Annotated in this window: 111 protein-coding genes, 1 tRNA gene and 1 pseudogene (2 of these 113 running past the window's edge); 44 read left to right on the forward strand and 69 right to left on the reverse strand. The window is 68.8% G+C overall.

All coding sequences use genetic code 11. From position 1 onward, the window contains the following. Nucleotides 1-774: the 3' portion of a GGDEF domain-containing protein gene (locus DFR72_RS34060; RefSeq protein ID WP_245983736.1), read on the forward strand. 585 nt of this gene lie to the left of the window's left edge; 774 of the gene's 1,359 nt are visible here — the last part of the coding sequence; its start codon lies beyond the left edge, outside the window; the stop codon is at nt 772-774. A 154-nt stretch (nt 775-928) separates the two neighbouring features. On the opposite strand, the gene DFR72_RS34065 is transcribed toward DFR72_RS34060, so the two are convergent. From DFR72_RS34065 to DFR72_RS34080, 4 genes are all read right to left on the reverse strand, one after another. Then, complete coding sequence (locus tag DFR72_RS34065) at nt 929-1,744, reverse strand: metal ABC transporter permease (RefSeq protein WP_090069971.1); 816 nt, start codon at nt 1,742-1,744, stop codon at nt 929-931. Next, on the reverse strand, nt 1,741-2,532 hold the full coding sequence (locus DFR72_RS34070; RefSeq protein WP_090069969.1) for a metal ABC transporter ATP-binding protein: 792 nt from the start codon (nt 2,530-2,532) through the stop codon (nt 1,741-1,743). Before DFR72_RS34070 ends, DFR72_RS34065 begins: the two co-directional genes overlap by 4 nt. After that, on the reverse strand, nt 2,529-3,440 hold the full coding sequence (locus tag DFR72_RS34075) for a metal ABC transporter solute-binding protein, Zn/Mn family (RefSeq protein ID WP_090069967.1): 912 nt from the start codon (nt 3,438-3,440) through the stop codon (nt 2,529-2,531). The genes DFR72_RS34070 and DFR72_RS34075 overlap by 4 nt, the downstream gene beginning before the upstream one ends. 98 nt (nt 3,441-3,538) lie before the next feature. Next, entirely contained in the window at nt 3,539-4,633 is a 1,095-nt protein-coding gene (locus tag DFR72_RS34080; protein WP_090069966.1) for an ABC transporter ATP-binding protein, read from the reverse strand. Nucleotides 4,634-4,816: 183 nt separating this feature from the next. Between DFR72_RS34080 and DFR72_RS34085 the strand changes: the two genes are divergently transcribed. Next, nucleotides 4,817-5,359, forward strand: a complete 543-nt coding sequence (locus DFR72_RS34085) for a dihydrofolate reductase family protein (protein ID WP_090069965.1) — start codon at nt 4,817-4,819, stop codon at nt 5,357-5,359. Nucleotides 5,360-5,366: 7 nt separating this feature from the next. Here DFR72_RS34085 and DFR72_RS34090 read toward each other — a convergent pair whose 3' ends face one another. Genes DFR72_RS34090 through DFR72_RS34100 form a run of 3 tightly spaced genes read right to left on the reverse strand, consistent with a single transcriptional unit; the run spans nt 5,367 to nt 8,497 of the window. After that, nucleotides 5,367-6,263, reverse strand: a complete 897-nt coding sequence (locus tag DFR72_RS34090) for a sugar ABC transporter permease (protein ID WP_090070077.1) — start codon at nt 6,261-6,263, stop codon at nt 5,367-5,369. Next, nucleotides 6,263-7,180 carry a carbohydrate ABC transporter permease gene (locus DFR72_RS34095; protein ID WP_090069963.1) on the reverse strand — a complete coding sequence of 306 codons (918 nt, stop codon included), beginning with the start codon at nt 7,178-7,180 and terminating at the stop codon, nt 6,263-6,265. The genes DFR72_RS34090 and DFR72_RS34095 overlap by 1 nt, the downstream gene beginning before the upstream one ends. A 57-nt stretch (nt 7,181-7,237) precedes the next feature. Further along, complete coding sequence (locus DFR72_RS34100; protein WP_090069961.1) at nt 7,238-8,497, reverse strand: extracellular solute-binding protein; 1,260 nt, start codon at nt 8,495-8,497, stop codon at nt 7,238-7,240. A gap of 222 nt (nt 8,498-8,719) precedes the next feature. Here DFR72_RS34100 and DFR72_RS34105 point away from each other — a divergent pair, with 222 nt between their 5' ends. Continuing rightward, a complete protein-coding gene (locus tag DFR72_RS34105; protein WP_090069960.1) occupies nt 8,720-9,775 on the forward strand; it encodes a LacI family DNA-binding transcriptional regulator in 1,056 nt (351 codons plus the stop codon). Between the two features lie 116 nt (nt 9,776-9,891). Next, a complete protein-coding gene (locus tag DFR72_RS34110) occupies nt 9,892-10,995 on the forward strand; it encodes a LacI family DNA-binding transcriptional regulator (protein WP_090069958.1) in 1,104 nt (367 codons plus the stop codon). Here the strand turns inward: DFR72_RS34110 and DFR72_RS45135 are convergent, their stop codons facing one another. After that, a complete protein-coding gene (locus DFR72_RS45135; RefSeq protein WP_143086889.1) occupies nt 10,996-11,673 on the reverse strand; it encodes a hypothetical protein in 678 nt (225 codons plus the stop codon). A gap of 154 nt (nt 11,674-11,827) precedes the next feature. Here DFR72_RS45135 and DFR72_RS34125 point away from each other — a divergent pair, with 154 nt between their 5' ends. The 3 genes and pseudogenes from DFR72_RS34125 (at nt 11,828) to DFR72_RS34135 (ending at nt 14,273) form a co-directional block, all read left to right on the forward strand. Beyond that, nucleotides 11,828-12,340 carry a beta-class carbonic anhydrase gene (locus DFR72_RS34125; RefSeq protein WP_090069953.1) on the forward strand — a complete coding sequence of 171 codons (513 nt, stop codon included), beginning with the start codon at nt 11,828-11,830 and terminating at the stop codon, nt 12,338-12,340. A gap of 70 nt (nt 12,341-12,410) precedes the next feature. Then, nucleotides 12,411-13,274: pseudogene (locus DFR72_RS34130) on the forward strand (HhH-GPD family protein); the annotation flags it as partial. 489 nt (nt 13,275-13,763) lie between these two features. After that, nucleotides 13,764-14,273: a 2'-5' RNA ligase family protein gene (locus tag DFR72_RS34135; protein ID WP_090069950.1), complete on the forward strand. Its 510-nt coding sequence runs from the start codon at nt 13,764-13,766 to the stop codon at nt 14,271-14,273. Here DFR72_RS34135 and DFR72_RS34140 read toward each other — a convergent pair. After that, nucleotides 14,222-14,968 (reverse strand): alpha/beta fold hydrolase, encoded by a 747-nt coding sequence (locus DFR72_RS34140; RefSeq protein WP_425459929.1) that lies wholly within the window; start codon nt 14,966-14,968, stop codon nt 14,222-14,224. The genes DFR72_RS34135 and DFR72_RS34140 overlap by 52 nt on opposite strands. Before the next feature lie 15 nt (nt 14,969-14,983). On the opposite strand from DFR72_RS34140, the gene DFR72_RS34145 reads away from it, so the two are divergent. The 3 genes from DFR72_RS34145 to DFR72_RS34155 are packed head-to-tail and all read left to right on the forward strand — an operon-like array spanning nt 14,984 to nt 17,554. Continuing rightward, the gene (locus DFR72_RS34145) at nt 14,984-16,438 is read left to right on the forward strand and encodes a M1 family metallopeptidase (RefSeq protein WP_090069948.1); all 1,455 of its coding nucleotides are present in this window, start codon (nt 14,984-14,986) and stop codon (nt 16,436-16,438) included. Nucleotides 16,439-16,448: 10 nt separating this feature from the next. Then, a complete protein-coding gene (locus tag DFR72_RS34150; RefSeq protein ID WP_030480510.1) occupies nt 16,449-16,760 on the forward strand; it encodes an antibiotic biosynthesis monooxygenase family protein in 312 nt (103 codons plus the stop codon). Then, the gene (locus tag DFR72_RS34155) at nt 16,760-17,554 is read left to right on the forward strand and encodes an SIR2 family NAD-dependent protein deacylase (protein WP_170176550.1); all 795 of its coding nucleotides are present in this window, start codon (nt 16,760-16,762) and stop codon (nt 17,552-17,554) included. Before DFR72_RS34150 ends, DFR72_RS34155 begins: the two co-directional genes overlap by 1 nt. On the opposite strand, the gene DFR72_RS34160 is transcribed toward DFR72_RS34155, so the two are convergent. After that, nucleotides 17,526-18,545 carry an endonuclease/exonuclease/phosphatase family protein gene (locus DFR72_RS34160; RefSeq protein WP_245983738.1) on the reverse strand — a complete coding sequence of 340 codons (1,020 nt, stop codon included), beginning with the start codon at nt 18,543-18,545 and terminating at the stop codon, nt 17,526-17,528. The genes DFR72_RS34155 and DFR72_RS34160 overlap by 29 nt on opposite strands. 95 nt (nt 18,546-18,640) lie before the next feature. Here DFR72_RS34160 and DFR72_RS34165 point away from each other — a divergent pair, with 95 nt between their 5' ends. Then, complete coding sequence (locus DFR72_RS34165) at nt 18,641-19,273, forward strand: DUF6928 family protein (RefSeq protein ID WP_211335637.1); 633 nt, start codon at nt 18,641-18,643, stop codon at nt 19,271-19,273. Between the two features lie 41 nt (nt 19,274-19,314). On the opposite strand, the gene DFR72_RS34170 is transcribed toward DFR72_RS34165, so the two are convergent. From DFR72_RS34170 to DFR72_RS34195, 6 genes are all read right to left on the reverse strand, one after another. Continuing rightward, nucleotides 19,315-20,085: a hypothetical protein gene (locus DFR72_RS34170; RefSeq protein WP_143086888.1), complete on the reverse strand. Its 771-nt coding sequence runs from the start codon at nt 20,083-20,085 to the stop codon at nt 19,315-19,317. A 258-nt stretch (nt 20,086-20,343) separates the two neighbouring features. After that, nucleotides 20,344-21,213 carry a hypothetical protein gene (locus DFR72_RS34175; protein WP_090069943.1) on the reverse strand — a complete coding sequence of 290 codons (870 nt, stop codon included), beginning with the start codon at nt 21,211-21,213 and terminating at the stop codon, nt 20,344-20,346. Nucleotides 21,214-21,215: 2 nt separating this feature from the next. Next, nucleotides 21,216-22,340: a hypothetical protein gene (locus DFR72_RS34180; protein ID WP_245983739.1), complete on the reverse strand. Its 1,125-nt coding sequence runs from the start codon at nt 22,338-22,340 to the stop codon at nt 21,216-21,218. Between the two features lie 7 nt (nt 22,341-22,347). Then, entirely contained in the window at nt 22,348-22,662 is a 315-nt protein-coding gene (locus DFR72_RS34185; protein WP_090069941.1) for a WXG100 family type VII secretion target, read from the reverse strand. Further along, nucleotides 22,659-23,384, reverse strand: a complete 726-nt coding sequence (locus DFR72_RS34190; RefSeq protein ID WP_342768701.1) for a YbaB/EbfC family nucleoid-associated protein — start codon at nt 23,382-23,384, stop codon at nt 22,659-22,661. The genes DFR72_RS34185 and DFR72_RS34190 overlap by 4 nt, the downstream gene beginning before the upstream one ends. A 190-nt stretch (nt 23,385-23,574) precedes the next feature. After that, nucleotides 23,575-26,139 carry an ATP-dependent Clp protease ATP-binding subunit gene (locus DFR72_RS34195; RefSeq protein WP_090069939.1) on the reverse strand — a complete coding sequence of 855 codons (2,565 nt, stop codon included), beginning with the start codon at nt 26,137-26,139 and terminating at the stop codon, nt 23,575-23,577. A gap of 319 nt (nt 26,140-26,458) precedes the next feature. Here DFR72_RS34195 and DFR72_RS34200 point away from each other — a divergent pair, with 319 nt between their 5' ends. Next, nucleotides 26,459-27,256: a (2Fe-2S)-binding protein gene (locus DFR72_RS34200; RefSeq protein ID WP_090069936.1), complete on the forward strand. Its 798-nt coding sequence runs from the start codon at nt 26,459-26,461 to the stop codon at nt 27,254-27,256. A gap of 454 nt (nt 27,257-27,710) precedes the next feature. Here DFR72_RS34200 and DFR72_RS34205 read toward each other — a convergent pair whose 3' ends face one another. The 5 genes from DFR72_RS34205 to lysS form a co-directional block, all read right to left on the reverse strand. Then, nucleotides 27,711-28,508, reverse strand: a complete 798-nt coding sequence (locus DFR72_RS34205) for an ABC transporter ATP-binding protein (protein WP_090069935.1) — start codon at nt 28,506-28,508, stop codon at nt 27,711-27,713. After that, nucleotides 28,505-29,584 carry a FecCD family ABC transporter permease gene (locus DFR72_RS34210; protein ID WP_245983740.1) on the reverse strand — a complete coding sequence of 360 codons (1,080 nt, stop codon included), beginning with the start codon at nt 29,582-29,584 and terminating at the stop codon, nt 28,505-28,507. The genes DFR72_RS34205 and DFR72_RS34210 overlap by 4 nt, the downstream gene beginning before the upstream one ends. After that, the gene (locus DFR72_RS34215; protein WP_090069933.1) at nt 29,581-30,573 is read right to left on the reverse strand and encodes a FecCD family ABC transporter permease; all 993 of its coding nucleotides are present in this window, start codon (nt 30,571-30,573) and stop codon (nt 29,581-29,583) included. Before DFR72_RS34215 ends, DFR72_RS34210 begins: the two co-directional genes overlap by 4 nt. Nucleotides 30,574-30,887: 314 nt before the next feature. Beyond that, nucleotides 30,888-31,238 (reverse strand): histone-like nucleoid-structuring protein Lsr2, encoded by a 351-nt coding sequence (locus tag DFR72_RS34220; RefSeq protein WP_030477509.1) that lies wholly within the window; start codon nt 31,236-31,238, stop codon nt 30,888-30,890. Nucleotides 31,239-31,352: 114 nt separating this feature from the next. Further along, nucleotides 31,353-32,807, reverse strand: coding sequence for a lysine--tRNA ligase (lysS, locus tag DFR72_RS34225; protein ID WP_090070065.1), 1,455 nt, complete (start codon nt 32,805-32,807; stop codon nt 31,353-31,355). A gap of 180 nt (nt 32,808-32,987) precedes the next feature. Between lysS and DFR72_RS34230 the strand changes: the two genes are divergently transcribed. Further along, a complete protein-coding gene (locus DFR72_RS34230; RefSeq protein ID WP_090069932.1) occupies nt 32,988-33,746 on the forward strand; it encodes a class I SAM-dependent methyltransferase in 759 nt (252 codons plus the stop codon). Here the strand turns inward: DFR72_RS34230 and DFR72_RS34235 are convergent. From DFR72_RS34235 to DFR72_RS34255, 5 genes are all read right to left on the reverse strand, one after another. After that, a complete protein-coding gene (locus DFR72_RS34235; RefSeq protein ID WP_090069930.1) occupies nt 33,736-34,530 on the reverse strand; it encodes a type III pantothenate kinase in 795 nt (264 codons plus the stop codon). The genes DFR72_RS34230 and DFR72_RS34235 overlap by 11 nt on opposite strands. An 11-nt stretch (nt 34,531-34,541) precedes the next feature. Further along, a complete protein-coding gene (panD, locus tag DFR72_RS34240; RefSeq protein WP_090069929.1) occupies nt 34,542-35,012 on the reverse strand; it encodes an aspartate 1-decarboxylase in 471 nt (156 codons plus the stop codon). A gap of 1 nt (nt 35,013) precedes the next feature. Continuing rightward, on the reverse strand, nt 35,014-35,913 hold the full coding sequence (gene panC / locus DFR72_RS34245) for a pantoate--beta-alanine ligase (RefSeq protein WP_090069927.1): 900 nt from the start codon (nt 35,911-35,913) through the stop codon (nt 35,014-35,016). 1 nt (nt 35,914) lies between these two features. Continuing rightward, complete coding sequence (locus tag DFR72_RS34250; RefSeq protein WP_090069925.1) at nt 35,915-36,805, reverse strand: Rossmann-like and DUF2520 domain-containing protein; 891 nt, start codon at nt 36,803-36,805, stop codon at nt 35,915-35,917. Nucleotides 36,806-36,907: 102 nt separating this feature from the next. Further along, entirely contained in the window at nt 36,908-38,035 is a 1,128-nt protein-coding gene (locus DFR72_RS34255; protein WP_090070064.1) for a PrsW family intramembrane metalloprotease, read from the reverse strand. 48 nt (nt 38,036-38,083) lie between these two features. Here DFR72_RS34255 and DFR72_RS34260 point away from each other — a divergent pair, with 48 nt between their 5' ends. The 3 genes from DFR72_RS34260 to DFR72_RS34270 all read left to right on the forward strand — a co-directional run bounded on the left by DFR72_RS34260 (nt 38,084) and on the right by DFR72_RS34270 (nt 40,900). Next, on the forward strand, nt 38,084-38,998 hold the full coding sequence (locus DFR72_RS34260) for an SAM-dependent methyltransferase (protein ID WP_090069924.1): 915 nt from the start codon (nt 38,084-38,086) through the stop codon (nt 38,996-38,998). Between the two features lie 16 nt (nt 38,999-39,014). Next, nucleotides 39,015-39,437 (forward strand): DUF1203 domain-containing protein, encoded by a 423-nt coding sequence (locus DFR72_RS34265; RefSeq protein ID WP_090069922.1) that lies wholly within the window; start codon nt 39,015-39,017, stop codon nt 39,435-39,437. A gap of 377 nt (nt 39,438-39,814) precedes the next feature. Next, nucleotides 39,815-40,900 carry an NADH-quinone oxidoreductase subunit D gene (locus DFR72_RS34270; RefSeq protein WP_090069920.1) on the forward strand — a complete coding sequence of 362 codons (1,086 nt, stop codon included), beginning with the start codon at nt 39,815-39,817 and terminating at the stop codon, nt 40,898-40,900. Between the two features lie 3 nt (nt 40,901-40,903). Here DFR72_RS34270 and DFR72_RS34275 read toward each other — a convergent pair whose 3' ends face one another. The 7 genes from DFR72_RS34275 to ftsH are packed head-to-tail and all read right to left on the reverse strand — an operon-like array spanning nt 40,904 to nt 47,460. Continuing rightward, entirely contained in the window at nt 40,904-42,427 is a 1,524-nt protein-coding gene (locus DFR72_RS34275; RefSeq protein WP_143086887.1) for a DUF6779 domain-containing protein, read from the reverse strand. Nucleotides 42,428-42,477: 50 nt separating this feature from the next. Further along, nucleotides 42,478-42,930, reverse strand: a complete 453-nt coding sequence (locus tag DFR72_RS34280; RefSeq protein ID WP_090069917.1) for a DUF3180 domain-containing protein — start codon at nt 42,928-42,930, stop codon at nt 42,478-42,480. Next, on the reverse strand, nt 42,927-43,421 hold the full coding sequence (gene folK / locus DFR72_RS34285; RefSeq protein ID WP_090069916.1) for a 2-amino-4-hydroxy-6-hydroxymethyldihydropteridine diphosphokinase: 495 nt from the start codon (nt 43,419-43,421) through the stop codon (nt 42,927-42,929). The genes DFR72_RS34280 and folK overlap by 4 nt, the downstream gene beginning before the upstream one ends. Then, nucleotides 43,418-43,810, reverse strand: coding sequence for a dihydroneopterin aldolase (gene folB, locus DFR72_RS34290; RefSeq protein ID WP_090069914.1), 393 nt, complete (start codon nt 43,808-43,810; stop codon nt 43,418-43,420). Before folB ends, folK begins: the two co-directional genes overlap by 4 nt. Beyond that, nucleotides 43,803-44,588 (reverse strand): dihydropteroate synthase, encoded by a 786-nt coding sequence (gene folP / locus DFR72_RS34295; protein WP_090070061.1) that lies wholly within the window; start codon nt 44,586-44,588, stop codon nt 43,803-43,805. The genes folB and folP overlap by 8 nt, the downstream gene beginning before the upstream one ends. A gap of 32 nt (nt 44,589-44,620) precedes the next feature. Continuing rightward, a complete protein-coding gene (gene folE / locus DFR72_RS34300; protein ID WP_090069913.1) occupies nt 44,621-45,268 on the reverse strand; it encodes a GTP cyclohydrolase I FolE in 648 nt (215 codons plus the stop codon). Then, nucleotides 45,265-47,460: an ATP-dependent zinc metalloprotease FtsH gene (gene ftsH, locus DFR72_RS34305; protein WP_090069911.1), complete on the reverse strand. Its 2,196-nt coding sequence runs from the start codon at nt 47,458-47,460 to the stop codon at nt 45,265-45,267. The genes folE and ftsH overlap by 4 nt, the downstream gene beginning before the upstream one ends. Nucleotides 47,461-47,825: 365 nt before the next feature. Here ftsH and DFR72_RS34310 point away from each other — a divergent pair, with 365 nt between their 5' ends. Beyond that, nucleotides 47,826-49,484: a substrate-binding and VWA domain-containing protein gene (locus DFR72_RS34310; protein WP_245983742.1), complete on the forward strand. Its 1,659-nt coding sequence runs from the start codon at nt 47,826-47,828 to the stop codon at nt 49,482-49,484. A gap of 269 nt (nt 49,485-49,753) precedes the next feature. Here the strand turns inward: DFR72_RS34310 and hpt are convergent, their stop codons facing one another. The 4 genes from hpt to dacB are packed head-to-tail and all read right to left on the reverse strand — an operon-like array spanning nt 49,754 to nt 54,432. Beyond that, entirely contained in the window at nt 49,754-50,302 is a 549-nt protein-coding gene (gene hpt / locus DFR72_RS34315; RefSeq protein WP_090069908.1) for a hypoxanthine phosphoribosyltransferase, read from the reverse strand. A 17-nt stretch (nt 50,303-50,319) separates the two neighbouring features. Next, on the reverse strand, nt 50,320-51,231 hold the full coding sequence (gene tilS, locus DFR72_RS34320; protein WP_090069906.1) for a tRNA lysidine(34) synthetase TilS: 912 nt from the start codon (nt 51,229-51,231) through the stop codon (nt 50,320-50,322). Next, the gene (locus tag DFR72_RS34325; RefSeq protein WP_090069905.1) at nt 51,228-52,271 is read right to left on the reverse strand and encodes a zinc-dependent metalloprotease; all 1,044 of its coding nucleotides are present in this window, start codon (nt 52,269-52,271) and stop codon (nt 51,228-51,230) included. The genes tilS and DFR72_RS34325 overlap by 4 nt, the downstream gene beginning before the upstream one ends. A 28-nt stretch (nt 52,272-52,299) precedes the next feature. Continuing rightward, nucleotides 52,300-54,432 (reverse strand): D-alanyl-D-alanine carboxypeptidase/D-alanyl-D-alanine endopeptidase, encoded by a 2,133-nt coding sequence (dacB, locus tag DFR72_RS34330; RefSeq protein ID WP_114773858.1) that lies wholly within the window; start codon nt 54,430-54,432, stop codon nt 52,300-52,302. 124 nt (nt 54,433-54,556) lie between these two features. Here dacB and DFR72_RS34335 point away from each other — a divergent pair, with 124 nt between their 5' ends. Beyond that, nucleotides 54,557-55,063 (forward strand): inorganic diphosphatase, encoded by a 507-nt coding sequence (locus DFR72_RS34335; protein WP_090070060.1) that lies wholly within the window; start codon nt 54,557-54,559, stop codon nt 55,061-55,063. Between the two features lie 56 nt (nt 55,064-55,119). Here the strand turns inward: DFR72_RS34335 and DFR72_RS34340 are convergent, their stop codons facing one another. Together DFR72_RS34340 and DFR72_RS34345 are read right to left on the reverse strand one after the other, a co-directional pair. Continuing rightward, nucleotides 55,120-56,754, reverse strand: coding sequence for an MDR family MFS transporter (locus DFR72_RS34340; protein WP_090069902.1), 1,635 nt, complete (start codon nt 56,752-56,754; stop codon nt 55,120-55,122). A gap of 2 nt (nt 56,755-56,756) precedes the next feature. Continuing rightward, the gene (locus tag DFR72_RS34345; protein WP_090069901.1) at nt 56,757-57,278 is read right to left on the reverse strand and encodes a MarR family winged helix-turn-helix transcriptional regulator; all 522 of its coding nucleotides are present in this window, start codon (nt 57,276-57,278) and stop codon (nt 56,757-56,759) included. 174 nt (nt 57,279-57,452) lie between these two features. Between DFR72_RS34345 and DFR72_RS34350 the strand changes: the two genes are divergently transcribed. The 3 genes from DFR72_RS34350 to DFR72_RS34360 all read left to right on the forward strand — a co-directional run bounded on the left by DFR72_RS34350 (nt 57,453) and on the right by DFR72_RS34360 (nt 59,703). After that, entirely contained in the window at nt 57,453-57,905 is a 453-nt protein-coding gene (locus DFR72_RS34350; RefSeq protein WP_090069899.1) for a DUF4442 domain-containing protein, read from the forward strand. 118 nt (nt 57,906-58,023) lie between these two features. Continuing rightward, nucleotides 58,024-58,716 (forward strand): excalibur calcium-binding domain-containing protein, encoded by a 693-nt coding sequence (locus DFR72_RS34355; RefSeq protein WP_211335638.1) that lies wholly within the window; start codon nt 58,024-58,026, stop codon nt 58,714-58,716. A 24-nt stretch (nt 58,717-58,740) separates the two neighbouring features. Next, the gene (locus DFR72_RS34360; RefSeq protein ID WP_090069896.1) at nt 58,741-59,703 is read left to right on the forward strand and encodes a TIGR03617 family F420-dependent LLM class oxidoreductase; all 963 of its coding nucleotides are present in this window, start codon (nt 58,741-58,743) and stop codon (nt 59,701-59,703) included. Here the strand turns inward: DFR72_RS34360 and DFR72_RS45910 are convergent. Further along, complete coding sequence (locus DFR72_RS45910) at nt 59,685-59,858, reverse strand: hypothetical protein (protein WP_170176535.1); 174 nt, start codon at nt 59,856-59,858, stop codon at nt 59,685-59,687. The two genes, DFR72_RS34360 and DFR72_RS45910, sit on opposite strands and share 19 nt — an antisense overlap. A gap of 144 nt (nt 59,859-60,002) precedes the next feature. On the opposite strand from DFR72_RS45910, the gene DFR72_RS34365 reads away from it, so the two are divergent. Both DFR72_RS34365 and DFR72_RS34370 read left to right on the forward strand, forming a co-directional pair. Further along, entirely contained in the window at nt 60,003-60,599 is a 597-nt protein-coding gene (locus DFR72_RS34365; RefSeq protein ID WP_177224623.1) for an ArsR/SmtB family transcription factor, read from the forward strand. Beyond that, a complete protein-coding gene (locus tag DFR72_RS34370) occupies nt 60,596-61,336 on the forward strand; it encodes an SRPBCC family protein (protein ID WP_090069894.1) in 741 nt (246 codons plus the stop codon). The genes DFR72_RS34365 and DFR72_RS34370 overlap by 4 nt, the downstream gene beginning before the upstream one ends. Here the strand turns inward: DFR72_RS34370 and DFR72_RS34375 are convergent. After that, complete coding sequence (locus DFR72_RS34375) at nt 61,309-62,127, reverse strand: endo alpha-1,4 polygalactosaminidase (RefSeq protein ID WP_170176536.1); 819 nt, start codon at nt 62,125-62,127, stop codon at nt 61,309-61,311. The two genes, DFR72_RS34370 and DFR72_RS34375, sit on opposite strands and share 28 nt — an antisense overlap. 192 nt (nt 62,128-62,319) lie before the next feature. Here DFR72_RS34375 and DFR72_RS34380 point away from each other — a divergent pair, with 192 nt between their 5' ends. After that, entirely contained in the window at nt 62,320-62,979 is a 660-nt protein-coding gene (locus tag DFR72_RS34380) for an HNH endonuclease family protein (protein ID WP_090069891.1), read from the forward strand. Here DFR72_RS34380 and DFR72_RS34385 read toward each other — a convergent pair. Next, nucleotides 62,963-63,307 carry a hypothetical protein gene (locus DFR72_RS34385; RefSeq protein WP_090069889.1) on the reverse strand — a complete coding sequence of 115 codons (345 nt, stop codon included), beginning with the start codon at nt 63,305-63,307 and terminating at the stop codon, nt 62,963-62,965. The two genes, DFR72_RS34380 and DFR72_RS34385, sit on opposite strands and share 17 nt — an antisense overlap. A gap of 64 nt (nt 63,308-63,371) precedes the next feature. Next, nucleotides 63,372-63,445 (reverse strand) — tRNA-Thr (locus tag DFR72_RS34390). A gap of 108 nt (nt 63,446-63,553) precedes the next feature. On the opposite strand from DFR72_RS34390, the gene DFR72_RS34395 reads away from it, so the two are divergent. The 4 genes from DFR72_RS34395 to DFR72_RS34410 all read left to right on the forward strand — a co-directional run bounded on the left by DFR72_RS34395 (nt 63,554) and on the right by DFR72_RS34410 (nt 67,287). Beyond that, complete coding sequence (locus DFR72_RS34395) at nt 63,554-64,906, forward strand: hypothetical protein (RefSeq protein WP_090069888.1); 1,353 nt, start codon at nt 63,554-63,556, stop codon at nt 64,904-64,906. Nucleotides 64,907-65,003: 97 nt separating this feature from the next. After that, complete coding sequence (gene kduI / locus DFR72_RS34400) at nt 65,004-65,831, forward strand: 5-dehydro-4-deoxy-D-glucuronate isomerase (RefSeq protein ID WP_090069886.1); 828 nt, start codon at nt 65,004-65,006, stop codon at nt 65,829-65,831. Further along, entirely contained in the window at nt 65,828-66,553 is a 726-nt protein-coding gene (locus DFR72_RS34405) for an SDR family oxidoreductase (RefSeq protein WP_090069885.1), read from the forward strand. The genes kduI and DFR72_RS34405 overlap by 4 nt, the downstream gene beginning before the upstream one ends. Beyond that, nucleotides 66,550-67,287 (forward strand): IclR family transcriptional regulator, encoded by a 738-nt coding sequence (locus DFR72_RS34410; RefSeq protein WP_090069883.1) that lies wholly within the window; start codon nt 66,550-66,552, stop codon nt 67,285-67,287. Before DFR72_RS34405 ends, DFR72_RS34410 begins: the two co-directional genes overlap by 4 nt. Before the next feature lies 1 nt (nt 67,288). Here DFR72_RS34410 and DFR72_RS34415 read toward each other — a convergent pair whose 3' ends face one another. The 10 genes from DFR72_RS34415 to DFR72_RS34460 all read right to left on the reverse strand — a co-directional run bounded on the left by DFR72_RS34415 (nt 67,289) and on the right by DFR72_RS34460 (nt 79,340). Next, nucleotides 67,289-68,485: a DNA polymerase III subunit delta' gene (locus DFR72_RS34415; RefSeq protein WP_090069882.1), complete on the reverse strand. Its 1,197-nt coding sequence runs from the start codon at nt 68,483-68,485 to the stop codon at nt 67,289-67,291. A gap of 23 nt (nt 68,486-68,508) precedes the next feature. Then, complete coding sequence (locus DFR72_RS34420; protein ID WP_090069880.1) at nt 68,509-70,545, reverse strand: bifunctional MFS transporter/dTMP kinase; 2,037 nt, start codon at nt 70,543-70,545, stop codon at nt 68,509-68,511. 72 nt (nt 70,546-70,617) lie between these two features. Next, a complete protein-coding gene (locus DFR72_RS34425) occupies nt 70,618-70,908 on the reverse strand; it encodes a hypothetical protein (protein ID WP_143086886.1) in 291 nt (96 codons plus the stop codon). 151 nt (nt 70,909-71,059) lie between these two features. Next, nucleotides 71,060-73,822, reverse strand: a complete 2,763-nt coding sequence (topA, locus tag DFR72_RS34430; RefSeq protein ID WP_090069877.1) for a type I DNA topoisomerase — start codon at nt 73,820-73,822, stop codon at nt 71,060-71,062. 140 nt (nt 73,823-73,962) lie between these two features. Continuing rightward, entirely contained in the window at nt 73,963-74,535 is a 573-nt protein-coding gene (locus DFR72_RS34435; protein WP_170176537.1) for a hypothetical protein, read from the reverse strand. A 48-nt stretch (nt 74,536-74,583) separates the two neighbouring features. Next, the gene (locus DFR72_RS34440; protein ID WP_114773860.1) at nt 74,584-75,135 is read right to left on the reverse strand and encodes a hypothetical protein; all 552 of its coding nucleotides are present in this window, start codon (nt 75,133-75,135) and stop codon (nt 74,584-74,586) included. A gap of 5 nt (nt 75,136-75,140) precedes the next feature. Continuing rightward, on the reverse strand, nt 75,141-75,728 hold the full coding sequence (locus DFR72_RS34445; RefSeq protein WP_114773862.1) for a hypothetical protein: 588 nt from the start codon (nt 75,726-75,728) through the stop codon (nt 75,141-75,143). Nucleotides 75,729-75,809: 81 nt separating this feature from the next. After that, the gene (locus tag DFR72_RS34450; protein WP_090069870.1) at nt 75,810-76,364 is read right to left on the reverse strand and encodes a hypothetical protein; all 555 of its coding nucleotides are present in this window, start codon (nt 76,362-76,364) and stop codon (nt 75,810-75,812) included. A 29-nt stretch (nt 76,365-76,393) separates the two neighbouring features. After that, on the reverse strand, nt 76,394-76,966 hold the full coding sequence (locus DFR72_RS34455; RefSeq protein WP_090069869.1) for a hypothetical protein: 573 nt from the start codon (nt 76,964-76,966) through the stop codon (nt 76,394-76,396). A gap of 64 nt (nt 76,967-77,030) precedes the next feature. Then, nucleotides 77,031-79,340: a sodium-translocating pyrophosphatase gene (locus DFR72_RS34460; RefSeq protein ID WP_090069867.1), complete on the reverse strand. Its 2,310-nt coding sequence runs from the start codon at nt 79,338-79,340 to the stop codon at nt 77,031-77,033. A 216-nt stretch (nt 79,341-79,556) separates the two neighbouring features. On the opposite strand from DFR72_RS34460, the gene DFR72_RS34465 reads away from it, so the two are divergent. Together DFR72_RS34465 and DFR72_RS34470 are read left to right on the forward strand one after the other, a co-directional pair. Next, the gene (locus tag DFR72_RS34465) at nt 79,557-81,854 is read left to right on the forward strand and encodes a DEAD/DEAH box helicase (RefSeq protein WP_245983744.1); all 2,298 of its coding nucleotides are present in this window, start codon (nt 79,557-79,559) and stop codon (nt 81,852-81,854) included. Nucleotides 81,855-82,068: 214 nt separating this feature from the next. Then, nucleotides 82,069-82,842, forward strand: coding sequence for an aminoglycoside adenylyltransferase domain-containing protein (locus DFR72_RS34470; RefSeq protein ID WP_090069864.1), 774 nt, complete (start codon nt 82,069-82,071; stop codon nt 82,840-82,842). Nucleotides 82,843-83,322: 480 nt separating this feature from the next. On the opposite strand, the gene DFR72_RS34475 is transcribed toward DFR72_RS34470, so the two are convergent. From DFR72_RS34475 to ssd, 9 genes are all read right to left on the reverse strand, one after another. Further along, nucleotides 83,323-83,943 (reverse strand): bifunctional DNA primase/polymerase, encoded by a 621-nt coding sequence (locus DFR72_RS34475; protein ID WP_090069862.1) that lies wholly within the window; start codon nt 83,941-83,943, stop codon nt 83,323-83,325. Nucleotides 83,944-84,140: 197 nt separating this feature from the next. After that, nucleotides 84,141-84,566 (reverse strand): Rv3654c family TadE-like protein, encoded by a 426-nt coding sequence (locus DFR72_RS34480; protein ID WP_090069861.1) that lies wholly within the window; start codon nt 84,564-84,566, stop codon nt 84,141-84,143. Further along, nucleotides 84,563-84,892, reverse strand: coding sequence for a TadE family type IV pilus minor pilin (locus tag DFR72_RS34485; RefSeq protein ID WP_090069859.1), 330 nt, complete (start codon nt 84,890-84,892; stop codon nt 84,563-84,565). Before DFR72_RS34485 ends, DFR72_RS34480 begins: the two co-directional genes overlap by 4 nt. Next, nucleotides 84,873-85,034, reverse strand: coding sequence for a DUF4244 domain-containing protein (locus tag DFR72_RS34490; RefSeq protein ID WP_084402016.1), 162 nt, complete (start codon nt 85,032-85,034; stop codon nt 84,873-84,875). Before DFR72_RS34490 ends, DFR72_RS34485 begins: the two co-directional genes overlap by 20 nt. A gap of 9 nt (nt 85,035-85,043) precedes the next feature. Continuing rightward, complete coding sequence (locus DFR72_RS34495; RefSeq protein ID WP_090069858.1) at nt 85,044-85,571, reverse strand: type II secretion system F family protein; 528 nt, start codon at nt 85,569-85,571, stop codon at nt 85,044-85,046. Beyond that, entirely contained in the window at nt 85,568-86,338 is a 771-nt protein-coding gene (locus tag DFR72_RS34500) for a type II secretion system F family protein (RefSeq protein WP_245983745.1), read from the reverse strand. The genes DFR72_RS34495 and DFR72_RS34500 overlap by 4 nt, the downstream gene beginning before the upstream one ends. Beyond that, nucleotides 86,332-87,441, reverse strand: coding sequence for a TadA family conjugal transfer-associated ATPase (locus tag DFR72_RS34505; RefSeq protein WP_090069856.1), 1,110 nt, complete (start codon nt 87,439-87,441; stop codon nt 86,332-86,334). Before DFR72_RS34505 ends, DFR72_RS34500 begins: the two co-directional genes overlap by 7 nt. Before the next feature lie 235 nt (nt 87,442-87,676). Then, nucleotides 87,677-88,108 (reverse strand): hypothetical protein, encoded by a 432-nt coding sequence (locus DFR72_RS45140; protein WP_090069855.1) that lies wholly within the window; start codon nt 88,106-88,108, stop codon nt 87,677-87,679. Beyond that, complete coding sequence (gene ssd / locus DFR72_RS34510; protein ID WP_090069853.1) at nt 88,105-89,139, reverse strand: septum site-determining protein Ssd; 1,035 nt, start codon at nt 89,137-89,139, stop codon at nt 88,105-88,107. The genes DFR72_RS45140 and ssd overlap by 4 nt, the downstream gene beginning before the upstream one ends. A gap of 449 nt (nt 89,140-89,588) precedes the next feature. Between ssd and DFR72_RS34515 the strand changes: the two genes are divergently transcribed. From DFR72_RS34515 to DFR72_RS34530, 4 genes are all read left to right on the forward strand, one after another. After that, nucleotides 89,589-90,383 carry an HAD family hydrolase gene (locus DFR72_RS34515; protein ID WP_090069851.1) on the forward strand — a complete coding sequence of 265 codons (795 nt, stop codon included), beginning with the start codon at nt 89,589-89,591 and terminating at the stop codon, nt 90,381-90,383. Nucleotides 90,384-91,014: 631 nt separating this feature from the next. Further along, nucleotides 91,015-92,670 (forward strand): glycoside hydrolase family 3 protein, encoded by a 1,656-nt coding sequence (locus tag DFR72_RS34520; RefSeq protein WP_090070055.1) that lies wholly within the window; start codon nt 91,015-91,017, stop codon nt 92,668-92,670. After that, complete coding sequence (locus tag DFR72_RS34525; protein WP_090069849.1) at nt 92,667-93,872, forward strand: exo-beta-N-acetylmuramidase NamZ family protein; 1,206 nt, start codon at nt 92,667-92,669, stop codon at nt 93,870-93,872. Before DFR72_RS34520 ends, DFR72_RS34525 begins: the two co-directional genes overlap by 4 nt. Before the next feature lie 7 nt (nt 93,873-93,879). Then, entirely contained in the window at nt 93,880-95,403 is a 1,524-nt protein-coding gene (locus DFR72_RS34530; RefSeq protein ID WP_090069846.1) for a serine hydrolase domain-containing protein, read from the forward strand. Between the two features lie 145 nt (nt 95,404-95,548). On the opposite strand, the gene pdxR is transcribed toward DFR72_RS34530, so the two are convergent. After that, nucleotides 95,549-96,886 (reverse strand): MocR-like pyridoxine biosynthesis transcription factor PdxR, encoded by a 1,338-nt coding sequence (gene pdxR / locus DFR72_RS34535; RefSeq protein ID WP_245983746.1) that lies wholly within the window; start codon nt 96,884-96,886, stop codon nt 95,549-95,551. Between the two features lie 49 nt (nt 96,887-96,935). Here pdxR and DFR72_RS34540 point away from each other — a divergent pair, with 49 nt between their 5' ends. From DFR72_RS34540 to DFR72_RS34550, 3 genes are all read left to right on the forward strand, one after another. Beyond that, entirely contained in the window at nt 96,936-97,382 is a 447-nt protein-coding gene (locus DFR72_RS34540; RefSeq protein ID WP_090069842.1) for a carboxymuconolactone decarboxylase family protein, read from the forward strand. Between the two features lie 70 nt (nt 97,383-97,452). Continuing rightward, a complete protein-coding gene (locus tag DFR72_RS34545; RefSeq protein WP_245983747.1) occupies nt 97,453-98,373 on the forward strand; it encodes a MurR/RpiR family transcriptional regulator in 921 nt (306 codons plus the stop codon). Next, nucleotides 98,370-99,281 (forward strand): N-acetylmuramic acid 6-phosphate etherase, encoded by a 912-nt coding sequence (locus DFR72_RS34550; protein ID WP_090069838.1) that lies wholly within the window; start codon nt 98,370-98,372, stop codon nt 99,279-99,281. Before DFR72_RS34545 ends, DFR72_RS34550 begins: the two co-directional genes overlap by 4 nt. Here the strand turns inward: DFR72_RS34550 and DFR72_RS34555 are convergent. Genes DFR72_RS34555 through DFR72_RS34565 form a run of 3 tightly spaced genes read right to left on the reverse strand, consistent with a single transcriptional unit; the run spans nt 99,270 to nt 101,355 of the window. After that, nucleotides 99,270-100,388 (reverse strand): globin domain-containing protein, encoded by a 1,119-nt coding sequence (locus DFR72_RS34555; RefSeq protein WP_090070053.1) that lies wholly within the window; start codon nt 100,386-100,388, stop codon nt 99,270-99,272. The genes DFR72_RS34550 and DFR72_RS34555 overlap by 12 nt on opposite strands. 11 nt (nt 100,389-100,399) lie before the next feature. Beyond that, on the reverse strand, nt 100,400-100,876 hold the full coding sequence (locus DFR72_RS34560; RefSeq protein WP_090069836.1) for an RrF2 family transcriptional regulator: 477 nt from the start codon (nt 100,874-100,876) through the stop codon (nt 100,400-100,402). 38 nt (nt 100,877-100,914) lie between these two features. Next, the gene (locus DFR72_RS34565) at nt 100,915-101,355 is read right to left on the reverse strand and encodes an Lrp/AsnC family transcriptional regulator (protein ID WP_211257779.1); all 441 of its coding nucleotides are present in this window, start codon (nt 101,353-101,355) and stop codon (nt 100,915-100,917) included. A 106-nt stretch (nt 101,356-101,461) separates the two neighbouring features. Between DFR72_RS34565 and DFR72_RS34570 the strand changes: the two genes are divergently transcribed. After that, the gene (locus DFR72_RS34570; protein WP_090069832.1) at nt 101,462-102,277 is read left to right on the forward strand and encodes a tryptophan 2,3-dioxygenase; all 816 of its coding nucleotides are present in this window, start codon (nt 101,462-101,464) and stop codon (nt 102,275-102,277) included. Nucleotides 102,278-102,330: 53 nt separating this feature from the next. On the opposite strand, the gene DFR72_RS34575 is transcribed toward DFR72_RS34570, so the two are convergent. Next, nucleotides 102,331-103,572, reverse strand: a complete 1,242-nt coding sequence (locus DFR72_RS34575) for an RNA-guided endonuclease InsQ/TnpB family protein (protein WP_245983748.1) — start codon at nt 103,570-103,572, stop codon at nt 102,331-102,333. Between the two features lie 11 nt (nt 103,573-103,583). On the opposite strand from DFR72_RS34575, the gene kynU reads away from it, so the two are divergent. Continuing rightward, nucleotides 103,584-104,684: a kynureninase gene (gene kynU / locus DFR72_RS34580; protein WP_245983749.1), complete on the forward strand. Its 1,101-nt coding sequence runs from the start codon at nt 103,584-103,586 to the stop codon at nt 104,682-104,684. Here kynU and DFR72_RS34585 read toward each other — a convergent pair. Beyond that, nucleotides 104,674-105,402 (reverse strand): oxidoreductase, encoded by a 729-nt coding sequence (locus tag DFR72_RS34585; protein ID WP_090069828.1) that lies wholly within the window; start codon nt 105,400-105,402, stop codon nt 104,674-104,676. The genes kynU and DFR72_RS34585 overlap by 11 nt on opposite strands. A gap of 258 nt (nt 105,403-105,660) precedes the next feature. On the opposite strand from DFR72_RS34585, the gene acs reads away from it, so the two are divergent. The 4 genes from acs to DFR72_RS34605 all read left to right on the forward strand — a co-directional run bounded on the left by acs (nt 105,661) and on the right by DFR72_RS34605 (nt 110,280). After that, nucleotides 105,661-107,643 (forward strand): acetate--CoA ligase, encoded by a 1,983-nt coding sequence (gene acs / locus DFR72_RS34590; RefSeq protein WP_090069826.1) that lies wholly within the window; start codon nt 105,661-105,663, stop codon nt 107,641-107,643. A gap of 128 nt (nt 107,644-107,771) precedes the next feature. Next, the gene (gene nhaA, locus DFR72_RS34595; protein ID WP_090069824.1) at nt 107,772-108,929 is read left to right on the forward strand and encodes a Na+/H+ antiporter NhaA; all 1,158 of its coding nucleotides are present in this window, start codon (nt 107,772-107,774) and stop codon (nt 108,927-108,929) included. Continuing rightward, entirely contained in the window at nt 108,926-109,366 is a 441-nt protein-coding gene (locus tag DFR72_RS34600) for a phage holin family protein (protein WP_211335639.1), read from the forward strand. Before nhaA ends, DFR72_RS34600 begins: the two co-directional genes overlap by 4 nt. Beyond that, nucleotides 109,363-110,280 (forward strand): alpha/beta fold hydrolase, encoded by a 918-nt coding sequence (locus DFR72_RS34605; RefSeq protein ID WP_090070049.1) that lies wholly within the window; start codon nt 109,363-109,365, stop codon nt 110,278-110,280. The genes DFR72_RS34600 and DFR72_RS34605 overlap by 4 nt, the downstream gene beginning before the upstream one ends. Here DFR72_RS34605 and DFR72_RS34610 read toward each other — a convergent pair. Further along, nucleotides 110,252-111,736, reverse strand: a complete 1,485-nt coding sequence (locus tag DFR72_RS34610; protein WP_245983750.1) for an FAD-dependent oxidoreductase — start codon at nt 111,734-111,736, stop codon at nt 110,252-110,254. The two genes, DFR72_RS34605 and DFR72_RS34610, sit on opposite strands and share 29 nt — an antisense overlap. Before the next feature lie 72 nt (nt 111,737-111,808). Between DFR72_RS34610 and DFR72_RS34615 the strand changes: the two genes are divergently transcribed. Continuing rightward, nucleotides 111,809-112,191, forward strand: the 5' portion of a protein-coding gene (locus DFR72_RS34615; RefSeq protein WP_090069820.1) for a TetR/AcrR family transcriptional regulator. 313 nt of this gene lie beyond the right edge of the window; 383 of the gene's 696 nt are visible here — the first part of the coding sequence; it begins with the start codon at nt 111,809-111,811; its stop codon lies off the right edge, out of view.

A 112,191-nucleotide genomic window follows, 5' to 3' on the forward strand; every position in this document is an offset into this window, starting at 1 on the left:
ACGAGCCACTGGGTGGGCCCACTTCTGCTCACGGTCCCGGTGATCCTCGTGAACGCCCTGCTCTCGCGGGCAGGAGAACGCCGCACCCGCCTGGAACGCCTGCTGCGCGAGCAGGAACAACTGCACCAGCGCCTGGCCGCAGACGCCCACACCGACTACCGGACGGGCTTGCTGAACACCAACGGCCTGACCGAGTACGCGGGCCGCCTGGCCGAACGCTGCCGCCTGGACGGCGAACCGATGACCGTCCTCGTCATCGACCTGGACCACTTCAAGCGCATCAACGACACCTGGGGCCACCCCGCGGGCAACGCCGTACTCGCGGAGGTGGGCAGAATCCTCCGCGAAAAGCTCCGTCCAGGAGACGTGGCAGGCCGCGACGGCGGCGAGGAGTTCGTAGTGGCGCTGAAGGACACCCCGGTAGCGCAGGGCGTGACGATCGCCGAACGCATCCGCGAGGCCATCGGCTCCCTGGCAGTCCCGACGACGGACAAGCACCGCAACGTGGTCACGCTCTACGGCCGCGAGATCCAACCTCCAGAACCGGAAGGCGAGTCGCTGCAGGCGATCTCAGCCTCCATCGGCGTGGCGGTGATCCCGGACAACGGCCCGGACATGGCAACGGCCCAGCACTCGGCGGACGCCGCCCTGTACAAGGCCAAGGAGAACGGCCGCAACCAGGTACGAGTGGCAGGCCTGGACATCCCGCCACGCCTGATGCCCGCCCCCCGCCAGGACGACGCGACCAAGCCGATCACCACACGCACGGCCTAGCAGCCAGGTCGAACGCGAAGCCGAAGGCGTCCGGGTGGGGTGCCCATCTACGCAACGCAACTCCGCCCAACGCAACAGGCGTGCCATCAACCCGCGCACGGCGTGGACCCCGGCTTCAGAGCAGATTGGCGGGGTCCGGGGCGGAGCCCCAGGATCAGGCGGACCGACGCTGAACAGCCCCAACCCCACGACAAACCAGATAGATCACAAAGCTCACAGCGGTGACCAGGGCAGAAACCGGCAACCCAGGCTGCAACGACAACAAAATCCCACCAACAGCCGCAACCTCGGCGAAAACCACGGACAAAACCGTAGCCCGCAACGGCGAAGCGGTGATCCGCATGGCGGCAGCAGCAGGTGTGATCATCAAAGCCAGCACCAGCAACGCCCCAACGACCTGAACCGACAACGCCGTGGCAACACCCACCAGCACAGCGAACACGATCGACAACGCCCGAACCGGAACCCCACGCGACACAGCCACATCCGGGTCCACCGAAGCGAAGAACAACGGCCGGTAGATCACCGCAAGCACAGCCAGCACAGCAACAGACGAGATCACCAACAGGTTCAGATCAGTGGAGTCGACCCCCACGATCTGCCCGGTCAGCAACCCGAACTTGTTGGAAGCACGCCCCTTGTAGAGCGCGAGCATCAAAATGCCCATCCCGAGCCCGAACGCCAGGATGGCCCCGATCACCGAGTCCCGGTCGCTCTCCCGCCGGGACAACACCCCGAGCAACACCGCGGCGATGATCGACCCGGCCAACGCGCCGTACCCGATACCGATGCCGAGCAGCAACGCCGCAGCACCACCGGTGAAAGCGAGCTCGCTGGTGCCGTGCACGGCGAAAGCCATCTTGCGGGTGACCACGAGCGGCCCCAGGACGCCGGCGACCAGCCCCAGCACGGCGGCCGCGATCAGCGCGGTCTGCACGAAGTCCAGTTCGAGCAGGTCGAGGAAGCTCACGACGCGGCCTCCGCCGACAGGTGGTGCGTCTGCTCCTCGCAGGCGCCGGCGCCGACCACCAGGATCTGGTCGCGCACCCGCACGACCTCGACCGGTGTGCGGTACAGCTCGGACAACGTGCGGGAGTTCATGACCTCTTCCGGCGTGCCGATGCGGAACCGCCCGCCCACCAGGTACAGGACCCGGTCGACGAGCGGCAGCACGGGGTTCAGCTCGTGCGTCACGAACAGGACGGCGGTGTCGGACTCACGACGCCGCTTGTCGATCAGCTCGGACACGACCCGCTGGTTCGCGAGGTCCAGCGACAGCAACGGTTCGTCGCACAGCATCACGGTCGGGTCGCCGACCAGGGCCTGCGCGACCCGCAGCCGTTGCTGCTCACCGCCGGACAACACCCCGATGGGCGAGTCCGCGTACCGGGTGCCGCCCACGGACTCGATGGCCGCGTCGACCCGGATCTTGCGTTCCTTGCGGCCGCGCAGCCCGAGACCCCAGCTGTGGCCGTCCAGGCCCAGCCCGACGAGGTCGCGGCCGCGCAACGTCATGGACTGGTCGAGCGCTCGCTGCTGCGGGATGTACCCGATGGCGTGGTTGCCGCCGGCGATCGAGACCGTGCCCGCGGACAGCGGCTGCAAGCCGAGCAGCACGCGCATCAGGCTGGTCTTGCCGGAACCGTTGGGCCCCAGGACCGCGAGGAACTCACCGGGCTCGACGTCGAGGTCGAGCCCGTCCCACAGCACTCTGTCCCCGTAGGACAGCCGGGCCCCGCGCAGCGAGATCGCGCTCATGCCTTGAGCGCCCGCGAAAGCTCGTCAACCTGCTTGCTCATCCAGTCAAGGTAGCCGGTCACGCCCTCGGGCAGCGTCTCGGTGACCGCGACGACCGGCACGCCCGCCGTCTTGGCCTTCTCGACGACCGACTTCGTGACCTGGTTCTCGGTCTGGGTGTTCTCCAGCAGCACGGCGATCTGCTTGCCCTCGACCAGCTGGTTCATCTCCGCGAGCGCGGCGGCCGGCACGTCCGACTCCTCCTCGATGGCCTTGCTGAACGCCTCGGGCGTCACGTCCTCGGCACCGGACTCGTCGAGCAGGTAGTGCGCGATGGGCTCGGTGGCGGCGACCTTCTTGCCCTGGCCGATGCCGGCGATCTTCTTCTCGAGCTCCTCGAGCTTGGCGGTGAAGTCCGCCGTGTTCTTCTCGAACGTCGTCTTCTTGTCCGGCGCGATGGCGCCGAGCTCGTTCGCCGCGGCCTCGGCCACCGCCTGCACGGTGTGCAGGTCGTACCAGACGTGCTCGTTCACGCTGTGGTCGTGACCGTCGGCGTCGGGCGCCCCGGTCTGCGGCTCCGCGTGGTTGTCGCGCAGCGGGAAGGCCTCGATCTTCTTGGTGGCGTCGCTGGTGATCAGCTTGGCGAAGAAGTCGTCGTAGCCGCCGCCGTTGAACACGACCAGCTTGGCGTCCTTGACCAGTGCCGCGTCCGCGGGCTTGCTCTCGTACGAGTGCGGGTCGGCCGACGGGTCGTCCAGCAGGGCCTTGACGTCGACCTCGTCGCCGCCGACGGCCTTGACGACGCTGCCCCACACGTTCGTCGAGGCGATGACCTCGATCTTGCCGCTACCGGCGGACGGCGTCGTCGTGCCGCAGGCGGCCAGGCTTGCGACGGCGAGAGCGCCGACCAGAGCGTTGCGGAGAGTCATCACGCCGTCCCTCGATCAGGTAATGGAAACCGTTGTCGAGTTCAGTTTACGACACGAAAAAGCCCCCGACGGTCACGCCGGGGGCTTTTCGAGGTGACTCACGCCTCCAGGCGCTCGCCCGACTCGGGGTGGAACAGGTGGATCTCGGTGGTGTCGCGGACGGCCACCTTGACGTGCTGGCCCAGGGTCGGCGGCGTGCGGCCGTCGACGCGGACGACGAAGCGCTGCGACGCGTCGCCGATCTTCACCGCACCGTGCACGAGCGCGTCGGCGCCGAGCTCCTCGACCAGCTCGACCGTCATGTCCATGCCCTCGTCGGTCGACGGCACGATGCCGAGCGCCTCGGGACGGATGCCGAAGGTGACCTCGTCCAGACCGGCGGCGGCGGCGAGCGCGTCCCGGCTCAGCGGCACGATGACGCCGTCGAGCTTCGCGCCCTCGGCCGAGATCGGCACGGTCTTGAGGTTCATGGCCGGCGAGCCGATGAAGCCCGCGACGAACGCGTTGGCCGGGCGGTCGTACAGCGCGCGAGGCGTGTCGCACTGCTGCAGCAGGCCGTCCTTGAGCACCGCGACGCGGTGGCCCATCGTCATGGCCTCGACCTGGTCGTGGGTGACGTAGATCGTGGTGGTGCCGAGGCGCTGCTGGAGGGCGGCGATGTTCGCACGCGTCTCGACGCGCAGCTTGGCGTCCAGGTTGGACAGCGGCTCGTCCATGAGGAACACGGAGGGCTCACGCACGATGGCGCGACCCATGGCGACGCGCTGGCGCTGACCACCGGAGAGCGCCTTCGGCTTGCGCTCCAGGTACTTCTGCAGGTCGAGCATCTTGGCGGCCTCTTCGACCTTCGCCTTGATCTCGGTCTTCGGCACACCGCGCAGCTTGAGCGCGAAGCCCATGTTCTCCGCGACGGTCATGTGCGGGTACAGCGCGTACGACTGGAACACCATCGCGATGTCCCGGCCCTTCGGCGGCACGTTCGTGACGTCCTTGCCACCGATCTGGATGGCGCCCTCGTCGATGTCCTCCAGGCCCGCGAGCATGCGCAGCGCCGTCGACTTGCCGGAACCGGACGGCCCGACCAGCACCAGGAACTCGCCATCGCTCACCTCGAGGGAGAGCTCGTCGACCGCCCGCACCGGCGGGTTGCCGGAGAAGATCCGCGAAGCCTTGACGTAGGACACCTCTGCCATGTGACGCACCTTTCACCGCTTGTCTGGGCGCGACGTTATGCATTGCAAGCGCTTACGGGAACAGACGTAAGCGCTTACGTTTCGGGGCCCGCCAACGTAAGCGCTTACGTTCCGAAGGGGCCGATGAGTTCTCCGCGGCGCCCCGGTCTACCTCTTCGAACACAGAACACAGGAGGAGAACCGATGGGCAACGTGCGACTGCACTTCTCGATGTCACTGGACGGCTTCGTGGCCGCCCCGGACAACGGCTTCGGCTGGCTGGCCCACACGACCGACCGGCCCGACCTCGTCAGCGGCTACGCCGAGCGCACGGGCGCCATCCTCGGCGGCCGGAAGGGCTGGGACCAGTTCCCGGACCCCAGCACCGCGTACGGCGGCCAGTTCGTGGGGAAGCTCTTCATCCTGACCCACCACCCGGAGGACGCGACGCCCGCCGAGGGCGTCACGTTCCTGACCTGCGACGTGGCCGAGGCGGTGCGGATCGGGCTCGAAGCCGCGGACGGCAAGGACCTCGAGGTGTTCTCGCCGACCATCGGCCGTCAGCTGATCGAGCGGGGGCTCCTCGACGAGATCGCCCTGCACATCGCACCCGTGCTGCTCGGCGACGGCGTCCGGTTCTACGACAACCCCGGTGGGGTACCGATCCACCTGCACCGGCTCGACACCGCCGACCCCCACTCGGAGGTGGACGTGCGGTATCGGCCGGTGCGGCAGACCAGCCAGTGAGAGACCGTCAGCCCTTGACCGCGCCGGACGCGAGGCCCTGCACCAGGAATCGCTGCACCAGGTAGAACACGACGATCGCGGGGATCGCGACCAGGATGGACGCGGCGGCGAGGTGCCCCCACTCCGTCCTGTTCTGCTGCACGAACACCTGCAGCCCGACCGCCAGCGTCTTCGACTCGTCCGCCGCCGACAGGAAGGCGGACGCGAACGCCACCTCGCCCCAGGCCGTCAGGAACGCGTAGAACGACGTGACGGCGAGGCCCGGCTTGGCCAGCGGCATGATCAACCGCCAGAACACGCCGAACGGCGACAGGCCGTCCACCCGGCCGGCCTCGTCGATGTCCGTCGGCACCGTGTCGAAGTAGCCCTTGAGCATGTACGTGCAGAACGGCACCGCGGTCGTGCAGTAGACCAGCACGAGGCCGAACGACGTTCCGTTGAGCCCCAACGCGATCAGGATGTTGTACAGCGGCACGATCAGCACCGCGAACGGGAACATCTGCACCAGCAGGAACGACATCATCAGGCCGCGCTTGCCGGGGAACCGGAACCGCGAGGCCGCGTACCCGGCGGTGGCCGAGATGAAGACGCCGATCACCGTGGTCATCAGCGCGATCAGCACGGAGTTGCCGAACCAGGCGAGGAAGTCGCCCTTCTCGCCCGACAGCACGCGGGTGTAGTTGTCCAAAGAGGACTCGTTGAACAGCTTCGGGGTCGGCTCGACCGCGCGGGCGTCCGGCTTCAGCGAGGTGACGAACACCCAGAAGACCGGGAACACCGCGATGACCGAAGCAACGACCAGCGTGGCGTGCAACGCGATCGAGGCACCCCTGGACCTGTCGGACCGACGGCGGACCGGTCCAGCGGCCTGCACCATCTTCAGAGACGAAGCGTCGAGCGTCATCACCACACCTCGCCCTGCTTGCGCAGTGCACGCCGGTAGATCGTGGCGAACACCAACAGCACCGAAAGGATCAGCACGCCGTAGGTCGACGCGATGGCGTAATCGCGGGACGCGCCGGAGAAGAAGCGTTCGAACGCGTAGGTGACCAGGATCCGGGCGTTCGGGTTCGGACCGGCGATCAGGTAGATCACCGCAAACATGTTGAACGTCCAGATGACGCCCAGCAGGACCACCGTCGACGACACGGAACGCAGGCCCGGCAACGTGACGTGCCGGAAGCGCTGCCACGACGTGGCGCCGTCGATCTCGGCCGCCTCGTAGAGGTCACCCGGAATCGACTGCAGGCCACCGAGGAGCGCCACCATCATGAACGGCACGCCGAGCCAGACGTTCACGATGATCACCGACACCAGCGCCCAGTCGGACTGGCCGAGCCACACCGGGTCGGGCAGGCCGACCGAGCGCAGGAGCTGGTTGATGATCCCGTACTGCGCGTTGAACATGTACTTCCACGCGAACGCGCTGATGAACCCGGGCACGGCCCACGGGAGGATCAGCAGCACGCGGTAGAGCGCACGGCCGCGCACCTGCCGGTTCAGCAGCATCGCCAGGCCGAGACCGACGGTGTAGTGCAGGAACACGCACGAGAAGGTCCAGATCAGCGTGCGGACCAACGTGCCCCAGAACGCACCGAACGACTCGCCGCCGGACAGCACGTTGAGGTAGTTCTTGAACCCCACCACGTCGTAGGTGGCCGGCCGATCGAGGATCGGGTTGGCGATGTTGCCCTCGTTGATGTTCGTGAAGGTGAAGAACACGCCCTGCGCGAGCGGGTAGAGCACCAACACCGCGATGACCACCACGACCGGCAGCACCATCGCATACGCGTACCAGTACCTGTCCAGGAACCGACGCACCGAGACTCTCCTTCCGGCGAACGGCCGGGGCGGTGAAGCCCCGGCCGCTCAACACGATCAGCCGATCGAGTACTCGGTGACGACCTTCTCCTTGTACGCCTTCGCGACGTCGTCAAGAGCGGTCTTGGCGTCCTTCTTGCCGGCCAGGAAGTCCGCGTAGCCGACCTTCAGCGGGTCGAACAGCTCGCCGCCCTCGGGGATCCACGGACGCTCGTGCGCGGTCTTGGTGACCGGCTCGAACGCGGCCACGACCTCGTTGGCCTTGACGTCGGCGTTCTGGTAGGCCGACTTGCGGGTCGGCAGCAGGCCCAGTTCCTTGGCGATGGTCGCCTGCGACTCGACCGAGGCCATGCACTGGATGAACTTCACGGACGACTGCTTCGCCTTGGTGCCCTGGCGGATCACGTAGTCGTGGCCACCGACCGGCGCGCTGCCCTTGCCGGCGGACGGGCCGGGAACCGGCGCGATGCCGAGGTTCGCCTTGTCGGTGAACGCGGCGCCCTTGAGGTAGTCGGCGACGGCCCACGGACCGTTGATGACCATGGCGGCCTCACCGCTGGTGAACGCGGCCTGCATGTTCGAGTAGGAGTTCGTCGCGTCGAGCGCCGTGGTGGCGGCCTTGGCGTCGAGCAGGCCCTTCGCGGTCTCCAGCGCCTTCACGTTCTGCGCGGAGTTCACGACGATCTTCTTGGCGGACGCGTCGACCAGGTCGCCGCCCTCGCCGTAGATGAACGGCAGCGCGTAGTACGCGTCGTTGTTGAGGAAGAAGGACTTCTCGCCGCCCAGCTTCGAGGCCGCGGCCTTGAGCTCGTCCCACGTCTTCGGCGGCTCGACACCGGCGTCGGCGAGCTTCTTCTTGTTGTACAGCAACGCGAGCGAGTCGGTCACCTGCGGCACCGCGTAGGTCTTGCCCTCGTACTTCGTGGAGCCCAGCGCGGCCTCCACGAAGTCGGAGGTGTCCTTCGCGAGGTCGGTGTCGGACAGGTCGGCGACGTAGCTCAGCTTCGCGAGCTGCGGCACCCACGCGACCTCGGACCGGAAGACGTCGGGGCCCTGACCACCCTGGGCGGCGGTCTTGTAGTTGTTGAGCGCGCCGTCGAAGGCCTGCGTCTCGACCTTGACCTTGTAGCCGTCCTTGGTGGCACAGCCTTCCGCGAGCTTCTTGAAGACCGGGCTCTCGTTGGGACCACTGGTGTCCCAGAAGGTCACCTCGCCCGAGTCGGATCCGCTGTTGCTGCTCGATCCACCGCTTCCGCAGGCGGTGAGCACGAGGGCGACACCCGTCGCCATGGCGGTCACGAGGGTTGTCCGTCGCATCGTTGCTGCCGTTCCCTCCAGCTGGGGCCTCATCTCCGAGTGAGACGAGGGTCTTGCAAGGTTTTGCGAGAATGTTGCGGGCGATTTCACTACCAGAACCATGGTCAGGTCAAGATGTGAACCGTAACCAAGCCGTAACGGCCCTGTCTTGCAAACGCGCGTTGCAAAATTTTTCCTAACACGGCAGGCTTGCGCCAAACCTGATCTGAGCTGGGAGGCAACGTGTCCGGACTGTCCGAGATCGCGAGGGCAGCCGGGGTGTCCATCTCGACCGTGAGCCGTGTTCTCAACAGGCGCGCAGGTGTGAACGAGGAGACCCGCCAGCGGGTGCTGTCGGTCCTCGCGGAGATGCCGTACACCCCGCGCGGCCTCGGTGCGTTGCAACGCACCGGCGTGATCGGCCTCCTCGTGCCGGAGCTCTCGAACCCGGTCTTCCCCGCGTTCGCCGAGGCGCTGGAGACGCGGGCCGCGCGCCTGGGCTACTCGTCGCTGCTGTGCAACACCCGCAGCGGCGCCCCGATGGGCGAGGAGGAGTACGTCCGGATGCTCCTGGCCCGCGGGGTCGAGGGCATGGTGTTCGTGTCACCGGAGATCACCAACGTCGAGGTGCCGCTGGGCCAGGCGCCGCGCCCGAGCTACTACGCGAAGCTCCTGGCGGACGGCGTCCACATGGTCTTCCTGAACGGCGCCACGCCCGCGCTGGACGTGCCCGACGTGACGGTCGACGAGCAGCTCGCGGGCTACATGGCGACCAGGCACCTGATCGAGCTCGGGCACCAGCGGATCGGGTTCGTCTCGGGCCCCGCGCGTTCGCTGCCGTCCCGGCTGAAGCGCGCCGGCTGGGCCGCAGCGCTCGAGGAGGACCACCTGCCGGCGGGGTCGGAGTACGTCTCGCACGCGCCGTTCAGCGCGGAGGGCGGCGGTCAGGCCGTGGCGCGGCTGCTCGACACGGTGAGCCCGACGGCGGTGATCTGCTCCTCCGACCACATGGCGCTCGGCGTCATGCGCGAGGCACATCAAAGGGGGATCTCGATACCCGAAGAGCTTTCGGTGGTCGGGTTCGACGACATTCCATTGGCTGCCTATTCGTCGCCCGCTTTGACCACGCTCGCGCAGCCGATCGAGGAGATGGCCGCGGCCGCGATCGACGAGCTCGTGCTGCGCCTGGACCCGGATCGCCGCAGGCAGAGCACCGACAACTACACCCGCGTCTTCCGGCCGCGGCTCGTCGTGAGGGAATCGTCTGCGCCTCCGAAACGAGATGACCGATTGCCCTAATTGGTCTGGACCAACTTCTGAACAAGGCAGATGGGTCAACCAGGGCGGATGCGTCATTTGAGGGACGCAGGTCACCCTGACTTCACGTATTGGTTCTGAACCGTTACGGTCCTTTCATGGCGCGGTCGATGCATGTGCGACGTCCGGCGACGCTGGCCTCTCTGGCCGCTGAGCTGGGCGTTTCCCGGACAACGGTGTCCAACGCGTACAACCGGCCCGACCAGCTCTCTCCCGAGCTGCGTCGGCGGGTGTTGGACACGGCCCGAAGGCTGGGTTATCCCGGCCCGGATCCTGTGGCGCGCTCGTTGCGCACGCGCAAGGCCGGGGCGGTGGGCCTGTTGCTCACCGAGAACCTCTCCTACGCGTTCCGCGACCCGGCCGCGATCGGCTTCCTCGAGGGCCTCGCGCTGGCGTGCGAGGACGCCGGCACCGGCCTGCTGCTGGTGCCCGCGAACCCCGAACGCGAGGACGTCGCGTCCGTCCACCGCGCCGGCGTCGACGGCTTCGTCGTCTACTCGGTGCCGGACGACGACCCGCACCTCGCCGCCGTGCTGGAGCGCCCGGTGCCCACCGTCGTCTGTGACCAGCCGGACCTCGGCACCGTGGACCGCGTCGGCATCGACGACCGCGGCGCGATGTACGACCTCGCCAGGCACCTGATCGGTCTGGGCCACCGCCGCATCGGCGTCGTGTGCATGCGTCTCGCGCGTGACCGCAACGACGGCTTCGTGACGCCGGATCGCCAGCACGCCGCCCACTTCCACGTGCAGCGCAACCGCCTGTCCGGCCTGGCCGAGGCGTTCAGCGAGGCCGGCGTCGACTGGTCGCAGGTGCCCGTCGTCGAGCGCTTCGACCACAACATGGCCTCCGGTGCGTCCGGCGCGGCCCAGGTCCTCGACCGCGACCCGCAGGTCACCGCCCTCATCTGCACCTCGGACGTCCTCGCCCTGGGCGCGATGACCGAGGCGGGCCGCCGCGGCCTGCGCGTGCCGCACGACATCACCGTCACCGGCTTCGACGGCATCCGCGGCGGCGAGGAGGCCGGGCTCACGACGGTCCGCCAGCCGGTGCTGGAGAAGGGCCGGGCGGCGGGCAAGCTGCTGCTCGACACGAACGAGCGCTCGCGGCCGCGGTCGGTGAACCTCGCGACCGAGCTGATCATCGGCAAGACCTCGGGGCCGCCGCGCGGTGGTGCCGAGGAGCGCTGGTTCGGGCCGTGATCAGTGCTCGAGCCTGAAGACGGTGGGTGAGCTGGCCTTCCCGGCCAGCTTCGCCACCAGCAGGTAGTCGCCGGGCCCGACGCGCGTGTGGGCCCCGCACCCCGGCTTCGAGGTGGAGCCCGCCCACTTCGTGCCGTAGTTGAAGATCTCCTTCGGCTGCATCACGCGGGTCTCCGAGCCCACCGCCGAAAGGCAGTGGTTGCTCGACCACAGCACCGTCGCGCCGTCCGCGGTCAGCACCGTGAGCTCGCGGTGCTGACGTCCGATGTCCCTGATGCACGGCACCGGCCCGGTGTTGACCACGTCCATGGACAGTTCCGGCTGGTCACCGATGGTGTAGAAGGGCTTGTTCGCCTTCGCCAAGACCCCGATCACGTCGTCCGGGCAGGGCTGCGGCGGCCCGGGAGGTGGGGGCGGTGGCGTGGTCTCCGTCGGCGAGGGCGGCGGCGTCGGCTGAGTCGTTGATGAGGACGACGCCGGAGCAGGACTCTCGGACATGCTCGGCGGCGGGTTCGAGGCCGACGCGGCGGCGTTCGTGGGCTGCGCGGTCTCGGCGTCGGAGCCGAACATCCCGACGATCCAGATCACGAGCAGGAGTGTGACCAGCCCGGCCCCGATCGCGGCGAGACGGCGGCGCCAGTACACCGTGGACGACAGCGGACCTGTGGGCTCGATCACGGCCCGAACGTAACTCGACCAGCTCTGATCCAGCGGGAGGCGAGCATCGCTCGATCCGGTGAACGTGATATTGAGCGGAAACCCCTTGTGAACGTGCGCTAACTCCGGTTCCAATCGACGCGGGGTCCGCCGGTAGGCCATGGAGGTGTGTCACATGACCGCGATCGACGAACTGCTCAAGCGGAACTACGAGCTCGGGAACGTGGTTCCCGGAGACCGTTCGTCCGCGAAGCCGTCCCTGCAGGTGGCGATTCTGACCTGCATGGACTCGCGCATCCGGGTGTTCGAGATCTTCGGCTTGAAGCAGGGTGAGGCGCACGTGCTGCGCAACGCGGGTGGTGTCGTCACCGACGACGCGATCCGATCGCTCGCACTGAGCCAGCGCAAGCTCGGCACGCGCGAGGTCCTGCTCGTGCACCACACGAACTGCGGCCTGGAGATGGTGACCGAGGACGACTTCAAGGACGAGCTGGAGGCCGACACCGGCCTGCGCCCGACCTGGGCCGTCGAGGCGTTCAAGGTCGTCGAGCAGAGCGTGCGCGGGTCGATGGCACGCCTCCGCCACAGCGCGTTCATCCCGCACACCGACAAGATCCGCGGGTTCGTCTACGACGTGCACACCGGCGAGCTGCGCGAGGTCGACGCCGCCGAGACCGCCGCCGCCTGAAGTTCGCTTCGAGGTTCGTTGTGAAGGGCCCCCTCCGGGGGGCCTTTTCGTTGCGCGACAATGGCGGGCGATGAATCACGAGTTGCTGCTGGGCTGGTGGGACACCGCGGCCCGAGACCTGCCGTGGCGCCGTCCCGACTGCACCGCCTGGGGTGTGCTGATCAGCGAGATCATGCTGCAGCAGACGCCGGTCTCCCGCGTCGGACCGATCTGGCACGAGTGGCTGGCGCGCTGGCCCGTGCCCTCCGCGATGGCGGCCTCCTCGCAGGGCGAGGTCCTGCGGATGTGGGGCAAGCTCGGCTATCCACGGCGTGCCATGCGGTTGCACGAGGCCGCCACCGCGATCGCCCGCGACCACGGCGACGTGGTGCCGTCGGACATCGAGACGCTCGAGTCGCTGCCCGGCATCGGCAGCTACACGGCTCGTGCGGTGGCCACGTTCGCGTACGGGCAGAAGTGCGCCGTCGTCGACACGAACGTCCGGCGGGTGGTTGCGCGCGCTGTGCACGGGGCCGGTGACGCCGGGCCGCCTTCGACCAAGCGCGATCTCCGTGACGTCGAGGCGATCCTGCCCGAGGGTCAGGAGGACGCCGCGGTGTTCTCGGCGGCGTTGATGGAGCTCGGTGCGTTGATCTGCACGGCGAAGAACCAGAAGTGCGCGGACTGCCCGTTGTTCGCCGAGTGTGCGTGGCAGTTGGCTGGGCGGCCTGCCTATGCGGGGCCCGAGAAGAAGGTGCAGAAGTTCGCCGGCACCGACCGCCAGGTGCGGGGCAGGCTGCTGGACGTGCTGCGGGGTGCGCCGGGGCCGGTGCCCAAGATGCAGCTCGACGTCGTCTGGAGCGACGCGATGCAGCGCGAGAAGTGCCTGGTGTCCTTGTTGAGCGATGGACTTGTTGAACAATCCCACGACGGCCTCTTCCACCTGCCCGGCGAAGGGATTGTTGAACGATCCAACGACAGCCTCTCCCCTCTGTCGAATGAGGGGATTGTTGAACCATCCGACGGCAGCCTCTTCCCTCTGCCGAATGAGCGGATTGTTGAACGATCCAACGATGGCCTCTTTCCCGTGCCTGGCGAGAGGATCGTTGAACAATCCGACAAGGGCACAAGCTGATGCACGCCCAGGTCGCCTTCCTCGATACCGACCCGGAACGTAGCCTCGTCGGATTGTTGAACAATCTGGGTGTTGAACAATCCCACGCACTCCGCCCGACCTACGCCGCCGCGAGCGTCATCAGCCCAGGATCCGCAAGGAGCTGCGCGAGAACCTCGAACGGCTGCGAATGCCGGACCTGTGGCTGCGCACCCTCGACATCGTCCGGAATGACGTGATGCAGCGCGAGAAGTGCCTGGTCTCGCCGCTGGACGACGGCCTGGTCGAGCAGACGCGGACGGCCTGTTCGCCTCTACCTGGGAGCACTGAATGCACGCGCTGGTGGCGTTCTTCGACGACGAAGCGGACAAGAAGGTCCGCGAACTGCAACGACGCATCGGTGCGAAACACGCCTACCCGCCGCACCTCACCTACGCCGTCGCGAGCACCATCGGTCCCAAGGTCCGCAAGGAACTGCGGGAGGACCTGGGCCGGCTGTGGCTGCCTGACCTCTACCTGCACTCGCTCAGCACGTTCTCGACGGCCGACAACGTGCTGATGCTGTCGGCCGTGGTGGACACCGAACTGCTGGCCGTGCACTCCGCCATCCACGACGTGCTGGCGAGCAACGTGAAGAACCCGAGCGCCTACTACTTGCCGGGCAACTGGGTCCCGCACTGCACGCTTGCGCACGACATCGACGACGACGCGATGAAGGCCGCGTTCGCCGCGATCTTCCCGGTCGAGCCGATCCGCGCGAAGGTCCGCGAGGTGTCGATCGTCGACACTCAGACCGGCGAGGTCGACGTGCTCAAGAAGGCCTCCACAGCGCCTCGGTAGACCCACGGCGCGCTGTCGTGCACGACGTGACCGGCTTCCTCGACGTAGAGGTACCGGCCTCGGGAACGCCGTGCCGCCTCCTCCATCTGCCCTGGTAGCTGGCCGCCCCTGCCCGCCTCGATCACCAGCGACGGGCACTCGACGGCGTCGATGAAGTCCCAGTAGGCCCGCGTGCCCCAGTGGCCGGCGATCTCGTACAGGTCGTCCATCTCGGCGATCAGGTGCCAGCCGTCCTCGCGTTCCTCGAAGTAATCGGCGAACAGCGGCGCGCCGAAGTACGACGTCACGTGCCCGAGCGACTGGAAGGGCACCGGCCAGGCGTCGAAGAGCCACTTCCACTCGTCGATCGTCCTGCCCCTGTTGTCCGGGGCGAAGTCCTCGACCACAATCGCGCTGACCAGGTCCGGTCGGGATGCCGCGAGACACCACGCGTGCAGCCCTCCCATGGAGTGCCCGATCACCACGGCGGGCCCGAGGTCCAGTTCCTCGATCACCGCGGCGGCGTCGGTGACGAAGTCCTCGGTGCGGAACGGTCCCCGCCGCGGGTTGCGGCCGTGCCCGCGCTGGTCGAAGCCGACCACGCGCCCGAACGGCCTGAGCCACTGCGCGACCGGCCACCAGGCGGTGGCCCTGCTCATCAGACCGTGCAGGAGCAGTACGCCTTGACCCGTTCCGCCGAACTCCACCACCGACACAGGGATGATTAACGCATGAAGGCCCGCCCGTACCTGATCGCCCTGGTGTTGGTCGTGCTCGTCGCAGGTCTGCTCGTGGTGTTCAGAACGCCGGGCGGCGACCCCGCGCAGCAGGCGCGCCAGGAGACGTCGCCGCAGGCCGCGGTGGAGGCAGGGGCGGGCGCGGGCGACGCGTACTACCCGACGGACGGCAACAGCGGCTACGACGTCACGCTCTACGACCTCGCGATCACCTACGACCCGGGGTCGAAGAAGCTCGACGGCGTCGCGACCGTCACCGCGACCGCGTCCCAGGACCTCTCGCGCTTCAACCTCGACCTCGAGGGCCTGGAGGTCAGCGAGGTGAAGGTCGGCGGGCAGCCCGCGAAGTTCGTGCAGGAGGGCGACCACGAGCTGGTCATCACGCCGGCCGCGCCGCTCGCGAAGGGCAGGCCGTTCACCACCGCCATCACCTACGGCGGTGAGCCCACGACGATCAACGACGCCTCGCTGGGTCGCAGCGGCTGGCAGATCTCGTCCACCGGCGGAGCGTTCGCCGCAGGTCAGCCGCACTCCGCGACGACGTGGTTCCCCGCCAACGACACCCCGCGCGACAAGGCGGCGCTGAAGGTCGCGGCCCGCGTGCCGGACGGCTGGACGGTGATCTCGAACGGCCTCGAAGGCCCCGCGACCCGCGACGGCGGCTGGACGACGTTCACCTGGTCGGAGGAGACGCCGCTCGCGACGTACCTGGCCACCGTGGCGATCGACAAGTTCGAGGTCGTGCGCTCGAAGCTGCCCGACGGCACGCCGGTCGTCGACGCCTACGCGCCCGGCACGTCCGCCTCCAAGAAGCCGATCCAGTCCCAGGGGCCGGAGGTCCTCGCGTACCTGGCGACGAAGTTCGGCCCGTACCCGCAGCGCGCGGCGGGCAGCATCTGGGTCGCGGACCAGATCGGGTTCTCGCTGGAGACCCAGACCCGTCCGATCTACGCCGCCTGGGCCGACCTGGAGACGGTCGTGCACGAGAACGCCCACCAGTGGTTCGGCGACTCGGTCTCGATCGAGAACTGGGCGGACATCTGCCTGAACGAGTGCCTCGCGTCCTACGCGCAGTGGCTGTGGCTGGAGAAGGAGGGCACGGACCTCGACCAGCGCTACCGCGACCAGGTCGAACAGCGGCGCGACCGGGCGGCGTTCTGGGCGCCGAAGCTCTACGACATGGGCAAGGGCAACGAGTTCCGCGGTGTCTACGACAAGGGCCTGATGGGCATGCACGCGCTGCGCAAGCAGGTCGGTGACGACGTGTTCTTCAAGGCGCTGCAGTCGTGGCTGGTGAAGCACCGCGACGGCAACGCCTCGTGGCCGGAGTTCGAGGAGCACTTCAAGGCCGCTTCCGGGCAGCCGCTCGACGGGTTCTTCGCGGCGTGGTTCCGCAAGTCGGGCATTCCGGAAGATCAGTACCTGCTGCCTGCCGGTGTGCGCCGCTAGGGTGGTCGTCATGGCAGTCGTGAAGATCAACGCGATCAAGGTTCCCGAGGGCAACGGCCCCGAGCTGGAGAAGCGGTTCGCCGCCCGCCTGGGCGCGGTCGACAACCAGCCCGGCTTCCTCGGCTTCGAGCTCCTGCGCCCCGTCGCGGGCGAGGACCGCTACTTCGTCGTCACGCACTGGGAGACCGACGAGGCCTTCACCGCGTGGCGCGACGGCGAGGCCGGTGCGGCCGCTCACTCGGGTGAGCGCGCACGGCCCGTGTCGAGCGGTGCCGACCTGCTGGAGTTCGAGGTCGTGCTGGGCAGCAAGCCCAAGCAGTGATCGAGGAGTCCTACGACAGAGCCGCCGAGCTGATCGCCGGCGCGGACGCCGTGCTCGTCTGCGCCGGTGCCGGCATGGGGGTCGACTCGGGTCTTCCCGACTTCCGCGGCACCGAGGGCTTCTGGCGGGCGTACCCGCCCTACGAGCGGCTCGGGCTGAAGTTCGAGGAGATCGCCGACCCGGTGCACTTCGCCGACGATCCCGCGCTGGCGTGGGGTTTCTACGGCCATCGGCTCGCCCTGTACCGCGCGACCGTGCCGCACGAGGGTTTCGCCGTGCTGCGGTCGTGGGGTGCACGCGTTTTCACGTCCAATGTGGACGGACAGTTCCAGAAGGCGGGTTTCACGGACGTCGCCGAGGTTCACGGGTCGATCCACCACGCCCAGTGCGTGGAGCCGTGCACGGACGAGATCTGGGAGTGCTCGTTCGACGTCGCGATCGACCCGGTGACGATGCGGGCGAGGGGCGAGCTGCCGTCGTGCCCGTCGTGTGGCGGGCTGGCGCGGCCCAACATCCTGATGTTCGGCGACTGGGGCTGGGTGCCGCACCGCAGCCAGCGGCAGCTCGACGAGCTGACGGCGTGGCGCAGGAACCAGCGCAGGCTCGTCGTGGTCGAGATCGGCGCCGGCACCGCCGTGCCGACCGTGCGGCGTCAGGCCGAGCTGGCCAGCGCCGCCAACGGCGCGTTGATCCGGATCAACGTCCGCGAACCGGAGGTCCGGCACGGCCGCGGGGTGTCGTTGCCGGTCGGCGCGCTGGAAGCCCTCACAGCCTTGGCACGACGAACTGCGTGACGACGGCCCGGTGGTCGCTGCCGGGCACGTCGAACACGTCGAGCGTGTCCACCAGGAGCTTCGAGTCCACCAGCACGTGGTCGATGGTGACCGGCGGCGGCCAGAACCCGCTGGCGCTCGGCCAGGTGTGGATCAGCCCCTTGCCGACCTGGTCGGCCGCGTCCACGTAGCCCTTGTTCAGCAGCCGCGTGAGGCCGACGTGGTCGAGCGTGGCGTTGAAGTCGCCGGCGAGCACCCTGATCGCACCGGTCGAGTCCGGCGCGGGCAGCCCGGCGAGCTCTCGTTGCCAGGCCTCGGGTCCCGCGGTGACGACCGGCGGCAACGGGTGCACCGAGACGACCTCGATGTCCTTGCCCGGCAGGTCGACGAGCGCCCCTGCCTGCTGCAACGTGCTCGGCGGCGTCAGGTTCCGCTGCGAGAGCGGGAACCGGGAGGCGATGCCGCTGCCCGACCCGCCCGGTTCGTCGAGGAAGACCCGGTTGGGCAGCACCTGCCGCAGACCCGCCCGGTCGAGGTCACCCACCATCTGCGGAGTCAGCTCCTGCAACGCCAGGACGTCGATGTTGCGCTTCCTGACCTCCTGCACGATGAACTCCGCGTCCGCGATGCCGGTGAGCAGGTTCGCCGTCATCAGCCTGACCTGCTGCCCCACCCCGTTCGGCCGCGCGTCGGGAAACGCCCGCGGCGCCAGGTTCGCGACCAGCACGACCCCCACCACGGTCATCGTCAGCCCGATGACCCACCGCTTGCGGAACAACGCGAACAACCCGATGAGCAAGCCCACGACGGTGATATACGGGGTCAGCGACGTCGCGGCGATCATGTACCGCGTGCCGTCGATGCCGAGCAGCCTGACCAGCGCCGCAATGACGAACGCCATCGCGCACAAGACCAGCAGGAACGTGGCGAAACCGCTTCGGGGCGGCTTCACCTCGGTGGTGACCACGTCGTGCAGTGTGCCCGAGCGCGCGTCGGTCTCCGGTGTGCTCACACCAGAAAGGACGGTCCACGTCCCGGTCCCGTTGCCCGCCGGAAATTGTCAGACCCCTCCGCCATGCTGATCCCGACCAACCGAGAGGGGGCCCGATGGGAGCCAAGGACTGGATGCTGTTCTACGCATCCGACGACGTCAGCAAGGTCCTGCGCGCAACACCGAAGATCGACCGCGAGGCCACGGCCGCCTTCGTGGAACGCCTCTACCCGTCACACGACATCCGCCCGATCGAGGACGGCAACCTCCACTACGGCAACCCGCCGGAGGGCACCGTCTACGCCGGCGTGTTCCCCGGCCTGTCGATCATCTGCACGTGGGAGGCCGCCGGCGACTCCTACACAGACCTGCCGGACCACTTCGTCAGCGAGGCCGCCGGCCGCACCCTGTACCTCCACGCCATGCACAGCGTCGTCGACTTCTTCTCGTACGCCATCTGGGAGCCGGACGGCACGCTGCGCCGCGCGTACAGCCTCTCCCCGGACAGCGGCGTGATCGCCGACGTAGGCACTCCCCTGCCGTTCGAGGAGAAGTACCGGGCAGGCGACCCGGAGTTCCTCGAAAGCCTCGACCCCGACGACGAGTACCCGTTCCGCTTCCACCCGCTCGACCTGGCCGAGGCCGCCCTGCGCGAGCTGTTCGGCTTCAACTACGAGGGCGCGTACGAGGACGACGACCCGGAGCTGGAGGAGGTCGTGCTGGCGGGCTACTCCGTGACGCCGCGCTGAGGCTCACGAAGAGCCAGAGCCGCGATTCCAGGACTACATCGTCAGACAGTCGCGGCAGGGTGCCGCGGCCGCGCGCCGGTCATGCGGTCGAGCAGACCGCAGATCGTGTCGACCACGGCCAGCAGGTCGTCCGGGTAGATGTGGTCGTACGCGGCCAGGTAGACGAAGCCCGACTCGAAGGTCAGCGACATCCCTTTCGCCCAGGCCGGAAGGCTTTCTTCGTGATCGAGGAGCCAGTGCAACGCGTCGAAGTTCAGTTCCCTGGCCGCAGCCGCGGGATCACTGCTGTACGCGGAGAACTCATGGTCCATGGGTGGCAGCAACGGCACCGGCAGCCACTCGGCATCTGACTGCTTCGCGGTTTCGGGCTCGTTGCTGACGATCTGCTTCCACTCGGACTCAAGCCGGCCGGGTGACAACGGCTGTCCGTTGTTGACGTTGTACTTGTTCGGCCTCGTGACCTTCAGCGGGGCCAGGCGAGCGGTGGCGATCTCGATGCGGTGCTGCTGCAGCCAGCGCACACCGAAGCCGCGGCTGTCGTACCGGATCGAGGCTTCGGTCACCCTGACGTGCCACGGACCGCGCTGGAAGTCCAGCGACAGGTCGTACTGCCGCTTGGAGCGGAACGCGATCGAGAACTCGTTCCGGAACGGCTTGCACAGTTCAGCCGTCCACATGGACGCCTCGTCAGGACCGAGCAGCTTGCCGCCGAGACGCTGTGCCAGCGGGGTCAGCGCGGCGATCTGCTCGTCCCGAGCCTTCCCGTGGCTGCGGAGCTGAAGCCAGCGCCGCACGACCATGAACAAGATCATGCCGACGAGGCTGGTCAGAACAAAAGGATGAAGCAGGTAATCGGTCACCCACAGCTTGAAGATTTCCACCATCAGATGTCCAGATACCCTTCGATCACGCCTGTTCACCACCGTGTCGCCAGGGCGCTCCGCGCGGGTGGCCTGCTCGGCTAACCGTGCGCGTTTCGCCTACCTGCGGCTGCGCGGCACCAACGCGTACACCTCGCCGAGGAGAACGCCCACGCAGCCAGGTGCTCAACTCGAACGAATCTCCGACTCTCAGAGCGTCGCCGCAGGGTGCCTCGGCCGCGCGCCGGGCATCCGGTCGAGCAACCCGACCACCATGTCGACCACAGCCATCAGGCCGGCCTGATCGATGTGGTTGTCCAGGACGACGTAGGCAATGCCGGCCTCGAACGTGACCCGCATCGACTCCGCGTGCGACGGCAGATGCTTCCCGTGTTCGATCAGCCAGTGCAGTGCTTCGAAGTTCAGATCCCTGACCGCCGCGGCAGGGTCGCTCCCCCAAACGAAGAACTCCTTGTCCATCGGGGACGGGAGCTGCACGCGCTGCCACTCCGCCTGATCCCCCACCGTCGATGGCGGCTCGGACAGCCAGCTCTTCCACTGGTTCTCGAAGTCCGCGGGCAAGACCGGCCGGTCGGGGGCGATGTACCTGGTCGGCCGGACCATCCGCATCGGCGCCATGCGCGCGGTGGCCACCTCGATCCGGTGCTCCTGCTCCCAGCGCACCCCGTAGCCGGTGTACGCCGCGATCCGCACCGCCGCCTCGGTCACCCGGACGTGCCAGTCACCCCGCCGGAAGTCCATGGCGAGGTCCCACTGGGGCTTGGACCGCCGCAGCCACTTCCCCTTCAGCACCGTGTCGTAAGCACTTCCGTCGCTCCTCACGGGCTCCAGGAAACCGGCCGACCAGGCCGCGGTGTCACCCTGCTCCGGGTTGATCACCGTTCCGCCGAGCCTGGCGGCCAACGGGTTCAACGCGGCGATCTGCTCGTCCCGTGCCGTCCTGTGGTTGCGGATGTGGAGCCACCGCCGAACGAGGGTGACCACGATGGCTCCAACGACCATCGCCAAGAAGAACGGGCTGGTCAGCAATTCCGAGAGACCCTTGATGAGCTTGTCCATGATCAGATGTCCAGGTATCCCTTGATCTGGTGCTTCGAGTAATCGGTTCCGGTTTCGCCCGCTTCAGCGGACTGCTGCCGAAGCGTTTCGTTCCGCAGTCCCTTTTCGTTGCGACCGTCGACCTGGGCCGCCGCCTCGATGCCGACGGCTTCGCCCATCGACCTCCAGAAACCTTGGTTCATGCGCTCGCCGACGATGCCCTGCGAGCCGTCCTTCTTGTCCACCCAGCCCTTGAACAGACCTTTGTTCTCCGGCAGTGCGCGCCGCCGGTCCGCGTCTACGACGTTGGCCCTCTTGTCCGCCATGGCCTTCTTCATGCCGGCGCCCAGGTTCTTGGTGCGGGTCAGCAGGTTGCGCAGGAACTGCAGGATCTTGCCGAGGAAGGCCTTGAGCCTCGCGATGATGCGCGACACCCGGCTCACAGTGGTCGCGGCCCGCACACCGGTCGCGGCGCCGGCCGCCGCGGTGGACGACCCGAGGCTCGGGACGGCGGCCGCCAGGGCGGGGATCCAGATCATGACCAGCCAAATGATCAATTCAGTCAGGATGGCCTTGATGAGGTCCTCGATCACCTGCATGATCATCGATGACATGAGCAGAAGCTGGGAAAGCTCACCGGCTTGACCGATGACACCGTCGATGCCGCTGGCGAACTCACCAAGCTTCGTGGCGGCCACATCCGCCGTCTCGCCACCCCAGCCCTGCACCGAACTCGACAGGTCGCTGGCGAACCCCTCCTTCAGCTTCGTGAGGCCCTCCGCGAGCTTGCCGAAGTTCTCCCCGGCCTGTTGCAGAGCCGGGCCATCGCCACTGACGAAGTGGATCGCGTCTTCCAACGGCTCGCAGATGCTGATGAGGAAGCTCAGACCTTGGTTGACCAGCCACCCGATCGGGTCCGTCGCGATCTGAGCGGCCTCGCTGAACGAGTTGACCAGCGCGCTGCCTTCCGAAGCCAATGCGGTGATACCGCCGGGGTCTCCGACGTTTCCCGATGCTTCCAAGGCTTTCATGAAGCTGCCGACGAACGGCGTGGCCTCGAGCGCCTTCTCCCCGGTGGACTTCTCTTCGACCTCGAGCGTGCCTTCTTTGCCGCTCAGGCCTGGAACGGTGAGATCCGGTTCTGTCACGGCCGCGCTACCCCCGCTCGACCTGGATGCCGTCGAGGAGCTGCTTCAGCGCTTCTTCCTGCTGCGCATAACCCTCGGCGGTGTCGCGGAACTTGCCGGCACCCGACTGCAGGCCGTCCTGCATCGCCTGCATCGTCTCTTTGAGGTCGCCGAGCATCTGCGTGTACTGGTCCTTGACGAAGATCCCGACCACACCCCAGGACTTGTCGCCGACGTCGGCCGTCGCGACCAGCTCGGCGATCTTGCTCGCCGTGCTGTGGTGGCCGTCGAGCTTGCCGGCGAACGACCGCAGCTCCTCCGGGCTGACGCTGAACCCGCTCACCGGCCGTCCTCGTCGTCGTAGAGGTTGAGGAACTTGCCGTCCTGCTTGGGCGGAGCGGTGGGCGGCGGCTGCGACCTGTCGTTCCAGGCGTTGCCGCGCATGATGTTCTGGTCGGAGAAGTCGTCCTGCGGTTCAGGAGCAGTCCTGTTGGGTGGCGCGGCCTGGCGGACCGGGGCTCCGGTCTGGGACACCGTTGGCGCGGGTGGCATCGGCGGGGACACCGGTGGCGCGGGTGGCATCGGCGGGTGGTGCGGGGCCGGGGCAGGTGCGGTCTCGTCGGACCGCACGGCACGGAGTTCCTCTTTGGACATCCCGAAGAGCTGTGCCTGGGTTTCGAGGACCTGGTCGGAGAGTTTCATGCCGTCGCCGATGGCGCCCTCGACGATGCCTGCCTGGCGGCGGGCGGCTTCGGCCACGGCCTGCTGCAGCGTCGACATCAGTTCGGCGGCCAAAGCGTGCGCGGGCCTGCGCATGGCGTGCTCGGTCAGTCTGATGGCCTTGATGCTGCCGGACGGACCTGCCACGACTGTCACAGCGCGGTCGGCCGAGGTGGCCACCGCTTCCATCTCGGTCAGCTGTTGCTGCATCTCGCCGATGTTGGCGAACTGCTGGTCAACGCGCTGCATCCGTGACTGGAACTGCTCGAACTGAGCTACCAGTTGCTCGAACGCCGCCGACGACACTGGGACCTCCTCCTGGGACACCTGCTCGCGCAAGATCACGCGGAGCGCGCGCCATAGTGGCAGGTGGAGTTTCGCGCGCGCCGCGAAACGGGCGAATCGGTGTGTCCGAGTGACTTGGGCGACAGGGGGTCTTCGGACGACCGGTCGAACCCGGAAGCGGACAGCCACCGGACACGAGAACGGCCCCCAGGCCGCGAAGCCTGGGGGCCGTTCTCACGTGCTGTCTAGATCACTCGGACTCGTTCGCAGGAGCGTCCTGCGACTCGGCGGCGGGCGCCGAGGCGGTGAGGTCGACGGGCGGGGCGTCGGGCACGCGGTTCGGCTTGGCCTCGCCGCGGAACACGAACTGCGCCTTGTCGTGCTGGTCCGACTCGCCGTCCCAGCCCTCGACGTCGGTGATGATGATCTGGCCCGGCTGGAGTTCGCCGAACAGGATCTTCTCCGACAGGGTGTCCTCGATCTCGCGCTGGATCGTCCGGCGCAGCGGGCGGGCGCCCAGCACCGGGTCGAAGCCGCGCTTCGCGAGCAGCATCTTCGCGCGATCCGTGAGCTCGATCGCCATGTCCTTGTTCTTCAGCTGCGTCTCGACGCGGGCGATCATCAGGTCCACCATCTTGATGATCTCGTCCTGAGTCAGCTGGTGGAAGACGATGATGTCGTCGATGCGGTTGAGGAACTCGGGGCGGAAGTGCTTCTTCAGCTCGTCGTTGACCTTGTTCTTCATGCGCTCGTAGTTGGACGCGCCGTCCTGACCCGAGGTGAAGCCGAGGCCGACGGCCTTGCTGATGTCCGACGTGCCCAGGTTCGACGTGAAGATGATGACGGTGTTCTTGAAGTCCACCGTCCGGCCCTGACCGTCGGTCAGGCGGCCGTCCTCCAGCACCTGGAGCAGCGTGTTGTAGACCTCCTGGTGGGCCTTCTCGATCTCGTCGAACAGCACGACGGAGAACGGCTTGCGGCGCACCTTCTCGGTGAGCTGGCCGCCCTCTTCGTAGCCGACGTAACCGGGAGGGGCACCGAAGAGCCGCGACGCGGTGTACCGGTCGTGGAACTCGCCCATGTCGATCTGGATGAGCGCGTCGTCGTCGCCGAACAGGAAGTTCGCCAGCGCCTTCGAGAGCTCGGTCTTACCGACACCGGACGGGCCGGCGAAGATGAACGAGCCGGAGGGGCGCTTCGGGTCCTTCAGACCGGCGCGGGTGCGGCGGATCGCCTTCGACACGGCCTTGACCGCGTCGACCTGGCCGATGATCCGCTTGTGCAGCTCGTCCTCCATGCGGAGCAGACGCGTGGTCTCCTCCTCGGTGAGCTTGAACACCGGGATGCCGGTCCAGTTGGCGAGGACCTCGGCGATCTGCTCGTCGTCGACCTCTGCGACGACGTCCAGGTCACCGTCCTTCCACTGCTTCTCCCGCTCGGCCTTCTGGCCCAGGAGCTGCTTCTCCGCGTCACGCAGCTTCGCCGCGCGCTCGAAGTCCTGCGCGTCGATCGCGGACTCCTTGTCGCGACGGACGTCCGCGATCTTCTCGTCGAACTCGCGCAGGTCTGGCGGCGCGGTCATCCGGCGGATGCGCATGCGCGCGCCGGCCTCGTCGATGAGGTCGATCGCCTTGTCGGGCAGGAACCGGTCGTTGATGTACCGGTCGGCCAGCGTGGCGGCGGCGACCAGCGCGGAGTCGGTGATCGAGACGCGGTGGTGCGCCTCGTACCGGTCGCGCAGGCCCTTGAGGATCTCGATGGTGTGCTCGAGCGACGGCTCGCCCACCTGGATCGGCTGGAAGCGGCGCTCCAGCGCGGGGTCCTTCTCGACGTGCTTGCGGTACTCGTCGAGGGTGGTGGCACCGATCGTCTGCAGCTCACCACGAGCCAGCATCGGCTTCAGGATGCTCGCCGCGTCGATCGCGCCCTCGGCGGCACCCGCACCGACGAGGGTGTGGATCTCGTCGATGAACAGGATGATGTCGCCGCGCGTGCGGATCTCCTTGAGGACCTTCTTCAGGCGCTCTTCGAAGTCACCGCGGTAGCGCGAGCCCGCGACCAGCGAACCGAGGTCGAGCGTGTAGAGCTGCTTGTCCTTGAGCGTCTCGGGCACCTCGCCCTTGACGACCATCTGGGCAAGCCCCTCGACGACGGCGGTCTTGCCGACGCCGGGCTCGCCGATGAGGACCGGGTTGTTCTTGGTGCGGCGGGACAGCACCTGCATGACCCGCTCGATCTCCTTGGCGCGCCCGATCACCGGGTCGAGCTTGCCTTCACGGGCAGAGGCCGTGAGGTTGCGCCCGAACTGGTCGAGCACCAAGGAGGACGACGGCGTGCCTTCGCCACGACCGGTCGACTCCGCCGCACCCTTCTCGGTGGAGTAACCGGACAGCAGCTGCAGCACCTGCTGACGCACCCGGTTGAGGTCGGCCCCGAGCTTCACGAGGACCTGGGCGGCGACGCCCTCGCCCTCGCGGATCAGGCCGAGCAGGATGTGCTCGGTGCCGATGTAGTTGTGGCCGAGCTGAAGCGCCTCGCGCAGCGAGAGCTCCAGGACCTTCTTCGCACGGGGGGTGAAGGGGATGTGTCCACTCGGAGCCTGCTGGCCCTGGCCGATGATCTCTTCGACCTGCTGGCGGACGCCCTCCAGCGCAATCCCCAACGACTCGAGCGCCTTGGCGGCGACACCTTCACCCTCGTGGATCAGACCCAGGAGGATGTGCTCGGTGCCGATGTAGTTGTGGTTGAGCATCCGTGCCTCTTCTTGGGCAAGGACAACCACCCGCCTCGCGCGGTCGGTGAACCTTTCGAACATTCGCACTCCCTGACTGCTGCGTCGGCGGTCCTCGGCTCCACCGATCTACCCTGGTGAGCGCGGCACCGTGGCTCCACTGTAGTGGGCGGTCCCGAGGCCTGTGGCTCCCATCAGCGGCAAGCCGCCTCCGGTGAACATTGACATCGGCATCAACGCAGGTCGGAAGCAACGGATTCCACAGATCGGGCGATGTCCGCTGAACGCGAACAACCGACCGTTGAGCGATACTCCTGTGACCGGGCACACCTGAGGAGGCGAACGAAGGGAGATCCTGGGTAAGGTTAGGCAAGCCTGATACGCATGAGATTGGACTTGCGCGTTGACCGTACCTGCGAGGGTCTCACGGCAGAACCCGCGTGCGCTCACACCACTGGCCGACTCCATCGCCCGCCTGCAGTCCGGCACCGAGATCGTCTTCGGCACGCCGTCTGAAGACTGGACGATCTGCTCGGACCTGCTGGCGGAGCCCACCCGGTTCGACCTGTGGCGCAAAGACCTCGCCGAGTGGATGGTCGAGCAGTACGGCGAGTCCGACGACCGCGCGACAGCGGGCTACATCATGGGCTGGTACCTGCACCAGCCCGGCTACCTGGCAGGCCTCCTCTTCCACACGGCCCGCCGAGTGCCCACCCTCAAGCCTTCGGACATGGCGTTCCGCATCAACCCGACCGGCCGCCCGCACCCGGACGGCATGGCCCTGATGTGCGACGAGTTCGCCTGCCTCCCGGACGACCCGGCCTCGAACCACCCGGCAGCAACCGTGGTGGCGGACGAAGCGGCCCTGGCCGCAGTCCTCCGCGCCCGCTACGCAGCACACGCAGCCCAGTTCGTGGCTTCGTTCGGCCAGGTGGTCCGCTTCGGCCGCCGCCAACTCTGGGCAGCCGCGACAGACATGCTGGAATACGGCCCGTGGGCAGCAGGCCGCCTGTTCGGAGACGAAAACGCAGGCGTCACGGACGCCGCGATGATCCTCCCGGAGAAGCTCGAGCCGTTCGTAGCAGCCTCGTCCCTCCACTTCACGGACGAGGGCTGGAAGCGCAAGCGCAACAGCTGCTGCTTCCACTACGTACTGCCGAACGCAGAACCGTGCACGGCCTGCCCACGCACCTGCAAATGACCAACGGACGCCTGATCGCACGCGAAGCCGAAGGCGAGCCGTCCTTACCAGGCGGGCCGGGCGGTGGGGTCCCGTCACGAGTCGCGCCACAGCTCTTGCTGCATGCAGGTAGGGGTGTCAAGCGGGCACGCTTTTCGTCCGCTTGACACCCCTACCTGCATGTGGCCCGCTCTTGGTGCGACTCGTGACGGGACCCCACCGCCAACGCACCCAGCTACGCAACAGGCAGCCGCCCAACGCAACAGGCGTGCCATCAACCCGCCCGTGGCGCCACCCCCGATCAGATTGCCGGGGGTCTGGGGGCAGAGCCCCCAGGGGAAGCACGCAAGGCGACCAGGCCACCCGCAAGGTGACCACCCGCATGGTCGCCGCCCGCAAGGTGACCACGCTGACGCAGGCGTCCCCCCGTTCTGGGAACCCCCTGCATCACAACGTACTCAGAAGGTCCGACAACTCACGGCAACCGATGCCGAGACCCCACAGGCACCACCAACGGCGTCCCAGAAACCGGATCCTCGACAACCCGGGCATCCAACCCGAAAACCTCCAGCAACATCTGCTCGGTCAACACCTGACCAGGCGTCCCCTGCGCCACGATCCGCCCATCCCGCATGGCCACGATCGTGTCCGCATACCGAGCAGCCAAGTTCAGGTCGTGCAACACCATCACAATCGTCCGCCCCATGGACGAATGCAGCTCCTGAACCAAATCCAGCACATCAATCTGATGAGCAAGATCCAGATAGGTCGTCGGCTCGTCCAGCAGCAACAGATCAGTCCCCTGAGCAAGAGCCATCGAAATCCAGGCCCGCTGCCGCTGCCCCCCGGACAGCTCATCCACAGTCCGCTCTGCCAGATCCAGAATCCCGGTCATGGCCAGAGCAGCATCAACAGCAGCAGCATCATCAGAGGACCACTGCCGATACCAGGCCTGATGCGGATGCCGCCCCCGAGCAACGAGATCGGCGACAGTCAGCCCCTCAGGAGCAGACGGGGCCTGGGGCAACATCCCGAGAACCCGGGCAACATCCCGAGTGGACATCGAATCGATCTGCTTGCCGTCCAGCAGCACAGCACCAGACCGAGCAGGCAGCAACCGCCCCAAGGCCTTCAGCAGAGTCGACTTGCCACACCCGTTGGGCCCGATCACCGCGGTGACGGTGCCGTCGATGATCGACAGGTCGAGGGAGTCGACGACCTGCCGTTCCCCGTAGCCCACGCTCAACGACGAAGCCTCAAGACGCACACTCATACCCGCGCCTCCCGGCGGCTTCGGATCAGCAGGAACATCAGATAGGGCGCACCCAGAACCGCGGTCACGACACCGACCGGCAGCTCGGTGCGGTAGATGGTCCGCGCGACCAGGTCCGACAGCATGACAAGCGCACCGCCGACCACCACAGAACCGAACAACGGCGGCTGGGCGGTCCCGGACAACCGAAGAGCGATCTGCGGCGACGCCAAAGCCACGAACACGATCGGCCCGGCCGCGGCGGTGGCCACCGAGGCCAGCACGATCGCCACGATGATCAGGAACGACCGCGCGACGTTGACCCGCACGCCGAGCCCGCGCGAGGTCTGGTCGTCGAACTGCAAAGCCCCGAGCACGTGGCCGCCGATCAGGGCTACGGGAACCAGCACGACCAGAGCCAGGGCAACGGGCACGACGTGCTCCCAGCCGCGGCCGTTCAGAGAGCCGGTGATCCACACCATCGCCCGGCCCGCGTCCTGCACGTCGCCTACGGTCAGCAGGTAGTGCGTGAAGTTGCCGGCCACGGCGGTGATGCCGATGCCGACCAGGACCATCCGGAAGCCCTCGATGCCCTGCCGCCACGCCAGCGCGTAGACCAGCAGGCCCGCGAGCAGGCCGCCGGTCAGGCCCGCCAGCGGGACGCCGATCGAGGCCGCGCTGCCGGTCACGACGCCCAGCGAACCGGCGAAGGTGATCACCGAGACCGCGCCGGCGCCGGCTCCCCAGGTCACGCCGAGGATGTCGGGCGAGGCCAGCGGGTTGCGCACGATGGCCTGGAAGATCGCGCCGGAGAGTCCCAGCGCGCCGCCGACCAGCAGGCCCGTCAGCGCCCGCGGCATCCGCAGTTCCACGACCACGAACTGGTCGCGGCGCGTGCCGCCGCCCAGCAGCGTGTCGACGACCTGGGTCACCGTCAGGGGGAAGTCGCCGATCATGATGTCGGCGACCAGCAACGCCGCCAGGACGACCAGCGAGGCCGCCACGACCAGCAACGGCCGGCGGCGCAGCCGGAACGAGGCCGCGCCCAGCCTCAGGGCGGGCGCCTCGGCCGCGGGGGTCTTCTCAGCGGTCGTCAAATCTTCACCAGCTTCTTGCGCCGCACCAGGAAGATGAAGAACGGAGCACCGATCAGCGCCAGCATCACGCCGACCTCCACCTCGGACGGGCGGGCGACCACCCGTCCGACGATGTCGGCGAACAGGATCAGGATCGCTCCGAGCAGTGCCGAGTACGGCAGGATCCAGCGGTAGTCGGGGCCGGTGAACGCGCGTGCGATGTGCGGCACCACGAGCCCGAGGAACCCGATCGGCCCGCATGCGGCGACAGCCCCGCCGACCAGCAGCGTGATGGCGAAGATGCCCAGCGACCGCGTCTGGCTGACGTTCACACCCAGCGACTTGGCCACGTCCTCGCCCAGCGACATGGCGTTGAGCCCCGGCGCGTTGAACGCCGCGATGACCAGGCCCGCCAGCAGGAACGGCAGCACCTGCGTCAGCACCGTCAGGTCGCGGCCGGCGATGGCGCCGACCTGCCAGAACCGGAACGCGTCGAGCGACTGCTGGTCGAGCAGCACGATCGCCGACACCAGGCCGTTCATCAGCGCGGAGACCGCGGCACCGGCCAGCGCCAGCGTCACCGGCGACGGACCGCCTCGCCCGGCGGACCCGAGCAGGAACACCAGGACGCTCGCGATCATCGCGCCGGCGAAGGCGAACCAGATGTAGCCGACCAGCGAGTTGACGCCGAGCAGGAAGATCGAGAGCACGACCGCCAGCGCCGCGCCGTGCGTGACGCCGAGGATGCCGGGATCGGCCAGCGGGTTGCGCGTGTGGCCCTGCATGAGAGCGCCACCCACACCGAGTGCGATGCCCACCGCGATGCCGAGCAACGTCCGCGGGACCCGCAGCTCGCGGACCACCACGTCGTCCTCGACGCCGGTCGGCGTGAAGAGACCGTGCCACACCCCGGAAAGCGGGATCTCCTTCGAGCCGATCGCGATGCTCGCCAGGCACACGGCGACCAGCACGACCAGCAGGAAGAGCAGGCCGAACGACCTACGACCCAAGGCCCACCCTCCTCAACCAAGACAGGAGAGGTAAGCCTAACCGAACCACCCTGCCGCACCGGGGTCCAGGGCGCCGGTTCCGGTCACATCTCTGCCCTCTCGGGCAGAAAGACGAGCCCGAGAAGATCGCTGAAGAATGTTCAGTCAACCCGTTGTCGGGTCAACTAAAAAGTCAGCAGCAAGAGTGTTCACGATCTCGTTTGGATAGCACCGTTCCACCTTCTGGGCGGCGGATGGTAGCTGATCGGTCACTCAAATAGCACGAAGGGGTTCCGGGAATCTTCCCCCGGAACCCCTTCGTGTTTTGCCGAATTTCAGCCCTGCTGGTGGTAGGCGTCGAGCACCTCGGCCGGGATGCGGCCGCGGTCCGACACCTTCATGCCCTGCTTGCGGGCCCACTCGCGAATGGCCTGGTTCTGCTCACGGTCCGCCGATGCGGGGCGCGCCTTCACGCTGCCGGCCGGACGGCCGGGCCCAAGACGCTTACGACCACCCGCGCGACGTGCACTTCCCACGAAGTCGGCAAGAGCGTCCCGCAGTTTGCCCGCATTGCCCGAGGAAAGGTCGATGGTGTAGCTGACACCATCCAGTCCGAACTCGACGGTCTCCTCAGCGGTGGAACCGTCCAGATCGTCGACGAGGGTCACCGTGACCTTCTGCGCCATGCGTATCCTCCTGGACCCCGAATGCGCGGTCACCCGCGTCGCCAACTAAAGCCTTCTGCGAGGCAGGTTAGCGCACGGGTGCCGCATTGCACCTATCGACATCCGGAAAGTTACTCATTCAGGGCGAACGAGCGGGAACAAGATGGTCTCCCGGATACCCAGACCGGTGAGCGCCATCAGCAGCCGATCGATACCCATTCCGACACCACCACTCGGTGGCATTCCGTACTCCAGTGATCGCAGAAAGTCTTCGTCGATCGGCATCGCCTCGTGGTCACCGGCGGCCCCGAGACGCGCCTGTGCTTCCAGGCGTTCCCGCTCGATGACCGGGTCGACCAGTTCGGAGTAACCGGTTCCGAGTTCGAATCCGCGCACGTACAGATCCCACTTTTCGGCCACACCCGGCTTGCTGCGGTGCTGCCTGGTCAGCGGGGACGTCTCGATCGGGTAGTCCCGCACGAACGTCGGCGCGTACAGCGAGTCGCACACCAGGTGCTCCCACAGCTCCTCGACCAGCTTGCCGTGCCCGAACTTCGGGTTCAGCTCGAGTTCGTGCCGGTCACAAAGCTTGCGCAGCGCCTCGACGGACGTCTCGGGGGTGATTTCCTCACCAACCGCTCCGGACAACGACTCGTAGATGCTCAGCGTCGTCCATTCACCCGAGAGGTCGTACTCGCTGCCGTCCGCCAGCGTGACGATCTGAGAACCCGTCACGGCTTCCGCCGCTTCCTGGATCAGCTCGCGCGTCAGTACCGCGTTCGAGTCGTACGTGGCGTACGCCTCGTAGTACTCCAGCATCGAAAACTCGGGCGAATGCGACGAGTCCACACCCTCGTTGCGGAAGTTGCGGTTGATCTCGAAGACCTTCTCGATGCCACCGACGACGCAGCGCTTCAAGTACAGCTCCGGCGCGATGCGCAGGAACAGGTCGATGTCGAGCGCGTTCGAGTGCGTGATGAACGGACGCGCGGACGCACCACCCTGCAGCGTCTGCAACATCGGCGTCTCGACTTCGAGGAATCCGCGCCGGTGGAACGAGTCGCGCAGAGAACGAACGACGTTCGCACGGGTCCGAACAGTGTCGCGCGCCATCGGCCTGAGGATCAGGTCGACGTATCGCTGACGAATGCGGGTTTCCTCGCCGAGTTCCTTGTGCGCTACCGGCAACGGACGCAGCGACTTCGACGTCAGCTGCCACCCGTCGGCCATCACGGAAAGCTCGCCACGACGTGAGCTGATGACCTCACCGCTCACGAAAACGTGGTCGCCGAGGTCGACGTCGGTCTTCCACTCGGAAAGTGCTTCTTCACCGACACCGGCGAGGCTCAGCATCGCCTGCAGTTCGGTGCCGTCGCCTTCGCGCAACGTCGCGAAGCACAGCTTTCCGGTGTTGCGCATGAACATCACGCGCCCGGTCACACCGACCTGCTGACCGGTCTGGGTGTCGGGTTCGAGTTCGGGATGCGCTTCGCGAATCTCGCGCAACGTGTGCGTGCGCGCGACTTCGACGGGATAGGGCTCCTTGCCGGAAGCGAGCAGCCGCGCACGCTTCTCCCGGCGCACGCGCATCTGCTCTGGCAGGTCTTCTTCGCTGGTCACGAGGTTTTGCTTCGGCTGCTCACTCACGCCGAGAAGGGTACGGACACCGGTGAAGTCAAAGCGAACCGGATACCACTAAATCGTTGGAAGATCGGCAGGTCGCTCCGACCAGACCAACCCGGACACCGGTGAACTCACTAAGTTGGGGTGATGGATCTACACGCGAGGCGAGCGGACTCGTTCGGCGCGCAGGCCGAGGCCTACGCCGAACACCGGCCTGACTATCCCGTGGCGGCGATCCGGTGGGCTTTGGAGCCGCTGGGCGACAGGACCGAGCGCCTGGACGTGCTCGACCTCGCCGCCGGCACCGGCAAGCTGACCGCGGGTCTCGTCGCGGAGGGCCACTGCGTGACCGCCGTGGAGCCCAACGAGCAGATGTTGTCCGAGCTGGTGCGCCGCGTTCACGGCGTGCGCGCGCTACCGGGTCACGCCGAGCACATCCCCGTTCCCGACCAGACGGTCGACGCGGTGTTCGTCGGCACCGCGTTCCACTGGTTCGACCAGGAGAAGGCGCTGCCGGAGATCGCCCGCGTGCTGCGGCCCGGCGGGGTGCTGGCGGCCATGTGGGCCGAGCCGGCCACGGACGTCGAGTGGGTGCGCGAACTGGAGCAGGTGTCGGCGAGCAGCGTCGAGTCGCAGCGGCACGACCCCGTCTCGATCATGGCGCACCCGTTGTTCGCGAAGGAGGAGCGCGCCACCTTCCCGCACTCGCACCGCCGTGACTCACCGGAAGCCGCCATCGCGTGGATCAACACGCACTCACGGCTGATCGTGATCGACGACGAGGAGCGCGCCGCGATCAACGAGAAGATGCTCGCGTTCCTGCACCAGCGCCCGGAGACGTCGAACGGGCCGTTCGACGTCCCCCTGGTCGCGGAGGTCTTCCGGACGGTGCGCGTCAGCGAGTAGCGGTCATGTTGCGCTCGAACACCATGCGCAGGCCCAGCAGGGTCAGGTCGGGCACGTGGTGCGCGATCGTCGAGGACTCGGAGACGACCAGAGGAGCGAGCCCGCCCGTGGCGATGACCGTCACGGGACCGGGATCGGTCTGCTGGAGCTCCTCGGTGATCTTGCGCACCAGCCCGTCCACCTGGCCGACGAACCCGTAGACGATGCCGGACTGCAGGCACTCCACGGTGTTCTTGCCGATCACGTTGCGGGGCCTGACCAGCTCGACCTTGCGCAGCTGGGCGGCGCGGGAGGCGAGGGCGTCGACCGAGATCTCGATGCCCGGCGCCAGCGCGCCGCCGAGGAACTCGCCACGCGACGAGATCACGTCGAGGTTCGTGGACGTGCCGAAGTCGACCACGATGCACGAGGTCGCGTAGAGGTGGTGCGCGGCCAGCGTGTTGATCACGCGGTCCGAGCCCACCTCCTTCGGGTTGTCGACGAGCAGCGGGACACCGGTCTTCACGCCCGGCTCCACCAGGATCTTCGGCACCGCGTCGTAGTAGCGGCCGAGCATGACCCGCAGCTCGCGCAGCACCGCGGGCACGGTGGACAGCGCGGAGATGCCGGTGATCTTGTCGGCGTACTCGCCGAGCAGCCCGCGCATGGTCAGCGCGAGCTCGTCGGCGGTCATCCTGGCGTCGGTGCGCATCCGCCAGTCGCGCACGAGCGGGGCCGAGTCGCCGACCCCGTCGTACAGACCGAGCACGATGTTGGTGTTGCCGACGTCGATGGCGAGCAGCACGTTGCGTTTCCTTAGTTCTCGGCCTGGATCAACGCGTCCAGCGCTGTCGCTTCCACGGTCTCAGACGAAGGCGCGCTCGTGGAGCCGTTCACCAGACCGGACCCCTCCGGGGCGTGCGCGGGGTCGCTGCCGAGGTCGACGACCTTGTTGTCGGCGTCCACGAACACGACGCGCGGCTTGTAGGCGCGCGACTCCGCGTCGTCCATCTGCCCGTACGCGATCAGGATCACGATGTCGCCGGGGTGCACGAGGTGCGCCGCCGCGCCGTTGATGCCCAGCACGCCGGTGCCGCGCTCGCCGGGGATGACGTAGGTCTCCAGCCGGGCGCCGTTGGTGACGTCGACGATGGCGACCTGTTCACCGGCCAGCAGGTCGGCGGCCTCCATCAGGTCCTCGTCCACCGTCACCGAGCCGACGTAGTGCAGGTCGGCCTGCGTCACGGTGGCGCGGTGGATCTTGGACTTCAGCATCGTGCGGAACATGTCACTCCCCCTGCTCGTCGCCTTCACCGAGCAACACCGCGATGTTGTCGATCAGGCGGGTGGTACCGACGCGGGCCGCGACCAGCAGCCGCGCGTCGCCGTTCTCCGGTGCGGGACCGAGGTCGACCCCGCGCAGCTCCAGGTAGTCCACTTCGACCTCGGGCGTCTGCGCCAGCACGTCGTGCGCGGCCTTGAGCACCGCGTCCCCTCCCTGCGACGACACGTACGCGCCGGCGGTGAGCGCGGCGGACAGCGTCACGGCGTGATGGCGCTCTTCCGGGCTCAGGTAGGCGTTGCGCGACGACAGCGCGAGGCCGTCGTACTCGCGGACGGTCGGCACGCCGACGACGTCGAGCGGGAAGTTGAGGTCGCGCGCCATCTTGTGGATGAGCTGCAGCTGCTGGTAGTCCTTCTGCCCGAACACCGCGTACGTGGGTTGCACGATGTTGAACAGCTTCGACACGACGGTGAGCACGCCCGCGAAGTGGCCGGGGCGGACCACGCCCTCCAACTCGTCGCCCAGCGGTCCGGGGTGCACGGTGACCTGTGCGCCCTCGGGGTACATGTCCTCCGCGGACGGCGCGAAGACGATGCCCACGCGTTCCTGACGGCAGATGTCCACATCGGACTCGAACTGGCGCGGGTACTTCGCGAGGTCCTCGTTCGGCCCGAACTGCAACGGGTTCACGAAGATCGACACGACGACCACCGTGTTCTGCATGACCTGCGCCTCGCGGATCAGCTGCCGGTGGCCCGCGTGCAGGGCGCCCATCGTGGGCACCAGCGCGACGTTGCGCCCGGCGTTGCGCAGCGCCCTGATCACCCTGTTCAGGCGGACCGGGTCGCGGTGCACCGTGACGTCGTCCGGGCGGTAGTCGTCCTTGGTCAGTGGCTTCGTCACGTCAGTCCTCAAGAGTGGTGCGAACGTCGTTGGCCGCGTCGGGCTTGAGCAGCCCTGACTCCTCGGCCCGCTCGGCGGTGCGGCGGGCGAGCACGCGGTAGCTGGGAAGGATCTCGGGTGCCTGCTGCGCGAGCACGCCGAGGTGCTTGCGCAAGGTACCCGTGTCGCCTCGGGCGACCGGACCGGTCAGGGCGCGGTCGCCGTGGCGCAGCGCGTTGTCGAGCGCGGCGGACAGCAGCGGGCCGAGCAGGCGCTCGGCGTTGGCGACCCCGGAGCCGGTGAGCAGGTCCGCGGCGTCGCGGACCAGCGTGATCAGGTGGTTCGCGCCGTGGGCCAGCGCCGAGTGGTAGAGCGGGCGGACGGCCTCGGGGATCCTGACCGGTTCCGCGTCCATCTCGACGACCAGCGCCTCGCCGACGCTCCAGGCCACCTCGTCGCCGTCCGCGGCGGTGACGCCGACGCACGCGGCGCTCATCCGCTGCAGGTCCTCCGCGCGACCGGTGAACGTCATGACCGGGTGCAGCGCGATCGTGAGCGCGCCCAGTCCGGCGGCGGGTTCGAGGACCTGCACGCCCATCGCGCCGCTGGTGTGCACGACGATCTGGCCCGCGCGCAGCGACTCGGTGGCGACGAGGCCCTTGACCAGGCCTTGCAGCTCGTCGTCCGGCACGGCCAGCAGCACCAGGTCGGCGCGCGCGGCGACCTCGGTGGGGTCGGCGACGGGGATGTCGGGCAGCAGCTCGTCCGCGCGGTTGCGCGAGGCTTGCGAGACGGCGGAAACGCCGGTCACCACGTGGCCCGCTCTGGCCAGCGCGGCGCCCAGCACGGAACCGACGCGGCCTGCCGAGATGACACCGACGGCGAGCCTCGCCGGACGTGGGGTCGCGTCCATGCGACTAACTCCTTCTGACGTTCCAGTCCCTTGTGCGGGTACCGGACGACGCCGCCGAGGGTAGCTCCGCCGAGTGCCCGTGCACCCGCTCGGTGACCGGATTCACCGACGGGCGGCTGCCCTGGCGGCGTGCAGCGAGTCGAGCAGCACCCCGTGGCGCTGCTCGGCGCTCTGACCGGCCGTTCCCTGCTCGATGCGGTGCCGCAGGAAGGCCAGTTCGGTGACGGCGATCTGGTAGCTCTTCACGGCCTTGACCGCCGCGTCACCCGACTTGCGCTTGACCGCCCTCAGCCAGTTCCGGCGGCCGTTGAGGCTGGCCAGCAGGGCGACCTCGCTGTTGGCGATCCACCGGTTCTGCGCCATCGCGGCGAGTTGCCCCGCGACGATCCGCTGCTCGCGCCTGCGCTGCCACACCACGATCGTGACGGCGCCGGCGAACACCGGGACCATGATCAGGAAGTACAGGTTGATGAAGGCCGAACCGGTGCCGACGGTGGTCGAGAAGTTCCACAGCGAGTGCAGCCCGACGGCCGTGAGGTAGCCGCCGATAGGCGCGATGACGCGGACCGTGGGGTTGCCGGTGGTCGCCGCTATGCCGACGCCGATGCCCGTCATGGCCGTGAACAGCGGGTGTGCGAACGGCGAGAGCACCCCGCGCAGCACGAACAGCGCGATCACACCGCCGCTCATGTCGCCGAGGCCGTTCTCCAGGAAGACCCGGCCGAAGTACCAGATGTTCTCGGTGAACGCGAAGCCCGCGGCCGTGATGCCGGCGTAGACCATGCCGTCCACGACACCGTCGAACTCGTGGCGGCGGCGGACGAACACGGCGATGAGGAACACGGCCTTCGTGGCCTCCTCGACGATCGGCGCCCCGACCACGGCCGTGAACGTCGTTCCGTCGTCGGTCAGCAGGTTGCCGAGCACCCTGGACGTCTGGTTGAACGCGAGCGAGCTGATCGTCGCGCCGCACGAACCCCAGATGAACGCGAAGAGCAGCATCTTCGCCGGTTCCGGTTCCCAGCGGTCGATCCAGAGGAATGCGCTCACCACGAACGCGACGGGGATCAGCGCCGCGGCGGCACCGACGAGCAGCGGCTCGATGCCGATGCTCGACGTGCCCAGTGCGAACAGCACGAGCCCGGCCGCGGCGAGCGCGATCAACGCCACCACGGGGAACAGGACGGTCCAGCGGCGCTGCTCGATGCGCTTCTTCGTCGGCGTCGGCATGGGGTCGGCGTCGGTCACGAGAAATGACCTTAGATGCACACTTGTCCGATGTTCGACTGGGAAGCCGCTTGGCACGCCGCGCTGTACGGCCCCGGTGGCTTCTTCGCCCGCGGCGAGAAGCCGTCCGCGCACTTCCGGACGTCTCCGCTGGTCGGCCCGGAGCTCGCCGAGGCCCTGCTGACGTTGTTGTCGCGGGTGGACGCCGCGCTCGGATTTCCCCCGGTCGTGGACTTCGTGGACGTGGGTGCGGGTGGGGGTGAACTGGCGTTCGCGGTGCGTTCGCTGGCGTCCGGTTCGCTGGCGTCGCGGCTTCGGGTGACCGCGGTCGAGGTCGGTCCTCCCGTTGAGCTGCCTGGGGTGCGGTGGACGACGTCCGTGCCCTCGTGCGTCGGGCTGCTGGTCGGGCACGAGTGGCTCGACGCGATCCCGTGCCCGGTGGTGACCGGGCCTTCCGCCGATCCCTGGATCACCCGGTGGTGGCCTTCGCTGGCCGATGGCGAGCTGGCCGAGGTTGGTTCGCCGCGGGACGTGGCCTGGGCTGCCGCCGTGTCGTCGGTGCGTGGTGCGGCTTTGGCGATCGACTACGGGCATCTCGTGTCTTCGCGGCGTTTCACGCTGACCGGGTATCGGGGTGGGCGGCAGGTCGAGCCCGTGTTCGACGGGTCTTGTGACATCACGGCGCACGTTGCTTTTGACGCTTGCGCTGCTGCGGCCGGCGGGGACCGGGTTCTGGTGTCGCAGCGGGATGCTTTGCGCGCCTTGGGGTTGAGCGGTTCTGTTGCCGGTGCCGGGTGGGACTGGTTGGAGTCGGCTGCTCGGGCCGGGCGGATCGCGGAGTTGCGTGATCCTGCCGGGCTGGGTGGCTTCGGGTGGTTGCTGCACGGGAACGGGGTGGCGGTCGCGGACCTGCTGCCCGCGCTGCCGCCCTGGCGTCCGAATCCCGCCAGCTTTCCGGTGTGGTGACGACGATCGTTGGGGCATGCGAATCCACAACGTCCTGCCCTCGGCCGCGCTGTCCGACCCCGGCCGCGAGTACCGCGCCTCCGAGCCCGGCGTGCCGCTGCGGTGTTGTCTGCGCAAGTCGCTGGCCGGTGAGCCGGTCTGGTTGTTCCGGCACTCGCCTTCGGTCGGGAAGGGCCCGTACTCCGAGGTCGGCCCGATCTTCACGCACGTGGACTGCCCGGACACGCCCTCGCTGGATCGTCTCCCCGTAGAATTGTTGAACAATCCCCGTATCCTACGTTCCTACAACGCCGCAGGTCAGATCCACGACGGCGAGGTGGTGGAGCCCGGATCGTTCGATCGTACGATCGCCGGATTGTTCAACAATCCCGCAATCGAGGCGATCCAGGTGCGAAGCCTGTCGCACGGGTGCTTCTTCTTCGCGGTCACCAGGTCGTGAACCTGGCCGTGGTGCGCCGCGGCCAGACCTGATGCAACTGGGCCGGGACCTGGACTCGGTCAGGGCAGGTCCAGCCTGAGCCTGGACGCAGGCTGGGCCAGGGCGAATGCGGTCCCGCCTGATCCGGTGCAGCTCGACACAGTCACCTCGGATGCGATCACATCCGACTTGGCCCAGTCCGACCCAGCCGCCTCCGATTCAACTGCTCGGCCAAGACCGATGCGGCCACACGTGCTGCCGGGCCCGAGCGGTCAGGCCCGACGCAGCCACCCCCACGCGGCCGCTTCCGACCCGGTCGCTTCCGACACACCCAGGCACGGACCGCGACCCCCTCGACCGTGCGGCGGCGGATTCCCGGCCCGTGAAACCATGCTCGAGTGAGCGAGCAGATCACCGTCGGCGTAGGCGCAGGCGCCCGCTACCTGGGTGTGGACCGCGTGATCGACCTGGGCCCACTGCACCCGTCGGCCCACGGCGCCTACCGGCTGCGCCTGACCGTCACGCCAGAACTCGTGATCACCGCTGCCGAACCGCTGGTGGGCCACCTCCACCGCGGCGCCGAGAAGCTCTTCGAGGTGCGTGACTACCGGCAGGTCCTGACGCTCGCCAACCGCCACGACTGGCTTTCGGCGTTCTGCAACGAACTGGCTGTCGCCCTGGCCGTGGAACGCATGACGGGCATGGACGTCCCGGCCCGCGCCCAGTGGCTGCGGGCCCTGCTGTGCGAGCTGAACCGCCTGATGGCGCACATGGTCTTCCTGACCCCGTTGTCCCCCAACGCCGCCACGTACCGCGAGGGCGTGCAGGCGCTGATGGAGGAGGCGTCGGGCGGGCGCATCCACTTCATGTTCAACAGGATCGGCGGCCTGCGCGAGGACGTCCCGGCCGGCTGGACCGAGCGGGTCGCCACCTTCCTGTCCACTGTGGACGTCACGACGCTGACCGTCGATTTCGCTGCCCTCGAAGGACTTGGGGTCCTGCCGTACGACGACGCACTGGCGTACGGCGTCACCGGGCCCATCGGGCGAGCCAGTGGGGTGGACTTCGACCTGCGCCGTGACGACCCGTTGCCCGCTTACAGGACCTTGGGCTTCTCCCCCGTGGTCCGGACCGGGGGTGATGCGGCCGCGCGCGTCCGGTGCCTCGTCGACGAGGTCCTGAAGTCGGTGGAGCTGGCTCGGGCGTGCCTGGAGCAGTTGCCGCAGGGGCCGGTGAACCTCCGGCTGCCCAAGGCCATCAAGGCACCCGAGGGTTCTGTCTACACGCGCGTCGAGGCGCCGTTGGGTACTTCCGGTGTGCACCTGTCGTCGCGTGGCGAGAAGACGCCGTGGCGGCTCAAGCTCCGCACGCCGTCGTTCAACAACGTTCAGGCGCTGTCCGCGCTGCTGCCCGGCACGAAGGTGGACGACCTGCCAGCCGTGCTGAGCTCGTTCGCCGTCGTCGTCGGCGACATCGACAAGTAACGACTAGTCGTCGCGGCGGCGACGGCGGCGCGGTGCGTCGCCTCCGCCCAGCGAGGCCAGCAGTTCGCTCACCGACTTGCCGTCCGCGTGTGCGCCCGACGGGTCTTCCGGGGCGGCGCGGCGGCCCGTCGAGACCGCGGGCAGGCGGGTGGACGAGTCCTCGGCGACGCGGCGGCCGGAGACCGGGGGCTCGTCGGCCGGGGAACGCCGGCTGGGCGACACCGCCGGGAGCCTGGCCGACGACTGCTCGGCGGCGGAACGGCGGCCCACCGGGGGCAGCGACACCAGCGAGTCCTCGGAGGCGGTGCGGCGGGGTGACCGCTCCTCGGAGCGGCGGCTGGAGCTCGGGGCCGGGGCGTCCGGCTTCAGGGTCTCCCACGAGCCGCTGTCCTGCACCGGGGTCGGAGCCGCGGCCTGGGCCGAGCGGTCGTCCGCGCGGCGGCGGCCTCCGCCGGCGGCCAGGGCCTTCGGGTCGATCATCTCGGTGCGCTCGGCCACGCGGGAACGGGGCTCGGGCTTGCGGGTCTCGACCGGCTTCGCGGCTGCCGCGGGAGACTTCGGGGGCTGCTCCGGGCGCGACGACGGTTCCGGACGCGACAGCGCCTCGGTGCGGGCCGGGGGCTGCGGCGGGCGTTGCACCCGCTCGGTGCGGTGGACCTGCGCCTGCACCGGCGGGGCCTTCACGGTGGGGGGCGGCGGGGCCTTCTGGGGAGCCTGGGCGGCGCCACCGAGCCTGGCCGAGACGGCCGCGGCCGCCGAGGGGCGGGGCTGCGGGCGGGGCGGTTCCTGCTTCGCGGCCTTCAGGGGCTCGCGGCGGACCACGGCGGGTTGCGGGCGCGGCGAGTTCCTGGCCGGGTCCGGGCGCACGGGCTCGGGGCGCGCCTGCTCGCGGCGCGGGGGCTGCATCTTGGCGTCGTGGGCGACGCGCTCGATCAGTTCGGTGCGCTCGGACGGCTTCTCCGAGGTGATGGACGACGTCGCGGTGATCACCGGTTTGGAGTTGATGACGCGCTGTTCGGGCGACGCCGTCAGCCGGGCGGCTTCCGAACCGATCGAGCGCAGGCGGGTCGACTCGGCGCGCAGGGCCACGCGTTCGACGAGGACGTCACCACCGAGCAGGGCCTGGAGGTTGTCGCGCAGCGAGTGGAGATCGGCGCGCAGGGCCTCGATGTCCGCGCGCGACTCCTCCTCGATGCGCTTGCGGGTCTCCGACTCGATCTCGAGCTCGTACTCGCGGCGCGCGGCGACCTCGCGCTCCAGTTCCAGTTCGTAGACGGACTGGAGATCGGCCACCTCGTCGTCACGTTCGGTGACCTGCCTGCGGTACCTCGCGGCGAGGAAGGCGCCCACCAGGGCCGCCCACAACGCGGCCACCACGGCCAGACGCAGCATGCGGGCGCTGTCGCTCAGCACGAGCACCGCCGCGGCCACGAGGGCGAGCGCCAATGCCGCTACCAACAGCAATCGCCCTGAGCCACGACCGTGATCATCTTGCTCGTCGGCGGTCGACGCGCCTCGCCCGGTCATGCGCACTACGGTACCGCGTAGTTATGTGACTGAGACCTACGGCCGGGTATCTATTCCTTCCCGGAACTCTCTTCCGGGGTCTTGCAGCAGTGCTCCAGCCACAGCGCGGCAGCCGTCAGCGCGACCGCCGCGATCATCCCGACAACGGCCGCCACCAGGTCGTTCGAGGCTGCGGGGAACGAGTCGCGGACGGGCAGCACGAAGATCAGCAAGCCGGTCCAGGCACCGAACATCAAAGCGCCCAGAACGGACGAGGCCTTCGCCAGCACGACCGCTCGGGCGGCCGTCAGCGGCTGCACCGGACGCGCGCCCTGCCGGCGCTGGATCCTGGCCCGCAACGAGAACGCGAACACGGTCTCCACGACCGCGATGACGAACAGCGTCGACCCGGCCAGCAGGGGCAACGGCGGCAACGAGTCGTACGTGAGCCGCAGCAGCAGATGCGCCAGCAGACCGCCGACGATCGCAACGGCCGCGAGATCGCGGGGACGGGTGAACTTCACGCTTCCATCCAACCCGAAAGCACGAGATCGTCGCGCCGCCGCACGCCTTCGGCCGAGAACTCCAGCCCCGCAACGGGTCCGTGGCCCGTCAGCACCGCGTCCGGCTCGACGTCGAGCCACGGCACGAGGACTGTTGCGCGCTCAAACGCCCCAGGATGTGGCAGGAGCAGCTCCGGGTGGTCCGAAGTCACCCCGTCCACCGAAACCACGTCCACGTCCAACGTGCGGGGGCCCCAGCGCTTCTCCCGCACGCGCCCGGCGGCGTTCTCCAGCGCCTGACCGCGCCGCAGCCAGCCCCACTCGTCCACGTCGTCCGAGGAGACGATCACGATGGCGTTCAGGAAGTCCGGCTGGTCCTCGACGCCCCACGCCGCCGTCTCGTACACCGGCGAAACGGCGACGACGAACGGCCGCAACCCGTCCACGACGGACTGCAGGAACCGCAACCGGTCGCCGAGGTTCGAGCCGATCGAGAGGACCGCGCGGCTCAACGGGCCTCCTTGGGCAGCGGCGCGGCCAGCCGGCGCGACCGGCGGATCGTCACCGACACGTCGTCGAACGTCAGCGGGATCGGCGCGGACGGCTTGTGCAGCGTCACCTCGACCGCGTGCAGCCTCGAGTCCGCCATCGCGGCGTCGGCGATCCGGCCGGCCACGGTCTCGATGAGATCGCACGGCTCACCACCGATGATCGCCGCGGCCATCTCGGCCAGTTCGCCGTAGTGGTAGGTCTCCTTCAGGTCGTCCGTGCGGGACGCCGCGCTCAGGTCCAGCCAGAGCGTGATGTCCGCGACGAACTCCTGCCCGTCGCGCTTCTCGTGCTCGAACACCCCGTGGTTGCCGCGCACCCGCAGGCCCGTCAACGCGATCCGGTCAGCCATGTCCCCGCCTCCACGCACCGGCGACGGCGACCGCGTCCAGCGTCCGGTCGACGTCGTGCACCCGCACACCCCACGCTCCGTTGAACGCGGCCAGAGCGGACACCGCCGCGGTCGCGTCCTCCCTGCCGTCCGGTGGACGGTCGCCGAGCAACGTGCCGAGGAAGCGCTTGCGCGACGCCCCCACCAGCACCGGGAAGCCCAGCTCGACCAGTTCGTCCAGGCGCTGCAACAACTCCCAGTTGTGGTCGCCGAGCTTCGCGAACCCCAGCCCCGGGTCGAGCACGATGCACGACTCCGCGACGCCGGCGGCCAGCGCGGCCTCGACGCGTTCCAGCAACTCCGTGCGCACGTCCGTCACCACGTCGTCGTACGTCGCCAGCGTGTCCATCTCCGTGCTGTGCCCACGCCAATGCATGAGCACGTACGGAACTCCGGCAGCGGCGACGACAGCGGCCATCCCGGGATCGGCCAGGCCACCGGAGACGTCGTTCACGATCGACGCGCCCGCCTCCAACGCCGCCGCGGCGACAGAGGCGCGCATGGTGTCCACGCTGACCGGCACGCCTTCACCCGTCAGCGCCCTGATCACCGGCACGATGCGGGCGATCTCCTCGGCCGGCTCGACGCGCCCGGCACCGGGCCGGGTCGACTCGCCACCCACGTCGATCATGTCCGCACCGCGCTCGAACATCTCGACGCCGTGCGCGACCGCGTCCCGCCGGTCGATGTAGCGGCCGCCGTCGGAGAACGAATCGGGCGTCACGTTCAGCACGCCCATCACGACGCAGCGGCCGGGACGAGGCAGACCGTTCACCTCGACCGGCCCCTGATCAGTTCGATCGCTTCCGCCCGTGAGGACGCGGACGTGCGCAGCAACCCCCGCACCGCCGACGTCGTCGTGCGGGAACCTGGCTTGCGCACACCGCGCATGCCCATGCACAGGTGCTCGGCCTCCACCACGACGATCACGCCGCGCGGTTCGAGCTTGCGCACCAGGGCGTCCGCGACCTGCGACGTCAGCCGCTCCTGCACCTGCGGCCGCTTCGAGTAGAGGTCGACGAGCCTCGCGAGCTTCGACAACCCCGTCACGCGGCCGTGCTCGTTCGGGATGTACCCGACGTGCGCGACGCCGTGGAACGGCAGCAGGTGGTGCTCGCAGAAGCTGAACATCGGGATGTCCGTGACGAGGACGAGCTCCTCGTGGCTCTCGTCGAACGTCTTCGCCAGCACGCTGTCCGCGTCGGTGTAGAGACCGGCGAACAACTCCTGGTAAGCGCGCGCCACCCGTGCGGGTGTCTCGCGCAGGCCTTCGCGCTCCGGATCCTCACCGCACGCGATCAGCAACTCGCGCACCGCAGCCTCGGCACGGGCGTGGTCGAAGACCCGCCGCGCGGAGACGCCGGCCTCCCCGTCTTGGGTGAGGCCGGCGTCTCCGTCACGCTGGTGTTGCTCGGTCACTGCCGCTCGTCCTGGTCGGGCTGCGGCTTCTTCGGCTCCCAGACGTTGTGCGGCTTGCCGCCGGGCACCGTCGCCGGGGTCCATCCGGGCGGGGCGCCGTAGTTCGGCGGACCCGCCTGGTTCGAAGGCTGACCGGGCTGGTGAACGCCGTTCGACCCGTTGGGCGACGGCAGCGCCTCGGTGGCCGGTTCCGCGGCAGCGGGCTCTGCCTGCTGCGTCTCCGGCTCGTCGTCGAGGGTGTCCTCGACGATCGGCGGCCACGGCTCGCCGCGCTCCCTGGCGAGCTCACCAGGGGTCTTGATCGGCGGGATGTCGGACGGCCTGCGGTCACCGAAGTCGTTGAACTGGGTGATGCGCGGCCGCTTCTCGACGCGGGCGAAGATCCGCTCCAGTTCCTTCTGGTGCAGGGTCTCCTTCTCGATCAGCTCGAGCGTGAGGTCGTCGAGGACGTCGCGGTAGGTGACGAGCACCTCGTACGCCTCGGTGTGCGCGGCCTCGATGAGCTTGCGCACCTCCTCGTCGATCTCGTGCGCGACCTCCAGCGAGTAGTCCGCCTGGCGACCGGCCGAGCGTCCGAGGAACGGCTCGCCCTGCTCCTGCCCGTACTTCACGGCGCCGAGCTTCGCGCTCATGCCGTACTCGGTGACCATCGCGCGGGCGATCTTCGTCGCCTGCTCGATGTCGTTGGACGCACCCGTCGTGGGCTCGTGGAAGACGAGCTCCTCGGCGGAACGGCCACCCAGTGCGAACACCAGTCGCGCGATCATCTCGGACCTGGTCATCAGGTCCTTGTCCTCTTCCGGCACCGACAGGGTGTGACCACCCGTGCGGCCGCGGGCCAGGATCGTGACCTTGTAGACCGGGTCGATGTCCGGCATCGCCCACGCGGCCAGGGCGTGCCCTGCCTCGTGGTACGCGGTGATCTTCTTCTCCTTCTCGGAGATGATCCGGCTCTTGCGGGCCGGACCGCCGATCACGCGGTCCACCGACTCCTCGAGCGCCGCACCGTCGATGGTGTGGCCGTTCTGGCGCGCGGTGAGCAGTGCGGCCTCGTTGATGACGTTCGCGAGGTCGGCGCCGGAGAACCCGACGGTGCGCTTCGCGAGGCCGTCGAGGTCCGCGTCCGCGGCCAGCGGCTTGCCCTTCGAGTGCACCCGGAGGATCTGCTTGCGGCCCTTCAGGTCCGGTACGGACACCGGGATCTGACGGTCGAAGCGGCCGGGGCGCAGCAGGGCGGGGTCGAGGATGTCGGGGCGGTTCGTCGCCGCGATCAGGATGATCCCGCCGCGCGAGTCGAAGCCGTCCATCTCGACGAGCAGCTGGTTCAGCGTCTGCTCGCGCTCGTCGTGGCCACCGCCCATACCCGCGCCGCGGTGACGGCCCACCGCGTCGATCTCGTCGACGAAGATGATGCACGGCGCGTTCTGCTTGGCCTGTTCGAACAGGTCACGCACACGCGAGGCACCGACACCGACGAACATCTCGACGAAGTCCGAACCGGAGATCGAGTAGAACGGCACGCCCGCCTCGCCGGCGACGGCTCGGGCGAGCAGCGTCTTGCCGGTACCGGGCGGGCCGTAGAGCAGCACGCCCTTCGGGATCTTGGCGCCCAGTGCCTGGTAGCGGCCGGGGTTCTGGAGGAAGTCCTTGATCTCTTCCAGTTCCTCGACGGCCTCCTGGGCACCGGCGACGTCGGCGAACGTCGTCTTGGGCATGTCCTTGGACAACTGCTTGGCCTTGGACTTGCCGAAGTTCAGAACGCGGTTGCCGCCGCCCTGAGCGTTGTTCATCATCCACATGAGCAGCAGCAACAACAGGCCGAGCGGCACGAGGTAGATCAAGATCTGCATCAGGATGGACTCCTGGCTGACCTTGGTCTCGACGGTCGGCTTGTTGCCGGCCTGGTCGAGGACGGTGAAGATCTCGTCCGTCGAGCTGGCCGGGAACTGCGTGATCAGGCGGTTGCTGCCCTCGAAGGTGGTGCCGTCGGTGAGGGTGAGTCGGAGACGCTGCTCCTTGTCCTCGATCGTGGCTTCCTTGACCTTGCCGTCCCGAACCTGTTGGAGCGCTTGAGACGTTTTCACGGGGTGGTAGCCCCGCGAGTCGTCAAAGAGGACGGTGAAGACGAAGTAGAGCAGCAACACCGCAGCGATCCACAGCAGCGGGTTGCGAAGCAGGCGCTTGCGGTCCATGCACTTACGGCCGGGGGCGGCCTCGACCCTCCCTGACTTGCGCGTCGGGCAGTGGAAGACCCACATACCGCGTCCTACCAGCCTACCGCTCGCTGGCTGGGTACTGAGCAACCAACGGGCGGGGGCGATCCGTGGTTCCCGCGGGTGACCCCCACCACGCATGTTCACGCAGTTTGGTTCATCCGGAACAAATACGGCCGTCCAGTCGAGTGACGCAGGTCACGCCATCTCATTACGTTTGCGGGTCACATGTCATCCTCATTCATCCCCCGAGTGTTCTCCCGCCACTCGAAAGAGTGAACACGTGACCGAAGGTAAGTAACTGTATGTCAGCACGTCATACGTCCCCAGGATTGTTCCGGCGGGTGGCCCTTCCCGTGGCCGCCCTGCTCGGGGTGGTCGCGGCGGCGGGCGTCACGGTCGTGGCACTGCGTGCCACCAGCGGTGCCGACTGCTCCGGCGCACTGCCGTTGAAGATCGCCGTCACCCCAGCCGCCCTGGATGTGGTGAACGCGGCGGCGCAGGACTACCAGCGATCACAGCCGGTCGTGCGCGGCCGGTGCGTCCAGGTCCAGGTCGAGTCGCGCAACGCGGCCGACGTGGCGAACGAGCTCCCCACCGCGCAGATCAACCCCCACTCGCTCTGGATCCCGGACTCCTCGATGTGGGCCGCCGAGGCCCAGCGCCAGTCCGCCGAGACCGGCCCGGAGGCCCCGAAGCTCGACATCAAGCCCTCGCTGGCGTCGAGCCCGCTGGTGATGGCGGGCTCCGAACAGGCGATGTCCAAGATCGGCTTCCCGGTCACCCCCGTCTCGTGGGCCAAGGTCGTGGACCCGAAGGTCCAGATCTCCATGAGCGACCCGACGATGACGTCCGAGGGCCTCGCCTCGCTGTTCGTGATCCGCACCCTGCTGGGCAACCCGGACGGAACGCCCAAGCCTGAACTGGTCGGCACCCTCCTGCGCGTGGGCCGCAGCGCCGTCCCGTCGGTCCGCGACTCGTTCGGCAAGGTCGTCACCGACGCGGGGAAGGCACCGCTCTTCGCCGCGACCGAACAGTCGGTGGTCACCAACAACCGCGCGGCGAAGGACAACGCCGTCCTGGCCGCCCCGCCCAAGGAGGGCACGCTCTCGTTCGACTACCCCCTCGTCCGGGTCTCCCGCCCGAACGAGACCGAGGGCATCGGCGAGGCGGCGGCCGAGTTCGAGAAGGTCCTGCGCTCCGGCGACACCTCCAAGCGCTTCGGCGAGGCCGGCTTCCGCACGGTGAGCGGCGCCGCCCCCGCGAAGTGGAGCACCGACGTGGAGGGCGTGCAGGCGGGCGACGTCAAGCTGATCGAGACCCCGAACGCCGACCAGGTCTCCGAACTGCTGCGCACGTGGGGCGCCATCAGCCTCGACATGCGCATGCTGACGGTCATCGACGTCTCCGGCTCGATGATCGAGAAGAGCGGCAACGGCAAGACCCGCGTGGAAGCCGCCACCGAGGCGTCCATGACGGCTCTCTCGATGCTCCCGGACACCACGGCGATCGGCCTCTGGGCGTTCTCCACCGACAAGAAGCCGCCGAACGACTGGATCGAACTGGTCCCGATCGGCCCGCTGGGCGAACCCCTGGCAGGCGTGACCCGCCGCAAGCGCCTGGAGGCGGGCGCCTCCCAGCTGCCGGGCCTCGTAGGCGGCGGCACGGCCCTGAACGACACGACCCTGGCGGCCTACCGCCACGTCCTGAAGGGCTACGACCCGTCGAAGGTCAACTCGGTCGTCCTGATGACCGACGGCCGCAACGACGACATCTCGTCGATCGACACCAACGCCCTGATCGAGACCCTGAAGCGGGAGTCCGACCCCGCGAAGCCCGTCCCGGTCATCATGGTGGGCCTCGGCGACGAGGTGGACATGGACGCGCTCCGCGCGATCTCCGCCGCCACGGGTGGCAAGGCGTACCAGGCACCCAACCCGGAGGACATCCGCGCCGTGCTGCTGGACGCCGTCTCGCAGCGGCGGTGCCGTCCGAACTGCTGATTCCTTCTTTTCGCGACGCGCCGGGTTTCCTTCTGGAGGCCCGGCGTTGTCGTTTGTGGTCCCTGCCGGCTCACGCATGGCGAACACGTATGTGGGCGTGGCGAACCTTCCGAACCTTCAAGTTGGGTAGCGGTTCGGGTTCTTCGAAGCGATTGGGCCTTACCTGGAGGGAACCACCTGCCCGCAACCCGCCCCGCACGGCCACCAGGCACCCCGACAACGCAAAACGGGGGCGCAGCCAACCGGCCACGCCCCCGCCTCACGCAAGCTCAGTTGGAGTAGACCTTCGGATCCAGCGTGCCGATGTACGGCAGATCCCGGTACCGCTCCGCATAATCCAGCCCGTACCCGACGACGAACTCGTTGGGGATGTCGAAGCCGACGTACTTCACCGGCACCTCGACCTTCACCGCGTCGGGCTTGCGCAGCAGCGTGCACACCTGCAGCGACTTGGGCTTGCGCGACTGCAGGTTCTTGAGCAGCCACGACAGGGTCAGTCCCGAGTCGATGATGTCCTCGACGATCACCACGTTGCGGTCGGCGATGTCGCGGTCCAGGTCCTTCAGGATGCGCACCACGCCGGACGACGACGTGGACGACCCGTAGGACGAAACGGCCATGAATTCGAGCTGCACCGGAACGGGCAGCGCGCGGGCAAGGTCGGCCATGAACATCACGGCGCCCTTGAGCACAGTGATCAGCACGAGGTCGGAGTCACCTTCTGGGTGATCAGCCGCGACCTGCTTGGCGAGTTCGGTGACCTTGTCGCTGATCTCCTGCTCGGTGATGAGCACGGATGCGATGTCGCCGTCGTACACGGACAGGTCCCCTCTGCTTAAGACTGTGGTTCCACAACGAGCCTGCCATGCGCGCGCCGCACGACAAAGCCGCCAGGTAGCCAGACACCGCCCTGACCGCGCCATTCACTCACCAGTGAGTCGACGCGGCGCAGATGCGAATCGGACAGTTCGGGCACTCCTTCGTCGATCAGCCACGTCCTGACCACTCTGCGTCGCAAAGCCGCGGGCAGTTCGGCGATGTCGTCAACGGCACAGCAGTCGCCGGCGAAGGCTTCCGCGAGGGAGTCGAGTGCGTCACAGTCCTCACGCAACTGGGCCGCGGTGCGTGCCAGTGACGAGGCCACGCCGCCTTGGAGCACTGTTTCGAGCAACGGCAGGACCTCGGTCCTCAGGCGCACACGCGTGAACGACGGGTCGGCGTTGTGCGGGTCGTCCCACACCTCGATGCCCTGCTCCGCGCACGCCGCACGGGTCACGGCGCGCGACACGCCGAGCAGTGGACGGCCCCACGGCGCGTCGAACGTGCGCATGCCGGCGATCGACCTCGGGCCGGACCCGCGGCCCAGGCCGAGCAGCACGGTCTCTGCCTGGTCGTCCAGGGTGTGGCCGAGCAGCACGACGCCGGACGACGGTTTCAGAGCCGCGTACCGGGCCTTGCGGGCCGCGGCCTCGGGGCCGCCTCCACCTTCGACGGAAACCGGCTCCACTCGCGCCAGGAGACCGAGCTCGGAACACTGCTGAGCCGCCCGAAGCGCCACGTCGCCCGATCCCGGCTGCAGCTGGTGGTCCACGACGACGGCCGACGCGCCGGGCAGGAGCTGTGCCACGGCGGCGGCCAGCGCGAGCGAGTCCGCGCCGCCGGAGACCGCGACCGTCACGTGCTCCGGCCGCACCTCGTCGAGGAAACGGCGGACCGCCGTGCGGATCTCGGCGACCGGTCCGTTCACGGTGACACGCGGCGCAGCCAGCTCATGGGCTCGGCGATCTCGGCGCGGGTCGGCAGCGTGTCGGCGGAGGTCCAGATCGTGTTGAAGCCGTCCATGCCGACCCGTTCCACCACGTACTCGGTGAACTCCGCGCCCTCCTCGTACTGGCGCACCTTCGCCTCGACGCCGAGCACCGTGCGCAGGATCCGGTCGAGCAGGCCGCCGCCCTTGCGCCGCGCGCTGAAGCGGGTGCGGATCGTCGAGACGGACGGCACGACGGCGGGGCCGACCGCGTCCATCACGTGGTCGGCGTGGCCCTCGAGCAAAGTGGACAGTGCGATCAGGCGGTCGAGCACGGCCTTCTGCTGCGGCGACTGGATGAGCTCGATCAGGCCCATCGGGCCGTCGCCGGCGCGCAGCTTGTGCCGGAAGTCGCGGATCACGTCGGTCAGCGGCGCGCGCTCTTCGTCCATTGAGGACAGCAGCGCCGTGACCTGGTCGGAGAAGTACCTGCGCAGCCACGGCACGCCGGTGAACTGCAGCCGGTGCGTGCACTCGTGCAGGCACACCCACATGCGGAAGTCGTCGTCCGGCACGTCCAGGGCCTGTTGCGCGCCAACGATGTTCGGTGCGACGAGCAGCAACCGCCCGGCGAGCTGGTCGTCGGGGCCGAACGGGTCGTACTGGCCCAGCACCCGCGAGGACAGGAACGCCAGCACGACGCCCGCCTGCACACCTGCCGTGCCGGCGAGGAGGCCCGCCATCGGACCTGTCGGACGCGACATCGCGGGCGCTGTCAGCCCGGCCAGGCCCTGCGCGGCGGCCGCGACCCACGCCGGCCTGTCCACGACCTCGCCCGGCAGCAGCGGCAGTCCCTGACCGAGCCCGGTCAGCTCGCGGACGTGCACCTCCGCCTGGGGGGCGAGCTCACGAAGTCTGCCTACGACGTGGTCGGCCTCGTCCTTGCCGATCACGGGACCCGGCCGGACGAGCCGCGTGGCAGTCGAAACCGCCAGCTCCCAGTCCACCGGGCCGAGCTCTGCCTCCGTCGCGCCGTTCACGCTTCCGACGCTACCTGCGCACGGCCCGCTACGAACAGCCACAACCCCGCAACGCGGCGGCCAGCACGTCCAGCGCGGGCCGCACCTCGGTCTCCGGGTTGCGGTTGCTCGCGGACATGAACGAGAACACGAGCACGCGCCCGTCCACGTCGACGACCACGCCGGCGAGCGCGTTGACGCCGGTGAGCGTGCCGGTCTTGGCCCGCACCCAGCCCTTGCCCGGCGCCGCCGTGCCGCCGTAGCGACCGGCGAGGGTGCCGCTGCCGCCCGCGACCGGCAACGCCGTCAGCAACGGCCGCAGCTTCGCGGTGCGCGCGTCGTCCAGCGTGGGCTTGGCGGCCGCGGTGAGCACGTCGGTGAGCAGCTTGGCCGGGATCTTGTTCGACGCGGACAGCCCGCTGCCGTCCACGAAGTTCGCCGCGGTGAGGTCGAACCCGTTCTTGGTGAGCACGTCCCGCACGGCCTTCACGCCGCCCGCGAACGACGGCTCGTTGCCCGTCTTGATGGCGACCTCGCGGGCGATCGCCTCGGTCAGCACGTTGTCCGAGATCTGCATCATGTTGTCGACGAGCTGCTCGATCGACGCCGACTTGATCTCGCCGAGCACCTGCGCGCCCGCCGGAGCCGCGCCCGCCGTGGCGCCGGAGGCCCCGACGCGCTGCGCGAACGCGTCCGCTGCCGCCTGACCTGGGCTGCCGGTGCGCGCGCCGTTGACGTTGGTCTGGTCGATCCGGCCGCCGTCGAGCATGAACGGCACGATCGGCGCGACCGAGCCGCCCGCGATGTCCACCGCCTCCCACTGCGGCCCGAGCGCCTCGCCCGCGTACCGGCTGAGGTCGAACTGGACCTTGGTGACCGGGCCCTTGGCCTTGACCTGGCCGACCAGGTCGTCGAGCGTCGCGGCGCCGGGGTAGACCGACTTGCCGGGCGCACCGGAGATCGTCGGGTCGCCACCGCCGACGATGACGACGGTGCCGGGCTCCGCGCCCTGGACGACCTTCGTGGACAGCTGGTCGGTCTTCTCGAGGCTCAGCAGCGCCGCGGCGGCCGTGAGGATCTTGAGGCTCGACGCCGGGGTGGCGGCCGTGGTGTCGCCCTGCTGCCACAGCGCGGTACCGCTGGCCGGGTCGATGACACTGCCGGTGAGCGTGCCCAGCGCGCTGTTGCCCGCGGGTCCGGTCAGCGCCTGCTTCACGCCGGCGGCGGTCGGTGCCGGTGCGCCCGCGGTGACGGCCTTGACCAGCGGCTGGACGTTCGCGGGCGCGGCCGGTGGCCTGGTCTCGACCGCCTTGGTGCCCCCGAACTCCTTCACCGCGTAGACCGTGGCGCCGGCCAGTGCCGCGACGACGAGCAGGCTCAGGACCGCGATCAGCGGCTTGCGGCTCTTCCTCGGCTCCTCGGCGAGGCGGTCCTCGGGTTCCTCCTCGTAGCCGGTGACGGGGACGTCCCTGGACTCCTGGCGCGGAGGCGGCACCGGGCGGGCCGGCTCGTGACGCTGCGGTTCGTGCCGCTGCGGTTCCTGGCGCTGCGGTTCCTGGCGCTGCGGTTCCTGGCGCTGGGGTTCCTGGCGCTGCGGCTCTTGCCGCTGCTGTTCCTGACGCGGCTGTTCCTGACGGGGAGGCGCCTGGCCCTGGAGCTGGTCGACGCGCTTGGTCTGCTCGGGACGCGGCTGCTGGTGCTGCTGCCGTTCCGGCTTGACCTGCTGGTCGAACCACGACTGTTCCAGGTGCGGCAGCTGGTCGACGCGCGCCGTCTTGCCGGGCGGCACCGAGAGCTCCGAGGTCCTCTGCTCCGGCCTCGGCACGACGCGGGTCTGGTCCCTCTTGGGCTCGACGCGCACCGGGAGGGCCCGGGGTTGGCCGACTTCTGGACCAATCGTCCCGTGAGACTTCCCACCGGCGGCGTCACCGGAAGACCCGCCGGAACCGGCCGTTGGCACACCCGGCGCGGCACGACCCGGACCGGTCGCGTTCGGGCTGGAACGGACCGGCGACGAGCGCAGCGGCTCCTGAGTGGACGGTGCCGCGAGCACCGCGGCGAGCGGCAGGCGCATCGTCGGCTGGTCCACGGACGGGCGGTTGACCTGCACCGTTGACTGTGCAGCGGCAGCGACCGACTCGGCGTCGTCGTCCTCGGTCGGCCACTGGGGGTCGTCCGGCAAGAGAGCCTCCGTCAGCTCGGTACGGGCAATCTCACACCCACCAACCGCCGCTCCGATGAGGGTTGACAAGGCGTCGTGGTCCACACTAGTGGGCGTCACGAATGGGCTACATGAGCGAGGACCAGTGGAGTTCGACGTCCTGATCGAGATCCCCAAGGGCGTGCGCAACAAGTACGAGGTGGACCACAAGAGTGGCCGCATCCGCCTCGACCGCACGTTGTTCACGTCGACGCAGTACCCGGCTGACTACGGGTTCATCGAGAACACCCTGGGTGAGGACGGCGACCCGCTGGACGCCCTCGTCCTCGTCCAGGAACCGACGTTCCCCGGCTGCCTGATCGCAGCCCGCGCGATCGGCATGTTCCGCATGACCGACGAGAAGGGCGGCGACGACAAGGTTCTGTGCGTCCCGGCCTTCGACCCGCGGCACGAGCACCTGCGCGACATCCACCACCTGGCGGAGTTCGACCGCCTGGAGATCCAGCACTTCTTCGAGGTCTACAAGGACCTGGAGCCCGGCAAGAGCGTCGAGGGCGCGAGCTGGGTGGGCCGCACCGAGGCCGAGGCCGAGGTCAAGCGCTCCTACCAGCGTCTCAAGGACGCCGAGGCGCGCGGCGAAACGCTGCACTGAGAACGACGGGAAAGAGGGGGCCGCACGCAGCGGCCCCCTCTTTTCGGTTTGCAGTCCTAGACCGCGATGGACTCCGCGTCCGCCACGCGCTCCAGGCCGGACCTGGTCGACAGCGGCTTCTCGCGCAGGAACCACACGAGGACGAACGCCGCGATCATCACGATGCCGCCGGTCATGAAGACCGTGTCGATCGCGCTGGAGAACCCGTCGAGGAACGGCTTGGCCAGCACCGGGTCGAGGCCGTTGAGGAACTCGGTGTTGTTGATGTCCACACCGGCACCGCCCTGCAGCATCTTCGCGAACTCCGGGTTCTGCGCCAGAGCGGCCTTGAACGCATCGGTCTGCAACGCGGTCCGCAGGCCAGAAGCGATCTTGTCGCCGACCGTGGTGAACAGGATCGACAGGAACACCGCGGTACCGACGGTGCCGCCGATCTGGCGGAAGAACGTCGCCGACGCGGTCGCCACGCCCATGTCACGCGGCTCGGCGTCGTTCTGGATCGCCAGCAGCAGCGTCTGCATGCACTGGCCGAGGCCCGCGCCCATGACGAACATGTAGCCCATGACCAGCCAGCTCGGCGTGTCCGTGCCGATGGTGCTGAGCAGGAACAGCGCGATCGTCATCAGGCCGGCACCGATGATCGGGAACACCTTGTAGCGCCCGGTCTTCGACGTGACCTTGCCGGCGATCGCGGTGGCCGACATGATGCCGAACGTCATCGGCAGCAGCATCAGACCGGCCGTGGTGGGCGTGACGCCCTTGACGATCTGCAGGTACAGCGGGATGGAGACCATGCCGCCGAACATGCCGATGCCGAGCACGAAGTTGATCGTGTTGCCGAGCGAGAACGTGTGGTTGCGGAACATCCGCATCGGCAGCATCGCCTCGTCGCCCATGCGGTTCTCGACCCACACGAACGCCACCAGGCCGAGCACACCGATCACGTACATGGCGATCGACGTCGTCGACGCCCAGCCCCACTCACGGCCCTGTTCGGCCACGATCAGCAGCGGCACCAGGCCGACGGTCAGCGCGATGGCGCCACCGAAGTCGATGCGGTGGTTGACCCGCTGGTGCGGGATGTTCAGCACGCGGGCGACGACGAACAGCGCGAGCAGCGCGATCGGGACGTTCACGAGGAACACCCAGCGCCACCCGGTGACACCGAGGAACGTGCTGAGACCGGCGAACACGCCGCCGATGACCGGCCCGAGCACGCTGGCCGAACCGAACACGGCCATGAAGTAGGCGGAGTACTTGCTGCGCTCCCGCGGCGAGATGATGTCCGCCATGATCGCGAAGGCCAGCGACATCAGACCGCCGGCGCCCAGGCCCTGCACGGCGCGGAACGCGGCCAGCTCGTACATCGAGGTCGCGATGCCCGAGAGCAGCGAGCCGACCAGGAACAGCGAGATCGCCGCGAGGTACAACGGCTTGCGCCCGTAGATGTCCGACAGCTTGCCGTACAACGGGGTCGTGATGGTCGCGGTGATCAGGTAGGCGGTGGTCGCCCACGCCTGCAGCGTCTGCCCGTGCAGCTGGTCCGCGATGGTCTTCATGGCGCTGGCGACGATCATCTGGTCCAGCGCCGCGAGGAACATGCCCAGCAGCAGACCGGACAGGATCGTCATGATCTGGCGATGCGTCAGGGAGGCCCCTGGCGTGGGTGTCGCATCGGTTGTCGTTGACATCTCTAGTCTTCCCCTCCTGCGCGGGTCCCCGTCCCGCGTGCGGTCAAAAGCGCCGGAATCGTGCGCTCGTAGTCCTGGACGAAGCGTTCGAACAGGTCCGCGAAGCCTTTGAAGTCCTCGTCGGCCCAGTCCGCGAACACCTGCTCGATCGCCTCGTTGCGCTGCCGGCGTCGGTTCAAGATCAGCTCACGGCCCGCCTCGGTGACCGCGAGAACGCTGGCCCGGCCGTCCGCCGGATCAGCGCGCCTCTCCACGAGTCCGTCCTTCACCAGCCCGGCCACCTGCCGGCTGATCGTGGACGGATCGGAGAGCACCGCCTCCGCGAGCGAACTCGAGCGGCACTCCCCGAGGCCGGAGAGCGTCGCGAGGAGCACGAAGGCGGACTTGTCCATGCCCTGCTTGGCCATCTGATGGGTGACCTGGGCGTGCATCTTGTTCAGCCGCACCATCGCCATGCCGACTCGGTCCGCGAGCTCGTGCTCGGGATCGACACCGGCGCCGGGGCACCTGCCCGGATCAACCATCTGACACCTCGTTGCTTGTATCACCCAACTAGTTGCTCGGTACAAGCATCCATCCCGGTCCACCGAAACGCAAGTGAGTTCCGAGTCTCACTCCACAGTGGAGTGGTACGGACGCGCCGAGTAGTGGTTACCGGCGGGTAGCCACTGGGGTTACTCGTCGGTAGCATCGCTCTCATGAGCCAAGACGTGTCGTTCGTCGCCGATGCCATGAAGCAGGCCGTGCCCTACGTGAAGACCACGGGCATCGAGTTCGAGGAGGTCTCCGCCGGCCGCGTCGTCGCGTCGCTGCCGGACACCCCGACGCTGCACAACCACATCGGCGGGCCGCACGCCGCCATGATGTTCGGCCTCGGCGAGTCCGCGTCCGGCGCCGTCGTGATGGCCGCGTTCGCCGCGCACCTCGGCAAGGCCACCCCGCTGGCCGTTCGCGCGGACATCGCCTACAAGAAGATCGCGATGGGTCCGATGCGCGCGGAGGCCGTGCTGGGACGCTCCGCGGACGAGGTGCTGGCCGAACTGGAGTCCGGCACGCGGCCCGAGTTCCCCGTCACGATCACGATCACCAACGCCGAGGGCGTGACCACCGGCGAGATGACCGTCGTCTGGACGCTGAAGCCCGCGCGCTGAACTGGGCATCTCCGTATTTCAGTTCGGAATCCCGGTGAACCGATCCGATCCAAATACGTAACCTTGGCCACACCGCTGCGGGCAGGCAGTATTCCGGGCTATGTCGGGGTGGAGAAGTGTGGGCGGAGTCGTGCTGGTCCTGCTCACCGCAGGATGTGCCGCTCAGGTGCAGTCGAGGCCGGTCGCCGTGGAGAAACCGGTCGAGGACGCGCCGGTGACGGCGTCGTCGTCGACCGTGGCGATCCCGCCCGCCCAGCTGGGCATCAGCGTGGCCTCGATCGTCGACGGCCGTTCGGTGATGCTCTCCGACGGGTCGAAAGCCGAGGTCAGCGGCCTCGCTCAGCCAGGGCCGTGCTGGGCTGAGGCCGCCGCCAACTTCGCCAAGGCGATGCTGCTGAACCAGCAGGTGCGCTACGACCGCACGACCGGCGCGCTCACCCTCACGGACGGCACGGACTACGCGCTGCTCGCGCTGGGCAACGGCGCCGGGCGCACCGCGGGCGCACCGACACCGGGGCAGAAGGAAGCCGAAGGGGCCGCCCAGCGCGTCCCGATGGGCCTTTGGGGAACGCCGTGCGGCGGCAAGGACGCCCTGGAGACCTCCACTCCCCCGCCTGCGCCGCCACCACCACCGGCCGCGACCACGACGACGAAGCCGCCCGCGCCGCCCAAGCCGAAACCCGTCTTCTACGCGACCTGCGATGACGCCCGCCGGGCCGGAGCGGCACCGCTCTACTGGGGTCAGCCGGGCTACCGCGTCGAGCTCGACCCGAACCGCAACGGCATCGCGTGCGAGTCCCGGTACCGCTGACCGGCGGGCAATAACCTGAGCGGCATGAAGCTGGACAGCGCTGCCGTCGACTGCACGCCGGGCGAGGCCGGGGCCATCGCGAAGCGGGCGGAGGACCAGGGGTACGACGGGTTCTGGCTCGCCGAGACCAAGCACGACCCGTTCCTCGCGCTGGCCGGCGCCGCCGCGGCGACCGAGCGGATCGAGCTCGGCACGGCGATCGCCGTGGCGTTCGCGCGCAACCCGATGACCGTCGCGACCACTGCGAACGACCTCCGGCTGCTGTCGGAGGGCAGGTTCAACCTCGGGCTGGGTTCGCAGGTCGAAGCCCACATCACCAAGCGCTTCTCGATGCCGTGGAGCAAGCCGGCCGCGCGCATGCGCGAGTTCGTGCTGGCGATCCGCGCCATCTGGCACGCCTGGGAGACCGGCGAACGGCTGGCGTTCCGCGGCGAGTTCTACAAGCACACGCTGATGACGCCGTTCTTCGACCCCGGCCCGAACCCGCACGGCACCGCGCCGATCTACCTCGCGGGCGTCGGCGGGCTGATGACCGAGGTGGCGGGCGAGGTCGCGGACGGCTTCCTGTGCCACAACTTCACGACCGAGCGGTACCTGCGCGAGGTCACGCTGCCCGCGCTCGAACGCGGCCGCGCGAAGGCCGGGAAGACGCTGGAGGGCTTCGAGATCAGCGGCCCGGTGTTCGCGGCGACGAACGACCAGGAGATCGCGGACGTCAAGCGGCAGATCGCGTTCTACGGGTCGACGCCCGCGTACCGGCCGGTGCTGGACCTGCACGGCTGGGGCGCGCTGCACGACGAGCTGCACCGCATGTCACGGCGGCAGCAGTGGGCGCAGATGAGCAAGCTGATCACGGACGAGGTGCTGGCCGAGTTCTGCGTTCTCGGCACCCCGGAGACCGTCACGGCCGCACTGCTGGACCGTTACGGCGACGTCGTCACCAGGGTCTCCCCGTCGAGCTCGGTGCTTCAACGCCCGGAGAAGTGACTGAGCCCGGCACGTGCCAGCTCGGCGTGGAACGCGTCGAGCTCGGCGCGCACCCTCGCCACGCCCCTCTTGCGGATCCAGCGGCGTCTGCCGAAGTTGGCCGCGGTCAGGGCGAAGGGCAGTGCCAGCAGGGTCAGGGCCAGCATCATGATCATTCCGTCTCCTCAAGGGTTGCGAACAAGCAACGACCAATCGAGACATCGCTTACGGTACCGGCTCGAACGCCACCCAGGTGGAGCAAAGTCACCGACAGCAAGTCAGTTCTTGACTAATTTTGTTTTCGGTGTGACGCTTGCGCCATGTTCGAAGTGGCGGTGATCGAGGATCCTTCCGCGGCCGAGGTGTCGCTGGACCCGGTGCGGGCGCGTCTGCTCGCGGAGCTGGTGGAGCCCGGATCGGCGACGATGCTCGCCGCGAAGGTCGGGCTGCCCAGGCAGAAGGTGAACTACCACCTGCGCACGCTGGAGCAGCACGGCCTGGTGGAGCTCGTCGAGGAACGGCGCAAGGGCAACGTGAACGAGCGCCTCATGCAGGCGACCGCCGCGTCCTACGTCATCTCGCCGACGGCGCTCGCGGCCGTGCAGCCGGACCCGGCGAAGGCACCCGACCGGTTGTCCGCGCGGTGGCTGCTGGCGGTCTCGGCCAGGCTGGTGCGCGACGTCGGCACGTTGCTCACGGGCGCGACCAAGGCGAAGAAACGGCTCGCGACCTTCGCGCTGGACGGCGAGGTCAGGTTCGCCACGGCGGCGGACCGCGCGGCGTTCGCCGAGGAGCTCGCCGGGTTCATGACGCACCTGGTCGCCAAGTACCACGACGAACAGGCAGAAGGAGGGCGTCCGCACCGAGTGGTCGTCGCCCTGCACCCGAGCGTGATCGCCAAGGAGGAAGAGTCGTGACGCACGAGTTCGAGATCAACAAGGAAGTCGAGGTCGACGGGACTCCCGAGCAGGTCTGGGAGGCCATCGCGACCGGACCGGGCATCGACTCGTGGTTCATGGGCCCGCACACGGTCGACGGACGCCTGGGCGGCCGGATGTCGCTCGACCTGGGCTTCTTCCAGGAGTCCTCGACGATCACCGCGTGGGAGCCCGGCAAACGCCTCGCCTACGAGAGCGACAAGGGCGAGGACGGCACGTTCCACGCGATGGAGTACCTGATCGAGAGCCGTGAGCAGGGCTCGACCGTGCTCCGGTTCGTGCACAGCGGCATCCTCGCCGACGGCTGGGGCGACGAGTTCGTCGACCAGCAGTCGAAGGGCTGGGACATGTACCTGTTCACGATGGCCGAGTACGTGAAGCACTTCGCGGGCAAGCCCGGCGTGTACGTGTTCGGCCAGTGGCCGGCGCAGCCGGAGGGGGCCGACAACTGGCCGGTGCTGCTCAAGGCGCTCGGTGTCCCCGAAGGCGCGCAGGTCGGCGACGAGGTCACCCTCGAACCGTTCGGCGTCCACGGCGTCGTCGACTACGTGGTCGAGCACGACGCGCACAACTTCCTCGGCGTGCGCGGCCCGGAGGGCATCTACCGGTTCCACGGCACCAACGCCATCGGCCACCACCTGTTCGGTGACGCGACCGGGCAGGCCGAGAAGTGGCAGGCGTTCCTGGATCAGACCGTCGGCGGGCAGACCTCGTAGACGTAGTCCTCGTGCCCGTACGGCACCAGGTTCCGGTCGCGGCGGATCACCGAGACCCGTCCGCCGCGATCGGTGCAGGACTTCCGGAAACCCTCTTCGGTGTACTCGATCTGGAAGAAGTCGTTGCCGAACGCGTCGGCGTACGCGTTGCACTCGTCGCGGGCCTGGCAGTCCTCGGCGATGGCGAAGTCGAAGCCGATCTCCTTCTTGCCCGCGTCACCCAGTTCGGCGGTGTTCTTCTGCGCCACCGCAAGGCCTTGTTCGTGCGCGTACCTGACGAACGCCTTCATGAACTCCTTGGTGGCGCCCAGGTCGAACGCCCCCTCGGCCCGCGTGTAGGAGTCGAGGTTGTCCGGCTCGACGCCCTTGTAGAAGGACGTCTTGCAGTCCTTGATCCACTTCTTCTGGATCTCCAGGATCCTGCTCCGCTTGTCCCCGGTGGAGATGTCGAGGATGCCCTCGGCCCACTCCGGGTCGATCGCGACCTCGCCATCCGGCTTCTTCACCAGCAGGTCGGCGTGGTTCTTGCGCCACCAGTCGAGCCCGCCGTCCATCGAGCCCGGCTGCGTCTGCAACGCGTTGAGGTAGCAGATGTTGTACCGCCGGCCGTCGATGGTCTTGCTGCGGTCGCGCACGACGATCTTGACCGGCACGTCCGGCTGGTAGGCGCCGCCGAGCTGGTAGTCGAGCTGCCCACCGGCCGGCGGCAACTCGCGCGTCGGCAGGTCCGGCTCACTCGAGCAGGAGGCGACCAGCAGGAGCAGGGCGGCCACCACCGCGGTGGTCTTCATGCGCGGCAGTCTGTCAGTCGCGGGGTTGCGCAGGCGTAACAGCACAGCACTCCATTGCTCAGTAATGAGATCCGGCTTCCACCGTCTTACCAATGTGGTGGACGCGCTGGCGTGCAACGCGTTGCCGAACACACGGCCTTGATTACGCCGTTGGGCGGCCATCACGCCGTTCGTGGCGGGTATGCCCTCCTCATGCGGTGGCTGTTGCTGATCGTCCTGCTGACCGGCTGTTCCGCGATACCCCTGTCGACCTCCTCAGGTCCACAGGTGGACCGGGTACCGGCCGGCACCCTCGACGCCGCCACCGCGCGCACGTCGCTCGCAGCCCTGCCCGTCGCCGCCCCAGGGCGGATGACCGGCTACGTGCGCGACTGCTCGGACGGCAAGGCGTGCGTGTTCGGCCAGCCGTGGTTCGACACCGACGGCGACGGCTGCGACCAGCGCAGCCAGGTCCTGGCCCGCGACCTGACCGGCGTCGAGCGCAAACCGGGCCGCTGCGGCGTCCAGGCGGGCACGCTCGACGACCCCTACACGGGCTCGAGCGTCACCGGCGTCTCGAAGATCCAGATCGACCACGTGGTGCCGCTGGCGGAGATGTGGCGCAGCGGCGCTTCGGCGTGGGCGCCCGAACAGCGCCTGGCCGCGGCCAACGACCTGCGCAACCTCGTGGCGGTCTCGGGCAAGGTCAACCAGTCGAAGAGCGACAAGACGCCCGACGAGTGGATGCCGCCCAATACCGGGTACGCGTGTTCGTACGGGCGGATCTACGTGACTGTGAAAGCCGCTTACGGGTTGTCGGTGGCACCGGCGGAACGTTCGGCACTGGAGAACGCGCTCACCACGTGCGGCTGAGTTCTTCCTCCGCCGCGGCCCGCCGCGCAGCCCACTCGCGGTCGATCTCCTCGGGACGCTTGTGCCCGCACTCGACGACGTTGCCGTCGCGGTCGGTGACGTCCGCGTACAACGAGCAGTTCTCGATGTAGATCGTCATGTTCTCGATGCCGGCCGCGCGTTCCTCGTCGGTCGCATGGGTCTCGACGTTGAACGCGAGTTCGTCGCCGACGTTGTCGGTGCGGATGCAGACCATCTCACCGCGCTCGAGCCAGCGGTCCTCGCCGAATGGCTCCAGCCAGACGACAAGCCATCTCGAGGAGCCGTTCTCCACGTGCATCACAGCCATTGCACGAGCGTAGACAATGCAGAAGGGCCAGGTCAGCGAGTGACCTGGCCCTTCCGTCTCACCGAGCCGCCTATCGGAATCGAACCGATGACCTGCTCATTACGAGTGAGCTGCTCTGGCCGACTGAGCTAAGGCGGCGAGACGCGATAACTATAACCGACCCGCAACCGCGTTACTCACAGGGGTCGGCATCGTTGTACGGACCGTGACCGACGTCACCGCCTCCTAACCGCTGGGGAGAGGTTCATGCGCCGTTCGTTGTCCGTGCCGCTGGCCGGGTTGCTGCTCGCGCTCGTCGCGGCTCCCGCGTTCGCGCAGCCTCCGACCACTCCGGTTCCGGGGCCGCGCGATCCGAACCAGCCGCCGGCGTCGGCGCCGAACGGGCCGCAGCCCCTCGCGCACGCGGTCGGCGATGCCGGTACCGGGTTGAGCGTGGTGCGGCTCGGGCCGCAGGGGGTGCCGACGAGCACGATCCTGCCCGGGTTCGGTGAGCAGTTGCCGAAGCAGTCGGTGACCGAGTTCGGGCTGGGGCTCGCCAGTGCGCAGGTGAACACCGAGGCGTTCCTGAGCACCGAGCGGGTGGTGACGCAGGCGAATCCGTTCGGGTTCGCCGTGGCGGGCCGGTCGCCGCAGTCGCCGGGGACGTTGGTGCAGACGGCGATTCCGGACAACCCGCAGCCGACGAACGGCGGGCTGCCGATTCCCGAGACGCCGCTCGCGAAGCTGAAGCTGCTCAACGGCAGCGTGCACGCGCGGTGGGACGAGGAGGTCGGGCCGTGCGTCAGCCCGCTGGCCACGGCGAAGACGTCGCTGGCCGGGCTCGAGGTGCTGAGCGCGTTGCCGGCCGAGGTGCCGTTGCCGGTGAAGACCAGTCTGATCAGCATCCCGGACACGTTCGAGGCGAGCTCCGTCGTCAAGCTCGTCGACCTGCCGGGCAGCAAGAACAAGGCGGTCGAGTCGACGTCGACGATGCGCGCGGTCAGCGTCGAACTGGCCGGTGGCATCAGGATCGACGTCGCCAGCCCGCCGACGCTCACGGCCACGGCCACCGGGGACGAGGCGACCTCGAAGATCACCTACACCGCGCCGGTGTTGAAGGTCAGTCAGAACGGCAAGGATCTCGGCATGCTCGACGCCGCACACCCGACGCTCGACATCCCGTTGCTGCTGGACCTGGTCGTGATCAAGCTGCAGATCGCGGGGCTCAACGAGAAGAAGGCGGCCTTCACGGGCACCGGGTTCAGCGGGTTCCAGCTCGGGGCCACGGCGCGGATGCTCGACGTGCAGGTGCTGCCGACGGACAAGTTGAAGCTGCCCAACCTGCCGACGGCGCTCGCGCAGATCTCGCTGGGCGAGCAGATCGTGCGGGCCGCGGCGCCGCGGGGTGGCGTGATCTGCGGGACCTCGCAGCCGCCGCAGACGACCGTGCCGCAACAGCCCGGCGCGCCGGTGGCGGCACCGCCCAAGGGGGCTCCGCCGCTGGCCTACACGAACGCCGCATACCAGTCGATCCCGCTGTTCTGGACCGGCACGGCTCTGCTGCTCACGGGAGTGGTGATCTTCGCGGCGTTGCCGGCCCGGCGCAGGTCGCGCGGCTAGCGAACCTTCCGGTCGGGGCTTGTTCCGTCTCGCGGAACGTAGTTCCATGGTGGGCGGACACGGTGTCCTCCGCCGCCAGACCGGAAGGCATCCACCGATGCAGATCAGGCACTCGACCCACCCGGCGCAGTTGCCGGGCTTCGACACGGACGGGCTGCGGCAGCACTACCTGGTCGACGATCTCTTCGCACCGGGCGAGATCAGGACCGTCTACACGCACGAGGACCGCATCGTGCTCGGCGGCGCGAGCCCGTCACCAGGCACTCCACTGAAGCTCGAGAGCGCTCCCCCGTTGCGGTCGGCGTTCTTCTGCGAACGTCGTGAGCTCGCCGTGCTCGCGATCCGCGGGACCGGGATGATCACCGTGGACGGAACCGAGCACGAGCTCGGTGCGCGTGACTGCCTCTACATCGGGCAGGGTGCCGTCGACGTCGAGTTCCACGCCTCCGAAGAGGACACCCGCTTCTACCTCTTCTCGACGCCGGCCCACGCCTCGTTCCCCACGGCCGTGGCCCGCTACGACGAGGTCGACGTGCTGAACACGGGCGACCAGAGCACCGCGAACGTCCGTGAGATCCGCAAGTTCGTGCACGCTGACGGCATCCGTTCGTCGCAGCTGGTCCTCGGCGTGACGTCGCTGGCGCCGGGCAGCGTCTGGAACACCATGCCGCCGCACACCCACGACCGCCGCACCGAGTGCTACCTCTACTTCGACCTGCCGGAGGACCACCGGGTGGTCCACCTCTGCGGCGAACCGCAGAACACGCGGAACATCGTGGTGCGCAACGAAGAAGCTGTGATCTCGCCGTCGTGGTCCGTCCACAGTGGAGCGGGAACGCACGCGTACACGTTCGTCTGGGCCATGGGCGGCGAGAACCAGGCCTACGACGACATGGACCAGGTCGCCGTGGCGGAGTTGCGATGAGCTTCTCCCTGGAAGGCAAGACCGCGCTGGTGACCGGTGCCCGCACGGGCATCGGCCGGGCCATCGCGCGCGGCCTGCACGACGCGGGCGCGCGGCTGGTCCTCGTCGGCCGCGGCGAGCTCTCCGACGTGGCGCCCGCGCTCGCCACGGTCTCGGTGGACCTCTCGGAGCCGGAGTCGGTCGAGCCCGCGCTGGCGCCGGTGCTGGCCGAGCACCGCGTCGACGTCCTGGTCAACAACGCCGGCACCATCCACCGGGGCGCCGCCGTCGACGTGTCGCTGGCCGACTGGCAGCGGATCATGGCGGTCAACCTCGACTCGGCGTTCGAGATCTCCAAGCTCTGCGGCCGCCAGATGATCGCCAACGGCGGCGGCAAGGTCGTGAACATCGCGTCCCTGCTGTCCTTCCAGGGCGGCGTCCTCGTCTCGGCCTACACCGCCTCGAAGCACGCCCTGGTCGGCATGACCAAGCTGCTCGCGAACGAGTGGGCGGCCTCGAACGTGCAGGTCAACGCCATTGCACCGGGCTACATCGAGACGAACAACACCGCTCCCCTGCGCGCGGACGCCGACCGCGAACCCGCGATCAGGACCCGAATCCCGGCGGGCCGCTGGGGCACACCGGAGGACCTGGTGGGCCCGGCGGTGTTCCTCTCGTCCGCCGCGTCCGACTACGTGACCGGACACGTCCTGGTCGTCGACGGGGGCTGGCTGGCGAGATGACCGACACCGCCGTCGAGAAGACGCTCGCCGTGCTGGAGGCACTGGCCGACCACACGCGCATCACGGACATCGCGCGGGTGACCGGCCTGCCGAAGTCGACGGTCCACCGCCTGCTCCAGGCCATGGTGGACCGCGGCTTCGCGACCGCGGTCGCGGACGGCTACCTGACGGGTCCGCGAGTCCTGGCCCTGGCGGGCAAGGTCCTCCGTCCACTCGACACGGTGGAGCGTGCACGGCCACACCTGCGCGCACTGCAGGAGTCGACGGACTGCACCGTGCACCTGGCCGTGCTCTTCGGCGACGAACTGGTCTACGTGGACAAGATCGAGGCCGACAGGCCGTACCGGATGGCGTCCCGCCTGGGCATGTCGCTCCCGGCCCACGGCACCGCCATCGGCAAGGCGGTGCTGGCCTCGTTCTCCCCGTCCGAACTGGACGCCTACGTCACCCGCACCGGCCTGCCGGGCCGGACACCGCACACGATCACCTCGGCTCCCCGCCTGAACGCGCAGCTGACGCGGGTGCGCCGCTCGCGGTTCGCGTTGGACGACGAGGAGAACGAGGTGGGCGTGCGTTGCGTGGGCTCCGCGATCCGGGACCACTCGGGCGCGGTGATCGGCGGGCTGTCGGCGTCCTCGCTGGCGATGGAGCACTCGCTGCCGGAGCTGATCGCGCTCGGGCCGCGGGTGCTGCGGGCGGCGGACGAGGTGTCAGCCGCGCTGGGGCGGGTCTGAGTCAGCCGCGGTGCAGCGTCGTCACCATCGCCTCGATGGCGATGCGCGGCTTCACGTTGACCTCGATGGCCTCCCGGCAGGCCAGCACCGCTTCCAGCCGACGCAGGATCGACTCGGACGACCAGGTGGCGGCGGCGGTCCGGGAGTCCTGGGCCCGGTCCGGGTGCATCAGCGCGGCCTCGGAGCCGGTCTTGACCACGAGCGCGTCCCGGTAGAACGCGGCCAGGTCGACCAGGGCCATGTCCAGGGAGTCGCGCTGGGTCCGGGTGGCCCGCGACTTCTGCCGCTTCTCCAGGTCCTTCAACGCGCCCTTGGCGCCGCGGGAGGCGGCGGCGGTGCCCTTGCCCGTTCCGCCCGCGCCCATCGCGGTCTCGAGGGCCTCCCGCTCGGACTCGTTGCGCGACTCGTTGGCGGTGGAGGCGTCGTCCTCCGCGGCTCTGATCAGTTCGTCGGCACAGGTGAAGACGTCGGCGGGCTTGCGCAGCGCCAGCGGGATCCGCAGCACGGCCTCGCGCCGGGACCGCGTCTGCTCGTCCGAGGCCAGCCGGCGGGCCCGTCCCACGTGCCCGCCGCAGACCGCGGCCGCCCACTGCGCCATCTCCGGCGACACGCCGTCGACGGCCTCCAGGGCCGAGGCGATGGCCGCGGGCCGTGGCGATCCCAGGGACACGAGCCGGCAGCGGGAGCGGATGGTCACCGACACGTCGTCGGGGTGGTCGGACGGCGCGCACAGCAGGAACACGGTGCGCGCCGGCGGCTCCTCGACGGCCTTGAGCAGCGCGTTGGCCGCGCCCTCGGTGAGCCGGTCGGCGTCCTCGATGATCACGACCTGCCACCGTCCCGACGTGGGGCGGCGAGCGGAGATCTGGACCAGGGAGCGCATCTCGGCGACGGAGATCGACAGGCCTTCGGGCGCCACCACACGCACGTCGGCGTGCGTGCCGTGCAACGTCGTGCGGCAGCCTGAGCACTCACCGCAGCCCGGACGGTCGTCCGCCACGACGCACTGCAGCGCGCCGGCGAAGGCACGGGCGGTGGACGAACGGCCGGAGCCGGGCGGGCCGGTGAAGAGCCAGGCGTGGGTCATCACGCCTGGTGCGGGGGTGCCGCCCGCGACGATCATGGCCGCCGCCTCCGCGGACGCCGACAGCATCGCCACCGCCTCGGGCTGGCCGACCACCTCGTCCCACACGCTCATGGGTGCAGTCTTCCAGCGACGGATCAGACCGCGGCCTGCGGGACCGCGCGCTTGCGGCCGGCCATCAGCGGGAGCACGGCGGAGCGGACCCGGTCGGACACCTCGTCGGCGTCTCCCTCGGCCTCGACCACCACGTAGCGGTCCGGATCGGCGGCGGCCATCTCGCTCAGCAGCCGCTGCACGCGCCAGTGGTGTTCCGGGCCGATGCCCTTGGCGTCGGCGCCGGGGCGGTCGAGCAGGATGGTCAGGTCCGGGCGCAACCGGCCGGTGGCCCAGTCGACCAGGCCTTCGAGCTCCTGGTGTTCCAGCGAGCTCGTGGCGGTGAAGTGCGCGAGCGGCGAGTCGACGTAGCGCTCCATCACCACGACGGAGCCGTTGTCCAGTGCCGGGCGCACCTGCCGTTCGACGACGTCGGCGCGGACGGCGGCGGCGACCAGCGCCTGAGCGCGCACGCCTGCCAGTTCGGCGGACGACAGCATCGTGCGCAGGCGACGTTCGTCGTGTTCGGGGTCGGCGGCCAGCAGCACGTCGAGGCCCTCGGCGCGCAACGCGGCGGCCAGGCGGCGGGCCTGCACCGACGTGTCCTCGCGGGTGTCGCCCTCGACCGCGATCAGCATGCCCTTGGTGTGCCGGCGGCCGCGGATCGCCGCGAACAGCGACGACAGCACCGGCTCCTCACGGCGGTCGTCCATCTGCCGGTACGCGACGAGGCCCAGCACGATCGCGATCACGGCACCGCCCAGCATCACCGGACGGCTCGCGTCGACCTCCATGGGCTGGCCGAAGACGCTGACCTGCCGCTTCTGCAGCAACGTGAGCAGCAGCGGCGCGCCGCCCGACGCACCGAACAGCACGACCTTCAGCAACGTCTGGATCAGCGCGACCGTGCGGCCGCGCATGTCGTCCTGGACCTGCGAGCCCACGATCGTGAGACCGGTCAGGAACGCCACGCCCGCGCACGCGCCGACCAGCGCCACCATCAGCAGCGCGATCCACAGGTGCGGGGCCAGCGCGACCAGCGCCAGCGAGATGCCGGCGAGCACGATCGTGACACCGAACAGGCGGTTGTAGGCGAGGCGCTGCGCCAGCCGGGGTGCCGTCGCCATGCCGGCCGCGAGCCCGATGAACACGGCCACGAACAGCAGGCCGAACGTCGAGGCGCCGCCCAGCAGCGACAACGCGTAGTTCTTCGCCGTCCCGATCACGACACCGGCTGCGGCGAACGCGCCGATCATGCCGATGAGCAGGCCCCTGACCAGCGGCGTCCGGCCGGCGAACCGCAGACCTTCGCGCAGCATGGCGACGAAACCGGGCTTGTCCTCGTCTTCCCTCTTGCGGGTCGAGACGACGCGGCCGGAGAGCTCCGGCAGGCGGGTCGCCACCAGGACCGCCGAGGTGAAGTACAGCAGCCCGTTGATCACCACCGCGATCGTCGCGATGTTGAACTCCAGGTTCCCGCCCTGCAGGTTCAGGTACGCGGGGATGCCCGAGATCAGCGAGTAGAGACCGAACCCGCTGATCGTCGAGATGCCGTAGGTCATCACCAGGCCGAGCTGGTTCGCCGACTCCACCTGGTCGGGGCGGCGCAGCAGGTTCGGCACCGCCGACTCCTTGGCCGGGATCCACAGCATCGCGCAGCAGCCGACCAGGAAGTTCGCGACGAAGAGCCAGATCGGGGAGCCGATCAGCGCGATCGAGATGAACAGCGACCCGCGCAGGACGTCGCAGATCACCATCACCTTGCGGCGGTCGAACTTGTCCGCGAGCACACCACCGATGGGCGCGAAGAGGATGCCGGGCAGCAACTGGGTCAGCACGACGAGCGGCAGCGCGAACGACTGCCACTCGTAGCTCTTCATCATCGCGGAGACCAGACCGGTCAGCGCGAGCAGTGACAGCCAGTCACCAACGCTGCACAGGTAGGTGACGAGCCAGAGCCTCCGGAACGGCCTGATGGCGAGTACCGATCGAAGCCGGTGAACCGTGGACACGCTGGACTGGGCCTGCCCTGCCTGGCCTGCCTCGGTCGCCGGTGTGTCCGCGTCCTGAATTTCAGTCACCCCTAAGTCGCCACTCCCGTGCGGTCAGCGTAACCGGATGTGGTGATTCAGGATGCCGGACTCACAGCACAGCTAGCTGAAGATCGCTCCGAGAATGCTGACCAGGACCAGGACGAAGAACCCGATGACGACCAGGCAGCCGATGAACGCGGCCACGCCGCTCGTCTGCTTGGCGGGCTGCTGTTGCTGCTGTTGTTGTTGCGGCGCAGACATTTGGTACGTCGGCGCGAACTGCTGGACCGCGTACTGGTGCGCCGGTTGGGGCGCTCGCTGCGCCCGGCCGCGCGGCCGACGCTGCTCCTGCTGCATCTGCGACCAGACGGCCTGCCGCAGTTCCTCCGTCGGCTCAGGAGGTGTAGGCACCGCCACACGTGACCTGAGAGACGTCCACTGAGGAGCGACGAACTTGTCAGCCGTCACCAGCCCCGCGAGAGGGTCCGGGTACAGCCGGGGAGGCGGCGGGGCCTGAGTCCCGTCGGGTCCGAACTCGTTGATCGGCACCGCCACCCCCTGCTCAGCTCTTGGACTTGGCCGGAGCCTTCTTGGCCGCGGGCTTCTTCGCCGCCGGCTTCTTGGCCGGAGCCTTCTTCTTGACCGGGCCCTTGGCGCGCTTCTCGGCCAGCAACTCGGCCGCCCGCTCGTCGGTGATCGACTCGACGCTGTCCGTCTTGCGCAGCGACGCGTTCGCCTCACCGTCGGTGACGTACGGGCCGAACCGGCCCTCCTTGATCACCATCGGCTTGCCGGACACCGGGTCGTTGCCCATCTCGCGCAACGGCGGAGCGGCGGCGGCGCGGCCGCGCTTCTTCGGCTCGGAGTAGATCTTCAGCGCCTCGTCGAGCGTGACCGTGAAGATCTGGCTCTCGTCGACCAGCGACCGCGAGTCCGTGCCCTTCTTCAGGTACGGGCCGTAGCGGCCGTTCTGCGCGGTGATCTCGGCGCCCGTCTCCGGGTCCTTGCCGACCACGCGCGGCAGCGAGAGCAGCTTCAGCGCGTCGTCGATCGTGATCGTGTCGAGCGACATCGACTTGAACAGCGAGCCGGTGCGCGGCTTCGGCGCCTTCGCCTTCGACGTCGTGCCGTTCTCCGGCGCCTCGGGCAGCACCTCGGTCACGTACGGGCCGAAGCGGCCTTCCTTGGCCACGATCTCGTTGCCCGAGACCGGGTCGGTGCCCAGCGAGCGACCCTCCTGCGGCGTCGAGAAGAGCTTCTCGGCGATCTCCGCGGACAGCTCGTCCGGCGCCAGGTCGTCCTGGACGTTCGCGCGCTGTGCGGCCCCGTCGACCTCGCGCTCCAGGTACGGCCCGAAACGGCCGACGCGCACGACGACCGTGCGGCCCTCGGCGTCGCTGAACAGCGGGATCGAGTTGACCTCACGCGGGTCGATGTCCTCGACACCCGTGCCGACCAGCTTCTTCAGGCCACCGGAACGGCCGATCGAGCCGTCCGGGCCGACACTGCCGCCGAAGTAGAACCCCGACAGCCAGTTCGTGCGGCCCTGACGACCTGCGGCGATGCCGTCCAGCTCGTCTTCCAGCGCCGCGGTGAAGTCGTAGTCGACCAGGCGGCCGAAGTGCTGCTCCAGCAGCCCGACCACGGCGAACGCGACCCAGGACGGGACCAGCGCCGCGCCCTTCTTCCACACGTAACCGCGGTCCTGGATGGTGCTGATGATCGACGAGTACGTGGAGGGACGGCCGATGCCGAGCTCCTCCATCGTCTTGATCAGCGACGGCTCGGTGTAGCGCGAGGGCGGCGAGGTGGTGTGACCGTCCGCGGACAGCTCCGCGATCGTCAGGTCCTGGTCCTTGACCAGCAGCGGCAGGCGCGACTCCGCGTCGTCCGACTCGCCACCGGCCTCGGCGTCGACGGTCTCGACGTAGGCCTTGAGGAAGCCGGCGAACGTGATCGTGCGGCCGGACGCGGCGAACGTGACGTCCTGGCCCGTCGCGGCGCGGCCCTGGATGCGGATGCTGGTCGTGTTGCCCCGCGCGTCGGACATCTGGGACGCGATCGTGCGCTGCCAGATCATCTCGTAGAGCTTGAACTCGTCCGAGTCGAGCTCGGCGGCCACCTGACCAGGCGTGCGGAAGACCTCTCCGGCCGGCCTGATCGCCTCGTGGGCCTCCTGCGCGTTCTTGACCTTGCGCGTGTACTGGCGGGGCTGCGGCGAGACGTACTGCGCGCCGTAGAGGTCCGTGGCCTGCGTGCGCGCCGCGTTGATCGCCGTCTCCGACAGCGTCGTGCTGTCGGTTCGCATGTAGGTGATGTAGCCGTTCTCGTACAGCTTCTGCGCCGTGCGCATCGTGCGGTCGGCGGAGAACCGCAGCTTGCGGCCCGCCTCCTGCTGCAGCGTCGAGGTCATGAACGGCGCGTACGGCTTGCGCGTGTACGGCTTCTCCTCGACCGAGGAGACCTTGACCGGCGCGTTCTGCAGTCCGGCGGCGATGGCGCGGGCCTGCGCCTCGTCCAGCACGGTGACGTCGGCCTTGCCCGTCAGCTTGCCGTCCGAGCCGAAGTCGCGGCCCGTCGCGAGACGCGTGCCGTCGACGGCCACGAGACGCGCGCCGAACTGGCGCGGAGCCGCGTCGGCACCGGCGTCCATCTGCGCGGAGATGTCCCAGTAGCTCGCGGAGACGAACTTCATACGCTCGCGTTCGCGCTCGACGACCAGACGCGTCGCCACGGACTGCACGCGGCCGGCCGAGAGCTTCGGCATGACCTTCTTCCACAGGACCGGGCTGACCTCGTAGCCGTAGAGGCGGTCGAGGATGCGCCTGGTCTCCTGCGCGTCGACCAGGTCCTGGTCGAGGTCGCGGGGGTTGGCCGCGGCGGCCTGGATCGCGGACTCGGTGATCTCGTGGAACACCATCCGGCGAACCGGGACCTTCGGCTTCAGCGTCTCCAGCAGGTGCCAGGCGATGGCTTCACCCTCGCGGTCACCGTCTGTCGCGAGGTAGAGCTCGTCGACGTCCTTCAACGCCTCCTTGAGCTCGGAGACCAGCGACTTCTTGTCCGCGGAGATCACGTAGAGGGGCTCGAAGTCGTGGTCGACGTCCACGCCGAGCCTGGCCCACGCCTGCCCCTTGTACTTCGCGGGAACGTCAGCGGCACCGCGCGGCAGGTCCCGGATGTGTCCCCTGGAGGACTCCACGACGAAGTTGGCGCCGAGGTACGAGGCGATCTTGCGCGCCTTCGTGGGCGACTCGACGATCACCAGTCGTCGGATGCTGCCCTCGCCTCCGCTGCTCTTCTTCGTCCGTGTCGATCCAGCCACTCGCCGTCCCGCTCTCTTCCAAACCCGGTTCCCAGGCCCGCCAGTGTTGCCCAGCGTCGGCCGAAAAGCACACCATCCGTCATGTCTCCGCGACGCCCGTACGACGAGACAGAGTGACACAACCATGCCGGACGGCCCGCTCAGGCCGCCGGCCAGGTGCTCATCGCCACTCCCTGCGGAGGGCTTCCGACCAGTTCAGCGAGCCGCGCCAGCCTCCTTCGGCCGGTCACCCGCAACGCCGGAGCCCCTACCAGGGTGCACGGAAGTCCGGATGCGAGCAGCGCATTTTGCAACGGTGCGTGTGTCTGCGGTGCGTTGGGGTCCAAACCGAGCAGGTACGCGGACTCCATCCAGCTGCCTGCGGCCAGCGCCCAAACGCGCAGCACTGCTCCGTTCAGCTCGAAGTCCGGCGGCACCGTTTTGACAGATCCGTCCAGCCAGCGGGCGGCCAGAGGGGTGAGGTCGGTGCGGAACGGCGTGCGCACGAAGTGCGTGCCTTCTTCGTTGACGCACAGCTCGGTGGTGACGCCGCGCTCGGCGCAGGCCTGCTTGAGAGGACGCAGCCGCCACTCGTCGCGCAGCTCGGTGTACACGCGGGCGGCTGTACCGCGCGCGAAGCTGACGGCCTGACCGGGCCCGCAGAGGAAGCCGGCGAGGTCCGCCTTGGCCGGGGTGCGTGCCTCGGCCGAGAAGAAGGACAGCTGCCCAACCACGGCCAACAGGGTAGAACAGACGTTCGAGTGTGACCAGTGGGACAACTGTTACCGTCCGGCCTCCTGGCCCTTGGACTTGATCTCCGTGCACGGCTGCGACTTGCCCAGGGCGTCGGAGTACTTCGGCCGTTTCTGCAGCTCCTGGAAGGTCGCGCGGAGGTCTTCCGGACTGGTCACGACGTTGGTGTCGGCCAGCGCCTTCTCGGCTCCCTCCAGGAACTGCGCGTTCGGTTCCAGGGCCTGGACGGGCGCCTGCGCGTCGCCGTACGACTTCGCGGACTCCGCGACGAACCTGACCAGCTGTTCGTGCACGTTCTCGAGGTCGTCCTCGGGCGCGCCGAGCTCCTTCAGCCTCTTCTCCGCGCCGGCGAACGCGGTGGCGTTGGACGTCAGCAGCCCGAGGTAGGCGGTCTTGACCGCGGCGAAGTCCGCCGGGTCCTGTTCGCGCAGCTCGAGGCCCGCTTCCAGACCTGGGAGGACACCTCCGCAGAACGCGTCCACCCACTGCCGCTGGGTGTCGGTGATCGGCTTGTCCGCCTCCGAACCGCAGGCGGTCAGCACGACGGCACCGGTCAGCACAGCGAGCAGGCGTGTCCTCATCTGACCTATTTTGCTCGGGCCGTCGCCTGCCAGTCCGCGCACACCTTGTTCGTGCGGAACGTCTCGGCGTACGTCGGGGTGCCGGCGATCTGCTTGAACAACGCGGTGGCCTGCTCGCCGGCGTTGCCCATCTCCACGGCGACGGCCTGCTGGTACCGCTCCAGGAACACGTCGTTCGCCTCGAGCGCCTTCAGCCGCGCGGTCACCCGGTCGAAGCCCTCTGCATCCTTCCGCAGCTGCTTGACCAGCCTTTCGTGCATGCTCTGCACGTCGGATCCGAGCGGGCCGAGCTTCTCGACGCCGTCCGCGATCTGACGGTGCGACGCCGCGGCCAGTGTGGTCCAGCGCACCACGGACTCCTTGGCCGCGGCCATGCCCGCCGCGGCGACGCCCTGCAACTGGCGTGACGCGATCGCCGAGACACCCATCGGACCGCAGTACGCCTCGAACCAGGCCACCGGATCGGCGCCGGGCACGTCCGCCGTCGTGGTGGTCGTGGGAGCCGCCAGCGGCACCGGAGCAGGCGGCGGCGTGCCGCAGGCGGCCAGCGCGGCCATGCTGAACACAGCAGCGATCGACAAACGTGCGTACACGGCGAATCCCCCAGGAACCGTCTGACCAGATCGCCGAAAGGTACACGTTCGGGTGATCCAGTCAGACGGGATTTCCGGGAGTCAGGGCGTGGGAGGAGCCGCCTGCAGGCTCTGGCAGTTCGACGCCTTGCGCGCCGCTTCCGCGAGACCCGTCTCGTCGAACTTCTTCTGCACGTCGGCGCCGGCCTTCTCCAGCTCGCCCGCCTTCGCGACCATCTCGGTGAAGGCGGTGACGACCTCGGTCGGGTCCGTCGACGAGTCCAGCTTCGACTTGGTGTCGGCGAGCACGGTCTTGATCTGCCACATGCCGTCCTGCGCGGCGGTGGCCAGCTCCTTCGACTTCGGGTGCGGGCCGTTCTCCAGGTCCCTGAGGTCCGCGATCGACTTGTCGACCGCGGACACCTTGGACCCGAGCCAGTCCGACAGGCCCGACTTGAGCTTCGACGGGTCGCTCATGTCGATCGGCGGCTCGTCGGCCATGGTCTTCACGGTGCCGTCGACGGTGCCGCAGACCTTGTCCATCCACGCCACGACGTCCGCCTCGCTGGCGGCGGTGGGCGTCGACGAGCCTCCACCGGTGCACGCGGTGACCGCGAGCAGGCAGCTGGTCATGACTGCGATGAGTGTGCGACGCATGGGCCGGAAGCTACTCCGAACGGCCTCGCTCAACTCGTCGGCGTGACGTTGAGGCGCTGCATCTCCTGGCACTTCTGCGCCGACTGCGTGGCCTTCTGCAGCTCGGGGACGTCCTTGAGGTCGCGCAGCGGGTCGGCGAGCTCGGCGAGCTTCGCGATGGCCTCTCCGGCGGCCTGGAGGCCTCCGGTGGCGTTGTTGGCGTCCGCCTGCTCGACCTTGACCTTGGCGTCGGCGAACACGGTGCTGAGGGAGGTGAACGCCTCGCTCATCTTGGTGACGGCCTGCTCACCGCCCTCGACGGGCGACGGGCCGACGTTCTTCAGGCCCTCCGCCGACTTCGCGAAGGCGTCGGCGAGCTGGCCCATGTACGCGGCCATCTCGGCCTTGAGCTTGGCGGAGTCGCCGGCGTCGAGCTTGGGGGCCGTCTTCTCGATCTTGGCGAACTCGGATGCCGCACCGCACACCTTGTCCATGTAGGCGACGGCCTGGGGGTTGGCCGCGCCGCTGGTGGGCGTCGGAGAAGTGCCGGAGTTGCCGCCGTTGGTGCACCCGGCCAGCGCGAGGGCGGCAACAGCGGCAGTGGCGACGAGGCTGCGCCTCATGTCGTAACTCCTCGGTCGGGGTACGTCGGGGGAAGACCCGAACGTACCCCGACCTGAGGTGGATCTACGCGGCGCCGTTGCTGACGGTCTCCGCGGGAGAGTCCGCGATCGAGGTGCCGCGGCGCTTGGACACGACCACCGCACCGACGATGATCAGGGTCGCGACCAGGGCGATCGCGATCCGGATCGGGTCGGACGCGTTGTCACCGATGGAGAAGGTGACGATGGCCGGCGCGATCAGCACCGAGACCAGGTTCATGACCTTGATCAGCGGGTTGATGGCGGGGCCGGCGGTGTCCTTGAACGGGTCACCGACCGTGTCACCGATCACCGTGGCGGCGTGGGCGTCGGAGCCCTTGCCGCCGTGGTTGCCGTCCTCGACCAGCTTCTTGGCGTTGTCCCAGGCACCACCGGAGTTGGCCAGGAACACCGCCATCAGCGTGCCGGTCGCGATCGCACCGGCGAGGTAGCCGGCCAGCGGGCCGACGCCGAGGCCGAAGCCGACGGCGACCGGGGCGAGCACGGCCATCAGACCCGGGGTCGCGAGCTCGCGCAGCGAGTCCCTGGTGCAGATGTCGACGACGCGGCCGTACTCCGGCTTGACCGAGTAGTCCATGATCCCGGGGTTCTCGCGGAACTGGCGGCGCACCTCGAACACGATGGCACCGGCAGCGCGCGTCACGGCGTTGACCGCGAGGCCCGAGAACATGAAGACGACAGCCGCGCCGATGGTGATGCCGACGAGGATGTTCGGGCTGAACACCAGGTTGGTGAACGACACGGGCAGGTCGCCCGCGACGTTGCCGACCTTGGCGATGGCCTGCTCGATCGCGTCGCGATAAGAGCCGAACAACGCCGTCGCGGCGAGCACCGCCGTCGCGATCGCGATGCCCTTGGTGATGGCCTTGGTGGTGTTGCCGACCGCGTCGAGCTCGGTGAGGATCTGCGCGCCCTCGCCGTGCACGTCACCGGACATCTCGGCGATGCCCTGCGCGTTGTCGGAGACCGGGCCGAAGGTGTCCATCGCGACGATGACGCCGACGGTCGTGAGCAGACCACAACCGGCGAGCGCGATCGCGAACAGCGACACGATGACCGAACCGGAGAGCAGGAACGCGCCGTACACGGCGGCACCGATGACCAGTGCGGTGTAGACGGCCGACTCGAAACCGACCGAGATGCCGGACAGGATCACCGTGGCGGCACCGGTCAGCGAGGTCTTGCCGACCTCCTGCACCGGCTTGTGCTCGGTGCCGGTGTAGTAGCCGGTCAGCCAGAGGATGACGCCGGCCAGCACGATGCCGATGATCACCGCGACGGACGCGATGAGCGCCGGGTTGCCGCTGGTGGCCTTGACCGTGTCGCTGATGCCGTTGAGGTCCGCGAAGGAGCTCGGCAGGTACGTGAACGCCGCGATGGTGCACAGCACCGCGGAGATGACCGCGGAGATGTAGAAGGAGCGGTTGATGGCGGCCAGGCCGTTCTCGCCCGCCTTCGCCTTCGTCGTGTACACGCCGATGACCGCGGTCAGCACGCCGATCGCGGGAACGATCAGCGGGAACAGCAGGCCCTGCACGCCGAACGCGGCGGTGCCGAGGATCAGCGAGGCGACGAGCGTCACGGCGTAGGACTCGAAGAGGTCCGCGGCCATGCCGGCGCAGTCACCGACGTTGTCGCCCACGTTGTCCGCGATGGTGGCGGCGTTGCGGGGGTCGTCCTCGGGGATGCCCTGCTCGACCTTGCCGACGAGGTCGGCGCCGACGTCCGCGGCCTTGGTGAAGATGCCACCACCGACGCGCATGAACATCGCGAGCAGCGCGGCACCGAAACCGAAGCCCTCCAGGACCTTCGGGGCCTGGCCGGCGTAGACGAGCACGACGAGCGCCGCACCGAAGAGACCGAGACCGACGGTGGTCATGCCGACCACGCCACCTGTGCGGAACGCGATGCGCGTCGCCTTTTCGCGACCGCCTTCTTCGTTCGCGGCGGCGGCGACACGCACGTTGGCGCGAGTGGACAACCACATGCCCAGGTAGCCGATAGTCGCCGAGAACGCGGCACCGACGATGAAGAACAAAGATCGGCCGATTCGTTCGGCCAAATCATCTGCCGGTAGCGCGAACAGCAGAACGAACACGATCACGACAAAGATGCCGAGCGTGCGGAACTGCCGGTTGAGGTAGGCCGCTGCGCCCTCCTGAACCGCCTTGGCGATGTCCTGCATCTTGGGGGTGCCCTGGCCCGCGGCCAGCACCTCCTTGAGCAGCACGTACCCGACGGCGAGAGCAGCCAGGGCGACCACGGCGACCACGGCTACGACGCCGCGATCACCCCCGGAGAGCTCTAGGCCCTCCGCGAGGAATTGCCGGGACATCCGTCCTCCTGGTGAGTTGCCATGTGCAGCGCCAAGGCAGACCAGCCGCCCAGCGCGACGTGACGCATCCCTCATTGGATGCGATGAGCGGGGAGTCTAGGGGTTGCTTGCAACGAGGCAACGAAACGTCCCGATCCGTGCACACACCGTTATCTGCGCAGGAAGTCGAGTACGGCCCGGCCGGGACTGTCGGTGGTGTATGCGAAGCTCGATCTCGTGGTGGATCAGGGACGCCGGTTGCTGGACCGCGTGCTGGCGGGTGTGCCCGCCGGGGAGTCACCCCTCACGCACGCGCGTGATCTGCCGTTGCGGCAGGCAGATCACGTGGAGTGGCCTGCGTGGACGGCTCCCGCGGTCGTCGAGGCGTTCGTCGGGACCGGTGTGCGCGAGCCGTGGCGGCACCAGGCCGAGGCCGCTTCCCTGGCGTGGTCCGGGCAGCACGTGGTCCTCGCGACGGGCACGGCGTCGGGCAAGTCACTTGCCTACCAGTTGCCCGTGCTTTCCACTCTTTTGGCGGACACGAAGGCCACCGCGCTGTACCTGTCGCCGACCAAAGCCCTTGGGGCGGACCAGCTCCGATCGCTCCACGAGCTGGGGATCAAGGGGGTGCGCGCGTCGGCCTACGACGGTGACACCCCGATGGCCGAACGCGACTGGGTCAAGGCGCACGCGAACTGGGTCTTCACCAACCCGGACATGCTGCACCGCGGATTCCTTCCGCAGCACCCGAAATGGCTGCGGTTCTTCCGCCGGCTGAAGTACGTGGTGATCGACGAGTGCCATTCCTACCGGGGCGTTTTCGGTTCGCACGTGGCGTTGTTGATGCGACGCTTGAGGAGGATCGCGCGCAAATACGGCGCGGATCCGATCTTCGTATTGGCATCGGCCACTGTGGCTGATCCTTCTGGATCGGCGGAAAGATTGCTCGGCGTTCCCGTTTCCGCTGTCGTGGACGACTTCTCGCCGCGTGCGTCGCGCACGGTCGCGTTGTGGGAGCCCCCGCTGACCTCTCTGGAGGGTGAGAACGGCGCGCCCGTCCGGCGCTCGGCGGGCGCGGAGACGTCGCGCATCCTCGCCGACCTCGTCGTCGAGGGCGCACGGTCGCTCGCCTTCGTGCGCTCGCGCCGCGGTGCCGAGCTGACGGCGCTGGGCACCCAGCGGATCCTGTCCGAAGTGGACGACGAGCTGCCTCCCCGCGTGGCCGCGTACCGGGGCGGGTTCCTGCCGGAGGAGCGGCGGGCGCTGGAGAAGGCGCTGTCCACAGGCGACCTGCTCGGCGTCGCGACCACGAACGCGCTGGAGCTCGGCGTCGACATCGCCGGGCTGGACGCGGTGGTGGTGGCCGGTTTCCCGGGCACCCTGGCGTCGTTCTGGCAGCAGGCGGGCCGTGCGGGCCGGTCGGGGGCCAGTGCGCTGGTCGTGTTCGTGGCGCGCGACGACCCGCTGGACACGTACCTGGTGCACAACCCGGCCGCGGTGCTGGACAGGCCGGTCGAGGCGACGGTGCTGGACCCGCTGAACCCGTACGTGCTGGGTCCGCAGCTGGCCTGCGCGGCGTCGGAGATGCCGCTGACACCGGCCTGCCTGGACGACTTCGGCGGGCCGCTCGCCGAAGCGGTGCTCGCCGACCTGGTGGCGGAGAAACTGCTGCGCAAGCGGCCTGCCGGGTGGTACTGGGCATCGCACGACCGGCCGCACGCCGGGGTGGACATCCGCGGTTCCGGCGGCGACCAGGTGGCCGTCGTGGAGGCGGACTCCGGCCGGATGCTCGGCACGGTCGACCCGGGATCCGCCTGCTGGCAGGTGCATCCCGGCGCCGTGTACCTGCACCAGGGGCGTTCGTACGTCGTCGACGAGCTCGACCTGGACAGCGGTCTCGCGATGGTGCACCGGGAAGACCCGGAGTGGACCACACAGCCGCGTGACTGCGTGGACATCACCGTCGTCCAAGAGGTCGAACGCACCGACTTCGGCGGGGTGTCGGTCTGCCTGGGCGAGGTGGAGGTGACGACCCAGGTCGTCGGCTACCTGCGCCGGCTGCCGTCCGGCGTGGTGCTCGACCAGATCCCGCTCGACCTGCCGGAGCAGTCGCTGCGGACGCGCGCCGTCTGGTACACCGTCGACGAGTCGCTGCTGTTCGACGCCGGCGTGGAGGCGAAACGCGTCCCCGGCGCCCTGCACGCCGCCGAGCACGCGGCGATCGGCCTGCTGCCGCTGTTCGCGACGTGCGACAGGTGGGACATCGGCGGCGTGTCGACGGCCGCGCACCCGGACACGGGGATGCCGACGGTGTTCGTGCACGACGGCCATCCCGGCGGGGCGGGCTTCGCCGATCGAGGTCACTCGGCCCTGCGGGCCTGGCTGTCGGCGACCAGGGCGGCGATCAGTGCCTGCGGGTGCCCGATGGGCTGCCCGTCGTGCGTGCAGTCACCCAAGTGCGGCAACGGCAACGATCCGCTGGACAAGGCCGGTGCCGTGCTCGTGCTGGACGTGGTGCTGGGCAAGATCGCCTGACCGGGTGGCCGTTCCTTGGCTACCGTGGCGGGGTGAACGCATGCAGCTGCAACGCCGCCGACCGGACCCGCCGCGCCTGAGCGCGGCTGAGCCGGAAGCCCGCCGTGCCCTCGCGCGCGGCTGGGCCTGATCACTCCGCCGTGCCATCGCGCGGCAGGCCTGATCACTCCGCCGCGCCCGTCCCTTTCTGGCCACGGGTTCATTGGAGACTGCCTTGTTCACGCCCTTTTCCGACCTCGACGTCCTTCTCGCCGACCTCGTCGCGTCCGTGCGCGAGATCCTCGGCCCCACCTACGTCGGCGCGTACCTGCAGGGCTCGTTCGCCCTGGGTGCCGGTGACGTCCACAGCGACTGCGACTTCGTCGTCGCCTGCACCGAGCTGCCGTCCGGCGATCGCGAAGCCGGGCTTCGCGCCCTGCACGCCGAGATCCCGACCCGTCCCGGCCGCTGGTCGACGGAGATCGAGGGCTCGTACGCCGACGTCGAGTCACTGCGCTCGGTGGCAGGTCTCGGGGTTCCGTGGCTGTTCAACGACCACGGCACGCGCACCCTGGAGTGGGACCTGCACTGCAACAGCCCGCACACCCGCTGGATCCTGCGCCACCACGGCATCGTGCTGGACGGCCCGCCGATCACGGCGCTCGTCGACGAGGTACCGGCTTCCGTCTTGCGCTCATCGATGCGTGCCGAACTGCCGCATGTGCTGGAAGGCATCCGGGAGTGGGCGCCGATGGGCAACGCGTGGTCGCAGCGCTACATCGTCTCGGCTTACTGCCGCACGCTCTACACCATCCACACGGGAGAGGTGGAGTCGAAGCGCGGCGCCTTGTTGTGGGCGAAGAAAATGCTCGATCAGCGGTGGCACCCGCTGATCGAGCAGGTCTTGCAGGACCGGAACCTCGGCTGGCACGCCGACGCGGTTCCGCGGCCCGGATCCATGGAGGAGACCTTCGCTTTCGCTTCCTACGCGGAAGCTCTCCAGCTCTAGGTCTACCACTCTTCCCTCTAAGGTCTACCACTTTTCCCGTGGGGCGCGGCGGGGGCTCACGGGTACCCCCGCCGCGCTCTCCACGTGCCGAACACTGTTTTCCCGCCTGCTACCGCTTCGTGACCGGATCCCTTGGAACATCGGTGGAATCTGGTTCGTTCGTCTCGACAGGACACGCGGGAGGCGACGGTGTCGACTGTCTTCTGACGAACTCCGGGGAGGAGCCGGCTTCACCGACCGCGGCAGAGCTGGTGCTCTGCCACTAACGTCCTCGGTCCGGTCACTGGTGCGGGAGGCTGTCCTTCGGGGTGCGTGTTCGGCTTTTCGCCCGTTCCTCTGCCGGCCCCCGACGTGCGGGGTGCGGAGGCCGATCATCGGACCGGGCTTGGTGGAACGGCCGTGCAGGGCATCGCCTTCGGGGTTGTCGGGGAGAGTCCACGACGACACCCAGCACGGCCGGGCTTCGCATTCAGTTGTGTGTCAGACGGCTTCGAGCTCGTAGCGCGCCGGGGCGTGCACGGCCTCGACGAGTGCGTCCTGCACGACGTGCGCGTCCGGCAGGTTCCAGCCGCAGACCTGCGGCTTGACGCGCCAGTGCACGACACCGTGCGCCATGGTGGTGGGAGGCAGCGGGATGTACTCGCCCTTGCCGTAGAGGTGCACGTCCGGGTTGTTGGCCAGCTCGGCGTTGAGCGTCGAGCCGGACTTCACGAGGAACATCCAGCGGCCGGACGGGGTCGCGGCGATCGGCACGGGGACGCCGATCGACCGCAGTGCGACGGCCGCGCGGCGGCCGAGGCCGGTGCCGACCTCGATCGCGTCCACGACGTGGCCGGTGGCGACGAGAAGGCTGTACGAGCGGCCCGCCCACCACGTGGCGACCTGGTCGGGACTGGTCCCGACGCGGTCCACCCAGTCGCGGTGCACGGGGATCGGGCCGTGGAGCTCGAGGCCGCTGCGGCCCGCCCACTTCGTGACGCCGTCCTCCGTACCGGCCGGATAGGTGCCTGGCAGTACGGGCCAACCGCGGTACGCGAGGCTCACGGCCTCGGCACGCAGTTCGATGCGGAAGGCCCCGCGCCAGCTATCCGACCAATCCATCTTCCGTCGCCTTCTTCCTAGGTTCTGACTCGACATCGGCAAGGTGTCGGTGTTCGTAGGGACACCGCGTCGGTGCCGCCACTACAACTAACGACACCGGCACCGGCCTCCGTAACCCCCACGCGACAACTGGTAGCTACGGGACGGCGAACGTCCTTTGCTTGACCGGGCAACTGAACTGTTCGCGTTTGGTTCGATCACCGTTCAGCATGTCCCGGCGGCAGTGTGAGTCCGCTCACCGCTGTGAGCCGACCGCTCGTCGTGCTCCAAACGGCCCGATCTTCGGCCGGACCTGCCCTGGCTCGTGCGCTCGCCGGGCCGAACGGCGTAGTCGCCGACACCTCCACCACCACCTCCCATCCATCCACAGCGCAGCTCGTCAGCTCGGCCCGGTTCTCCGCAGCCACGCGTTTCGCCTGCTCACAAGCACTTCCTTCGCCGTCGACCAGACGAGCGGCCGCCGCGAGCGCCGCCAAGTCGGCCGCACCGGTCACCCGGTGCCGGGCGACGACCGCCGAACCGATCCGCGCACCGGCCACCACGACGATGATCAGCGACAACATCACCACCACACCGCTCACCGCGGCCGAACCGCGCTCGCAGCCGAACCGTTCGCCGTTCATCGCGGCTCCGGCACGGCGAACGCCCGTGCGCTGAGCGGTAAGCCCAACGGACCGCGTTTGCTGACCACGACTTCGATCGCATCGCCTTGCGTGTCGATCACGACGTCGGCGTCGGCCACGATCCGCCCGGCCGCCTCCTCGCCGCGCTGCCGTTCACCGCGAGCGGTGAGCCGCGCCGCCTCTCTCGCCGCGTCGGTGCACCGCATCTGCTCGGTGACCGCCGTCAGCCCGTTCGCCCCCAGCCACATGGCCACGAGCAACGCGCACACGGCGATCGCCGCCTCGACCGTGACGATGCCCCGGTCGTCAGACCGAAGACAGCGCACGCTGTATCAGCCCTTCCATCAACTTCCGCATGAAGTCGCTGGTGAGGAGCACGTACAGCAGACCGCCGAACGCGGCCGCCGCCAGTGTCCCGATCGCGTACTCCACCGTGCTCATGCCGCTGTCGTCCTTCAGCAGTTCCATCTGCTTCTCCTAGTCGAGGAATTGGCCGGCCAGCCCCAGCACCACCGGCGCGACGCCGAGGCACAGGAAAGCCGGGAGGAAACACAGTGCGAGCGGTGCCGCCACCGCGACCTCGGCCCGCTGCGCCTTGGCCTCGGCGTCGTCACGCGCCTCGGCTCTGGTCCGTTCGGCGAGCTCAGCGGTCTGCCGGGCCAGTGCCGCACCCGACCGCGCGGTCCGCCGGGCGGCTCTGGCGAGCAGCGCCGTCGCGGGCTGGTCGAGCGCGGACGCCCACGCCGTGACCGGATCCGCGCCGAGCCTGAGCATCTCGGCGACCTGGCCCAGTTCCTTCATCTCGACCGCCTGGATCGCCGTGGGCACCGGCAACCCGGCTTTCAGGCACGCGGCCAGCAGGTCCCAGTTCGCAGCCCGTTCGAACGGACCGTCCGGCTTCGTCCTGTCGTGCGGCGGGTCGTGAACCCTGGGCTTGAACCGGTCGATCGATCGTCGGGGTGGCGGTGCCAGCAGAATTGCCAGCGCGAGCAGGAGGAACGTCACGGCTCCACCTCCGTGATCCGCTGTGTCCACCACACCCCCGCCGCGCCGAGCACCGCGCCCAGTGCCAGCAGGATCTGCCCTGCCGTCGTGTCCGTGAGGACGTGGAACGGTCTGGCACCGCTGAACTCGCCCAGCAGCACTCCCAGCACCGGGAGCACCGCCAGCACCATCGCGCTGGCCCGAGGCCCGGCCATCCGCGCGTGCACCTGCCGCGCGAACGCCGCCCGTTGGTCGAGATCGCGTCTCGTGGCGTCGAGGACGTCCGCCAGCGCCACACCGTGCTTCGCCGACACGTGCCACGCCTTGGCCAGCTGGTCCACGGCTCCGCCGAGCAACGGCTGCTTCAACTCGCGCAACGTCCGCTCCACATCGCCACCCAGCCTCGACGCGGCCGCCGCCGCTTTCAGCACCTCCTTGGCCGGCGCCGGGGTGTCCTCCGCCGCACCTTCGGCCGCCTGGGCGGGATGCGCACCGGCCCGCAGTTCGTCGATCACGCCGCCCAGACCGTTGCTCAACGCTTCCGCGGCGTGCCTGAGAGCCTTGTTCCGCCTGTGCTGCTTGAGGATTCGCCGACCGGCCACCGCCAGCACCGCTCCGGCGACCAGTCCGCCGACGCCCGCCACGAAGTACGTGACCGCCGCCGCGGCCGCCAGCCAGATGTACGGCGGCACAACGACTTCTCTCTTGCCGCCCGGCCTGAGTCTTCGGACCGCTTTGAGTTGCGGCCAGACGATCAACGCCGTCGCCAGCAACAGAAGGCTCAGCACAGCAACTCCCGCGCGAGCCACCCGCTTCCCCGCGTCCAGACCGGACGGACCGCGAGCTCCGGCTTCGCCTCGAACACCCCGATCTCATTGAGGTACCTGCTGTTGTCGTCCCGGCGCATGTGGAGCACCACCCGGACCGCCGCCGCGACCTGACAGCGCAGCGCCTCGGGCGAAAGCCCGCCCAGCGCGCCCAACGCTTCGAGCCGCGCGGGCACCTCGCCCGGCGAGTTGGCGTGCAACGTCCCGGCGCCACCCTCGTGCCCGGTGTTGAGCGAGGTGAGCAGCTCCTTCACCTCGGCACCGCGCACCTCCCCGACCACGATCCGGTCGGGCCGCATCCGCAGGGCCTCCCGCACCAGTTGCCCGGTGGTGACCTCGCCGGCCCCCTCGACGTTCGCCGGCCGCGCGGTGAGCCGCACGAACTGCGGGTGGTCGGGGCTCAGCTCGCTCGCGTCCTCCACGCACACGATGCGTTCGGCCGGCGGCACACACCCCAGCAGCGCCGACAACAACGACGTCTTGCCCGAGCCGGTGCCGCCGATCACCAGGAACGCCAGGCGCCTGCGGATGATCTCCCGCAACGCCTCCGCGATCTCGGCGTCGAACGTGCCGAGCTCCTGCAACGCCCGCAGGTCGTGCGTCGCGGGCCTGAGCACGCGCAACGACAGGCACGTGCGGTCCGCGATCGGCGGCAACACCGCGTGCAGCCGCACCCCGCTCCCCGGCAACCACCCGTCGACGCACGGCGAGGCGTCGTCGAGCCGCCTGCCCGCCGCCACCGCCAGCCGCTGGGCGAGGCGGCGGACGGCGTCCTCGTCGGAAAAGGTGATGTCAGTCCGCCGCAGGCCTGTCGTGCCGTCGACCCACACCTGGTCCGGTGCGGTGACCAGGACGTCGGTTGTGCCGGGGTCGTCGAGCAGCGGGTCGAGTGGCCCGGCACCGCTGAACTCCTGGCGGAGCACCTGGAGTGCTTCGAGGACGTCGGAGTCGGCCAGGACGCCGCCGGCCTCGGAACGGACCGCATGCGCCACGACGGCCGCGGTCATCTCCATGTCGGCGCCGGCGAGGCGGTGGCGGACCCGGTCGATGAGGGCGGAGGTCATGTCGCCGCCTCCGGGCGGTGGGAGTGGCGGCCGTAGGTGATCTCGCGGCCCGTGATGCGGAGCCAGGATTCCTTGCACCAGATGAGGAAGCGGTTCACTTCGGCTCCTCCTTGAAGATGTAGCGGGGCGGGTAGAGGCGGCGGTAGACGACGAGGTTGCGCAGCATCCGGCCGAGGATGCGGAGCAGGATCACGGCTGGAACTCCTTCCGTGGCAACGGGATCGAGAGGCGCTGACTACGAGCGGAGAGAGCGCCCGGCCGCAGAGGTCAGCTGGATGTCGGAGATCAGCTGGAGGGAACGGTCACTCGGGGAGACCTCCCGGTGGAGGCCTCGAGGCGGTGACGTGGAGGCGGTGCGTCTCGCAGACGCAGGGAGGTGCAGCGGAAGCTGCGCAGCACCAGCAGGCGGTGACGTCGAAGCGGTGCGTCTTGTGGAGGGAGGCGCGTGCGGCGGTGGCACGTCGTCCTGCGCCGGAACACCCTGCGCCGCAAGGAAGTGGCCGGGCGGACGGGGGTACGGGACCTTCGCCTCGTCTCCGCGCAGCACCGGGACGCACCCGCAGCCGAAGGCGTCCGTCGACACGGTCTCGGCGTCTCCCGAGGCCAGCGCGACGTACTCGGCCTCATCGGCCACCGAGACACCCACTGTGACGTCCGGGGCGGTCACGGGCGGAGCTCCTTGAGCACCACGCGGGCCGCGGTCGCGAGCGGGCCCTTGGGGTTGCGGGGGAAGCGGCCCCGTTCCAGCACCTCGGCCAGGCCCGGTTCCGGGCGCATCGAGGTCAGGAGGGGCACGCCGATCACGTCGGCCATCTCGGCCGGCTGGAGGTCGCCCGGGGACGGGCCGCGGACCACCAGGCGGAGGTTGCGGCCGTTGGTCAGGAGGGTGGTGGCCACGCGGCTGGCAGCGGCGGTGGCGCGGACCTCGGCCGGCACCACGAGGATCGTCAGGTCCGTGCGGTCCAGGGCCGCGGAGGCGGAGGCCGTGGGGAAGCGCGGGAGGTCGCAGATCACCGTGCAGCCCGCTCTGCGGCCGGCGTCCAGGACTGCCGCCACGGCTGCCGGTTCCGGGTCGGGGGCCGACCGGTCGCAGGCCAGGACGGTCAGGTTGCCCGTGGCCGGCAATGCGGCTCGCAGGGCCGACATCGGGACCCTGCCGCCGGTGGCGTGCACGCCCGGCCAGCGGGCTCCCTGGTCGGCTTCGGTGCCCAGGGCCAGGTCTATGCCTCCACCCAGCGGGTCGCAGTCGACGAGCATCGCTTCGCCGCCCAGCGCCACCGCCTCGCGGCCGCAGGCGATGGCGAGAGTCGAGGCCCCCGCGCCTCCTCGGCCTCCGATGAACGACACCACGCGGCCCCGGTCCGAGGGCGGGCCCTCGCCCAGGTCGGTCAGCGCCGTCACCAGGGAGCGGCCCTCCACCGGCAGTTCCAGGACGCCGTCCGCGCCCAGGGCCACGGCCGGCGCCCACGGCGGGTCGCCTCCGTGGACCACGAGGACGCCGGTGCGGCGGGGGAAGCCCGCGTCCAGGCAGGCGGAGACCGCGGCGGGGTCGAGGAGCACCAAGGGGGCGGTGTGCCACTGCGAGCGCAGCGACGTGACGTCCGGGGCACAGGAGAGCGGGCAGTCGGCCGCGGCGGCCACGCGGAGGACCTCGTCGAGCAGGTCCTGGTCCGTGAGCAGGGCGATGGGGTGGGTCATGGGACTGACCGTGGCCGGTCGTGATGAACGACACAACGGGGTGAAGATCCACCTGTGGACAACTCAGCGGCTGTGGACAGGTCGCGATCTTGGAAGCCTTGGCAGGCCAGAACTGTCGGACCCGTGTGCGACGCTGGAGGGTTGGGCACACGGCGCTCGGACAAGAGCGGCAGAGGTCCAGTCGCACCCAGGGGGAAACGGGGTCCGGATATGGGACGACCCCCGCCAGGGGGGAGGGACGGGGGTCGTCAATGGTTCAGTCCCGGGGGGTCGGACTGAACCCGTCCGTCGAACCGGACTCTTCTACTGTATCCCCATGCGCCAGTGCTGCGCGCAACTTCCGCAACAGCCGCAGGCCAAGTTTCGGTAACCGTGCGGCACAAGGATTTCGTACACGAACGAAATGCCGCCCGAACGGCCTACTGACGAGTACACCTAAGCTGAGGCACATGAGCCGGATCGCCGCCTTCTTCGACCTCGACAAGACCGTCATCGCGAAGTCGAGCACGCTGGCGTTCAGCCGGCCCTTCTTCCAGGAGGGCCTGATCAACCGCCGCGCGGTGCTGAAGAGCGCTTATGCGCAGTTCGTGTTCATGCTCGCCGGCGCGGACGCGGATCAAATGGACCGCATGCGCGCGCACATCACGGCGCTCGCCGCCGGCTGGGACGTGGAGCAGATCCGCAGCATCGTCAACGAGACGCTGTTCGACATCGTTGATCCGCTTGTTTACAAAGAAGCGACGCAGTTGATCGCCGATCACAAGGCGGAAGGCCACGACGTGGTCATCGTCAGCGCGTCCGGCGAGGAACTGGTCGCCCCCATCGCGCAGATGATCGGGGCGGACTACAGCGTCGGCACGAAGATGGTGGTCCACGACGGCCGCTACACCGGCGACGTCGACTTCTACTGCGCCGCCGACAACAAGGCGGTCGCGATCAAGCAGCTGGCCGCCGAGCACGGGTACGACCTGTCGAAGAGCTACGCGTACTCGGACAGCGTCACGGACCTGCCGATGCTGGAGGTCGTCGGCCACCCGACGGCCGTGAACCCGGACCGGGGCCTGCGCCGCATCGCCGTCGAGAAGGACTGGCCGGTGCAGCAGTTCGTCGACCCGGTGAGCCTGCGCTCCCGCATGTCCACCCCCTCGGGCAAGGCGGTCGCGGTGACGGCCATCGGCATCGGCGCCGTCGCGGCGGCCGGAGCGGCCTGGTACGGCCTGCGCCGCAAGCGGTCCCGCGACTGAAGTCAAGCCCCCGCGACCACAATGCACCGGGAAGTGACGGGTACCGGCGAGTAGCGGCAACGCGCCGCACACGTGGTGCCCCGGTGAGTGCACGGCACCGCCCTCCCGGCGGTACCCGAACACGAAGAAAACCTCACAAATCCAGAAACCCCAGCACTTTCACTACTGAACGTGGCTTGACCGGTGCACCCGTCCGAGCCCTTGCTGTGACCGGGCCCACGCACTTAAATGGGTGGTGCGGACCTCGGGTCGGCCAGGGGCCAGACGAAGAGAAGTCAGGATCCACCCCGGCCAAGCTCCGTGCGCGGACTTCGAGTACCCACGCGCAGCACGCCGCGGGAGGCTTGTCGTCTAGGGCCTGCGTACCGGGACGCCGGACGCCGAGGCCAGGGTTGTACGACTGGAGTTGCACGCTTGGTAGCTCGCAAGCCCGCGCTGAAGACGGGGCACCCTTTCGAGGGTGCCCCGTCTGCTTGTTCGGTCAAAAACTCCCACCGAACGGCAGAATGTGCCCCCGTTGACCCACCACGAAGTCGTGAGTAACTTGCGAAATACGCCAGTTACCTGTGGGAACATCACCGGGAGGCACGGACAAGTGCGGAAGATCGCCGCGTTGACGCTGGTCACAGCCATGGTCGCCCTCACGCCGGTGGCGAGAGCGGACGCCTCGGTGACCACACTCCGCGGGATGTCGCTGGAACAGAAGGTCGGCCAGCTCTTCGTCACGTACGTCAACGGCCAGGCCGCCGACGTCCCGCTGCCCAAGAACCAGACCGATTTCGGAGTGGCCACGACCGCGGACATGGTGCGCAAGTACCAGCCCGGCGGCGTCATCTACTTCAACAACTCGAGCCGCGACAACATCGACACGCCCAAGCAGATCGCGCAGTTCTCCAACGGCCTGCAGAAGGCCAGCAAGATCCCGCTGCTCGTCTCGATCGACCAGGAGATGGGCGTCGTCACGCGCATCGGCCCGCCCGCCACCCAGTTGCCGGGCAACATGGCCCTCGGCGCGGGCCGGAGCACCAAGGACGCCGAAGAGGCCGCGCGCATCACGGGCCAGGAGCTCCGCGCGATGGGCATCAACCAGAACTTCGCGCCGGACGCCGACGTCAACTCCAACCCGGCGAACCCGATCATCGGCGTGCGCAGCTTCTCGAGCGACCCGAAGCTCGCCGCCGAGATGGTGGCCGCCCAGGTGCAGGGCTACGAGGGCCGCCGCTGGTTCGACATGACCTCGGTGACCTCGACCGCCAAGCACTTCCCGGGCCACGGCGACACGTCCGAGGACAGCCACACCGCCCTGCCGGTCTCGAACCGCAGCCTCGACCAGTGGCGCCAGATCGACGCGCCGCCGTTCAAGGCCGCCATCGCCGCCAAGATCGACTCGATCATGACCGCGCACATCCAGGTGCCGCAGATCGACCCGTCGGGCAACCCGGCCACGCTCAGCCCGAAGATCATCACCGGTCTGCTGCGCGACGAGCTGAAGTACGACGGCGTGGTCGTCACCGACTCGCTGGAGATGGCGGGCGTCCGCAAGCTGCACTCCGACGCCGAGATCCCGGTGCTGGCCATCAAGGCGGGCGTCGACCAGCTGCTGATGCCGCCGAACCTCGGCCTCGCGATCGACAGCGTCGTCAAGGCGGTCCGCAGCGGTGAGATCACCGAGCAGCGCATCGACCAGAGCGTCCTGCGCATCCTCAAGATGAAGCTCCTGCGCGGCGTCATGCTCACCTCCGAGGTCGACGTGAACAAGGTCGACCAGGTCGTCGGCTCCAACACGCAGCAGGCCCAGGCCATCGCCGACCGCACCATCACGGTCGTCCGCAACGACGCCCAGGCGATCCCGCTGAACGCCACCGCTCCCCTGGTCGTCGGCACCAGCGACGCGACCACCACGGCCCTGGCCACCAGGCTCAAGGGCACCAAGTTCGTCACGGCGAGCAGCCCTACGGCGGCGCAGATCCAGCAGGCGGTGGCAGCGGCCGCCAACGCGGACAAGATCGTGGTGCTGACGAACAACGCGAGCACCAGGCCCGCCCAGGTCGACCTGATCAACCAGCTCGTCGCCACCGGCAAGCCCGTCATCGCGGCTGCCACCGCCAACCCGTACGACGTCGCGCACAGCGGCGCCAAGACGTGGCTCGCCACCTACTCGACCACCACGGTCTCGATGGAGGCGCTGGCCAGGGTCCTGCTCGGCGAGGTCAAACCGCAGGGCAAGCTCCCGGTCGACGTGCCGGGCCCGACCCCCTACCCGTTCGGACACGGGGTGACCTGGTGAGGAGGCGGAGCTTCCTCGCGGCGACCGCCCTGTCCGTCCCCCTCGCCGGCACCGCGACCGCCACCGCGGCACCGAAGCTCGCCACGGCGGCCGAACAGCTCGCGCAGGACGGCTGGCGCAAGCTCAAGGGCCGCAAGGTCGGGGTGCTGACGAACCCGACGGGCATCCTCGAGGACCAGACCCACGTCGTCGACTCGATGGTCGCCCACGGCGCCAAGCCGACCGCCGTCTTCGGACCGGAACACGGCTTCCGCGGCACGGCGCAGGCAGGCGGCTCCGAGGGCGACTACGCGGACCCGCGCACCGGTATCCCGGTGTACGACACGTACCAGGCCAGTCCCGCGAAGATCCAGGCGATGTTCACGAAGGCGGGCATCGACACGGTCGTGTTCGACATCGCGGACGTGGGCGCGCGCTTCTACACCTACATCTGGTCGCTCTACCAGGCGATGGAAGCGGCGAAGGACCTGGACTTCATCGTCCTCGACCGCCCGAACCCCATCGGCGGCACCGCGAACGGCCCGCAGCTCGACCCCGCCTACGCGACCTTCGTGGGCCTGAAACCGATCGTCCAGCAGCACGGCATGACGGTCGGCGAGCTGGCCCGCCTCTTCAAGGGCGAGTTCGGCCTGGCCACGAGGCTCGAAGTGGTCAACGTCAGAAACTGGCGGCGCAACCAGCTCGACACAGGTCTGCCGTGGGTGCCGCCGAGCCCGAACATGCCCACCCAGGACACCGCGCTGGTCTACCCCGGCACGTGCCTGTTCGAGGGCACGGTGCTGTCCGAGGGCCGCGGCACCACCCGCCCGTTCGAGACGGTCGGCGCGCCCGGCATCGACTGGCGCTGGGCAGAGGCGTTGAACGCCCTGAACCTCAAGGGGATCAGGTTCCGCGAGACCTACTTCTCGCCCACGTTCAACAAGTTCCAGGGCAAGGCCTGCGGCGGTGTCACCCTGCACGTCACCGACCCGCGGGAGTTCGACGCCATCAAGGCCGCCGTGGCCATGCTGATCACCGCGAAGTCGTTGTACCCCGGTGTCTTCGCGTGGCGTCCCGACAACTGGATCGACAAGCTCAGCGGCTCCGACCGGCTGCGCGGGATGATCGACGCCCAGGCTCCCCTGGCCGAGGTCGTCGGCGCGTGGCAGCAGGAGCTCCAGCAGTTCCGCCGCACCCGCCTGCCCTACCTGCGCTATCGGTGAGGACGCCATGCTCATCCCTGCTCTGGCAACCGCGCTGGTGACGACCTTGGTCCCCGGCCACTTCGACCAGCCCCAGGACGGCTTCGCACACCAGTGGACGACGCTGCGCGCGTCGAACCCGTTCTGGGCCGGCCTCGACCCGGAGCCGATCAACGCGGCCCTGGGCCAGCTGCGCGACTTCACGAAACCGCAGGCGAACGGCAAGCCGCTGTACGCCGGCGCGGTCACGATGTACGTGCACGACGGCAAGATCGTCACGCACGACCGCACGGGCTACGCGGTCCTCTACGAGGACCAGCAGACCCAGCTGCCGGAAGCCGAACGCGTCCCGATGCGCAAGGACACGATCTTCGACTTCGCCTCCATCTCCAAGCTGTTCACGTCGATCGCGGTGATCCAGCAGGTCGAGCAGGGCCGGGTGGGCATCGACGAGAAGGTCGCCACCTACCTGCCCGAGTTCGGCGTGAACGGCAAAGAGAACATCACCGTCAAGCAGCTCCTCACACACACGAGCGGCCTCGAACCGTTCATCCCCTTGTGGCAGAAGTACCCGGACGTCCCGTCACGCATCAAAGCCGTGATGGACGTGAAGCCGAAGTCCACGCCCGGCACCACGTACGTCTACTCGGACCTGAACCTGATCACGCTAGGCGAGCTGGTCTTCGAGGTCAGCGGCAAGAAGCTCGACCAGGCGGTGCGCGACGGCATCACCAGGCCGCTCGGCATGAAGGACACGGGTTACAACCCGAAGGCCAAAGAGCGCACGGCCGCAACGGAGTTCCAGTCGGCACCGCCACGCGGCATCGTTCGCGGCGAGGTGCACGACGAGAACGCGTGGTCCCTCGGAGGAGTAGCAGGCCATGCCGGTGTGTTCGGCACGGCCAAGGATCTCGCCGTTCTCGGCCAGACGATCCTCAACGGCGGCACCTACCAAGGCCGCCGAATCCTCAGCGAGCACTCGGTCGAGCTGATGCTCACGAACTTCAACCAGCAGTTCCCGGACAACGCCCACGGCCTCGGTTTCGAGCTCGACCAGCGTTGGTACATGGGTGCGTTGAGCGGCCAGGGGACAGCGGGCCACACCGGTTACACCGGCACGTCGTTCGTGATCGACAAGGCCTCGCGCTCGATCGCGATCCTGCTGACCAACCGCGTGCACCCGAGCCGTGACTGGGGCAGCGTCAACCCCGCCCGCCGCGCCGCCGCCGACGGCCTGGCCGGCGCACTTGCCGTCAAGTCGCATGGAAAGCAATGGCGTGCAACGACTTCCGGCGGCACCCTCACCGCGGAGCGTCCGGTCGAGGTCTTCGTGGACGTCGACAAGGGCGACAAGCTGACCGTCCAGCACTGGAACGGCACGGACTGGCAGGACGCGCGCACCATCACGACGACCGGACGCCGTTGGGTGCCAACGGAATCCGTGAAGACCCGGTTCGTCTACACCAAGGCCGGCCAGTACAACGGCCGGGGCGTCTACGTGCACGCACGCGGCGACGTCACGGCGGAAGGCTGGTCAGTGGCACGTCGCTAGGGCGTGTCCCGTAAGTCTCGTCCGCGACAGTCGCGGTCGAGGGCCCCGGAGACGGCACCGCCGCAAAGCCCGAATACGCCCGGTATGAGGGCATTGCGGCGGCACCGCCTCCGGGACTCTCGACCGTGACTCTCATCGAACGGACTCACGGGACACGCCCTAGCACCTCGGTGAACAGCGGGAGCGCCCGTGGAAAGTCGGGCGCTCCGAAGCTCACCACGATCCCCGTGCGGTCGTCGTCGCTCAGCTCGTGCCGGAACCACGAGAGAGGGCTGAGCTCGATCCCGCGTTCACGCGCGGTTCGCACGATCTCCGCTTCGTGAGGCGTGTCGAGCACTGCGTGCATCCCGGCCGCGATGCCGGACACCGACGCGTACGGCGAGACGGCTTCCACCAGCCGGTCACGGCGCCGCTGGTACTTCAACCGCATCCGGCGCACATGGCTGTCGTACGCCCCGGACTCCAGGAAGTCGGCCAGCGTCAACTGGTCGAGCATGCTGATGTGCTGTTCGCGATCGGTCTTCAACGCCAGCACGGGATCCACGAACCGGTCCGGCAGCACCATCCACGCGATCCGCAGCGCCGGTGACAACGCCTTGCTGGACGTGCCCAGGTACACGACGTGCTCCGGATCGAGCCCCTGCACGGCGCCGACGGGCTGCCGGTCGTAGCGGAACTCACCGTCGTAGTCGTCCTCCAGCACAAGGCCGTTCACGCGCCGTGCCCACTCCACGGCCGATGCACGCCGCCGTGGGTGCAACGGGCCGCCCAGCGGGAACTGGTGCGCGGGAGTCAACACACACGTCCGCAGGTCGTCCGGCAGTTGCTCGGTGTTCGCGCCGTGGTCGTCCACCGCCAGCGGCACCGTCGACGTCCACATCGACCGGTGGAAGCCCAGCCCGTACTCCTCGACGACGACCGGCGGCGTCAGCAGCCGGTCGAACATCTGGACCGCGCCACCGAACCCCGAGCACAACACGATCCGCTCGGGATCGGCACGCACGCCCCGTGCCCGCGCCAGGTACTCGGCCAGTGCCGTCCGCAGCTCGATCCGGCCCTGCGGATCTCCCGGCCCGAACGCCTCCGAGGGTGCCGCCGTCAGTGCCCTCCGCGTCGAACGGATCCACTCCGCGCGCGGGAACTCGGTGACGTCCGGCGTGGAAACCCTCAGATCGAACCGCACCTCGGCGTCCGCGGCACGGCGGGTGACCGGAGGAGGAGGCTCGACTCGTTGCGCGACAACGGTTCCTGACCCCTGACGTGCGGTCAGCCAGCCTTCCGCCACCAGTTCCGCATAGGCCTCGGCGACGGTGTTGCGCGCGATCCCGAGGTCCAGCGCGAGCGACCGCGAGGCCGGCAGGCGGGTGCCGGGCGGCAGCCGTGCTGACCGGACCGCGTCCCGCAACGACGCCGTCAACCGGTGCCGCAGACCACCCGGACCGGACAGGTCCAGGTGGAGGTCAAGATTGGCCCACGATTCCACGATCAGATTGCACCACGTCCAGGGCCAATCAGCGCCCTAGGTTTGAGCCATGACGAACCGCATCGACCTCGCCAAGAAGGCCCCGAAGGTCTACCGCGCCATGATCGCCCTCGACGCCGCCGCCCGGGAGGGTCTCGACGAGCAGCTCGCCGAGCTCGTGCGCATCCGCGCCTCCCAGCTCAACCACTGCGCCTACTGCCTCAACATGCACACCGTGGACGCCCGCAAGGGTGGCGAGACCGAGGCCCGCATCTACCTCCTCAACGCGTGGGAGGAGGCCGGCGACCTCTACACCGAGAAGGAGCGGGCGGCGCTGCGGCTCACCGAGGCCATCACGGTCCTGAGCAGCCACGAGTACGTCAGCGACGAGGTCTACGAGCAGGCCGCGAAGCACTTCGGTGAGGAGGAGCTCGCGCAGCTCATCGCGTTGATCTTCACCATCAACTCGTGGAACCGGATCGCGGTGTCCACCCGGAAGGTGCCCGACGTCCACTAGGACCTGCCGAGAGAGTGACTTTCGGACACACTCCGTTGACCCTCGCAGTGGCGGTTAGTAAGTTTCCCACGTGTCCACTGAAAGCAGTGCCGAGTCCAGTCCACTGGTGAAGATCCGGTCGTTGCTGCCGGGTCTCGCGCGCGCGGAGCAGCGCGTCGCGAAGGTGGTGCTGGAGAACCCCGGAACTGTCGCGCACCGCAGCATCACCGAGGTCGCCGAGCAGGCGGGCACGAGTGAGACGACGGTGACGCGGTTCTGCAAGGCGATCGGCGTCGGTGGATATCCGGAACTGCGCATCGCGCTCGCCGCCGACACGGCCCGCAGCCAGGCCAGGGCCAACCACGACATGGGTGGCGACATCGGACCGGGCGACGACCTCAGGCAGGTCGTCGGCAAGGTCGCGTTCGCCGACGCCCGCGCCGTCGAGGAGACCGCCGAGCAGCTCGACGTCGAGTCGCTCGAGAAGGTCGTCCAAGCGGTCGCGGGCGCCCGTCGTGTCGACGTCTACGGTTTCGGCGCGTCCGCGTTCGTCGCGTTCGACATGCAGCAGAAGCTGCACCGCATAGGGCTCACCTGCTTCGCGTGGAACGACACGCACATCGCGTTGACCTCGGCCGCCGTGCTGACCCCCGCCGACGTCGCCGTGGGCATCTCGCACACCGGCTCGACCGCGGAGACCGTCGAGGCACTGCGCGTCGCCCGCGAGACCGGCGCGACCACCGTCGCGCTGACGAACTTCCCGCGCTCGCCCATCACCGAGATCGCCGACCACGTGCTGACCACGGCCGCGCGCGAGACCACGTTCCGCTCCGGCGCGATGGCGAGCCGCATCGCCCAGCTCACGGTGATCGACTGCCTGTTCATCGGCGTCGCCCAGCACCACGTGGACACGGCGAAGACGGCGCTGGAGGCGACCTACGAGGCGGTGTCCGGCCATCGGCTCGGTGCCAGACCAGACGGCCGGCGGCGGCCGCGGGAGACGACTAAATGACCTCCCCCCGGAACGGTGTGGTGGTGCGCGTGGAATCTCCGACCGAGCAACGGAACCCCCGCACCACGGACATCGACCGGGTCTCCACGATCGACGTGCTGCGCATGATCAACGAGGAGGACCGCACGGTCCCCGCCGCGGTCGCGCAGGCACTGCCGGAACTGGCCGGAGCCGTCGACCTCGGCGTCGCGGCGATCATGTCCGGCGGTCGCGTGCACTACGTCGGAGCGGGCACGTCGGGACGCCTGGCGACGCTGGACGCCGCTGAGCTCGTGCCGACGTTCAACGCCCCGGCCGACTGGTTCGTCGCCCACCACGCCGGCGGTCCGGAAGCCCTCGTCCGCGCCGTCGAAGAGGTGGAGGACCACTCGGGCGCCGCCCAGATCCGCCGCCACGCCACCGCGAAGGACCTGGTCGTGGGTGTGACGGCGTCCGGGCGCACGCCGTTCGTGATCGGCGCGCTGCAGGAGGCGCAAGCGCTTGGCGCACGCACCGTTCTGGTGTCGAACAACGCGTCGGTGCCGTTCACGCCCGACGTCCTGGTCGCGCTGAACACCGGCCCGGAGGCCATCGCCGGCTCCACGCGGATGAAGGCGGGATCGGCCCAGAAGCTGGTCCTGACCTCGTTCTCCACCGCGGTGATGATCAAGCTCGGCCGCACCTACTCGAACCTGATGGTCAGCATGCGCGCCACCAACGCGAAGCTGCGCGGCCGGACGATCCGGATCCTGCACGAGGCCACCGGTCAGCCCGAGACCGCGTGCGAGCAGGCGCTGGCGGACGCGGACGGCGACCTCAAGGTGGCGCTGGTCCACCTGCTGTCCGGCGAACCGACCGAACGTGCGGCCGCCGCCTTGGAGGACACCAAGGGTCACGTCCGCAACGCCCTGGACCGGCTAGCGGGTTAGGTCCGGTCCGAACACCTCGTAATGGATGTCGGTGACGCCCGCTTCGACGAGCTGGGCCCGCACCGCGCGCAGGAACGGCACCGGCCCGCACAGGTAGGCGGTGGTGTTCCTGGGAACGGGAACGCCGCGGAGGTCGACCAACCCGGTCCGCTCGGCCGGCCACTCACCGACGGGCAGCTCGTAGAAGACGTGCGCCTGCGCGTCCTCGAGCTTGGCCACGAGCTGAGCGAGCTCGGCGCGGAACGGGTGGCTGAACTGGTCGCGGTCACCGTGCACCGCGATGACCTGCCGGGGCGAATCGGTGGCCGCCAGCTCGGCGAGCATGGAGATCATCGGCGTGCACCCGATCCCCGCCGACGCGAACAGCACCGGGCCGTCACCGGGCTGGAGCGTCACGTCCCCGGCCGGACGACTGAGCCTCAGCGTGCTGCCCACCGGCGCGCGGTCGTGCAGGTACCGGGACACCTCGCCGTCGCGCTTCACCGAGAACTGCAGGGCGTCGTCGGTCCGCCCGGACAGGCTGTACTGGCGGATCTGCCGGGCCCCGTCGGGAAGCGGCACCTGCACCGACACGTACTGGCCGGGCGCGTTCAGGGGCACCGGACCGTTGACGGGCCTGACGACGAACGTCACCACGTCCTCCGTCTCCTGGAACCGGGCGATCACCCGGTAGTCCTGCTGTCCCCTGGGCAGGAACCGCTCCAGTCCGATCAGCGTGTCGGCCATCAGCCAGTAGACCTCGCTCCAGGCCGCCGCGATCTCCGGCGTGACGTCCAGGACCTCGCCGACAGCCGCGATCAGGTGCTTGTGCACGACCGCGTACTGGCCGGCCGTGACGCCGACCGAGACGTGCTTGTGCGCGATGCGGCGCAACATCGCGTCGGGCTGCTGCCCGGCGAGCAGCCCGGACGCGAAGGCCGCGACCGAACCGGCCAGCGCCTGGGCCTGCGTGCCGTTGGCCTGGTTGCCGCGGTTGAACAGGACCCGCAGCAGGACCGGGTGCTCGGCGAACATGCGCTGGTAGAACAGCTTGCTGATCTCACCGATGGCGGCCCCCACAGCGGGCAGGGTGGCTTCGACCAGCTCAGCGGACTTCGGGGACAGCATCGACGTGCTCCTCACCTCAGCCGGAGGCTGAGCAGAACAGGACCGGTGGGATCAGCGACGAGGTCCTCGACGCGCAGTGGATCGAGCGAGGCGTAGAAAGCTTCCTGGGCCTGACGCAACGCGTGTCGCAACCGGCAAGCGGAGCTCAACGGGCACGGCACTTCGCCGTCGCAGTCGACGACGTCGCCGTTACCTTCCAGTGCGCGCACCAGCCATCCCACCGAGACGAGACGTTTCGTCTCGGCGAGCGCCAGGCCGCCACCCCTGCCGCGGCGCGCCACGACCACGCCGAGGTGCTGGAGCTGGGCCACCACCTTTGCCGCGTGGGTGTACTGCACGCCCATGGCCTCGGCGACTTCGCGCGTGGTCGGGTTCGCCGAGACGAGACGGTCCGTCTCGCCTGCCGACGAGACGAGACGGTCCGTCTCGGCAGCGGCCAGCCGCATCACGATCCGCAGCGCGATGTCGGTGCTCTTGGTCAGCCTCACAAGATCAAGGCTAGCTTAATTGGAATCTAAGATGCATGTTATCCGGGCAACACCGGACGCCACGGGATCGGCGTCGACAGCACCATTGCGCTGGACGTCTCCCCGTGCGCGGCCAGCCGGACCAGCAGCCGTTCCAACTCGACGATGGACGTCGTGACGACCTTCACGACCGAGCAGATGTCTCCGGTCAGCCGCACGACCTCGACCACTTCGGGGAGGTCATCGAGCAGTTCGGGGTGCACGGTGATGCACCGCGGGCCGTAGCACTTCATGCGCACCAACGCGACGACCGGACGTCCCACGACGGTGGGGTCGACCACGGCGCGGTAGCCGGTGATCGCGCCCATGTTCTCGAGCCGGCGAACCCGCTGCGCGACCGTCGGCGGTGAGACGTGGACCCGGCGGGCCAGCTCGTTGTACGACAGCCGCGCATCCTCTTGGAGGGCTTCCAACAGGGCCTTGTCCACCTCGTCCAACATGAACACAAAGCTACTCGGCGATCTGCTTTGCGATTGGAAGAAGTTCGAGCCGAACGCCTTTCGTCGCCCATTCAGGTGACGAGCTGTTCCGACGACGATTGAGCACATGAGCTGCCCCGTGTCCCCCAAGCTGGATTTCGGCGGCACCACGCCGTACGAGGACTACGTGCACGCGTCGGTGTTGCACACCCTTCAACAGCAGTGGTCCAAAGATCCCCGTGAGATGTCGTTCCTGGTCATCACGCAGGTGATGGAGCTGTACTTCGGCCTGCTCTGCTTCGAGTGGCGGCAGGCCCAGACGGAACTGCGCGCCGACGACCTCCGCGCGGCCGTGCGCACGCTCCGGCGTTCCGACCTGCACCTGCAGGCTCTCTCGGCGGCGTGGCGGCCGATCGCGCGGATGACGCCGACCGAGTTCAACTCGTTCCGCGACGCGCTCGGCGAGGGGTCGGGCTTCCAGTCGGGCATGTACCGCGAGATGGAGTTCCTGCTCGGCGAGAAGTCCGCGTCGATGCTCGTGCCGCACCGCGCGGTGCCGGCGATGCACGACCAGCTGGAGAGGTCGCTGGGCTTGCCCTCGCTCTACGACGACGTGCTGGCCGCGTTGCGGCGCAAGGGTTTCGACATCCCGCAGAGCGTCCTGGACCGCGACCTGACCAAGGCCTACCAGCCGTCGGCCGAGGTCGAGCAGGTGTGGGCGGCGATCTACCGCGGCGACGACCGCGACCTGCTGGAGCTGGGCGAGGCGCTGACCGACATCGCCGAGGAGTTCGCGCGCTGGCGCTACGACCACCTGCTGGCGACCCGTCGTTCGATGGGCTCGAAGGTCGGCACCGGTGGCTCCGCTGGTGTCGCATGGCTGGAGAAGCGCACCCAACGAGCGGTGTTCCCCGAGCTGTGGACCGCGAGGAGCTACGTTTGACTTCGTCCCCGTCTCAAGGACGCGGACTCCCACCCGCCTACGACGGGTAACGCTCATGCGTTGCGCCTCACGACGCGGGTTTCCTGTTTCATCGCTGATTGCGGAAGAGGTGTCCCTTGCCGTCTGACATCAGCTCCGCAGGCGTCGCCCGCGTTAGCGCGGGCTACGGCTTGACCAGCCGCAAGAATGTTCTTCGCCGCGTTGAGATCCCGGTCGTGCCGGGCGCGGCAGCCCGGACACGTCCAGTGCCGGGTGGAGAGTTTCAGTTCTGCGAGCAGATGTCCGCAGGTCGAGCAGGTCTTGCTGGAGGGATACCAGCGGTTGACCACGATCAGTGTGCGGCCGGCGCGTTCGCACTTGTACTCGAGCTGTCGCCGGAACTCACCCCAGCCCGCATCAGAGATGGCGCGGGAGAGGCGGCGGTTTCGGACCATGTTCTTGATCGACAGGTCTTCGATCGCGACCAGTTCGGCAGAGCGCACCAATGCAGTGGTGGTGCGGTGCAGGAAATCCTTACGAGCGTTGCGGACCTTGCGGTGGGCGCGAGCGACTTTTCTCTTCGCTTTGTACCGGTTGTTGCTGCCAGGCCTGCAACGAGCCAGCCGTCGTTGATAGCGGGCGAGGTTCCGCCCTTTCCTGGACAGGTGCCGCGGGTTGGCGATCCGCTGGCCATCGCTCATCACCAGGAAGGTCGTCAAGCCCAGGTCGACGCCAACAGCACTCACGGTGGCCTCGGCCGGCACGGGCGCTGTGGTTTCAACCGCGAACGTCACGTACCAACGGCCATGGGGTTCACGAGAAATCACCACCATCGTCGGATCCAGCCCTGCCACGTCCACGTCACCGAACGACCAGGCGAATCGCAGTGGCGCGTTCGTCTTGGCCAGCTTCAGGGCACCTTCGCGCATCCGGAAGGCCGAGCGGGTGTAATGCGCGCTCTGACGACCCGTTCGAGGCTTGAACCTTGGGCGGCGGGCGCGCCCTGCGAAAAAATTCTGAAACGCGGCGTGCTGATGACGCAATGCCTGCTGCAACGGGACACACGACACTTCGGAAAGGAACATCAGTTCCTCGGTCCGTTTCCACTGTGTCAGTGCGGCATCGGTCGCCCGGTACGAGGTTTGTGCGCCATCCTCGCGATAGCGGCGATGGCGCTCGTTCAAGGTTTTGTTCCACACCACACGAACACAGCCGAAAGTACGGCTCAGCACTGCAGCCTGCTCAGGGTTCGGGTAAGCCCGACATTTGTACGCCGTCCGCACGATACGCAGCGTATTAGATCCATCGCGATCCATTGGAGGCTAGGGTGAGGCGCGAGCTGTTCGACATCCCCGAAGGCGTCATCTACCTCGACGGCAACTCCCTCGGCGCACCTCCCAAGCACGTCGCCGAACGGATGCAGGAGGTCGTGAAGCACCAGTGGGGCACGCGGCTGATCCGGTCGTGGAGCGAGGGCTGGTGGGAGGCGCCGCAACGGATCGGCGACCGCGTCGGCCGGCTGGTCGGGGCCGCGCCCGGTCAGGTCGTGGTGGGCGACTCGACGTCGGTCAACGTCTTCAAGGCGTTGATGGGCGCGGTGAAGGGCACCGGCCGCACCGAGATCGTCTGCGACGAGTCGACGTTCCCGACCGACGGCTACATCGCGGAGTCGGTGGCTTCGCTGACGGGGCTGGAGATCCGGGCCGCGCATCCGTCCTCTTTGGACCTGAGCGAGGACACCGCCGTGGTGCTGCTCAACCAGGTCGACTACCGGACCGGTGCGCTGCACGACATGAAGGCGCTCACCGAGCAGGCGCACGCCGTGGGCGCGCAGGTCATCTGGGACCTCTGCCACAGCGCCGGTGTGCTGCCCATCGAACTGGACGCCCTCGGCGTCGACTTCGCGATCGGCTGCACCTACAAGTTCCTCAACGGCGGACCGGGCTCGCCGGCGTTCATCTACGTGCCGCACGCCAGGCAAGCGACGTTCGAGAACCCGCTGTCGGGCTGGAACGGCCACCGCGAGCCGTTCGGCATGAAGCCGTCCTACGAGCCGGACCCCGGCATCGTCCGCGCACGGGTCGGCACGCCGGACATCCTGTCGATGCTGGCGCTCGACGCGGCGCTGGACGTCTGGGACGACGTCGACCTGGCCGAACTGCGGCAGCGCGGCCTGGCGCTGACCGCGTTGTTCCGCGAGCACGTCGAGAAGCTCACGAACCTCGAGGTGATCACTCCCGAGCAGCGGGGCAACCAGATCTCGGTGCGCTGCCAGGAGGCCAGGGCCGTCATGGACGAACTGATCGCGCGCGGCGTCATCGGCGACCACCGGCCGCCCGACATCCTGCGGTTCGGGTTCGCCCCGCTCTACGTGACGGACGAGGACGCCGTCAGGGCCGCCGAAGTCCTGGCGGACATCACCCGGTGAGTGCGGCGTCCGCGATGCTCTTGGCCTCGCGGGCGCCCGCCTCCAGCGACGAGCAGACGAACAGGATCCACTCCGCGAGGCCTTCCAGGGACCCCGACGCGAACGCCACGGACGCGGCCTCGTACTCCGCCGAACGACGCAGGCACGCCACCTCCGGCACGCCGAGGCCCTTGGGGTCCAGGCCGGTGGAGATCGACGTCATCCGCGCGGCCGCACGGGCGACCACCCCGTTGGCGACACCGAACGGTGCCAGCCCGAGCAGTTCGCCGTGCACCACGGCGACGACGATCGGCGCCGGCACGGACGTGCCACCGCTGACGAGCGAGCCGAGCATGTCGAGCCGTTGCGACACGTCGTCGGAGACGCGCGGCCGTCCGACTTCGGTCGTGAGGTCGGCGGCGGCGAGCACGTGCAGCCGCGCGAGGGCCTGCAACGGCGCGCGCTGCCAGGTGGCGACGAGCCCGCCCAGTGCCTCCGCGACCCGCAGAGACCCTGCCAGCACGGGGTCCGAGACCTCGCCGGACTCCGGGATCTCGGTCGGACCGCCCTCCAGGGCCGCCGACGCACGGGCCGCGCGGACGGACGCTTCCGCCGCCGTGGTGGCCCAGCCGCGCAGGTTCACCCGATGGCGGTGCACCTGGAAGACGGCGTCCTTGGCGGCGTTCGCGGCGTCCGCCACGCCGGGCAAGGAAAGCAGCGGTGCGAGAGGATCGGTCACGGTCGCGCAGAGTACCTGACCAGGTGAAACGCGTGACCCAGCTCACTGACTCAACCGCTGAGCGCGCAACTGCGCCCGTTCAACGCGCCACACGTGCCTGGAACAGACAAAACGGGTTACACAATGACAGCCGTGTAACCGCCTCCCCAGATTGGTCTGAACCTTTTGAGGGAGGAGCCTGTTGGAAGTGAGCTGGCTCGCACTACGGTCAGTACCCGCATCCCCAACCGGTCTGGACATTCCAGGAGGTCTCGCACCATGACGCAGTCGCCAGGCCAGGGCAACGCCCTGGACAACCTGCTCACGGAGAGCAGGACGTTCCCGCCTTCCGACGAGTTCGCGGCACAGGCGAACGCACAGCCCGCGCTGTACGAGGAGGCGAAGGCCGACCGCGAGGCGTTCTGGGCGAAGCAGGCGGAACGGCTGCACTGGGAAACCAAGTGGGACCAGGTCCTCGACTGGTCCGGCGCGCCCTTCGCCAAGTGGTTCGTCGGCGGCAAGCTCAACGTCGCCTACAACTGCGTGGACCGCCACGTCGAGTCGGGCCACGGCGACCAGGTCGCCATCCACTGGGAGGGCGAGCCCGGCGACTCCCGCGCCATCACCTACGCCGAGCTGCAGCGCGAGGTCTCCAAGGCCGCGAACGCACTGACGTCGCTGGGGATCGGCGCCGAGGACCGCGTCGCGATCTACATGCCGATGGTCCCCGAGGCGATCTTCGCGATGCTGGCGTGCGCCCGCGTCGGCGCGTTGCACAACGTCGTGTTCGGCGGCTTCTCCGCCGAGGCGCTGCGCACCCGCATCCAGGACTCCGCGTGCCGGCTCGTGATCACGACCGACGGCCAGTACCGCCGCGGCACCCCGGCCCCGCTCAAGCCCGCCGTGGACGAGGCCGTCGCGGACGCGCCGTCCGTGGAGAAGGTCATCGTCGTCAAGCGCACCGACACCGAGGTCGCGTGGACCGACAAGGACGTGTGGTGGCACGAGCTGGTGGACTCGCAGTCCGACCAGCACACCCCCGAGGCGTTCGACTCGGAGCACCCGCTCTTCATCCTCTACACCTCGGGCACCACGGGTAAGCCGAAGGGCATCCTGCACACGTCCGGCGGCTACCTCACGCAGGCGTCGTACACGCACCAGAACGTGTTCGACCTCAAGCCGGACACCGACGTGTACTGGTGCACCGCGGACATCGGCTGGGTCACCGGCCACAGCTACATCGTCTACGGCCCGCTGTCGAACCGCGTGACGCAGGTCGTCTACGAAGGCACCCCGAACACCCCGCACGAGGGCCGTCACTGGGAGATCGTGCAGAAGTACGGCGTCTCGATCTACTACACGGCGCCGACGCTGATCCGCACCTTCATGAAGTGGGGCGCGGACATCCCGGCCAAGTACGACCTCAGCTCGTTGCGCGTGCTGGGTTCGGTCGGTGAGCCGATCAACCCCGAGGCGTGGATCTGGTACCGCGAGAACGTCGGCGGCGGCAAGACCCCGATCGTCGACACGTGGTGGCAGACCGAGACCGGCGCGATCATGATCTCGCCGCTGCCCGGCGTCATCTCGACCAAGCCCGGCTCGGCGCAGCGGCCGCTGCCCGGCATCGGCGCCAAGGTCGTCAACGACGAGGGCGTCGAGGTCCCGGCGGGCGGCGGTGGCTACCTGGTGCTGGACGAGCCGTGGCCGTCGATGCTGCGCGGCATCTGGGGCGACGAGGAGCGCTACCGCGACACCTACTGGTCGCGTTTCAAGGACCAGGGCTTCTACTTCGCCGGTGACGGTGCGAAGTACGACGCCGATGGCGACATCTGGCTGCTCGGCCGCGTCGACGACGTGATGAACGTGTCCGGTCACCGCATCTCGACCACCGAGGTCGAGTCGGCGCTCGTGTCGCACCCGACCGTGGCCGAGGCCGCCGTCGTCGGCGCGTCCGACGACACGACCGGCCAGGGCATCGTGGCGTTCGTGATCCTGCGCGGTGGCGCGGGTGCGGACGCCGGTGGCGCGGACGCCATCAAGGCGTTGCGCGACCACGTGGCCAAGGAGATCGGCCCGATCGCGAAGCCGCGGCAGATCATGGTCGTGCCGGAGCTGCCGAAGACGCGCTCGGGCAAGATCATGCGCCGCCTGCTGCGCGACGTGGCGGAGAACCGCGCGGTCGGCGACGTGACGACGCTGGCCGACTCGTCGGTCATGGACCTGATCTCGGCGGGTCTGCAGTCGGGCAAGTCCGAGGACTGATTTTCGCTTCAAACGTGACGGGCGCCCTCACTCGAGGGCGCCCGTTCGCGTTAAGATCGCGTCCAGGTGAGCCGGGAAGTCTGGTCGGCACGAGTATTCGTGTACCTGTCGACCGCCCTGGGAGCCCTGTGTCCGGCAAGATCGCTGACTTCGCCCGTTACCTCCGCACCGAGACCGTCGGTGGCATGGTGCTGCTCGGCGCCACGGCCGTGGCACTGCTGTGGGCCAACTCGCCTCTTTCCCCCGCGTACTTCGGTCTGAGGGATCTGCACCTCGGGCCGTTGAGCGTCGGCGACTGGGCCAAGGACGGGCTGCTCGCGGTCTTCTTCTTCGTCGCCGGACTCGAGCTGAAGCGCGAACTCGTCGTCGGTGAGCTGTCGAACTTCAAGGCCGCGATCCTGCCGATCATCGCGGCGGTCGGCGGGATGATCGTGCCCGCGCTGGTCGCGCTCGGGATCGGCTGGGGGCAGCCGGGGATCGAGAAGGCCTGGGCGATCCCCGTCGCGACGGACATCGCGTTCGCGCTCGGGGTGCTGGCGCTGACGGGGTCCGGGCTGCCGTCGAGTCTGCGGGTCTTCCTGCTCAGCCTGGCCGTGGTGGACGACCTGGGGGCGATCGTCGTGATCGCGATCCTGTTCACGGCGAAGTTCAACCTGCTCGCGGCGGGCGCGGTCGTGCTGCTGCTGGCGCTGTACTGGTTCCTGCAGCACAAGAGGATCACCAGCGCCTGGATCTACGTGCCGATCGCGCTGGCCACCTGGTGGTTCATGCACGAGTCGGGCGTCCACGCCACGATCGCGGGTGTCGCGCTGGCGTTGCTGACGCGGGTGCGGCGCGACCCGTACGAGCAGGAGGCGCCGGCCGTGCGGCTGGAGCACCGGCTGCAGCCGTGGTCGGCCGGGGTGGCCGTGCCGGTGTTCGCGCTGTTCGCAGCGGGTGTGCCGGTGGGTGCCGAGGCGTTGGGCAAGCTCTTCGACGACAAGATCGCGATCGGCGTGATGGTGGGGCTGGTCGTCGGCAAGGTGGTCGGGATCGTGGGGGCGTCGGCGCTCGCCGTGTGGTTCAAGGCGGCGGTGTGGCCGTCCGGGGCGGGGCCGCGCGACATCGTGGCGGTGGCGACGCTGGGCGGCGTCGGGTTCACCGTCAGCCTGCTGATCGCGGACCTCTCACTCGACGAGCCGGAGACCGCGAAGGCCGCTGTGCTGATCGCCTCGATGATCGCGTCGCTGCTCGCCGCGGTGTTGCTCATTCGTCGCAGCCGGGCTCATGGCACCATGTCCGAGTGACCACCAGGGAGCACATCGCGTCGATTCCGCTGACCGCAGACGACCCGACGGCCGAGGCGTCGATCGGCGGTCTTGTCCGTGATGCGACCGCCCACGTGTCGACTTTGGTCAGAGCAGAGGTCGAGCTCGCCAAGGGCGAGATCACGGCCGAGATCAAGAAGGGCGTGAAGGGCAGCGTCTTCTTCATCGTCGCCCTGACGATCCTCTGCTTCAGCCTGTTCTTCCTGTTCATGGCGCTCGGCTTCGGTTTCGCCGAGTGGTTCGGGTGGGGCTACTGGGCGGGCTTCGGGCTCGTGTTCGGCGTGATGCTGCTGACCGCCGTCGCCTTCGCCTTCCTCGGCTACCGCAAGGTCAAGAAGATCAGGGCGCCGGAGAAGTCGATCGCGGCCGCGAAGGACACCGTCGCGGCCCTCACGCGCAGGGGCGACGACAACTGAGCCGCAAACCCGACCCGTCCGTCGTGCGGGTCGCGGGTCCGTGGACGCACCGCGACGTCTCGGCCAACGGCATCCGCCTGCACGTCGCCGAACTCGGTGAGGGCCCGCTCGTGCTGCTGCTGCACGGGTTCCCCGAGTTCTGGTGGTCGTGGCGGCACCAGCTGACCGCACTGGCCGAGGCGGGCTATCGCGCCGTGGCCGTCGACCTGCGCGGCTACGGCGACTCGGACAAACCTCCGCGCGGCTATGACGGCTTCACCCTCGCGGGTGACATCGCCGGTCTGGTCAAGGCGCTCGGTGCTCCGCGCGCCCACCTGGTGGGTCACGCGTGGGGCGGGGCCACGGCGTGGACGGTCGGCGCCATGCACCCGCGCGTGGTCTCGTCGATCTCCGTGCTGTCCGCACCGCACCCGCTGGTGACACGCCGGGCGTTCCGCAGGCATCCCCGCACGAACTCGCACGTGCTGCGGTTCCAGCTGCCGATCCACCCGGAACGGTGGCTGACCGCGGAGAACGGCCTGCAGGTCGCCAAGCTGCTGTCCGCGTGGTCAGGGCCGAAGTGGCGGTCGGCGCCCGAGTTCGACGAGGTCATCCGCCGCTGCCGGCAGGCGATGACGGTGCCGGGCGTGGCCCACAGCGCGTTGGAGTACTACCGCTGGGCGGCGCGCTCGCAGCTGCGCAGCGACGGCCGCCGGTTCGCCGAGGCCGTCGACAAGCAGATGCAGGTGCCGGTGCTGCAGATCCACGGCGCGCTGGACCCGATCGTCCTGGAGTCCTCCGCGCGCGACTCGCTGCCGTGGCTCGGGCCCGAGTCGGAGTTCCGCTACCTGCCGGAGGTGGGGCACTTCCCGAACCAGGAGGCGCCCCACACCACGAGCAGGCTGATCACCGAGTTCCTGCAGAAGCAGAGCTGAACGCGGTCGCGAGCACGGCGGCCGGGTCGTCCGGCAGGTCCGCCGACCGCCAGGCGACGTAGCCGTCGGGCCTGACCAGCGAAGCGCCCTTGGCCGACAGTCCGAACAGGTCCAGCTGCTCGACCCGTTCGTACCGGACGGCCAGGCCTGCCGCCGCTTCCTCCCACTGCGGGTGGTCGGCGACGAGCACCCAGCCGCGCTGGAACAGGTCCACAGTGGACCTGCCGGGCTCGACCCACGCGTGCGGCGCCCTGGTGCCCGGCTGGCCGTTCCACTGCTCGGGGAGTTGGGCTGGCGGGAGCTCCGGGCCCGCGCCGAGCACCGCGTCCGAGCGGTAGAGGACGCCGAAGTGCATGGCGTTGTTGTCGTACAGCGGGGCGTCGTCCGGTGCGCCGTCGCGGTTGTGGCCGTCGTTGCGCGCGAAGATCTGCTGGTGGCAGAGGGTCGCGACCGGACGCCGTTCCGCGTCGTAGGTGTCCAGGAGGGACGGTCGCGACTCGCCGTTCAGCACCGCGGCGAGCTTCCACGCGAGGTTGTGCGCGTCCTCGATGCCGACGTTCGCCCCGAACCCGCCGCGGCTCGGCGGCAACGTGTGCGCGGCGTCGCCCGCCAGGAAGACCCGGCCCTGGGAGAACCGGTCGGCGACGGCCGCGCTGATCGTCCAGCGGCCGGTGGTGATGATCTCGACGTCGAGGTCGTCGCGGCCGACGGCCTGGAAGATCTTCTGCCGCAGCTCGGGCTCGTCGTACTCGCGGTCGTCGAGCATGAGCACCCAGCGCCCGTCGCCGTAGGTGGTCAGGAAGCCGACGCCGTCGATGACGAACTGGCCGATCCCGTCCTTCAGGTACTGCTGCAGCGGCGCGCGGAACAGCACGCTGCGGGAGGTGTGCATGTACCCGCGTCCGGTGCGGCCGATGCCGAGCCGTTCGCGGATCGGGCTGCGGTGCCCGTCGGCCGCGACCAGGTAGTCGGCGCGGATCTCGTACGGCTCGCCGTCGCCCCGCACGACCGCCGTGACACCCTCGTCGTCCTGCGTGAACTCCAGCATCCGGGTGCTCATGCGGATGTCCGCGCCGAGTGCGCTGGCCTTGTCGCGCAGGATCGGCTCCATCCGGTCCTGGGCCACACCGACGCCGGCGGACGGTGAGTACTCGACGTCGGAGAGCTCGGCCGGCGGTGTCCAGAACGTCTCGTCGAACTTCTTCCCGACCAGGCTCTCGGCTCTGACCCGCCGGACGCCGAAGCCCTTCGTCATCCTGCTCGGCGGCAGCTCGTCCTCGATCCCGACCGCCCGCAGCAACTCGCCGATCCGGGCGTTGAACCCGACCGCTCGCGGGTGCGCAGAGCTGCCCGGATGCTTCTCCACCAACGTCACGGGAACCCCGCGCCATGCGAGGAACAACGCGGCCGACGTTCCCGCCAGGCCTCCCCCGACCACCAACACCGAAGTCCTCACAAGCATCCCCTCTCAATACGGTGTATCGCTCAATACACTGTATCGCTATGAGACGCTGTATTGTCCAGCCCGATGTCGAACGAACCCGTGTGGGACCGCCCAGAGCCGCCCAGCAAGCCGTCACCGACCCCGTTGAGCAGGGAACTGATCGTGAGCGCCGCGATCAGGCTCGCCGACGAGGGCGGGCTCGACGACGTGTCGTTCCGCAAGGTCGCCGCCGCGCTGAACGCGGGCCCGATGCGCCTGTACGGGTACGTCGAGACCAAGGACGAGCTGCTGGACCTGATGGTCGACGAGGTCTACGGCGAGATCACGCCACCGCCGGCGAAGTCGGACTGGCGTTCCGGCCTGAAGCACGTCGCGCACGAGATGCGGGACGCGGCGAAGCGGCACGAGTGGTTCATCGACCTGCCCAGCGGCCGTCCGCACCAGGGCCCGCACTCGCTCGCGCACAT

It is taken from the genome of Lentzea flaviverrucosa (assembly GCF_003350445.1).
GTDB lineage: Bacteria > Actinomycetota > Actinomycetes > Mycobacteriales > Pseudonocardiaceae > Lentzea > Lentzea californiensis.

Excerpts from the sequence above, each read along its gene's own strand:
- DFR72_RS34540 (WP_090069842.1), top strand. The coding sequence starts at position 96,936 with ATGACGAACCGCATCGACCTCGCCAAGAAGGCCCCGAAGGTCTACCGC.
- DFR72_RS34340 (WP_090069902.1), bottom strand. The coding sequence starts at position 56,754 with ATGTCAACGACAACCGATGCGACACCCACGCCAGGGGCCTCCCTGACG.
- DFR72_RS34085 (WP_090069965.1), top strand. The coding sequence starts at position 4,817 with ATGGGCAACGTGCGACTGCACTTCTCGATGTCACTGGACGGCTTCGTG.
- DFR72_RS34520 (WP_090070055.1), top strand. The coding sequence starts at position 91,015 with ATGGTCGCCCTCACGCCGGTGGCGAGAGCGGACGCCTCGGTGACCACA.
- DFR72_RS34505 (WP_090069856.1), bottom strand. The coding sequence starts at position 87,441 with ATGACCTCCGCCCTCATCGACCGGGTCCGCCACCGCCTCGCCGGCGCC.
- DFR72_RS34375 (WP_170176536.1), bottom strand. The coding sequence starts at position 62,127 with ATGAAGACCACCGCGGTGGTGGCCGCCCTGCTCCTGCTGGTCGCCTCC.
- DFR72_RS34145 (WP_090069948.1), top strand. The coding sequence starts at position 14,984 with ATGAAGGCCCGCCCGTACCTGATCGCCCTGGTGTTGGTCGTGCTCGTC.
- acs (WP_090069826.1), top strand. The coding sequence starts at position 105,661 with ATGACGCAGTCGCCAGGCCAGGGCAACGCCCTGGACAACCTGCTCACG.
- folP (WP_090070061.1), bottom strand. The coding sequence starts at position 44,588 with ATGGGCGTGCTGAACGTGACGCCCGATTCGTTCTCCGACGGCGGCCGC.
- DFR72_RS34100 (WP_090069961.1), bottom strand. The coding sequence starts at position 8,497 with ATGCGACGGACAACCCTCGTGACCGCCATGGCGACGGGTGTCGCCCTC.
- DFR72_RS34205 (WP_090069935.1), bottom strand. The coding sequence starts at position 28,508 with ATGAGTGTGCGTCTTGAGGCTTCGTCGTTGAGCGTGGGCTACGGGGAA.
- DFR72_RS34255 (WP_090070064.1), bottom strand. The coding sequence starts at position 38,035 with ATGCCGACGCCGACGAAGAAGCGCATCGAGCAGCGCCGCTGGACCGTC.
- DFR72_RS34075 (WP_090069967.1), bottom strand. The coding sequence starts at position 3,440 with ATGACTCTCCGCAACGCTCTGGTCGGCGCTCTCGCCGTCGCAAGCCTG.
- DFR72_RS34150 (WP_030480510.1), top strand. The coding sequence starts at position 16,449 with ATGGCAGTCGTGAAGATCAACGCGATCAAGGTTCCCGAGGGCAACGGC.
- kduI (WP_090069886.1), top strand. The coding sequence starts at position 65,004 with ATGCAGATCAGGCACTCGACCCACCCGGCGCAGTTGCCGGGCTTCGAC.
- DFR72_RS34170 (WP_143086888.1), bottom strand. The coding sequence starts at position 20,085 with ATGATCTTGTTCATGGTCGTGCGGCGCTGGCTTCAGCTCCGCAGCCAC.
- DFR72_RS34475 (WP_090069862.1), bottom strand. The coding sequence starts at position 83,943 with ATGGATTGGTCGGATAGCTGGCGCGGGGCCTTCCGCATCGAACTGCGT.
- folB (WP_090069914.1), bottom strand. The coding sequence starts at position 43,810 with ATGGCTGACCGGATCGCGTTGACGGGCCTGCGGGTGCGCGGCAACCAC.
- DFR72_RS34410 (WP_090069883.1), top strand. The coding sequence starts at position 66,550 with ATGACCGACACCGCCGTCGAGAAGACGCTCGCCGTGCTGGAGGCACTG.
- DFR72_RS34165 (WP_211335637.1), top strand. The coding sequence starts at position 18,641 with ATGGGAGCCAAGGACTGGATGCTGTTCTACGCATCCGACGACGTCAGC.
- DFR72_RS34350 (WP_090069899.1), top strand. The coding sequence starts at position 57,453 with ATGAGCCAAGACGTGTCGTTCGTCGCCGATGCCATGAAGCAGGCCGTG.
- DFR72_RS34110 (WP_090069958.1), top strand. The coding sequence starts at position 9,892 with ATGGCGCGGTCGATGCATGTGCGACGTCCGGCGACGCTGGCCTCTCTG.
- DFR72_RS34345 (WP_090069901.1), bottom strand. The coding sequence starts at position 57,278 with ATGGTTGATCCGGGCAGGTGCCCCGGCGCCGGTGTCGATCCCGAGCAC.
- panD (WP_090069929.1), bottom strand. The coding sequence starts at position 35,012 with ATGTTCCGCACGATGCTGAAGTCCAAGATCCACCGCGCCACCGTGACG.
- DFR72_RS34125 (WP_090069953.1), top strand. The coding sequence starts at position 11,828 with ATGACCGCGATCGACGAACTGCTCAAGCGGAACTACGAGCTCGGGAAC.
- DFR72_RS34230 (WP_090069932.1), top strand. The coding sequence starts at position 32,988 with ATGGATCTACACGCGAGGCGAGCGGACTCGTTCGGCGCGCAGGCCGAG.
- DFR72_RS45910 (WP_170176535.1), bottom strand. The coding sequence starts at position 59,858 with ATGATCATGATGCTGGCCCTGACCCTGCTGGCACTGCCCTTCGCCCTG.
- DFR72_RS34265 (WP_090069922.1), top strand. The coding sequence starts at position 39,015 with ATGCGAATCCACAACGTCCTGCCCTCGGCCGCGCTGTCCGACCCCGGC.
- DFR72_RS34380 (WP_090069891.1), top strand. The coding sequence starts at position 62,320 with ATGCGGTGGCTGTTGCTGATCGTCCTGCTGACCGGCTGTTCCGCGATA.
- DFR72_RS34490 (WP_084402016.1), bottom strand. The coding sequence starts at position 85,034 with ATGGAACTGCTGAAGGACGACAGCGGCATGAGCACGGTGGAGTACGCG.
- DFR72_RS34135 (WP_090069950.1), top strand. The coding sequence starts at position 13,764 with ATGCACGCGCTGGTGGCGTTCTTCGACGACGAAGCGGACAAGAAGGTC.
- DFR72_RS34360 (WP_090069896.1), top strand. The coding sequence starts at position 58,741 with ATGAAGCTGGACAGCGCTGCCGTCGACTGCACGCCGGGCGAGGCCGGG.
- DFR72_RS34365 (WP_177224623.1), top strand. The coding sequence starts at position 60,003 with ATGTTCGAAGTGGCGGTGATCGAGGATCCTTCCGCGGCCGAGGTGTCG.
- DFR72_RS34480 (WP_090069861.1), bottom strand. The coding sequence starts at position 84,566 with ATGAACGGCGAACGGTTCGGCTGCGAGCGCGGTTCGGCCGCGGTGAGC.
- DFR72_RS34405 (WP_090069885.1), top strand. The coding sequence starts at position 65,828 with ATGAGCTTCTCCCTGGAAGGCAAGACCGCGCTGGTGACCGGTGCCCGC.
- DFR72_RS34070 (WP_090069969.1), bottom strand. The coding sequence starts at position 2,532 with ATGAGCGCGATCTCGCTGCGCGGGGCCCGGCTGTCCTACGGGGACAGA.
- DFR72_RS34415 (WP_090069882.1), bottom strand. The coding sequence starts at position 68,485 with ATGAGCGTGTGGGACGAGGTGGTCGGCCAGCCCGAGGCGGTGGCGATG.
- ftsH (WP_090069911.1), bottom strand. The coding sequence starts at position 47,460 with ATGGACCGCAAGCGCCTGCTTCGCAACCCGCTGCTGTGGATCGCTGCG.
- DFR72_RS34440 (WP_114773860.1), bottom strand. The coding sequence starts at position 75,135 with ATGAGGACACGCCTGCTCGCTGTGCTGACCGGTGCCGTCGTGCTGACC.
- DFR72_RS34575 (WP_245983748.1), bottom strand. The coding sequence starts at position 103,572 with ATGGATCGCGATGGATCTAATACGCTGCGTATCGTGCGGACGGCGTAC.
- DFR72_RS34250 (WP_090069925.1), bottom strand. The coding sequence starts at position 36,805 with ATGGACGCGACCCCACGTCCGGCGAGGCTCGCCGTCGGTGTCATCTCG.
- DFR72_RS34450 (WP_090069870.1), bottom strand. The coding sequence starts at position 76,364 with ATGCGTCGCACACTCATCGCAGTCATGACCAGCTGCCTGCTCGCGGTC.
- DFR72_RS34395 (WP_090069888.1), top strand. The coding sequence starts at position 63,554 with ATGCGCCGTTCGTTGTCCGTGCCGCTGGCCGGGTTGCTGCTCGCGCTC.
- DFR72_RS34260 (WP_090069924.1), top strand. The coding sequence starts at position 38,084 with ATGTTCGACTGGGAAGCCGCTTGGCACGCCGCGCTGTACGGCCCCGGT.
- DFR72_RS34530 (WP_090069846.1), top strand. The coding sequence starts at position 93,880 with ATGCTCATCCCTGCTCTGGCAACCGCGCTGGTGACGACCTTGGTCCCC.
- DFR72_RS34550 (WP_090069838.1), top strand. The coding sequence starts at position 98,370 with ATGACCTCCCCCCGGAACGGTGTGGTGGTGCGCGTGGAATCTCCGACC.
- DFR72_RS34195 (WP_090069939.1), bottom strand. The coding sequence starts at position 26,139 with ATGTTCGAAAGGTTCACCGACCGCGCGAGGCGGGTGGTTGTCCTTGCC.
- DFR72_RS34555 (WP_090070053.1), bottom strand. The coding sequence starts at position 100,388 with ATGCTGTCCCCGAAGTCCGCTGAGCTGGTCGAAGCCACCCTGCCCGCT.
- ssd (WP_090069853.1), bottom strand. The coding sequence starts at position 89,139 with ATGACCCACCCCATCGCCCTGCTCACGGACCAGGACCTGCTCGACGAG.
- DFR72_RS34175 (WP_090069943.1), bottom strand. The coding sequence starts at position 21,213 with ATGGACAAGCTCATCAAGGGTCTCTCGGAATTGCTGACCAGCCCGTTC.
- DFR72_RS34455 (WP_090069869.1), bottom strand. The coding sequence starts at position 76,966 with ATGAGGCGCAGCCTCGTCGCCACTGCCGCTGTTGCCGCCCTCGCGCTG.
- DFR72_RS34460 (WP_090069867.1), bottom strand. The coding sequence starts at position 79,340 with ATGTCCCGGCAATTCCTCGCGGAGGGCCTAGAGCTCTCCGGGGGTGAT.
- DFR72_RS34515 (WP_090069851.1), top strand. The coding sequence starts at position 89,589 with ATGAGCCGGATCGCCGCCTTCTTCGACCTCGACAAGACCGTCATCGCG.
- DFR72_RS34570 (WP_090069832.1), top strand. The coding sequence starts at position 101,462 with ATGAGCTGCCCCGTGTCCCCCAAGCTGGATTTCGGCGGCACCACGCCG.
- DFR72_RS34385 (WP_090069889.1), bottom strand. The coding sequence starts at position 63,307 with ATGGCTGTGATGCACGTGGAGAACGGCTCCTCGAGATGGCTTGTCGTC.
- DFR72_RS34090 (WP_090070077.1), bottom strand. The coding sequence starts at position 6,263 with ATGACGCTCGACGCTTCGTCTCTGAAGATGGTGCAGGCCGCTGGACCG.
- lysS (WP_090070065.1), bottom strand. The coding sequence starts at position 32,807 with ATGCGCGTGCGCCGGGAGAAGCGTGCGCGGCTGCTCGCTTCCGGCAAG.
- DFR72_RS34220 (WP_030477509.1), bottom strand. The coding sequence starts at position 31,238 with ATGGCGCAGAAGGTCACGGTGACCCTCGTCGACGATCTGGACGGTTCC.
- DFR72_RS34080 (WP_090069966.1), bottom strand. The coding sequence starts at position 4,633 with ATGGCAGAGGTGTCCTACGTCAAGGCTTCGCGGATCTTCTCCGGCAAC.
- DFR72_RS34565 (WP_211257779.1), bottom strand. The coding sequence starts at position 101,355 with ATGTTGGACGAGGTGGACAAGGCCCTGTTGGAAGCCCTCCAAGAGGAT.
- DFR72_RS34275 (WP_143086887.1), bottom strand. The coding sequence starts at position 42,427 with ATGACCGGGCGAGGCGCGTCGACCGCCGACGAGCAAGATGATCACGGT.